This window comes from Aeribacillus sp. FSL K6-8210 (assembly GCF_037963925.1).
GTDB classification, from domain to species: domain Bacteria; phylum Bacillota; class Bacilli; order Bacillales; family Aeribacillaceae; genus Aeribacillus; species Aeribacillus composti.
Genome location: NZ_CP150172.1, coordinates 3,162,621 through 3,277,963 on the forward strand (window position 1 = coordinate 3,162,621; position 115,343 = coordinate 3,277,963).

Consider the following 115,343-nt stretch of genomic DNA (forward strand, 5'->3'; position numbering starts at 1 on the left):
ACTTCCACACCTGGAAAAGGAATGCCGACACTTTTTGGCGCTATTTTAAAAATTTCATCATCGACATAACTGACAAAGCTTAATTCCGATGCGCCATAAAACTCAAACAACTGTCCGTTCGGAAACTTTTCTTTTAACTGCTTTCTAGCTTCATAAGAAAGCTTTGCACCAGACGAAATGATTGTTACATTGTTCATTATGCATTTCTCTTCATTTTTCATCATTTGAAGCAAAGCTTGAATCATCGTTGGAACGCCATAAAATACAGTTGCCTCTCTCTTTAACAAAATATTGAATGTTTCCTTTTGAGAAAAAGCCGGGAGCAAATAAAAAGTCGCCCCGATATGTAAGGCGTGAACAGCCGCAAACAAGGACAACGAATGACATAAAGGGCCGGGAGCAATGATGACATCATTTTTTCCATATCCAAAAATTTGTTCTCCTACATTAAAGCTTTCCAGCCAGGATTTATGATTTCTCATATATCCTTTCGGTTTTCCAGTTGAACCTGAAGTAAAGCCGAGATAAAACAATTCTTCATCAAACTCTTCCCACTTCTCGTGATGATCCGTTTGGACATCTTTTTTTATTTCATCAATTAACATGACGTTCTCATGCTTTATTCCGGTCCTCTCCAAAAAATTGCGGCTTCCAATGCATATATCCAGCTGGCAGCTTTCCAATACATGCCGGATATCGCGCTTTTTCCATTTTGGATCAAAAGGAACAGCAATCCCGCCAAGTGTAATAACGGCAAAAAACACTTCTAAAAATTCTGAAGTGTTTCCCATTAATATGCCAACTTTTATATTTTTTTTGTTTGTCAATCGAATGAAAGCTGTTTGTATTTTTTTTATATTTTCGTACAGTTCATAATATGTAACCGTCCGTCCATTTATTTGTTGAATTGCCGGTTTTTGAGGATGTTCGTATGCAAATTGGCTAATGTTTCTCCCGATCCCCATCAGCTCACCCCTTAAGCAGCCTGTTTATTACGAGCTTTAATCAATGGATACGATTTTTGAATTCTTACTGCCAAAAATGCTGAAATCACCGCTTTTGTTAAATCTCCTGGAATATAAGCCAACGCCGATATGCTCGCACTTATCCAATTCATATTGGCAATCCAAGACAAATAAGAAATGCCGCATAAATAAACAAATAAAATACCACCAATTATATTAAATACTAACACTTTCCAAAATGCTAATTTTTCAAAATTCTTTTCAACTAAAAAACCTATTATAAAGGATGCAAAAGGCCAAGATAAAATATATCCACCGCTCGGACCAAATAATACTGCCAGCCCGCCTCTTCCGCCAGCAAGAATCGGTGCTCCGGCTCCTACAAGTAATACAAACAACAATAAACTGATAAATCCTCGTTTGGATCCTAACATTGCCCCTGCCAGCATCACACCCAATGTTTGAGCGGTGATTGGCACTGGCGTGAACGGAAGCGCAATCGGCGGTATGAGGCCGAGCACAGCAACAACAGCCGCGAACATTGATACTAATACCATATCATATAACTTCATACAAATAACTCCTTTCGAAAAAATTTTATAATCACATAATAGTTGAAATAACGATTTTTGTAAACCTGAAATTTATTTAAGTTTACATTAAAATGTTTTTTCATAAAGAAATGACAATTAGGCTTGTTCACGATACAATATTTTTATAATTGCTATTGAGGTGACTCTTGTGCCCGAACTAGAGCTGACTTTTGATACATTAATCATCGCCCTTTCACTGCAGATCTGCATACAGATCGGGCTAAACTTTTTTCATCGTTATGTCCGTACTGGTTATCAAATTTCTGCCAAAGCGAAATTTGAACAGTTCAAAAACAGCTTTTTTGACAGCATTTCAAGAGAGATCCCGTATTTCACTTTCCTTTTTCTTTCATTTCTTATAAAGAAAAGAAAGCGGAAAGAGGGACCGGACGATAAGGAGGATCATCTTTTTCCTTCCCTGTTGGAGACACATTTTGTTTATTTATAAGGAGGAAAAAGATGCGGAATATTTTGTATATCGTAGTCATGATCACTTTTGTTGCACTAACTGGATGCAGCGCTGGCAGCTCAAATCAATCAGGCTTTTTCCAGCAAACATTCGTTGAACCTTTTTCAATTATTATTAAAACTTTTGCGGACTGGTTTCATGGCAGCTATGGAATCGCGATTATTTTAATTACGGTCTTGATTCGGTTGATTCTTATGCCGTTAATGCTTCGCCAATATAAAGACCAGCAAAATATGAAATTGAAAATGGAGAAAGTTATGCCGGAGATGAAGGAGCTGCAAGAAAGGTTTAAAAAGGCGAAGGATCAAGCAGAACAACAAAAAATTCAAAAGGAAATGATGGATTTCTATCGAAAGCACGACATCAATCCATTGAAAATGGGCTGCCTTCCCATTATTATTCAAATGCCGATCATCATGGGGCTGTATTATGCCATTCGCGGTTCGAAAGAAATTGCAACACATTCATTTTTATGGTTTAATCTCGGAACACCTGACCTTATTTTGACGCTTTGTGCTGCAGCTATTTATTATGTGCAATTTAAAGTTTCCATTAGAACGGTACCTGAAGATCAATTGCAAGGACCGATGAAAATGATGGGAATGCTGTCGCCGCTAATGATAGGAACAGCTTCTTTTGCTTCACCCGCTGCCTTGCCTCTTTACTGGACAGTGAGCGGATCATTCCTTATTCTGCAAACATTACTTGCGCAAAAGCTCTACTATAAACCAATAGAAAAAGAAAAAGGCCAGAACTCTGAACAGTAGAATCAGTAGCCGTACAAAAATACCTTTTGCGAACAATATGAATAAATTAGCGAATTGATCTTTCCTCTTGCGTTAGACAGTAAAATAACCTGTCTAGCGCAGGAGGAAATTTTTTTGGTTGAAAGGGACTGTGAAAATCTTCGTGCTTATCTTCTCTCCAACATTCAAATGAATCTGCTGAAATTTTTCCTTCAAAAAATCTTTTTGAACAGCTGTTACTAGAAACTGCCAAACAAAAGAAGGGACCTATGTCAGGCCCCTTTTCACATTTAGCTGGTTTTACTTTCTTGTTTTTTAAAAAAAGTTTTCATCGCATGAAACACATCTGCTTTTTGCTTTAACACAAAATAGCGGAATTTTGGATTGTTGATGTTTTTATAAGCAGACATTAAGGTGGAGTATCTGTTGTACTGGTTGACCTCGCCGTAACAAAAGATGTTGCAAATTTTCATTAGTTCTTCGACAAGCTTCACGCATCGGCTGTTATCTGAAGTTAAATTATCTCCATCGGAAAAATGGAACGGATAAATATTGTACCGGGAAGGCGAGTATTTTTCTTCAATAAGTGCTAATGCTTTTCGATAGGCAGAAGAACAAATGGTGCCTCCACTTTCACCTTTTGAAAAAAATTCATCCTCAGTGACAACCTTTGCCTCCGTATGATGGGCAATAAATTCAATATCTACCGTTTCGTATTTCGATCTTAAAAATCTAATCATCCAAAAGAAGAAACTTCTCGCCATATATTTTTCCCATATTCCCATAGAACCGCTCGTATCCATCATTGCAAGCACAACAGCTTTTGACTCTGGTTTTTCCACTTCGTTCCAAGTCTTAAATTTCAAATCTTCCGGATATATCGGATAAAAACTTCGTTTTCCTGCCATCGCATTTCGTTTAAATGCCGAAAGCATTGTCCGTTTTTTATCAATGTTTCCCATAAGGCCTGTACGGCGAACATCGTTAAATTCTATTTTTTCAGCAATATTCTCATCCATTTCTTTTTGCTGTAAATCTGGAAGTTCAAGTTCCTGAAAGAACGCTTTTTCCAAGTCCATAATCGACACTTCAGCTTCATAATAGTCCTCTCCAGGCAAATCTCCAGCGCCATCGCCTTTCCCAGCTGCTTGTGCATCATTTGTGCCATCCCTCGCAACAACATCGCCAATTTTACTGTCTCCCTTTCCTTGGCCGACATGTTTGTTTTTGTCATAGTTATATCGAATTTTATATTCATCAAGCGACCGTATCGGAATTTTTACTACATTTTTTCCGTTTGACATGATGATGCTTTCTTCTGAAATAAGATCAGGGAGATTATTGCGAATCGCTTCTTGCACTTTTTCTTGATGGCGAACTTGGTCATCATGGCCTTTACGATGGAGGGACCAATCCTCTCTAGAAACAACAAAGTGATGGTTCCCTTTGGATGTCATTTTTTTCCCTCCCTTAAAAAACTTGGCAATTCTTTTATTATATTCAAACGAATGAGTTCGTTTGGACAAATAAAAGATTATTCTATCATATGCTCGAACCTTCCAAAATTGACATGCTGTTGCACACCTTTTTTGATTAGAAATTTTGAAAAAAATAGCGCCCATTGGGCGAATCATGAACGAAACCAGCTTCAATTGTCAACGATTTAGTAAACTGCCTACATAGCGAAGAAGTTCATTGGCAGATGTTGAATTGTATCCATATTCATCAATGAGTCTCGCTACAACCTCGTTAATTTTCTTTAATTGCTGTTCGTCAGGCGTTTTAGTTGACGTTGTAATTTTCACAACGTCCTTCAAATCAGCAAACAATTTTTTCTGAATAGCTTCGCGCAACCGCTCATGGGAATTGTAGTCAAAACGTTTCCCTTTTCTTGCATATGCTGAAATGCGAATCAAAATTTCTTCTCGGAAAGCTTTTTTTGCATTTTCTGAGATGCCGATTTGCTCCTCAATTGAACGCATCAATTTTTCATCCGGATTCATTTCCTCGCCTGTCAGCGGATCGCGGATTTTGCTTTTATTGCAATACGCTTCAACATTATCTAAATAGTTGTCCATTAAAGTTTTTGCCGATTCTTCATATGAATAGACAAACGCCTTTTGAACCTCTTTTTTCGCAATTTCATCGTATTCTTTCCGCGCGATGGAAATGAAATTCAAATAACGCTCACGGTCTTCTTCTGAAATCGAAGGATGCTGATATAAACCTTCTTTTAACGAACGAAGTACATCTAACGCATTAATAGAAGGCACTTCTTTCCGAATAATGGTAGAAGAAATCCGATTGATGACGTAACGAGGATCGATGCCGCTCATTCCTTCTTCCGGATATTCTTTTTTTAGCTCTTCCACATCTACAGCATTAAACCCTTCAACCAATTCTCCGTCGTAAAGCCGCATCTTTTTCACAAGATCGATATCCGATCTCTTCGGCTCCTTTAAACGGGTTAAAATAGTAAACATTGCCGCTACTCTCAATGTATGCGGAGCGATATGAACATCGGATACATCGCTTTCTTTAATCATTTTTTCGTAAATTCTTTCTTCATCGGAAACCTTTAAATTATACGGGATCGGCATGACGATAATTCGCGAATGGAGAGCCTCATTTTTTTTGTTTGAAATAAATGAACGATATTCTGTTTCATTCGTGTGAGCGACTATGAGCTCATCAGCTGAAATGAGCGCGAATCGGCCCGCTTTAAAATTTCCTTCCTGAGTTAGAGATAGCAGATGCCATAAAAATTTTTCATCACATTTCAACATCTCTTGAAATTCCATCATTCCTCTGTTTGCCTTGTTAAGCTCTCCATCAAATCGATAAGCCCTCGGATCGGATTCTGAGCCGTATTCAGCAATTGTAGAAAAATCTATACTTCCCGTTAAATCGGCAATATCCTGCGATTTTGGATCAGACGGACTGAATGTGCCGATTCCTACCCGTTTGTCTTCTGAGAAAAAAATTCGTTCAACTAAAACATCCTCAATTCTTCCGCCGTATTCTTCTTCAAGGCGCATCATATTAAGCGGAGATAAATTGCCTTCAATTCGAATGCCGTATTCTTTATAAAAGTCGTCGCGAAGATGGTGCGGAATTAAGTGCAAAGGATCTTCATGCATCGGGCAGCCTTTAATTGCATAAACTGCACCTCTATCCGTTTTCGAATATTCTTCTAATCCCTTTTTTAACAAAGTGACAAGTGTAGATTTCCCGCCGCTGACAGGACCCATTAACAACAGAATTCTTTTTCTTACATCCAGCCGCTTAGCAGCGGGATGAAAATATTCTTCCACAAGACGTTCCAATGCTTCGTCCAGTCCAAAAATTTCCTGGTTGAAAAATTTATATCGTTTTCGGCCATTAATCTCCTCAATCCCTGCATCTTTTATCATATTATAAACGCGAGAATGGGCGGATTGGGCTATCCATGGTTTTTCTTTTAATATTTCCAAATATTCAGCGAAGGTGCCTTCCCATTTTAAGCGCTCTTCCATTTCTCTATGCTTTTCGATTTTTTTCAAAATATCCATCAGGGACCTCCTCCATCGTTGGTTTGAGCACCAGATTAATACAATTTATGCGAGGATGTCCTTAAAGATGCTTTTTGATTAGCTTAATATTTGAAAATGAGTTAAAAAATTTTGACAAAATGACAAACCTTAGGGAAATTCTTTCACTCTTTGGGAATGTTAATGTATAATAAAACTAGTAATTTTTGATTACGTTGTACATATGAAGGAGGGATCTTTTTCATGAAAACTGCTTTAGTTTTAGGTGTCTGCATCACATTTTTAATTGCTATTTTCACTGCAGGATACAACGATAAACCTGGTGTCAACAAAAAATAATTTTGTGCATATTGATGATTTGTTCACAAGTAGTCCTCCCGATAATTTTGTGAAGCGATAAAGCAGGTAGGGAATTGCGGCTTGTTTTAGTTCCATGAAAATAACTCCAAAAACATAAAAGGGGTGCTAATTATGGCGGTAGAAAGAGTATTTATCAGCCCTGCAAAATATGTTCAAGGTAAAAATGTCATTACAAAAATCGCGAATTATCTTGAAGGAATTGGAAACAAGACAGTCGTGATAGCTGATGAAATAGTTTGGAAAATTGCTGGGCATACAATTGTAAACGAATTAAAAAAAGGAAATATTGCAGCCGAAGAAGTAGTTTTTAGCGGAGAAGCTTCGAGAAACGAGGTAGAAAGAATCGCGAATATTGCAAGAAAAGCAGAAGCTACTATTGTAATCGGCGTTGGTGGAGGAAAAACGTTAGATACCGCAAAAGCGGTAGCGGATGAATTAGATGCTTATATAGTGATTGTGCCGACAGCTGCTTCAACTGATGCTCCAACTAGTGCTCTTTCTGTTATATATTCTGATGACGGCGTATTTGAAAGCTACCGTTTTTATAAAAAGAATCCAGATCTTGTACTTGTCGATACGAAAATTATCGCTAATGCTCCGCCACGTTTACTTGCCTCTGGAATCGCTGATGCACTTGCAACTTGGGTGGAAGCACGCAGTGTTATAAAATCCGGAGGAAAAACGATGGCGGGCGGTATCCCTACAATTGCAGCTGAAGCAATTGCAGAAAAATGTGAACAAACTTTATTCAAGTACGGGAAGCTTGCCTATGAATCAGTAAAAGCAAAAGTGGTCACCCCTGCGTTAGAAGCGGTCGTCGAAGCAAACACGCTCCTTAGCGGACTAGGTTTTGAAAGCGGCGGTTTGGCAGCGGCTCATGCTATTCATAACGGATTTACCGCGTTAGAAGGCGAAATACATCATTTGACACACGGAGAGAAAGTGGCATTTGGTACTCTTGTCCAGCTCGCTCTCGAAGAACATTCACAACAAGAAATTGAACGCTATATTGAGCTTTATTTGAGCCTTGATTTGCCAGTCACGTTGGAGGACATTAAATTAAAAGATGCTTCACGCGAAGATATACTAAAAGTCGCTAAAGCAGCAACCGCAGAAGGGGAAACAATCCATAATGCATTCAATGTGACAGCTGATGATGTAGCAGATGCGATTTTTGCTGCTGATCAATATGCGAAAGCATATAAAGAAAAACACCGCAAATAACGTTTTGAATTGGCATTTCTTCATGGGATACCTTGTTGACTGCAAAAAAGGCCAGGCGCTTTGACAGCTCTGGCCTTTGTATTTGCTTTTTTAACCTTATGGTAGTCCGCTCCTTCTCATACTTCCTTTATATTTGAACAGAATAACCGCCAAAAATAATGTATATTTACAATCCGAAAGAAGCCCAAAACTAAAAGTGTTTAAGATAATCCATGAAAGCTTTGCTGTCTTAGCGCCTCATACACTAAAATAGCGGCAGTGTTCGACAAATTTAATGCCCGAACGTTTTCCGTCATTGGAATGCGCAAACACCGATCTTCATTTTCTGCAAGCAATTCTTTTGGAAGTCCTGTTGTTTCACGTCCAAAAATGAAGAAAATCTCTTTGGAAGGATCACTAAAATCATAGCTCGTATAATATCGTTTTCCAAATTTAGTTATATAGTAGAAATCCCCGTTCTGGTTTTGCTGAAAAAAATGGTCAAGAGAATCATAATAATGAATGTTTACAAATTCCCAATAATCAAGCCCTGCGCGTCGAAGCATTTTATCATCCGTTGAAAAACCTAAAGGACGAATTAAATGAAGGGCTGTATTAGTCGCCGCACAAGTTCTAGCAATATTTCCAGTATTTGCAGGGATTTCTGGTTGATATAAAACAACGTGTAATGCCACAATGATTCACCTCGAAAACTATTATAACATTTTTAAGAATCCTCATTATCATCAATGATATGAAAAAATTTATATTGAATGTTTTCTGTATAGGCAGTTGAGTCTTCGTACGACCAATATCTCATTCGGCTGTTGGATGTTTGGGCATTGACAAGCGGCATATCGCTTTTATCTTTTGCAACAACAAATGTTGAATGGTCAAATCTGCCGTCGCCTTGAAAATCATAACAAATCACATCCCCGGGCTTAAGCAGCTCAGGAGACGAAACTTCTTTCGCTCTAAGTCCTGTTTTCGATGTGGACAAATACAGCATCAGCGCATGAGCTACAGACCAGCTGTAGCTCCAATTATTATTCGCAAGCCACCATCCTGATGACCGGTTCGGGTAGCCTCTCATCGGCGCATCACCGGCACGTAAACATTGGGAAACATAATTTGTACAATTTACGTCAAAATAAGGATAATTCGGATTTCTGCTGTTCCACCACCGTTCCGCATATTGGACGCTTTTCAACCGATCATATTGAAAAGAAACCCGTTCATCTTTTTCTTGCCATTTTTCGTTTGTCCAATCATCCTCTTCATCTTTATGAAAACAGTCTTTTAGTTTAACTTCATCAGATATTAAATGACCTTTATTGGAAAACTTCGCTACCCGCTCTTCCCCAATTTCTTCTATATATAAAAAATCACCCTGCTTATAAAGAAGCCTGTAATCACATAAATAATCTACAACGGTTGCCTCATCTTCGATCTGTTTCGGCCATTTTATGAGACAAGTCGCTTTCACTATTTCCGCTTTTCGTTTTGCTGCCAGCTCTTTTTTCTTTTCACACCATTCAAGCTCTGAAGATTGCTGCCGATTGTGATTGACAGATTTGTTCACTAAAAATTGCAGCTTTTCATTTATTTTTCGATAAACAGCCTGTACGTCCACATTTGTCACCACCATTTTCGTTTCTTCTATATACGTATGATGGTGACAATTAAAATCATGCTTTCAACATTTCAATTCCTTTGACAATTTCATTCTTTACTTCTTCATCTTGTTCTTTTTCCAGAGCTTTTTCCAATTCAAAAAGCACTGATTGATCTCCTATCCTTCCAATCGCCCATGCGGCGGTTCCCCGAATAATCGGTCTTGAATCTTCGTGCATCAGTTTAATTAAGTCAGGCAAAGCCGTTCTATCTTTATAATGGGCTAAAGCGATGATCGCATTTCGCTGAATCGGTTTTTTTCCTCTCCATGAACCAGCTATATGGCCGAATTTTTCTTTAAACTCGCGGTTTGAAATATGAAGAAGCGGCTTTAATTTTGGCTTTGCAATTTCAGGATCCGGTTCCATTTCAGAATGGATATGGAAATCCTTTCCTTTATTTTCCGGACAAACAAGCTGACAAGTGTCACAGCCGTAAAGCCTGTTTCCGATTTTCCCACGATATTCATCAGGCAGAAACCCTTTTGTTTGCGTTAAAAAAGCAATACATTTCTTTGAATCGAGCTGCCCGCCTTGTACGAGCGCACCAGTCGGACATGAATCGACACATATGTTGCAGGATCCGCATCGGTCTTCAATGGGGCTGTCGGGAGGAAAAGGAATATTTGTAATCATTTCGCCCAAATATACATAAGAGCCGAATTCCGGTGTAATAATCATGCAGTTTTTTCCGCTCCATCCGATACCGGCTCGCTCTGCTACGGCCCGATCCGACAGCTCCCCCGTATCGACCATCGATTTAACCTGTGCTCCGTCCACTTTTTCTAAAATAAAGCTTTCCAGCTTTTTCAACCGATCTTTTAGAATCACGTGATAGTCTGTCCCCCATGAAGCCCTGCAAAATAAACCGCGCCGCTCTTTTTTTGTACTTCTGGGAGCATTTTTCATTTTTGAAGGATATGCCAACGCTATAGAGATAATCGATTTTGCTTTTGGAAGGAGCAGCTCAGGATTTGTCCGCTTTTCGATATCAGGCTCCTCGAATCCTGACTGATATCCTAACTGCTGCTGTACAATTAGCCGCTCCTTCAATGTTTCAAAAACATCAGCACTCGCAAAACCGATTTTATCGATTCCAATTTGCTTGCTGTATTCAATAATTTCTTGTTTGAGAACTGCGAAATCCACACCGCTCCACCCCCTTTATTTTTATTTCAAAAAATATATAAACTATGTTAAGATAAAATGGCTGAAAATAGGAGGGAAATCAATGGAATTTTTTATTGCTGAAGAGGTCAAACAACGAATTCCTCACTTTAAAATAGGCTTAATTGAGTATGATCATATTCAAGTATCCGAATCCCCCCAAATGTTAAAAGGGAGACTTCGTTTCTTTCAAGAATCTATTTTTTTCGATCTAGAAAATAAAAATGCAGCTGAATTAGACGGCATTCGAGAATGGCGGGAAGTCTTTAAGCGTGTTGGCACTGATCCTAATCGATACCGCCCATCCAATGAGGCTCTTTTTCGCCGCGTTCAAAAACAGCAATACTTACAGTCTATCCATTCAGCCGTTGACTTAAATAATTTTTTCTCCTTGAAATATGAAATTCCGTTAGGCATCTACGACCGAAACAAAATAAAAGGACCTATTACGTTAAAAATCGGTAAAAATGGCGATTCATATGATGCCATCAACGGCCGCCAAGTGAATTTGGAAAATAAACTAGTAACCTGTGATGCAAACGGACCTTTCGGAAGCCCCTATGTTGATTCTAAGCGAACAGCAGTACAGCTTTCGACAACAAGCGCTTTACATATCGTTTATTTAAAGCCATCGATGCGGACAGAAGAAGCAAAAAAATTACTTGAAGCGATGGCAAACATGTTTGTTCAAATTCACAGTGGAGATGCTCGCCAACAAATTTTCGCTTAAGCCTCTCCCTTTTCTTTCTTTTAATGGCATGGCAGCCATATACAAAATTTCTATAATGAAAAAACGCAATGCTTCGTTTGCTTATAAAAACGAAACACTGCGTTGATGAATGATATGTATGGAGCGGGTGATGGGAATCGAACCCACGACATCAGCTTGGAAGGCTGAGGTTTTACCACTAAACTACACCCGCATACATTATTTCTTTTCTATCAAGACGAAAAACACGCACTTGCCATGCCTCTTCCTCTTCCAGCTTATTCGAGGAAGTAGATGCGTCGAGGCAACTCGATGCTTATTCATTGAAGCATCGCTCGTGGCTGAGGTTTTACCACTAAACTACACCCGCATACATTATTTCTTTTCTATCAAGACGAAAAACACGCATTTGTCATGCCTCTTCCTCTTCCAGCTTATTCGAAGAAGGAGATGCGTCGAGGCAACTCGATGCTTATTCATCGAAGCATCGCTCGTGGCTGAGGTTTTACCACTAAACTACACCCGCATACATTATTTCTTTTCTATCAAGACGAAAAACACGCACTTGCCATGCCTCTTCCTCTTCCAGCTTATTCGAAGAAGGAGATGCGTCGAGGCAACTCGATGCTTATTCATTGAAGCATCGCTCGTGGCTGAGGTTTTACCACTAAACTACACCCGCATACATTATTTCTTTTCTATCAAGACGAAAAACACGCACTTGCCATGCCTCTTCCTCTTCCAGCTTATTCGAAGAAGGAGATGCGTCGAGGCAACTCGATGCTTATTCATCGAAGCATCGCTCGTGGTAGCCGTAATGCAATGACGGGTTTTATTATAGCAAAGCGAAAATGACGGTGCAACGGAAAAATGTAAAAAAAACGACATTTTTTTATGTTTTTGTCGAAATTGTGAACAAAATAGATACCAAGCTGTCCATTTAACACCCTATACCACTGAAAAAAGCATTAAATCAACAAGTTTTTCTTATTTCGTTCATATATTTACAAAGCTGGTGGTAAATGTCCGGCGTTTAAATGTAAACTCCGAAAACATGGCAAGCTTAGATAACAGTTAGATTGACCCCCTCAGTCATTCCTTCGCAAACTAAATTTATCAACCAACATAAAATACTAAGAGCTGAGAAGATTCCTATAAAATCAGAGTAAAGTTAAGACCAAATGATAACTATACCTCAAAAGCTACACCATTTTGATTCATTGAAAAAATGTGATGAACGCACTTATCCCATATCTTTTAACTTTCTATAGCACTTTCGTGACTACAGCTCCCATACCTTGCCCATTTCAGAGCTGTCAAGAATTTTTTCAAAGATAAATATACATTTATCCGGTGGATCAAAAATCTGCCTTTTTTATATTACTATAAACAACTTGCTCTTCTAAAAATTCAGCTGATGAATCGTTAAAAGAATCGAGTAGGAGGGAGCGATTAACTCCCGTCCTCTCACACCACCGTACGTACGGTTCCGTATACGGCGGTTCAATTAAGATAATTGACGCAAGTCTTTATAACTTCCGTGAATAGCTGTTCTCTTTATGCCAGTGGTCACTCCACCCTCCAAGAGATCTCCCACGGGATTCACCGCTTCCTCCCTCAAGTGAGGTACTACGTTTTCTGTGTTCATCATGACTCACTGAATGCCAAGGGCTATTCTCTCTTAATTGTTCGGTCCTTCTTAGTTGTTCTAGACCAACTAATACTATGACCTCTGCTGACTTCTGACTGTTCAGCTATCTATCACTAGATAGGTTACCAAGGTTACTTGGCGTGCCAGCCAGACCTCCCCGGGTAAGAGTGTAATCTTTCCTTCCATCCATCTGCTTCATTTACTCTGTATCACCTTCGGCAGAAAGGGCTTTGTTTTGTCTTGCAAACTCACCCAGTGATACCTAGCCTCATATGAAGTTCGTGTTCCGAGAGACCCAAAGTTTGCCGCTCGCTTCCTTCAGATTCCGCGTCACCACGGACACCCTTGCGTTAAGCTAACTGCTACTTCTGCCTTCGCAGCTCGGGACTTTCACCCTATAGATTACACCCATGCCGGGCGCACAAGTAAAAAATCGACGTTCAAAAACGCCGATTTTCACCTTATTTTTTCAACATTTCAAACACTTGCTCGACATCCTTATCTCCTCTGCCAGAGAGATTAACGATCACAATATCCTCCTTGCTTAGCTGCGGGGCAAGTTTCATCGCATATGCTACAGCATGTGAACTTTCAAGGGCAGGGATGATTCCTTCCAACTTAGATAATTGCTGAAAAGCTTCCAAAGCCTCTTTTCCAGACACCGTAACATATTCTGCCCTTCCGGTTTCCTTCAAATAGCTGTGCTCTGGACCAATTCCAGGATAATCAAGCCCTGCTGCAATAGAGTAAGTCGGCATTGGATCATTATTTTCGTCAAGCAAAGTTAAGCATTTAAATCCGTGAATAACAGCTGGAACACCTTTCGTAAGCGTTGGTGCCTCTTCCGGCTCCACTCCTATTAATCTTACGTTTGGTTCGTCCAGATAATGCGCAAAAGCTCCGATTGCATTGCTTCCTCCTCCTGCACAAGCAATCACTGCTGTTGGAAGCTTCCCTTCTTTTTCAAGAATCTGCTTTTTCGACTCTTCACTAATAACCGATTGAAAATGCTTGACAATTGTTGGATACGGATGCGGGCCGACAGCAGATCCAAGCAAGTAAAACGTGTTTTGGTAATTTTCCACATAATCAGCTAAAGCTGCATCCACCGCATCCTTCAAACGTCCTTGTCCTTTTTCAACCGGTACTACCTTTGCACCAAGCAGCTCCATCCGAAACACATTTAATGCCTGCCGCTCTGTATCGAGCTTGCCCATATAGATGGTGCATTCCATTCCAAACATCGCACACGCGGTTGCTGTTGCAACACCGTGCTGTCCAGCACCTGTTTCTGCAATGATTCTAGTAGCCCCCATCCGTTTGGCAAGCAAGATCTGTCCAATTGCATTATTGATTTTATGTGCTCCGGTATGATTTAAATCTTCACGTTTTAAATAAACTTTCGCGCCCCCGAGCGCTTCTGTGAAATTTTTCGCATATGTCAGCGGATTTTCTCTACCAACATATTCTCTTAAATAATATGCCAATTCTTCATTAAACGTTGAATCGTTTTTAAATTTTTCGAAATTCTCTTCCAGTATGTCCAATGCTCTTTGCAAATCCTTTGGAACAAAGCTTCCTCCAAATTGGCCAAAATAACCCTTCTCAACTGTTTGCTGACTCATCTTACTCATCTCCTCTAAGCTTTTATTCAATTATAGCAAAACATGTTCAAATCAAACACTTATTTTTAGAATTTCTGCCGCTTATTATTTTGCATAGTTTAGCTCCCAAACTACACCGAATTTATCGATTACCACACCATATTTTGAATTCCAAAAAGTATCTTGCAATTCCATTTTGACCTGTCCGTCTTTCGCTAATGTTGTAAAAATTGAATTTATTTCATCTTCTGACTCCAAATCCAATGTCAGCCATATATTGTTCCCCTTCGTCACCGGTGAGAAAACATCGGCAAAATAAAGTACACATGATTCGTTAATATGCAGCTCGGCATGAATATATTTTCCTTCGTGGCCTTTAAACATTTCTTTTCCATCGGATGTCTCTACATTTTTGAGTTCTCCTCCAAATACTTGCTGATAATATTGCAACGCTTCCTTACAGTTATGCAAATAAATATGAGGGATTATTTTTTTCATCTTTTTTACCCGCCTTTGCCAGATTGTAGGGATAAACATTCTTCTCGTCCATTTTATCATAAGGGAATGACACCTTGTTTTATATAAAAATAAACGGGTTAAATGATTCAAAGCTTTTTCTTTTGTCCAAACTAAAATCTTTATGAAATAGAGCATTACTAGAAACAATTGAAATATTCTAAAATATAAAATGAAGTTAAAAAGCGCAGCGTGATGCAGGTTACCTGCTCCGAAAATAGTTTTCAAATTGGTAAACAAGAAACATCTTGTTATATTGTGTAATCTTTCTTAACGAGATACTTAGCAAAAAATTCAAATTATGTAAAAATCAATTTGGAGGACACATTCATGAAGAAGAATGACTACTTTCATTCGAAAAATTACACCGGGAATCATTTACATGTAGACAACTTTAAAGATGAATTTTCCCCTTTTATCGAAGGAATTGCCTGGGAAAGAACTGATGGCACAATGGATTTATTTTTTGACGATTTAAAAGAGGAAGAATTTCAACAATTATTTGCAAATAAAGAGCATTATTATGATAAATTTAAAGGTGTATTTATAGAAAATGTTCAAACAAATGAGGAAGCGTATGAAAAATTTCGTCAATGGGTGGATGAAGTACTGGAACCGTTTAGAAATGGCCAAAAATAAGCGAATGTTCCATTGAAATGCATTTTGCAAAATTCCCCCATATTTTTACTACAAATGAAAGAAGGGATCCTATCACATGAAAAAAGACAGTTGGAATGCAGCTTTGTATGATGCAAAACATTCATTTGTTTCCAAATTTGGAGAGCATTTGCTTGATCTGTTGGAGCCAAAAAAAGGTGAACGTATTCTTGACCTCGGCTGCGGTACGGGAGATTTAGCCTGGAAGCTTTACGAATTAGGAGTTGACGTCGTCGGAATTGATAAATCAGAAAATATGATTAATCAGGCTAAAGCAAAATACCCCGGTTTAACCTTTGAGGTGAAGGATGTTCTAAATCTTGGATACCGCAACGAGTTTGATGCTGTTTTCTCCAATGCAGTTCTTCACTGGATCAAGCCGCCAAAACAGGCCTTAATCAATATATACCAGGCCTTAAAGGAGAACGGCCGTTTTGTAGCGGAATTCGGCGGCAAAGGCAATGTCAAAACGATTACCGATGCCATCCGAAATGAATTGAATAAATTGGGCATGGAGGAATTAGCAGACCAATTTCCTTGGTATTTCCCAAGCATTGGTGAATATTCATCGTTGATGGAAGAAGTGGGGTTCCGTGTCGTGTTCGCCCAGCATTTTGACCGTCCAACGCCATTACATGGGGAGAATGGGGTAAAAAATTGGATAGAAATGTTCGCTGGCAGTCTGTTTAACAGTTTGACAAACGAAACAAAAAATCTTATCTTCACAAACGTGGAAAACAACTTGAAAAACGTCATATATAAAAATGGCATCTGGTTTGCCGATTATAAGCGAATTCGCGTCATCGGGATTAAAGAATAGCACGTAAAGAGGCGTCTCATATCTTCGCGAATTGTTGAATCTAAAAGAAAGTGAACAATATGTAACTTTCTCAAAAAAATTTTGGAAAAAGCTAAATCTCCAAGAGCTTAAAGTTGCTTCTTATTTTCTCTTGATTTATGCTCAAATTGAAGGCTATTAGAATAACAGCTAAGAGCCTCCATATATTGACAGAATATAAAAATGATGATAGCATAAAGCGAACTATTTCAATAAGATTTATATGTTTTTTTAGAATCGTAGAAAGGAGCATAGTAGTAAATGAGCAAAGTTGTAATTATCAATGGAAGTCCGTTTCCATCATCAAGATTAAATGGATTAATCCAATATGCTGAACAGCAATTGCAGCAAAAAGGAATTGAGATTGATTACATTCAAGTAGTACAGCTGCCTGCGGAAGATTTAATCAAAGCAAAATTCGACAGCGAGGCGATTCTGAACGCCAACCAAAAAGTAGAACAAGCTGACGGAATTATCATCGCAAGCCCAGTGTATAAAGCAGCTTATACAGGCGTATTGAAAACATACCTTGACCTACTTCCGCAAAAAGGGCTTTTGGGTAAAACAATACTTCCGTTGTTTATTGGTGGCACATTGGCTCACCTTCTATCTATAGATTATGCGCTAAAACCAGTGTTATCCACAATGGGAAGCAGATATATTCTAGGAGGCGTTTATGCCGTTGATGCCTGGGTAACCAGAGAAGAAAATGAACAATACAGCTTGTCTGAAGAGCTGGTGCAAAGATTGGACGCAGCAGTAGAGGAATTTGCGAATGCTTTAAATGGACAAAAAGCATGATCAGCTCCTAATCAAAACTCAAAGGTTTTTTTGTTCGTACTTGATTTCGCAAAATTGCCGCTAGTAAATTAAAAGCAGACTGCCCGTACGGTGCAATCTGCTTTTTTCATTATTATTGTTAATAAAAAATGAAAGCATTTTGAGTAAAATATTGAATTTTTCTTTATACAAGATGAAGATTAACGCCACTATTTTCCCATTTTTTGATTTCAATCTCACTTAATTCAGAGCCTATAATAACTGCATCAATTTGATTTGGACTGGCAACAGTATGCAAAGCAATCCTTCCTACTTTCGTATGATCCGTTACAACATAGACGCTCTTCGCAGCTTTTATCATAGAACGCTTCGTTGCAGCAATCTGTTCATCAAAATGAGTAAGGCCAAATTTGTGATGAAGGGCTGGCGTTCCGATGAATGCTTTGTCCACATGGAGATTACCTAACACTTCATCAGCAATGAGTCCATTTAACATATAGCTTTCCGGATATAGCGTGCCACCTGTTACAATAACTTTAATCCCATTTGAAAAACGCAACTTTGCCGCAACATTTATATCGTTTGTAATCACTGTTATGTTTTTTCTATCTAATATCGCTTCAGCAATATGAACGGTCGTTGTTCCTGAGTCTAGTATAATATTTTCGCCATCTTGTATAAACTGTGCAGCACGCATGCCAATTCTTCGTTTTTCCTCGAACTGAACGGTTTCCCGATCCTGAAAAGACGGCTCCGATTTTACTTTATCTTCCTCAATGACAACGCCGCCATGGGTTCTTCTCAATTTCCCCTCTGATTCTAATAGCGACAAATCTCTTCGAATCGTTGCCTCATGAACATTAAAATATACAGCCAATTCAGCCACAGTAGCAATTTTCTTTTCCTTTACGTATTCTACTATTTTTTTTTGCCTTTCAAGAGCTAACATAGTCGAACTTCCTAACAATTTAAATTTTTCTATTCTTATATTATTCTCTTTTCATTAGGAATTCAATCGACTATGTTTTTTCAGCTCTTGTTATTTCGTTTCTTCAGGCAATGTAATAAATTTGGTTAATAGAGCGCTTACAAAATAAAGTATTGCCAGCACCCAAATAACTCCTGCATTTCCTATTGAACCAATTAACAGGCCAACGATAGCAGGACCAACAAAAACAGGCAAGCCAGCGCCTAAATTTAGAACAGACATTGCAGCTCCTTTGTCCTCTTTCACCAACGAAGGTACTAAAGCAGACAACGGAACATATCCCGCTAACAATCCGCCCCATAAAATGGCTACTAAGCCAACAATCCAAATATTACCATTAAACCACTCTGGAAAATAATATATAGCTAAAGTAGTAACTCCGCAGCCAATACCGCCAAAATACATGATGGTATTGCGCCAGCCAATTTTATCCCCTATATATCCAAAAAATAGATTAAATAAAATATTGCTTGTAAAAATTGTCCCCCAAATAGCCAACCATGTAGATGTTGGAATTCCGTGTCCAGCAAGATAAGTAGGCAAAAAAACAGGAAATGCAAACTGCGCAGTAGTATTAATGACACGAACAATGCCGCCTAATAATACTTTCGGCTCTTCCTTGACAATTGTGACACCTTTTATTAGCTCATATAATTTTTCTTTTGCAGAACTTCCTTGTTTTGGTTCTAATTTGTCTTTATTAATTATTAATGCGATTATCGCCCCTAATACGACCCAAAAGATTGATGACCACAACGTAGTATAGTGCCCAAATAATTTGATTGCAACTACGGAATAATAAGCCCCTAAAACATTTAAACCTCCTGTAAATACAAACCAAAACCAGCCGACTGCTGTTCCGAGACGCTCCTGATCGGCACGGTAAGCAATCCATACTAGGAAAGAGTATGCAAACAGCGGGTATCCCAAGCCCCTTAATGCATAAAACGGAACCATCCACCAAATATTAAAATTCGGCAGCCCAAAACTTAAAAATCCAATTGTTCCCAGTATATAAAATAACACCCCTAGCCACATCGTTCTTTTTGTACCAAGCGCTTCAACTAATACTCCGGACAGCCACGAAGAAACAGCGACTGTCACCCCATAAGCCGAAAACAATAGGCTAGTTTGCTGAACTGTAAATCCTTGATCAATTAACCAAGGACTTAGCCAGCCAATTTCCAGTCCATCTCCCATCATGAAAATTAAAATCCCTAAATAACCCCATGCAATCGAAGAAGGTATACCTAATTTTTCAGTCCATTTCACTCCAGTTACTTGTGTCATTATTTTACACCCCTTTTATTTAGTTCCATGAAAAAGATAAATATGTTTTTTTCCACCCTTTATGTTCAGCAGCTTCATCCATTGCCTTTTTTAAATCTTCTGCGTTTCGGATTGCTATGCTTTTTTCCGGTATCAACTTAGAGAGAGTTTTCTGATAATCTTCATTTAGAAATGCTTGCATCAAAGTTTTAAAATCTTCACTTGAACTTCTGGAACTTCCGTAAAGCTGCAACCCTTTTTCTAATACATCTCTTGTATTAATTGGTACACGCTGCTCTGTCACCCCCATTAAAATCAATTTGCCTTCAGGCTCCAATAAATCAATCGCTTGGTTGATAGCGCTTTCGCTAAACTTGCCACCTGTGCATTCAATTGCAACTGTCACCCCTTTAGCTTCTAAAAAAGGAAAATCGTTAACTAAGTGTACAGTGGCAAAATCAAACTGATTCAGTTTTTCTTCCACTGCTCCAAACACTAATAGCTGGCTTTTAGGAATATGAAAATAATGATATAGCATTGCGGCTGTTAAATATCCTACTGGTCCATCGCCGAACACAGCAATTTTCCCTTTATGAAAATCTTCTTCTTTCAAATGATTCAGTGCATGCAGTGAAACTGAGCATAACTCTGCTAATACAGCAATCTCATCTTTCAGCTTTTCTGGAATTGGTACAACATTTTCGCTTGGCAATACTAAAAACTCCTGACCAATGCCGTCATATCCGCTTCCTAAAAACACTCCAGTTTTACAATAGTTATCTGCGACATTTCTCCTGCAGGATTCACAACAATCTTCTTTTTTCTTTTGCTCTAGTCTGTAACCAGGGATGCTTGGCACAATTGCAACCTTTTGTCCAACTTGTATAAACTCATCTTTTGAAATGACTACTTCTCCAATCCCTTCATGAAATAATGCCATCGGAAGCTTTTGGTTAAGAGCTTCTTTTCTTCTTTTGCCGGTATAGTATCTTAAGTCTGCATGACAAATACTGGCTAAAATAGGCTGGACGACAACTTCACCTTCCTTTACTTTATGTTCAATAACTGTTTCTTTAAATTTTCCAGGCTCTATTAACCTATAAGCCTTTGAATAAATCACATCTGTCATCCTTAATCCTCCATGTTCATTTATGTTCTTTCTTGCTTATTTTTGATTGTTTATAATGAATATAATCCGATACTGTTTAAATTGTCAATATAAATGAACAAAAATATGTTTATTTTTGCTCGATTATATTAATTTTATGCTTGTAAATTTTATTTTATTAGTTTAATATAATCAGTACAATGAAAGCATTTTCATGGAGTGGTTGGTATGGAAAAATATACTATTGGAATTGATTTCGGTACTGAATCTGGGAGAGTTTTAATAGTAAACATTGACGATGGATCTATTAAAGGACAATGTGTCATTCCATATGCGCATGGAGTGATTACAGAGATGCTTCCGACGAACGATGGGACGAGATTACCCAGAGATTATGCTCTTCAGCATCCGGGCGACTATTTAGAAGTCATTATGAAAGGAATTCCTCATGCTATAAAAGATGCAAATATCAGCTCTTCACAAATTATTGGTATTGGCATTGATTTCACCTCATCTACTATGGTCGCAGTAGATGAAAAAGGAAAACCATTATGTTTTCACAAGGAATTTCAAAACAATCCCCATGCGTGGGTAAAATTATGGAAGCATCATGGGCCGAAAAAAGAAACAGAAGAAATGTTCAAATTAGCTTCTTCACATAAAGAAAGCTGGCTAAAAAATTACGGCTACAACATTTCAACAGAATGGTTTATCCCAAAATGCTATGAAGTTTTTTGCAAAGATCGTGAAGTGTATGAAAAAGCTAGCTTATTTTTGGAAGCAGGAGATTGGATTGTTTCACAGTTAACAGGGAAAGTTGTCAGAAGCAATTGCTCGTTAGGCTTCAAAGCTTTTTGGAATGAAAACAGCGGTTTTCCCGTGCAATTTTTCGAAAAGCTCCATCCTGAATTTAAAAACATTGTTTCTTCAAAGTTAAAAGGTAAAATTGGATATATTGGTGAAAAAGCTGGGGTCCTCACTGATGAAATGTCAAGTCTTTTAGGATTGCCGAAAAATCTGCCTGTCGCCGTTGCCATTATCGATGCTCATTCCGCAGTATTAGGAGTCGGTTCATCCAAACCGCATCAATTGACAATGGTAATGGGGACGTCCACTTGCCATATTATGCTGAGCAAAAAAGAAATTCATATACCGGGTATTTCGGGAGTAGTAAAAAATTCTATTATCCCAAGATTATATGCATACGAAGCCGGACAATCCGCTGTAGGCGATTTATTTGGCTGGTTTGCAAAACAAGTTCCGGAATCATTGATGAAAGAAGCGAAAGAACAAGGAATTTCAGTATTTGATTTACTGGAAAAAAAGGCATCTCACCTAGAGCCTGGTCAATCTGGTCTCATTGCATTAGATTGGCATAATGGAAACCGATCTATACTTTCAGATGCAGATCTTTCAGGAATGATTGTAGGACTGACCCTAGCTTCCAAACCTGAGGATATCTATAGAGCATATATGGAAGCTACAGCATTTGGCGCAAAAATGATTATTTCAAATTATGAACAAGCAGGATTAAAAATTAATGAAATATTTGCTTGCGGTGGTTTGCCCCAAAAAAATGATTTACTCATGCAAATATATGCAGACGTTTTAAATAAAGAGATTATTGTTTCAGCCAGCGATTATACCCCTGCAGTTGGCGCTGCCATTCTTGGCTCTGTTGCAGCTGGCAAGGAAAATGGAGGATATGATAGCGTAGAAGAGGCTGTTGAAAAGATGAAACAGCCAATTTTGAAAACTTACAAACCAATTCTCAGCCATGTAGAAAAATATAAAAAATTATTTCAAATATATCAGCAATTACACAATTATTTCGGAATTACGAAAAAAAGTTGGATGAAGGATTTAAAATCTCTTTAATCCGAACATGTCGCCCCAAAAAATATCTGCATGGAAGCATATCGTCAGTGCCGAAAGCAATATGATCATTCATGCTTGAGCAAAAACTGAACACTATATTTTTAGCAGGTTTCCCATTGGAACAACCTGCTTTTTCTTTTCACGCAACAATTCTGCCAATATTTTGTTCAAGTCTGCCAAAAATTCGGCAAAAATCTATTTTGTATTTTTCTAATATTCCGCAAATTAAGCGCTTTCAATTTTGGTACGGTTCTTGCATGATATAAAGTCGAAAAAAATGAAAGGGGTTGATTTGAGTGAAAGCAGCAGTAGTTAACGAATTTAAAAAAGCACTTGAAATTAAAGAGGTGGAAAGACCCAAACTAGAGGAAGGTGAAGTTTTAGTTAAGATCGAAGCATGCGGTGTGTGCCATACGGATTTACATGCAGCCCATGGTGACTGGCCGGTTAAACCGAAATTGCCGTTAATTCCGGGGCATGAAGGAGTCGGAATTGTTGTAGAAGTCGCAAAGGGAGTTAAATCAATAAAAGTGGGAGATCGCGTCGGCATCCCATGGTTATATTCTGCATGTGGTGAATGTGAATATTGTTTAACTGGTCAAGAAACACTTTGCCCGCATCAATTGAATGGCGGATATTCCGTTGATGGCGGATATGCGGAATACTGTAAAGCTCCCGCAGATTATGTGGCGAAAATTCCTGATAACTTAGATCCAGTTGAAGTAGCTCCAATTTTATGTGCAGGCGTAACGACATATAAAGCGTTGAAAGTATCAGGTGCTCGGCCAGGTGAATGGGTGGCCATTTACGGTATTGGAGGACTTGGTCATATTGCATTACAATACGCCAAAGCGATGGGACTTAATGTGGTAGCTGTTGATATCAGTGATGAAAAATCAAAATTAGCCAAAGATTTAGGTGCAGATATTGCAATCAACGGTTTAAAAGAAGATCCTGTCAAAGCGATACATGATCAAGTAGGCGGTGTTCATGCTGCTATTAGTGTAGCGGTGAATAAAAAAGCATTTGAACAGGCCTATCAGTCAGTGAAACGGGGAGGCACATTAGTTGTTGTCGGTCTGCCAAATGCTGATCTGCCTATTCCGATCTTCGATACAGTATTAAACGGCGTTTCCGTTAAAGGTTCCATCGTCGGTACAAGAAAGGACATGCAGGAAGCATTAGATTTTGCTGCTCGCGGAAAAGTCCGTCCAATTGTTGAAACCGCTGAATTAGAAGAAATAAATGAAGTATTTGAAAGAATGGAAAAAGGAAAAATCAACGGTCGTATCGTACTAAAATTGAAGGAGGATTGATGATGAGCTCAATTGCAGCCCCTAAATTAAAAGAAAAAGTTGAAAAGTTTTTATCCGGTAAGAAAAAAATGTATATAAACGGCAGCTTTGTTGAAAGCGCTTCAGGAAAAACATTTGACACTCCTAACCCTGCAACGGGAGAAAGATTGGCAACAGTTTATGAAGGAGATGCTGAAGATATCGACCGCGCTGTGAAGGCAGCCAGAGAAGCGTTTGACCGTGGACCGTGGTCAAGAATGAGCGCAGCAGAAAGAAGCAGGCTCATGTATAAACTGGCGGATTTAATGGAGGAAAATAAAGAAGAACTGGCTCAGCTAGAAACATTGGATAATGGGAAACCAATTCGTGAAACAATCAATGCCGACGTACCGTTGGCAATTGAACACATGCGTTATTATGCTGGATGGTCTACGAAAATTGTCGGACAAACAATTCCAGTCAATGGACCGTATTTTAACTATACACGTCATGAACCAGTTGGCGTCGTAGGGCAAATTATTCCTTGGAACTTTCCATTGCTCATGGCAATGTGGAAGCTTGGCGCCGCGCTTGCAACCGGTTGTACAGTTGTATTAAAGCCAGCTGAACAAACACCTCTTTCAGCTTTATATTTAGCTGAACTTATTGAAGAAGCCGGTTTTCCTGCCGGTGTTGTCAATATTGTTCCCGGATTTGGTGAAACAGCAGGTGATGCATTAGTCAAACATCCACAAGTTGATAAAATTGCCTTCACAGGTTCAACTGAAGTCGGAAAATTAATTATGGCAAACGCTTCGAAATCTCTTAAACGCGTTACGTTAGAACTAGGCGGTAAATCACCGAACATCATTTTGCCTGATGCTGATTTTTCAAAAGCAATTCCGGGTGCTTTAAATGGCGTCATGTTCAACCAAGGACAAGTTTGTTGTGCAGGCAGCCGCGTCTTCATTCAGAAGAAACAGTATGACAATGTTGTGGCTGATATGGTATCCCATGCAAAATCTATTAAACAAGGATTTGGACTAAAAGCAGATACAGAAATGGGACCGCTTGTTTCTTCCGAGCAGCAAAACCGAGTCCTTGGATATATTGAAAAAGGGCTGGAAGAAGGTGCTGAACTTTTAACAGGAGGACAAAAACCTTCCGAACAAGGGTATTTTGTAGAGCCGACTATTTTTGCCAACGTTGAAGATTCTATGACCATTTCAAAAGAAGAAATATTCGGACCGGTAATCGCCGCTTTGCCATATGAAGATATAGATGAGTTGATTGAACGTGCAAACGATACAAATTATGGATTAGCAGCAGGCGTTTGGACGCGCGATGTTACAAAAGCTCATTACATTGCTAACAAGCTCCGTGCTGGAACAGTTTGGGTAAACTGTTACAACGTCTTTGACGCTGCAAGTCCGTTCGGCGGATATAAAGAATCCGGCATAGGAAGAGAAATGGGATCCTATGCATTAGACAACTATACAGAAGTGAAAAGCGTCTGGATTGCCCAGAATTAATACAAAATAGGGGAGTGCTCGATAGGCCCCTAAATAATTCAAGTAGAGAAAAACAAATCGTTTTTCTCTACTTGATTTCGTATTTTTGTCTGAAAGTAGCTGGCGGATGCCGGCTACTTTCAATATGTTGTGGTAAGCAATGAATTGTTGCTTGCCACTTACATATTTTGTTTACCTTTTACATATTAAAAGGATTTTTTTATTTTTATATGGAATTATGTATTTATGGAAAAACTGTCAATGTTAAAGGGGGGACATAATGAACATTCATAAATTTGTCATGCCGGAGATAATATTTGGAAACGGTTCTATTTCTGAAGTCGGCAACTGCTGTTTACGTTTGGGCGCATCCAATGTGCTCATCGTCAGTGATCGCGGTATTTCGGAGGCCGGCTGGCTGGATGTAGTCATTGATAGCTGCGTGAAAGCCGGTTTAAAATACGAGACATTCATTGACATTACGGTTAATCCAAAGGATACAGAAGTGGATAAAGGGCGAAATATATATCTTAAATATGGATGCGATTCGGTGATCGGGATTGGCGGAGGCAGCGCTATTGATGCAGCCAAAGCTATTGCACTGCTAGCGACAAATGGCGGAAGCATTCATGATTATGAAGGAGTCGACAAAATTAAGCATCCCCTCCCGCCTCAAATCATGATTCCTACTACAGCCGGCTCGGGATCAGAGGTTTCACAATTTTCTATTATTTTAAATACAGAAAAACAGAAAAAGATGACCATCATTTCAAAATCGTTAATACCTGATATTGCTATAATTGACCCTGAAACACTCGTGACAAAAAGTTCCCATTTAACTGCTTCAACAGGAATCGACGTTTTAACACATGGAATTGAATCGTATATTAGTTTGGCCGCAACACCACTAACTGATGTTCATGCCAAAAATTCCATATCGCTTGTCGCTAAATATTTACGGCCTTCTGTCGCCTCTAAATTAAATAAAGAGGCGAAAACCAATATGGCAATGGCAAGCTTACAAGCTGGAATTGCTTTTTCCAATGCCATTTTAGGAGCCGTTCATGCAATGTCTCATGCAGTTGGTGGCAGATATCCTATTTTGCATGGCGATGTGAATTCTATTTTATTGCCTCATGTCATGGAATTTAATTATTTAGCAAATCCTCAAAAATTTGCAGATATTGCGTATCTCCTTGGATTAAATGATTGCGACATATCGAAAATGGAAGCTGCCAAAAAGGCGATTGACCTTGTGAAGGAATTAATTCAAGATGTCGGAGCTCCGCAAAGGCTTTCTGAAATTCATGTGAAAAAAGAAGAAATTCCTCAAATGAGCTTAACTGCTTTAAATGATGCATGTATGATCACAAATCCAAGGGATGTCACTGTCGAAATTATTGAAGAACTTTTCAGAAAGGCTTGGTAGAAATGTTGCTAAAAGAGCGGGAAGAAATGATCAGCAAGCTGACTGGTGTCCAGTCTTCTAAAAAAAGCTACTATAATGAATTGAAAATCATGGTTGAAGAGCTCAAAAAGAAAAACATGCAGCTAGAGGTGATAAATGAGGTAAATAGAAGCTTCAATATCGATATGTCAATAGATGAAATGCTGAAAAATATATTTGAAAAGCTAAAAGTTTTTTTTCCGCTTGAACGAATCAGTTTATCTTTATATGAACATGATAAGCTGACGCTAACAAATGTATATCCTCCCAATTCTTTATATTTTCCTATTGGATTTATTTTTCCAAAAAAAGATTCTTTATATTGGCAGGCAATTGAGTCGTCAGAAAAAATTTTTTACCAAATGAATAATGATCTTCATTATTTCATCGAAAAAAAGGCGTATCAATCATTAGGTATTCAAAGCGCCTTAGTCATTCCCCTCGTAAGCAAAGATGCTGCTATTGGTCTTTTAAGCATTGGAAGCAAAAAAATCAATCATTTCGATGAATCGGACCTTGCGTTTTTTCAGCAGCTATCCGATCAAATTGCCGTTTGCATCGAAAATGTCCGTCTTTATCATAAAGTCCTAACAGCCAAAAAAGAATGGGAAGAAACGTTTCGTGCGGTATCAGATATGATGTTTATTACAGATTTAGAAGGAAATATATTAAAATCGAATGATTCTGCAAAAGAATATTTTAAAACCGATCTTATCGGACAGAATATACACAAGTTATTAGAAATTGATAAAAAGGAAGCTACTCAGGAAAAATATCTCTCAGTCAAAGAAAATATTATTGATGAGTTTCATTTAAAAAATCACGTCTTTGAATTCCGCTCATTTCCGATCTTTAATAGGAGCCATGAGGTTTATTCATATATCATCTACATTATCGATATTACAGAAAAACGAAAGATGGAAGCTCAACTAATTCAGTCTGGAAAATTAGCGGCTATTGGAGAAATGGCAGCCGGAATCGCGCATGAACTGAACAGTCCTTTAACAGCTATCCTTGGCAATTCTCAGCTTTTATTAAGATCATTCAAACAGGACGACCGCTCCTACAAACTTTTATCAGACATATATTTATGTGGAAAAAGGTGTAAATCCATTATCCAAAATTTACTTACTTTTTCGCGTCAAGATGAATATGTGTTCGAAGAATGCTCTATCAATGAAGCGGTGGAACAAGTATTAGGAATTTTTAGCGACCAGTTTAAGCAACAAAATATCATCATTCAAAAAGAACTGGCTGAGCATATAGATCATGTGAAAGGAAATATTCAACAAATCGGACAGATCATTTTAAACTTATTAATTAATGCAAAGGATGCCTTGGAAGAAAAAAATATACCGAAGAAGATCATCAAGATTGAAACAAAAGAAATAATTGAAAACAACAAAAAATGGATCACACTGTCCATAACAGATAATGGAATCGGAATTCAAAACCAGCATTTGCAGGAAATATTTAATCCTTTTTTTACCACGAAAAGTCCAGGAAAAGGCACTGGACTAGGGTTGTCCGTTAGTTTAGGGATCGCTGAAACACACGGCGGTACAATTGTCGTGAACAGTAAATACGGAGAAGGCAGTGAATTTATTTTAAAGCTCCCAGTTAGACACGAATAGAAAGGGAGATGATTTGCAATGAAAAAGGTACTAGTAATAGACGACGAACGTGAAGTAGGAAACTTTTTTCGACATCTTTTAGAAGAAAAAGGATATGATGTAAAAGTAGGTTTGAATGCTGAAGATTTTTCCAACTTAATTTCGCTCCATTCCTTTGATTTAGCACTAATTGATGTAAAGTTGCCTGGTACAGATGGTCTTCATTTGCTTAAGCAATTAAAAGCAACTCATCCTTCCTGTAAAGCTGTCATCATGACAGGATACAGCACAGTGAAAACGGCTGTAGAGGCCATTAAGAATGGTGCAAATGATTATATTGAAAAACCGTTCGATGATATAAGCCAATTAGAGAAAACATTAGAAGATTTATTAAATAGCGAGAAATTTCCTTCACCAGCAAACACCGACAAACTGGCCGATACGATTGGATTTATTATCGGCAACAATAAAAAGATGAATGAATTAGTCAAGCTGGCGGAAAAAATTGCTAAGAAAAACATAAATGTATTAATTGAAGGAGAAACAGGAACAGGCAAAGAGGTGCTTGCCCATTTTATTCACAACATGAGCTTAAGATACGATCAACCATTTGTCCGAATAAATTGCGGAGCTGTTTCCGAAACGTTATTGGAGAGTGAATTATTCGGGCATGAAAAAGGTGCTTTTACTGGAGCCATTAAACAGAAAAAAGGAATATTTGAAATAGCCAATAACGGTACATTGTTTTTAGATGAAATTGGTGAAGCAAGCCAGGCCATTCAAGTACAGCTGCTAAGAGTACTAGAGACGGGGGAATATTTCAGAGTAGGCGGTGAATCGATCCGTAAAACGAATACACGGATCATTGCGGCCACGAATAAAAATTTGGCCGAGGCTGTCCAAGAAAAAACGTTTCGAGAAGATTTATTGTATCGTTTAGACGTAGTGAAATTAAGAATTCCCCCACTGCGAAACAGAATAGAAGATCTCCCGCTGTTTTTGGATTATTTTCTAAAAAAGATAAACGCTTCACATCTTACATTCTCAGATGAAAGCATTGAACTAATGAAAAACTATAACTGGCCGGGAAATGTCAGAGAGCTATTTAACATTGTCAAAAGAGCCGCAACATTGGCAGATGGAGAGACAAACATAATTACGCCAAAATATTTACCCGACAAATTAAAAACCAGCTTCAGCTTCCAACTAACAAAATTTCCAAAAGCTAGCACAGTTCATGATGATTTAGAAGCTTATTTATCGAATTGGACGAAACATATTTTATCGTTATGGAAGCAGCAAGATGACATCGACCTTGAACAAGTATTGGATTCCATTAAAGAATTAGAAAAACAAATTGGCCGATCATTTGTCCTCAAATCACTAAAAAAACATACAGGAGATCGAAAAAAAACAGCAGAAGCACTAAACATTACAACTCGGCAGCTACGATATTTGCTTAATGAAAAAGGGAAAATTTAAATTAAGCACTTCTTAATAAATAAAAATTATTGTGAATGAGAATTAAATGCTGCCCGTAAGCTAAAACAAGCGGATCATGAAAGATCCGCTTGTTTTATTAACACATTACTTTTATAGTGAAAAAATCAAGCAAACTTGAAAGCCGAAAACTCACAGCCATAAAAGCTGATACGGTTTTTCTAAATATTTTTTCACCAGCCCGAGAAATTGGCTTGCCGGAGCTCCATCAATCACTTGATGGTCAAACGTTAAGCTGAGCGGCAAAATTTTTCTCTTTTGAATGGTATCTCCTGAAAACACTGCCGTATCCGCAGCTGTTCCTACTCCGAGAATGCCCACTTCCGGAGGATTCAAAATCGGGGTGAAAAATTCAACGCCGTAAGCCCCTAAACTGGTGATCGTAAAGGTCGAGCCGCTCATTTCTTCGCTGCTTAAATTTCCTTCTCTTGCCTTCTTACTTAGTTCCTTGATATTTTTCGAAATTTCGTTTAAGGAAAGCTTGTCGGCATGGCGCAAAACCGGCACAACGAGCCCGTTCTCCAATGCAACTGCAATGCCTAAATGCACTGAATCATACGTTTGAATCTGTCCATTTTCATACAAACTGTTCATTTGCTTTTGATTTCGCAGCGACAGAATGACCGCCTTGGCTACAAAGTCAGTAATAGTCAATTTTAAATTCTGCTCATCCTGCAGTTCGCTTTTAATCTTTTCTTGCAGCTCAAATAAAGAGGTCACATCGGCTTTCATATGAATCGTCAGCTGTGCTGTCTGATGCAGACTTGTAAACATCCTTGATGCAATCACTTTACGCATGCCAGTGACAGTTTTTACTGCAATATCTTCTTGCTCTTCCGCCGGCTTATTTGTCGGGATTACTACTTCTTGTTCAGGTTCTAAATGGGGGGATGCTTTTTTCGATTGAATCGCTTTTTCAACGTCCGCTCTTGTAATTCTTCCTTTTGGCCCTGAACCCGAAATACTGCTCAAATCAATCCCGGCTTCACGTGCTAGTTTTCGGGCGGCAGGTGAAACGCGAATTGTTGTTTGAGAAGATAAGCTTTCTTCTTTCAAAATGGTTGTCGCCACTTCTTGGGCAGCATCGTTCGTTATGTTGTTGATTACCTCCCCTTCTTGACCGATATAGCCAATGGCTTTTCCTACTTCCACTGTTTCATCCTGCTCGGCAACAATCTCTAATAACACGCCATCTTGCGGTGCTTCGATATCCTTTTCAATCTTATCAGAGCTGATCACCACAACTGGTTCTCCTTTTTTTACTGGATCGCCCTTTTTCTTTAACCACTCTACTACCGTTCCTTCTTCCATGCTCATTCCCAGCTTTGGCATGATAATTTCAACTGTCATGTTTCATCTCTCCTTTGATGAATACTAGAAATGCTATGCGTGTTGATGTCTCCATTCATCAACACGCACAGCTTTTTTTATGCGGTCACGATCGCTTCGTCTCCAATTATTTCAGCCGCTGCCTTAAGCACTTTTTCCGGTGTCGGCAAGTAAAGATCCTCCAGCGCAGGCGAAAAAGGAACCGGACAATGCGGAGCGGTAATCAGCTTAATTGGTCCATCCAGATAATCAAATCCTTTATCTGCTACAAGAGCGGAAATGTCAGCAGCTGCACTGCAGCGAGGATTTGCCTCATCAATGACAATTAACCGGCCTGTCTTCGATACAGAAGATAAAATCGTTTCTTCATCAAGCGGGGACAGTGTTCTCGGATCAATTACCTCCGTTTCGACTCCTCTCGTTTTTAATATGTCGGCAGCCTTCAAGGCCGTGTGCACTTGCTTCCCTATCGCTACGATGGTCAAATCGCTGCCTTCCCGTTTGATATCTGCTTTTCCAAACGGGATCGTATAAAATCCTTCCTCTACTTCTCCTTTTAGGTTATAAAGTGTTTTATCTTCAAAAAAGATAACGGGATCATCGTCAAAGATGGAGGTAAGCAACAGTCCCTTCGCATCCGCCGGTGTAGAAGGAACAACGACTTTTAAACCGGGTATATGGGTAAAAAGGGCATACAGGCTTTGGGAATGCTGCGCCGCCGCTCGAAAGCCGGCACCGTGCATTGTTCGTATCGTTACAGGCACCTTCGCCTTGCCTCCGAACATATAACGAAGTTTTGCCGCTTGGTTCATAACTTCATCTAAGCAGCTGCCGATAAAATCGTTAAACATTAATTCGGCAATCGGTCTAAGTCCTGTTGCTGCGGCAGTAACTGCTGCACCAATATAGCCGGCCTCCGCAATAGGCGTATCCAACACTCTTTCTCTTCCAAACTCTTGAACAAGACCTTTCGTAACCCCCATTACTCCTCCCCAAGCTTCATCGTCCTGCAAATGATCCACATTCGCTCCTCCTGCGACGTCTTCTCCAAGCAAAATAACATTTTGATCTTTGCGCATTGCCAGCTTCATAGCTTCATTGACCGCACCAGAAAAAGAAATTTTTCTTGCCATTTTTCGTTCCTCCTAACTCCTTTGATTTAATAAGATACATAAACGTCCTTTAAAAGATCCTCAGCAGACGGAAACGGGCTTTTTTCAGCAAAATGTACCGCCTCCTCAACCGCTTTTGTTACCTGTTGTTCGATATTTAATAATTCTTGTTCGGATACTAATTGATTGGAAAGAATGTAATGGCGGAATTTTGCAATTGCATCATTCTCCTGTAAATGCTTTTGTTTTTCTTCCGCAGATTTGTAAGTCTGGGCGTCACCTTCAAAATGTCCGTAATTCCGATATGTCTTACATTCAATTAATGTCGGGCCCTCTCCATTTCGAGCTCGTGCAACTGCTCTTTCTGCCGCCTCATATACAGCTACCACATCTTTGCCGTCGACCACTTCTCCCGGGATATTATAGGCTTGAGCCCGATCCGCAATGTTTTTACAGCTGGATGCATATTCAAATGGGGTCGCTTCTGCATATCCGTTGTTTTCCGCCACAAAAACAACAGGCAATTTCCATATAGCTGCAAGATTAATACCTTCATGAAATGTTCCATGATTGTTCGCGCCGTCTCCGAAAAAACAAACTGCAACCGCTCCCGACTTCTTCAATTTTGCTGTCAGGCCTGCCCCAACAGCTAGCGGGAACCCCCCGCCGACAATTCCGTTGGCCCCAAGCATTCCTTTTTCAACATCGGCAATATGCATCGATCCTCCTTTTCCGTTGCACAATCCTGTTGCCTTTCCGTAAATTTCAGACATCATTCCGTTCAAATCACAGCCTTTGGCAATGCAATGTCCATGTCCGCGATGCGTACTTGTGATATAATCTTTGTCATCTAAATGCGCGCAAATTCCTACAGCGACCGCTTCCTCGCCAGCATATAAATGGACAAAGCCAGGCAGCACTCCTTTGCTGAAAATTTCATGAACCTTGTCCTCAAACTGGCGAATTTCATGCATTTTCTGAAATATCCATTTTGCTTTTTCTTGTGTAATGGGAGTAGATGTTGATTTGGCAATCGTCATAAAGATAACCTCCTATTTGATTGGCTTCACTTTTTTCATTTGCAACTATCATGCCAATAAAAAAATGCTTACAAATCAACATTCTTTGTAAGCGCTTTATAAAAAATATTTTTTTCATCTCATTTTGTCCTAATTTTTATCGTTTTGTCGCAAATTAGCTCAATTTATATTTTTTTAATTTGCGATACAGTGTACTTCGAGAGATATTTAACGCAGCAGCCGCCTCACCAATATTTCCATTTGTTTTCTTCAACATATTTAGAATGCGTTCTCTTTCTAGCTGATCCCGATACGACAAATTACCTTTATGGAATGTTTCGGAATTTTCCTGTTCTTGCTCCCAAGCAATCAGCATGGATTTCAAGTGGGAAATGGATGGAATACGGTCTCCATATTCCACTCGTATACGCTCGAGCACGTTAAACAGCTCCCTTATATTTCCGGGCCAGTGATAAGCTGAAAACAACTGTATGACATCATCTGGAAAAGAAATGAGCCAATCATTTTTTTGACAATAATACTCAATAAAGAATGGGATATCTTCTTTACGCTCTCTTAATGGCGGAACGTTAAGCGTGCATACATAAATGCGGTAAAATAAATCTTCACGCAGCTTTCCTTCCTTTACTAATTTGTATAAATTGCGATGTGTTGCAGTTATGACTCTTATATCAACAGGAACGGGCTTTTCCCCGCCAATCGGTACAACTTCTTTTTCCTGAAGCACTCTTAAAAGCGCTACTTGCATTTCCGACGGTATTTCACCGATTTCATCAAGAAAAATGGTTCCGCCGTCAGCCTGAACAAATTTCCCTTTATGCCCCGTCCGTTTGGCTCCTGTAAATGCCCCGTCAACGTAACCAAATAACTCGCTGCCGATCAATTCCTTTGGAATAGCTCCGCAATTTACTGCAACAAACGGCTTATTTTTTCTCACACTATTTTGATGAATCGAACGAGCAATGAGTTCTTTTCCTGTTCCTGTTTCTCCCATGATACAAACAGTCGACTCCGTTTTTGCAACTTTTTCACAGATCTTTAAAAGATTTTGAAATGATAAGCTTTTTCCAACTACTCCTTCAAAGTGATAAATTGTTGTAGGAAATGGAAAAGCTTCATGATAATTCGTCTTCTGCAGGGTAACTTCATAGCCAATCAAATCATGGTAAATGGAAGAAAAAATAGGAGTCTTCGTTTTGATTCGCCAATTTTTATCACAAATTTCTTCAAGCGGTTGATCCATCATGCTCGCGAAGAAAGAACGTAAACAATGGTTGATCCATACAATCTTCCCTTGATCATCACATATCATTGAAGGGAAATGAGGATTTTTCACTTTCGATGAATATTTAAGCAACTCCAACATATCGTCCTTTTTTCTCATGTGAAATTGTTGTTCAATCGTATACGCTGCAGCGACAACAGTGGCTAAGGCATGGTTGGAAAATTGAGAGCAGTCGATGGGGTAAGATAAGTCGATAATTCCGACAAGTTCTTTTTTTTCGTCATAGATCGGCGTGGCTGAACATACCCACTGCTGAGAAGCAAGAGAGTAATGCTCTAACCCAGTAACCGTAATAGGTTCACGAATCCTCAATGTTGTTCCAATTGCGTTCGTCCCCACCTCATCTTCAGTCCACTTCACCCCCTCAATAAAATTGATTGTTTCTGCCTTGTTCATGGCCTGTTTATGGCCGTTCATATACAAAACGTATCCGTTACTATCAGCGAGAAGAAGAATTGATTTCGTTTCTTGAAACACTTTTTCCAAATGTTCTAATATCGGAGCAGCAATTTGAAGCAATCTTTGATTCTTTTTCCTTCTTTCCGTCAACAGCTGCGAATCGAGCACAATCCTTCCTTTTCCATCGTAAGGATCGACATTTTGTCGGCGGCAAATATACCATGACTCTTCAATTCTTTTATTCATCCTCCCATGATCCAATACTCCCTCCCGAACAAAACGGCGCCAAATTTCGTGTTTCAAAGGATCAACGATACTCATTTTTCTCCTCCTTCCCACATTTTCCACCAATATGAACATTCGACTTTTTATGCAAAATTCCTTTTGAAATACGCTAATCGTTGAATTAAAGCTTTTACTGCTGAACAGTTTTTTATTTTAGATAGCGACTTGTCTGGAAAAGTTTTTTAGATAAACGCTTCATAGGTCATCGTGAAAATGAAAACGATCCAAGCGACAGCCATGGAACTTTTCATTGTCAAAATCAGATTATTATGATGCGGTGAAAACAATGAAACGTTGTGTTGACCAAACATTGATTAAATGGTTTTTCGTCATAATCAAATATATGAAACTGAAAGACTGAAATTCTGGAAGTATCTTAACATTTGCATTTCGAGGATGTTAGTCATTCAATAATGCAGTAAAACGTATAGGCTTATCTAGCGAGCAATATTGACATACAATTTTCACCTTTAAGTTCTAGTAACAGGAAGAAAACTATTGAAGTTGATTTTCATTCCCAATATAATTGAGAATGAAAATCATTAATTTGAGGGGTTGTTGATCGCATGAAACGCTATAAATTGCCTGTCATATTATTTTTATCAAGCAGTTTGTTGTTTAGCTGTTCCCAATCAAATGAAAGTTCAACAACGGAACCGGCAAAAAAAGAGACAGCGAAAGAAAGCTCCCAAGTTGATTTAAATCAAATATCTACAGATTATCGCACGTTTGCGATCGCTGAAATAGATGAATTTGTTAAAAAGACAGAAGAGTTTGCCAATGCAGTGATCGCTGGGGATGTGGAAAAAGCAAAAGAACTTTATGCGCCGGCTCGCATGCACTATGAGCGTTCTGAACCAATTGCTGAAGCGTTTGCAGAACTCGATCCGAAAATTGACGCTCGTGAAGGTGATGTCCCTGATGCAGAGTGGGGAGGTTATCACCGGATTGAAAAGGGACTCTGGGTTGAAAATACGACGAAAGGCTATGAAAAATATGCTGAGCAGCTTATAAAAGATGTGAAGCTTTTGCGCGCAAAAGTTGAAACTGTTGATGTGACACCCGATCTTTTGATCACCGGCGCAGTCGACCTTTTAAATGAAGTTTCAACATCAAAAGTTACAGGTGAAGAGGATCGTTATTCCCATACAGATTTATACGATTTTGTTGCCAATGTTGAGGGTGCTGAAAAGATTTATGAATTAATGAGCCCTGCCCTTAAGGAAAAGGATGAGGCGCTCGCTAAGGAAATCGAACAGCGGTTTCAAGCAGTTTATGCACTTCTTGACAAATATAAAAAAGGCGACGGGTATATTTCATATACTGAACTAACCAAGGATCAAGTAAAAGAATTGAGCCAATCGATCAATGAACTGGCAGAGCCTCTTTCTAAACTAGGGGTTGTACTGGAGGGATAGCCAATGTCTGAACCTGATAAAAAAGAAACGACATCTGTCTTTAACAAGAACGTATCAAGACGAGATGTGTTGAAGGCTGCGGGCATCGGAGGAGTCGGCGTGCTAATCGGTGCATCCGGCATTGGTGGAGCGCTAGCATTGGCTGACGTGTTGCCGACCTCTCAAAAAAAAGAAAATACAAATGCGGTTGTTCCGTTTTACGGAAAACATCAGGCAGGCATTGCAACTGAAGTGCAAAACCACATTTATTTTGCTGCTTTTGACGTGACGGCTGAAGACAGAAACGAGCTTATTCAGCTTTTTAAAGAATGGACGAAGGCTGCCGCAGCTATGACAGAAGGCAAATCGGTTGGAGATCCAGCTAATAATAAATACCTTCCTCCAGATGATACGGGGGAAGCTGCAGAACTTAATGCGTCAAATTTAACCATTACTTTCGGCGTCGGCCCGACGCTTTTTACAAAAAACAACAAGGATAGATTTGGTTTGCAAAAAAAGCAGCCGGATGAACTAAAAGAACTGCCGAAGTTTCCGCTTGATTCATTGGAAGAGCAGTGGACAGGCGGAGATCTTTGTATTCAAGCATGCTCGGATGATTTGCAGGTTGCCTTCCATGCGGTTAGAAATTTAGCGAGAATTGCCCGCGGCAAAGCGGTTCTTCGTTGGGCACAGGCCGGCTTCCAGCGTACAAAGCAAGCGAGTCCGAAAAAGGAAACGCCGCGAAATTTATTTGGCTTTAAGGATGGAACAGTGAATCCAAATGTGAAAAATTCTGCTGAAATGAATCAATACGTTTGGGTGCAGCCCGGTGACGGACCTGATTGGCTCGTGAACGGAACGTATTTAGTAGTAAGGCGGATTCAAATGTTTATCGAAGTTTGGGATCGGACTACTTTAAAGGAACAAGAAAATACGTTTGGCAGATATCGGGTGAACAAGATAATTGCAGCATCCGAATCTTTTTGTATGCTAATCATTATTGCTCCTCCACTAAAGCTGTTGCACCTACTTTAAATTCTTTTTTTTCTTTTTCATCACTATACTACCAGCAGCGCAGCAATCTTTATTTTTCAACTCAAATTTATATATCAATGATTTTCAACAACTTCTTCAATAATTGAATTTCCTTCCGTTTCCTTATCATCGAGCCATTTCCAATTCTCATACAGTCTAATTCGCCCATCTGGTAAGATTTTTGGAGTAGAAGTACATTTTCCGCCCCTAATCTCGTTTTTGATATTCACATGGTTATACCTAAACTCTAAGCATCCATCTTCTTTTACTATCCCAATTAAGAATCCTTTTATAATTTCTCCACCGCTATACGTTGCTGAGATTATATTTCCTTCTTGTTTATATTCAAAAAGCGTTTCTGAAGAAACTTCTCCATTATCTGTATTTTCAATTGAAACAAACTTGCGGCCATTATAATTTATCACAAACAACGCTCCTCTAATTTTTAATTTTCACTATTTTACCACATGTTTTATCCTTTTTTAGCCATCAAATTTATTTTCTCATGTTCAACTATTTCACAAGGGATACTTTGAGAAATACTTAATCAGATTTTCTAGTGCGGAATCGTGTCAAAAAGGGATTCCTACATTCAGCAGGAATCCTTGATACATCCAATGCCGAACTTAAATTTTAGTACAAGAAGGCGGGGTTATCGCTTTGCCTTTAGCTTCTCCGGATTCCTTACTTTCGTTCCCCCGAGTTCAGCAGAAGTTGAAAGTAGATCTCCATTTTTGATACCGCTTTTACTTTTAATGAAAAAATTATTCTTGAGTTAAATAATTGAAATGTTTATCAGTGATATATGTTAGATCAATTCCAAAATTCATCTTATTTAAAATAGGTTTAATATATTCTATTAAATGTGCACCAGCCTCAAAATGATCAGGAAATTTACTAATATAAAATGAATTGTTATTGTCACAATTTGGCTTATGCTCCACTAATCCTTCAATTACTTCAATAATTCGACCGACAATATTTTCTTCTAATTTTTCCTCTGAAATTATTACAGTGTGGATATAATTCTCCGCGCCTTCAAATGAATTTTCATCCTCTATTTCCTTTAAATTTGGAAAATCATCCAAAACACTTGGTCTTCTGTAATCTAAAATCAACAGCATACAGATAGTTTCATTATCTTGATTATCTATACGAAACAATTCTAGATCTCGCAATTTTAGCATTCTTACCAATTTGAACATTAAATATCATCTTTCTAACTTTGGATTCCTTTTTCATTGAAGTATACTAAAGAATTTAGAATAACTATACTATACTTCATATAAAATTATATCCGTAAGTTAGAGTAAGCTGAATACACTTTGAGATGAATAACTTATACCGAGAAAAAATTTTTTATGGTTTTTCCGCAACTTTGATCGTCTCAGAAATAAGGAATAATGCTCACTGATCTACCTTCCATACATATAAAAGAGGTGCACTTCATATCAAGTGCACCCCAACAATTGACATAGAACCTTATTTAAAAGCCATCGCAGCTTTTACAGCTTTTTGCCAGCCTTCATATAATTTGTTACGTTTTTCTTCATTCATAGATGGTTCGAATGTACGGTCAATGTTCCATTGTGTCGCGATCTCTGATTGATCTTTCCAATATCCTACTGCCAAGCCGGCTAAATAAGCCGCTCCAAGAGCAGTAGTTTCATTGACAACAGGACGTTCAACAGGGACACCTAACAAATCGCTCTGGAATTGCATTAGAAAATTATTTTTTACTGCCCCGCCATCTACACGCAAGGTTTTCAAGGAAATACCCGAATCCGCTTCCATAGCAGTCAGCACATCTTTTGTTTGATAGGCAAGGGACTCTAAAGTTGCACGAACAAAGTGTTCTTTTTGCGTTCCCCGTGTCAGACCAAATATAGCTCCTCTAACATCGCTGTCCCAATACGGTGTTCCTAATCCGACAAACGCCGGTACTACATATACACCGTCTGTGGATTCTACACGTTCTGCATATTGTTCGCTATCAGCAGCATTTTTTAACATACGAAGTCCATCTCTTAACCATTGAATGGCAGATCCTGCAACAAAAATACTTCCTTCTAAAGCATATTCCACTTTTCCGTTTAATCCCCAAGCAATCGTTGTTAATAGTCCGTGGTTAGAAGCAACAGCTTTTTCGCCCGTGTTCATAAGCATAAAGCAGCCCGTACCGTACGTATTTTTCGCCATGCCTTCTTCAAAACAAGCCTGACCGAATAGTGCTGCTTGCTGATCCCCAGCCGCTCCAGAAATCGGAACTTCTTGCCCAAAGAAATGATACGGAACTGTATGTGCATAAATTTCTGAAGATGGACGTACTTCCGGAAGCATGGATTTAGGCACGGTTAAATTTTCTAACAGTTCATCATCCCATTTCAGCTCATGAATATTGAACATTAATGTTCTTGAAGCATTTGAATAATCCGTCACATGTGCCTTTCCACCCGAGAGCTTCCAAATTAACCAAGTATCAATTGTTCCGAATAAAAGCTCTCCTCTTTCCGCTTTTTCTCTAGCCCCTTCAACATGATCTAATATCCATTTGACTTTTGTTCCTGAAAAGTATGCATCAATTAACAGACCTGTCTTTTCACGAAATGTATCATTTAATCCCTTCGCCTTTAACTCCTCACAAATATCTACCGTTTGCCGTGATTGCCAAACAATGGCATTATATACCGGCTGACCTGTGTTTTTATCCCAAACAACCGTTGTTTCGCGTTGGTTCGTAATTCCGATGCCTGCAATTTGCTCAGGTTTTATTCCTGACTCAGACAAGGAAGTGGCGATGACGGATAAGATGGAACCCCAAATTTCATTGGCATTATGCTCTACCCAGCCTGGTTTAGGAAAATATTGCGCAAATTCTTTTTGTGAAATATGAACGATTTCCCCTTTTTTATTAAAAATGATCGCACGTGAACTTGTCGTTCCTTGGTCTAGAGCTAAAACATATGTTTCCATTTTCTTCACCTCATTTTTTTATTAAAATTATAAACTTAAAGTGTTGCTTTCGTTTTCTTATAGACATTCAAGCTTTGTTCTTTATTGCTTACTAGCGCTGCCACAACGATAACTGCTACAACAATTGTGAAAATCCAAAAAGTAGAGGTACTGACTCCTTCAAAAGCCCATTTATAAAATAACGCTCCATACGTTCCCCCAATAATCGGCCCTACAACAGGAATCCAAGCATAACCCCAGTTAGAGCTTCCTTTACCTGGAATCGGCAGAATAAAATGAGCAATTCTCGGACCTAAATCACGGGCAGGATTGATGGCGTAACCCGTAGTTCCGCCTAAGGAGAGACCTATTGCAACGATGAGAAATCCAACGATGAACGGGTTCATTCCTTCTGCAAATTTATTCGCTCCAAGTGCCAACAATCCAAGCAACAAAATGAATGTACCAATGACTTCACTTAAAAGATTCGCTGCAGGATTTTTGATTGCAGGATCTGTTGAGAATACGGCTAATTTTGCACCTTGGTCATCGGTTGCTTTCCAGTGGGGCAAATAGTGCAAATAAACGATCACAGCACCGATAAATGCGCCAATCATTTGGGCAATAATATAGGTCGGTACATCACTCCATGGGAAAGAACCGATTGCAGCTAATCCGATGGTTACAGCCGGATTAAGATGGGCTCCGCTAAATTGACCTACAGCATATGCCGCCATCGCTACGGCAAGACCCCATCCCATCGTAATAACAATCCAGCCTGAATTTTCAGCTTTTGATTTTTTAAGTACAACACCGCCGACAACTCCACCCCCAAAAACAATCAAAATCATGGTGCCAATTAACTCACCTAAAAATGCAGACATCAAAGTTTCCTCCCTTTTCATATATTTGTTATCTCTTGCGAAAAGACTACAATTTTGGTCAATAAAAAAGATCCGCAGCAAATTCCCCCCTTAGTATGCAGGCTGCATACAGGGAATTACTGTGGATCTCCATTTCTCCATCACAAATATTAACTTGATTTCAGATTATTACAAAAAGAAAGCGTTGTCAATCACTTTTTTTTTGAATTATGATATTATTTGTTTTGAAGTAAGTTAAAGGAAATGGGACCCATGAGCCTAATATGAATTTTGCAACAATTCAAAAGCAAAGGCTTGATTACGATTCTTTACCTGATTGGAGAAAAGAATCAATAAACGCTAATGCGTCTTTCTCATCTTCTCCATCAGTCATCACTTTGATCGTCTGTCCCTCCATTATGGCAACGCTCATAAGCTGAAGAATACTTTTCGCGTTAATCCTTCTGTCGCCGATCATTAACTCAACCTTGCTTTTATACTGGTTTACTTTTTTCACAAAATCTGCTGCTGGTCTAGCATGCAGACCATTTTCAATGGTCACTGTAATCTCTTTTTCGATCATTAAGTTCACTCCTAATTTTTCTCGCTAGTCATTGATTTTGACAAGCTCCTTTGCACTCTCGCCAGCTCGAACGACCTCTTCAATCGAGCTTCCCAAACCAGCCTCAACGACCGCTGCATAAGCTCCTTCTACGAGAGGAGCATCGGCTATTATAATGTTTTCATTGTTCTCTAGCATCTCAATAGCCATTTCAGCATTAATGAGTGCACTCCCTAAATCAAACAAAACGACAACGCCTTTCTCAGAATAGACTGATTCAATTGCTTCCTTAATGTCTAATGCATTTGTTCCGATATCTCCTTCAACCCCTCCAGCGATGGCTACAGATACTTCAGGTTGAACTTGATTCAGAAGCTTTTTTAGGCCGCTTACAATTTCATAGCTATGTGAAATTAAGACAAGACTTACATATTTCATTGGGCCACCTCTCCTTCTTCGAGCAATTCAGCTAAGGAAGCAAACAATAAATACGATGAAGCTGCCCCAGGATCAATATGACCAATAGAACGCTTTCCTAAATAAGCCGCACGGCCTTTCTTTGCCTCAAGCTCTTTTGTGTCGTCCATTTTCTCTTTAGATAAATCAGTAAGCTCTTTAGAATGAATCGTTTCACGATTTTTCATATACTCAATGACAGGCTCCCAAACATCGATCATCGTTTTATCTCCTACTTGTGCCTTTCCCCTAACTTTTAACCCATCCAATGATGCTGCTAATGCCTCAACTAAAGCCTTTATATCAACTTCTTTTTTACCCTTTAAAGCAAGAGAAGCTTTCATGAAAGCTGTTCCATATAACGGACCTGAAGCTCCGCCTACTTTAGCAATTAAAGTCATGCCAACATCTTTAAACAAAGAACCAAGATCATCATATTTGCCTTCTGTAATTTTCTTGACGGTTTCCTGAAATCCCCGTGCCATATTTAATCCATGGTCTCCATCGCCAATTGCTTGATCCAGCTCCGTTAAATACTCCTTATTTTCCTGAATTTTATCGTTAAAAGTTATGATCCATTTTTTAGCCTGTTCAACGTCAAATGTCATTGATCATCTCTCCTCATATTCCTTCTATAGACAGACTGCAAGAAAGCGAGATTGCTATTTTTTGAATGCGATTGTATCCGCTTGTGCGTCTAACAACTCAATGAGTTGATCGTCTAATTTTAATAACGAAATAGAGCAGCCAGCCATTTCAAGCGATGTCATAAATTCACCAACAAACGTTTCATGTATATAAATGTTCTTTTCCTTTAGGACCTCAGAGACTTTTTTGTTCATAATATATAATTCCATTAATGGTGTTGCACCTAGACCGTTGATCATGACCGCAACCTTGTCGTTTTCCTCAAGTTTTAAGTCATCTAAAATTTTTTCAAGAAGTATTTGTGCGATTTCATCCGCTGGCTGGATTTGTGTTTTTTCAATGCCAGGTTCTCCGTGAATCCCCATTCCAATTTCGATTTCATTTTCTCCGAGCTCGAAGCCAGGTTTTCCTGCTGCTGGAACAGTGCATGGAGTTAAGGCCATTCCCATTGACCGCACATTTTCCACAACTTTCTTAGCTACTGCTTCTACTTCTTTTAGCGTTGCACCCTTTTCCGCTAATGCACCGGCAATTTTATGAACAAAAACCGTACCTGCTATTCCCCGCCGGCCTGTCGTATATGTACTATCCTCCACAGCTACATCATCATTCACAACCACTTTTGCTACGTTGATTCCTTCTGCTTCAGCCATTTCGGCAGCCATTTCAAAATTCATAATGTCGCCAGTGTAATTTTTAATAATCAATAACACCCCATTTCCGCTATCAACCGCTTGAATCGCCTCAAAAATTTGATCTGGGGTTGGGGAAGTGAACACTTCTCCACATACCGCTCCGTCTAGCATTCCTTTACCTACATAACCAGCATGTGAAGGCTCATGACCGCTTCCTCCACCGCTAACCAAGCCAACTTTTCCTTGAATAGGTGCATCTTTTCTTACGATTACGTTTGTATTTGGCAATCTCTTCATTCGATTAGAATGAGCCGCAACCATCCCTGCTAACATGTCTTCAACTACTTGATTAGGATCATTGATTAATTTTTTCATAGACATACCTCCTCTTAACTTTGCACTTTTTATTAATGCAAAAATGATGCCAACAACGAAAGCGCTTTACGGATGCGTTTTCATATTTTTATGGCGAGTTCATTGGGAAAAAATATCAATCCATTTGATACTTTTTCCCAACTAAATGCTCCAATCCATATTCTCTTATTTTTTTAGCTGCCGTTTTATGAGTGATCCCAAGCGCTTTCGCTAATTGGTTATAGCTTGGGTAATATTGACAAGCAAACGAAAAAATTTGTTTTTCATATTCTTTGAAGGTCAGCACTTCGTTGCCAAAATTGATACTCTGTTTCTGCATTATTTTTTTATTTTCTTGACATTGAGGGTTCGAGATGTAGTAAGGTAAATCCTTGCATCGCAAAATTTCTTCATCTGCGAGATTAAATAACCGTTCAATCACATTTTGTAATTCTCTAATATTTCCTGGCCAATAGTAACTGCATAATGCTTCCATAAATCCTTTTTCATACCCTTTGATATTTTTTCCCAATCTAGCATTCAATTGTTTTCGAAACGCCTCCACCAAAAGGGGAATATCTTCTTTTCTTGCCCTTAAAGGCGGCAGATGAATTGGGACAACATTCAACCGATAATAAAGGTCCTCGCGAAAACTGCCCTCATCTACCATTTTTTTGAGATCACGGTGAGTCGCGGTAATTACCCTAACATCAAGCTGAATGGGCGCATATCCGCCAATTCTTTCCACTTCCCTTTCCTGCAGCACACGTAAAATTTTTGCTTGTAAATCCAAACTTAAATCACCGATTTCATCTAAAAAAATCGTACCTTTATTAGCGAGTTCAAATTTTCCTCGATGTGTTTTATACGCTCCTGTAAAGGCTCCCTTTTCATAACCAAATAATTCGCTCTCCATTAATTGAGGAGGGATGGCTGCACAATTCACTCGAATAAATAGGTTATTCTTTCTGTCGCTTGCTTCATGAATAGCCTTAGCAACAAGTTCTTTCCCTGTTCCGCTTTCTCCTGTAATAATCACTGTCGAATTTGTTTTTGCAACCTTTGCGGCGATTGTTAAGGAATCTTTTAATGTCTCGCTGTTTCCTATGATCTTATGAAATGCTTCATCAAATCCTTGATGTTTGGACAGCTCCATTTCCAAATATTTCGTTCTTTGCTCCATTAGATCAATTTTTTCGAGGAGCTTTTTAATATCATCGAATGGAGTCATGGTGGCAACTGTTCCGCGAAATTCATCGTCAACGAAAATAGGATTTATTTTTGTAATATAACTAGATTGTTGGTTTACTTGAATTAGTTTCATAATCTGATTTTGAGTGCTTTTAATATTTTCCCATTCATGTTGCCCGATTATTGATTGAATGTTTGGGACACTGTTTAAATTTTTTAACAAAACATCCATTTCATCATTTTTGTATATAAAATTTCCATTTTTATCTGTTAATCCGATTAAATCTGAGACGGACTTTAAAACAAGATTTAGTCGCTGCTGCAGCTCTTTTACTTCATTCAATTCTTTACTGATTTTCTCAATGGTAGATATATCTTGAAAAATAGCAACAGCCCCAATCGTTTTTCCATTAAAAATAATTGGCGAACGGGTTGTTAACAATGTATGATGGTTGATTTCTTGCTTTTTGGATAATTCCATTTTTCCTGTCTTCAGTACTTCATGCAATCTTGAATGGGGAATCACTTCGTCAGCACGTTGATTGATAAGCTCATGAGGATCTTTTTCCAAAAGTTTTGCTGCAGCTGCATTGACATAAGTGATGATATTGTCGCTATTCACAACGACGATTCCATTCGGTAAAGCAGATATGGCCTCATGAAGGGTAATGGAATTTTCCATGAGAAGTCGATCTGTTTCTGCTTGCTGGGAATCTTCAAGATCCGTTTGTTCAAAAAAATCTTTTATCTGCTGGACGATTTGATCGTCTATTTTTTCTTCAAAATGCAGGATAAATTCCTCTCCTTGTCCAATCTTTAAGGACACTAAAGATAATAGATTATTCACTTGAACTTTTTTATCCTGATAGAGAACGTACGTCTTTTTTAATATCTCTTTATTTTGTATGAGATTTTGAAGCAGCGAAATAAAAGCTGCTGCCATCCGGACATGAAGACCGTTCTTTTTGTAAACTGTTAATTTAATGAACATGAAATCCCCTCCTTTTTCCATTTTAATATACTTGTTAACAGGATTACTGGAAAATTTTTTGAAAAAGATAGTAGTTATGAATCTCACGATTAAAAAAATTTTTTCACCCTGTAAACGATCATGCGTGGATGTTCTCATTGCTTTGACAGCGCTTTTGTTTATGGTACAATATTAATAAGTTAATAAATTGTAGCGGAGAAAAGGAGATCCACATCAATTCCCTTTAGTCGTTTGGATGAAGGGGTGTTTTGTTGTGGATTTCTTTTTTTCTAGAGACTTGAAGCAAAGACCTCTTCTCTGTTTCAATTAAGTTTGAAAGCTGAATTCACACTGATTTTTTGCCAATAATAAAAAAGGTGGAACGAACAATGGAATATAAAGATCAAAAAATTATTCCAGCGATTCGCAATATGAAGGATTTTGAAATTTTTCTTCAGAGTTCCTATGCATATGGTGTGTTATTAGATGTCCATATTGCCCAGTTGAAAAATATCGTCAATATTTCTAAGCAGCATTGTAAAAACTTGTTATTGCATGTTGATTTAATACATGGTCTTAAAAATGATGAATACGCAACCGAATATTTATGCCAGTCCTTCAAGCCCTATGGACTGCTTTCGACAAAAGCAAGTGTCGTTTTGAAAGCGAAACAAAAAGGCGTATTGGCCATTCAACGAGTTTTTCTCATTGACTCAAACGCTTTAGAAAAAAGCTATTCCTTATTAGAAAAAACAAAACCCGATGTGATTGAGGTTTTACCTGGCGCCATGCCGAACATTATTGCTGAAATTCATCAACGAATTCAAATCCCGATCTTTGCTGGTGGATTTATCCGCAGTATTGACGATGTCAACAATGCTTTACAAGCTGGTGCTGCAGCCGTGACAACATCCAATAAGCAATTATGGAAAGAATTTGAACAGTCATAATTTATTTTGAATGGCTACCCAATTTTTCGATGCTTTAGGTTTTGGCGGCAGTTTTAGACATTCAGTTTCAGAAACGCTGTAGAAGACATGAAAGACGCAAGCCATCTTCATCAATTGAATGAAGAAAAAATGGCTTGTGCGATGGTGTCAATAGCGTTTTCAAACACTGATTCTTCATCAACTGAATAAAGAAAAGTTCATTATGGGGAAAAGCTTTGAATTTTAAATTCGCATACAAAAGAATTTTCAGAAGATGAAGAATATGCTATAATACATTCAAAGTTAATATTCGGTTGGAGACAAGGAGAGACCACATAGCATTACGTCTGTAGAAGAAGCGTAGTGTGTATGTGGTCTCTTTTTTTAGGACTTTTGACGGATCACAGGAGGAATAACAAATGAACAAAAATGTATTTGCTTATCAAAGACAAGAAATATTAAAAGACGTCGATGGAAAACAGTTTGATGTAATCATTATTGGCGGTGGTATTACAGGTGCAGGAATTGCACTTGATGCAACAACACGTGGAATGAAAACAGTTTTATTTGAGATGCAGGATTTTGCCGCAGGAACCTCAAGCCGTTCCACGAAGCTTGTGCACGGAGGCCTCCGTTATTTAAAACAGCTGGAAGTGAAGTTAGTCGCTGAAGTTGGGAAAGAACGCGCGATCGTCTATGAAAATGGCCCGCATGTAACTACACCTGAATGGATGCTTCTTCCGATTTATAAAGGAGGAACATTCGGTAAATGGAGCACATCCATTGGACTGAAAATTTACGATTACCTTGCTGACGTGAAGAAAAGCGAACGAAGAACGATGTTGAATGCAAAGCAAACTATTGATAAAGAACCTTTATTAAAGCAAGATGGATTATTAGGCGGAGGATATTATGTCGAATATCGAACTGACGATGCCCGCTTGACAATTGAAGTTATGAAAAAGGCAGTCGAATGCGGTGCAAAAGCGATTAACTATGCAAAGGTAGACGAATTTATTTATGAACAAGGCAAAGCCGTAGGTGTAAAAGTTGTTGACCAATTAACAGGAGAATCATATCAAGTGTTCGCAAAGAAAATTATAAATGCAACAGGCCCTTGGGTCGATACGTTACGGGAAAAAGATCACTCTTTAAAAGGAAAACATTTGATTTTGTCAAAAGGAATTCACCTTGTTTTTGACCAAAGCCGATTCCCATTAAAACAAGCGATCTATTTTGATACACCTGATGGACGAATGGTGTTTGCCATTCCGCGTGATGGAAAAACTTACGTTGGCACAACAGATACTTTCTATGATGGGGATATTGCACATCCTAAAATGACTGTTGAAGATCGAGATTATCTTATTAAGGCCATTAATTATATGTTCCCAACGGTCCATATCACCGTGGAAGATATTGAATCAAGCTGGGCCGGGCTCAGACCATTAATCCATGAAGAAGGAAAAAGTCCTTCTGAAATATCACGCAAAGATGAAATTTGGACGTCTGATTCAGGTATTATTACCATTGCCGGCGGAAAATTAACAGGATACCGTAAAATGGCAGAAACGATCGTTGATCTTGTTGCCAAATTATTAAAAGAGGAAGAAAACGAAGCATTTTCCCCTTGCAGAACGAAAAACCTGCCGATTTCGGGAGGAGATTTCGGAGGTTCAACAAATTTTGAATCGTTCGTAACTAAAAAAGTTGAACAGGGAGAAAAATTGGGATTTAGCAGAAAACAATCGGAAAGATTGGTCCGATTATATGGAACGAATGTAGACCGGGTGTTTGAACTGGCAGTTGAATTAAAGAAAGTAAGAGGTGAGTTTCAATTACCGATTGATGTTTTAGCCCAGCTTCAATATGGTTTGGAAGAAGAGATGGTCGTAAAACCGGAGGACTTCTTTATCCGGAGAACGGGATCGTTATTTTTTGAAATTCATTCAGTTCACCAATGGAAGGAATCCGTTATTCAATATATGGCGAAAAACTTGGAGTGGACAGAAGAGGAGCAAAACCTTTATCGCAAAGAATTAGAAACATATCTGCACGACGCCGTCACGCCTGTTGATGAAAAACAATAATAGACAAAATATATTTGACAGCAAAGGCTTTTATTATCCGGTTATTTGAACGAAAAGGAAAAAGTAGCCGAATTTTGACAGCATCCCCCTATAAGGAGACAGTAAATATGCATCAATTTACTGTTTACTTATGAGGGGATTTTTTTCGATAATGGTGGAGTTTAACTTTGCACCGGTTATTTCTTAAATTCGTAAATACAAAAAATCATATTAAAGAAAGCTTATTATGTAAAAAGTTTTTAAGAAGTGGATATCGCAAAGTAATGCAAGGTCTAACTTAGAACAGCTGTATCAAGCATTTCTCATCCAGTGCACCCCAACAATTGACATAGCCTGACCAATCTGAAAAATTCAATCCCTGACCGGCAAATGGGATTTGCCATGGAAGGGATTGAGAACGTTAAAGTTCCGCCCGAAAACACCAATGGATTGGAGAATAAAGTTCGAGCTTATCTGAGTGAGAAGACGGGGGTAAATTTAGGCGGAAGTAAAGCAGGCAACGATGGCGTTGAACTTGGCACTAAGGGTACTGGCAAAACAGTTGATGATTTAATTAAAGTTGCTAAGCCTGGAAGAGCAACAAAAGGAAGAACTATTCAGTATGAGTTATCTGGTGGATTTAGTGAAGCAATGAATGACTTTCACTCGTTGGGACCTAAAATTACTAAGGATACGCCTGACCTCAAAGTCGGTATTTTAAAGGATGGAAGAACAGTTATTGTTAGAAAGAGAAGTAGTGATGGCCGTCCTACACTTGAAATTCAAGATGGCAAGAAGAGAATAAAGTTTCGTTACTAGAAAACAAATATGGAGGAAGTTTTATGGAACAATGGGAAAGATGGATACCGCTAGATGATATACCTTCAACAATTTATAATGATATGCTTTTGGATGGTAAAGATGGTGTTATTTTAGAATTTAGTGATGAAAATGGTGAAAAAAAAGTTGTAGTGAATTTTAAAGAAGGAGTATTATCGTATAGAAATACTGATGAAGGTTCGTTATTAGAAACGCTAAATTATTTAGATCAATATTACGGTACAGATTTTTATAGTGATTGGTCTTTATTTAAAGTTAAAAACTCAGAATATTTGAAATGGTTTCATAAAGAAAGTTGCGGTATATACGAGTCAAGAGAGGTAGAACATTATGTATTTTTAACTTCTAATGATGTAATTGAAATATTATCAATATATCCTCCTAGTATTACGGTAAAGTAATTTTGTTATAGTGTGTGAAGCAAGATTCCCTAATATATCGATAAATAAACAATCCGCTTGAACAAAAAGTTCAAGCGGATTGTTTATTCCTCAAGGAGCACTTCGAATAAACTATATAGAGCAATGCTCTATACAACGCGCGCGGACCTTGCTTTCCCAGGAGATTCCCTCTTTTTGCCATGGAGATTCCCGGCATCGGTTCCGCCGCCATCCGCGAGCTTACAGACGAACTGATTCATTGGCTCGACCGCTATGGAGAAAAGCTGAATGAAGCGGAGGAACTGCTGTATCAGACGGCCGCGTCCATCAGACACAGACAGGCAGACCAAACGCTCGCCGACAACATAAAAGAATTCAGTCTGGAGCTTCTTGGCTGGTATGACTTGTAGCGGTTGTTTGGAGAATACGACCCGATTACTGGAGAACGGATATCCGGATGGGACCGCCTGGTTACGGGAGGAATGTTATTGTTGTCCGTCATTCCTCCAGCCAAAGGGGCAGGAATCGCTGGAAAAGCGGGGATCAAAGGAGCGAAAGCGGCCGGGATAGCAGCGGATGTTTCGAAATTGGTCCCGCAAATGAAATATGTTCTCCGCTATGATAAAATGATGTCTGTCTTTCAAGCGGCGTACCTCCAAGTCGTGAAAGCGCCGATTACCAAAACGCTGCGATATTTTAAGAAGCAATGGGATGACCGTCTTACCAGCGTTTCGTCTGTCCAATGGCAGCCAGCCTTGGCGGGAATTGGTCCAGCGTCCCGCGTATGGATGAGCAAGGCTAAGGAAGAAGTAAAAGAAACTGCGATTAACATGATTGGCAAAACTGGGGATGAGGTGGACGGTAAGGGTACGGGTAAATTTAGTAAGTATGATGTAGGATTATATAAAGAAATAAAAGGTGTACCGAGGTTAGATGCACATCATGTTGGACAAAAAGCAATTATGAAAAAATTCATTCGAAATTATGATCCAAATAATGCACCAGCAATATTAATACCAAAAGCTGGACATACAAGAAAAGGTCCTAGGGGAATAGTTTTGAGAAGTTCAAAAGGAATTGAGAGTGTAAGACAATTATTAGCAAGAGATATAATGGAGTTAAGAAGAGTATATCCAGACATTCCTAATTCTCAACTTCGAAAATTAATTGAATTAAATAAACAATTGTATCCAGAGATGAGAAGGAGATGAGATATATGAATAAAGAAGAGTTTGTTAAACTTTTACATCAGTCAATTATAAAAGAAAATCGTAATTTTTATCGAGATATATTCAATAATACTGATATTAATGAAGTTACAGACCCTTATTGGAAAGAAGCGTTGATGTTTTATTCAGAACTATCAGATAAAAATAAAGAAATATTATTTAAAATAATCGAACAAGTAGAAGTGGATGCTGTATCTAATATTTTAGGGGTGTTAGATGGGGTAGTATCAATAGGAGAAGAGGATATTGAGTTTAAAGTGACAATTAACAATAATAATGAACCAATTAATGGAGATTTACAAGACCTATTTTTGGAGTATGATGAAGAGAATAGGTAACAAGTAATGTTAGACTAAAAGCAGACACAGATTATTATAGTAATAATAGACTAAAAAATGAGGTGTCTACATGACAAAAAACAAAGGCGGTACGATCGGGATTAAGCCAATTACTTGTTATGGCCTTCGCCACACTCACGCATCAATGCTCCTATATAAAGGGATGAATATTAAATACGTTTCTCGACATCTTGGTCATAAGGACATTGTGACAACATTTCAGACGTATTCACACATTTTGGACGAGATGGAGCAAAAAGAATCCCGTGCAATGGAGGAGCTCTACCATACAAAATAGCCGTGCAAAATTCGTGCAAAATTTTTTCGAATTCTATCGGATTCTTCCGGTTTTCCAAAAAATGAAAAACGACTGCGTTTGCAGTCGTATTAAAGCTTCCACGATTTTTGATCGTGAGATATCGGATACTAATGATGCCGATGGTGGGAGTCGAACCCACACTCCCGCAAGGGAACACGATTTTGAGTCGTGCGCGTCTGCCAGTTCCGCCACATCGGCGTAATGATATTGATGCAATTCCTCACTGGTGCCGAGGACCGGACTTGAACCGGTACGGTAGTCACCTACCGCAGGATTTTAAGTCCTGTGCGTCTGCCAATTCCGCCACCCCGGCTTGTAATAATGGAGGCGGCACCCGGATTCGAACCGGGGATAAAGGTTTTGCAGACCTCTGCCTTACCACTTGGCTATGCCGCCATTATTGGAGCGGAAGACGGGATTCGAACCCGCGACCCCCACCTTGGCAAGGTGGTGTTCTACCACTGAACTACTTCCGCACTTAAATTTAAAAGGTGGCTGGGCTAGCTGGATTCGAACCAGCGCATCACGGAGTCAAAGTCCGTTGCCTTACCGCTTGGCTATAGCCCAATGATATTAATATGGGGCGACTGATGGGAATCGAACCCACGAATGCCAGAGCCACAATCTGGTGCGTTAACCACTTCGCCACAGTCGCCATCTTATAAATGGCAGGGGCAGTAGGAATCGAACCCACACCGGAGGTTTTGGAGACCTCTGTTCTACCGTTAAACTATGCCCCTATCATGGTGGAGGGGGACGGATTCGAACCGCCGAACCCTAAGGGAGCGGATTTACAGTCCGCCGCGTTTAGCCACTTCGCTACCCCTCCGATTGTAAAAAATGCCGGCGAGAGGAATCGAACCCCCAACCTACTGATTACAAGTCAGTTGCTCTACCAATTGAGCTACACCGGCATATGTATACATATAATGGTGGCTCGGGACGGAATCGAACCGCCGACACAAGGATTTTCAGTCCTTTGCTCTACCGACTGAGCTACCGAGCCTTTTATGGCGGTCCCGACGGGAATCGAACCCGCGATCTCCTGCGTGACAGGCAGGCATGTTAACCGCTACACTACGGGACCATTGGTTGCGGGGGCAGGATTTGAACCTGCGACCTTCGGGTTATGAGCCCGACGAGCTACCGGACTGCTCCACCCCGCGCCGATAAAACAATAAACACTCTTCACACAAAAATTATGTATACATATCATAACATGCTGTGGCCCTAGCGCCGAAATTCATTAATATTCATTTTATTTACTATGTACATGGTGGAGGATGACGGGATCGAACCGCCGACCCCTTGCTTGTAAGGCAAGTGCTCTCCCAGCTGAGCTAATCCTCCATGGTGACCCGTACGGGATTCGAACCCGTGTTACCGCCGTGAAAGGGCGGTGTCTTAACCACTTGACCAACGGGCCAAAAATTTCATTCTGGCGGAGAGCAAGGGATTCGAACCCTTGAGACGGCGTTGACCGTCTACACGATTTCCAATCGTGCTCCTTCGACCACTCGGACAGCTCTCCAAATGGCTCCGCAGGCAGGATTCGAACCTGCGACCGTTCGGTTAACAGCCGAATGCTCTACCACTGAGCTACTGCGGAATGTAAAAGAAGACTAGCTGATGTTACTATTATGTAGAATGCCTCATTTTCTATAGGCTGAATCAAATTTGAAAGAAACAAACTTACAACTTCTTTTCTATTGTAAAGTGATTGCCTGGCAGCGTCCTACTCTCACAAGGGATAGACCCTCACTACCATCGGCGCTGAAGAGCTTAACTTCCGTGTTCGGGATGGGAACGGGTGTGACCTCTTCGCCATTGCCACCAAGCAAATTATTGTATTCATTTGTTCCATTCAGTGGATAGACAACTACTATTATAACTTTTTGACCGTAGTTGTCAATTCCTTTTTGAACATGATTCTTTCAAAACTAGATAACGGTTCCTTCACGAATAGATGCTCCTACTTGGTTAAGTCCTCGATCGATTAGTATCCGTCAGCTCCACGTGTCACCACGCTTCCACCTCGGACCTATCTACCTCGTCATCTTCAAGGGATCTTACTCGCTTTTAGCGATGGGAAATCTCATCTTGAGGGGGGCTTCACGCTTAGATGCTTTCAGCGCTTATCCCTTCCGCACATAGCTACCCAGCGATGCCCCTGGCGGGACAACTGGTACACCAGCGGTGCGTCCATCCCGGTCCTCTCGTACTAAGGACAGCTCCTCTCAAATTTCCTGCGCCCGCGACGGATAGGGACCGAACTGTCTCACGACGTTCTGAACCCAGCTCGCGTACCGCTTTAATGGGCGAACAGCCCAACCCTTGGGACCGACTACAGCCCCAGGATGCGATGAGCCGACATCGAGGTGCCAAACCTCCCCGTCGATGTGGACTCTTGGGGGAGATCAGCCTGTTATCCCCGGGGTAGCTTTTATCCGTTGAGCGATGGCCCTTCCATGCGGAACCACCGGATCACTAAGCCCGACTTTCGTCCCTGCTCGACTTGTAGGTCTCGCAGTCAAGCTCCCTTCTGCCTTTGCACTCTCCGAATGATTTCCAACCATTCTGAGGGAACCTTTGGGCGCCTCCGTTACCTTTTAGGAGGCGACCGCCCCAGTCAAACTGCCCACCTGACACTGTCTCCCGCCCCGATCAGGGGCGCGGGTTAGAATGTCAGTACAGCCAGGGTAGTATCCCACCGTCGCCTCAGCGCAAGCTGGCGCTCACGCGTCTCTGGCTCCTACCTATCCTGTACAAGCTGTACCCACATTCAATATCAGGCTGCAGTAAAGCTCCACGGGGTCTTTCCGTCCTGTCGCGGGTAACCTGCATCTTCACAGGTACTATAATTTCACCGAGTCTCTCGTTGAGACAGTGCCCAGATCGTTACGCCTTTCGTGCGGGTCGGAACTTACCCGACAAGGAATTTCGCTACCTTAGGACCGTTATAGTTACGGCCGCCGTTTACTGGGGCTTCGGTTCGCACCTTCAGCTACAGCTTAAGCGCTCCCCTTAACCTTCCAGCACCGGGCAGGCGTCAGCCCCTATACTTCACCTTACGGTTTCGCAGAGACCTGTGTTTTTGCTAAACAGTCGCCTGGGCCTTTTCACTGCGGCTCATCATGGCTTATCACCTTGATGAGCACCCCTTCTCCCGAAGTTACGGGGTCATTTTGCCGAGTTCCTTAACGAGAGTTCTCTCGCTCACCTTAGGATTCTCTCCTCGCCTACCTGTGTCGGTTTGCGGTACGGGCACCTCTCACCTCGCTAGAGGCTTTTCTTGGCAGTGTGGAATCGGGAACTTCGGTACTTCCTTTCCCTCGCCATCACAGCTCAAGCACACGGCAAGCGGATTTGCCTGCTTGCCAGCCTAACTGCTTGGACGCGCACATCCAGCCGCGCGCTTGCCCTATCCTCCTGCGTCCCCCCATTGCTCAAACGGTGAGGAGGTGGTACAGGAATATCAACCTGTTGTCCATCACCTACGCCTTTCGGCCTCGGCTTAGGTCCCGACTAACCCTGAGCGGACGAGCCTTCCTCAGGAAACCTTAGGCTTTCGGCGGAGGGGATTCTCACCCCTCTTTCGCTACTCATACCGGCATTCTCACTTCTAAGCGCTCCACCGGTCCTTCCGGTCCGGCTTCGATGCCCTTAGAACGCTCTCCTACCGCTGACACCAACGGTGTCAACCCGCAGCTTCGGTGATACGTTTAGCCCCGGTACATTTTCGGCGCAGAGCCACTCGACCAGTGAGCTATTACGCACTCTTTAAATGGTGGCTGCTTCTAAGCCAACATCCTGGTTGTCTAAGCAGCTCCACATCCTTTTCCACTTAACGTATACTTTGGGACCTTAGCTGGCGGTCTGGGCTGTTTCCCTTTTGACCACGGATCTTATCACTCGCAGTCTGACTCCCAAGGATAAGTCATTGGCATTCGGAGTTTGACTGAATTCGGTAACCCGATGGGGGCCCCTCGTCCAATCAGTGCTCTACCTCCAAGACTCTTCCCTTGAGGCTAGCCCTAAAGCTATTTCGGAGAGAACCAGCTATCTCCAAGTTCGATTGGCATTTCACCCCTACCCACACCTCATCCCCGCACTTTTCAACGTGCGTGGGTTCGGGCCTCCAGCAAGTGTTACCTTGCCTTCACCCTGGACATGGGTAGATCACCTGGTTTCGGGTCTGCGACCTCGTACTATTTCGCCCTCTTCAGACTCGCTTTCGCTGCGGCTCCGCCTTTCGGCTTAACCTTGCACGAAATCGCAACTCGCCGGTTCATTCTACAAAAGGCACGCCATCACCCGTTAACGGGCTCTGACTACTTGTAGGCACACGGTTTCAGGTTCTCTTTCACTCCCCTCCCGGGGTGCTTTTCACCTTTCCCTCACGGTACTGGTTCACTATCGGTCACTAGGGAGTATTTAGCCTTGGGAGATGGTCCTCCCTGCTTCCGACGGGATTTCACGTGTCCCGCCGTACTCAGGATCCACTCGGGAGGGAACGGAGTTTCGACTACAGGGTTGTTACCTTCTCTGACGGGCCTTTCCAGACCTCTTCGTCTACCCCGTTCCTTTGTCACTCCTTAATCGAGTGTCCTACAACCCCAAGAGGCACGCCTCTTGGTTTGGGCTGTTCCCGTTTCGCTCGCCGCTACTCAGGGAATCGCTGTTGCTTTCTCTTCCTCCGGGTACTTAGATGTTTCAGTTCCCCGGGTTGCCCTCCATACCCTATGGATTCAGGTATGGATACTGCCCCATTACGGGCAGTGGGTTCCCCCATTCGGACATCTCCGGATCGACGCTTACTTACAGCTCCCCGAAGCATTTCGGTGTTTGTCCCGTCCTTCATCGGCTCCTAGTGCCAAGGCATCCACCGTGCGCCCTTTCTAACTTAACCGTTTCTTCCTAACATGAGCGATCTATTCGTGAATGTCTTTCCGTTATCCAGTTTTCAAAGAACAATCAAGAAGGATATGATCCTTCAAAACTAAACAAAACGGAAAAGCGCACCCTATTTCAATGTATATATCCTTAGAAAGGAGGTGATCCAGCCGCACCTTCCGATACGGCTACCTTGTTACGACTTCACCCCAATCATTTGTCCCACCTTCGGCGGCTGGCTCCCGTAAGGGTTACCCCACCGACTTCGGGTGTTACAAACTCTCGTGGTGTGACGGGCGGTGTGTACAAGACCCGGGAACGTATTCACCGCGGCATGCTGATCCGCGATTACTAGCGATTCCGGCTTCATGCAGGCGAGTTGCAGCCTGCAATCCGAACTGAGAGTGGTTTTTTGGGATTCGCTCCACCTCGCGGTTTCGCTGCCCTTTGTACCACCCATTGTAGCACGTGTGTAGCCCAGGTCATAAGGGGCATGATGATTTGACGTCATCCCCACCTTCCTCCGACTTTTAGCCGGCAGTCACCTTAGAGTGCCCAACTGAATGCTGGCAACTAAGGTCAAGGGTTGCGCTCGTTGCGGGACTTAACCCAACATCTCACGACACGAGCTGACGACAACCATGCACCACCTGTCACCCTGTCCCCGAAAGGGGAACGCCCTATCTCTAGGGTTGTCAGGGGATGTCAAGACCTGGTAAGGTTCTTCGCGTTGCTTCGAATTAAACCACATGCTCCACCGCTTGTGCGGGTCCCCGTCAATTCCTTTGAGTTTCAGCCTTGCGGCCGTACTCCCCAGGCGGAGTGCTTAATGCGTTTGCTGCAGCACTAAAGGGTGGATACCCTCTAACACTTAGCACTCATCGTTTACGGCGTGGACTACCAGGGTATCTAATCCTGTTCGCTCCCCACGCTTTCGCGCCTCAGCGTCAGTTACAGGCCAGAGAGCCGCCTTCGCCACTGGTGTTCCTCCACATCTCTACGCATTTCACCGCTACACGTGGAATTCCGCTCCCCTCTCCTGCACTCAAGTTCCCCAGTTTCCAATGGCCGCTCGCGGTTGAGCCGCGAGATTTCACATCAGACTTAAGGAACCGCCTGCGCGCGCTTTACGCCCAATAATTCCGGACAACGCTTGCCACCTACGTATTACCGCGGCTGCTGGCACGTAGTTAGCCGTGGCTTCCTCGTCAGGTACCGTCAAGGTACCGCCCTGTTCGAACGGCACTTGTTCTTCCCTGACAACAGAGCTTTACGATCCGAAGACCTTCTTCGCTCACGCGGCGTTGCTCCGTCAGACTTTCGTCCATTGCGGAAGATTCCCTACTGCTGCCTCCCGTAGGAGTCTGGGCCGTGTCTCAGTCCCAGTGTGGCCGGTCACCCTCTCAGGTCGGCTACGCATCGTCGCCTTGGTGAGCCGTTACCTCACCAACTAGCTAATGCGCCGCGGGCCCATCCTGCAGTGACAGCTAAAAGCCGCCTTTCAACCGAAAACCATGCGGTTTTCGGTGTTATCCGGTATTAGCTCCGGTTTCCCGAAGTTATCCCAGTCTGCAGGGCAGGTTGCCCACGTGTTACTCACCCGTCCGCCGCTAACCTAAAGGAGCAAGCTCCCTTCGGTCCGCTCGACTTGCATGTATTAGGCACGCCGCCAGCGTTCGTCCTGAGCCAGGATCAAACTCTCCAAAAAAAGTTTGTCACCAAATGCTCTTTTAGAATCAACAGGCACGCTTTTCGTTTTGTTCAGTTTTCAAAGATCATTTCCGATCAGGTTTTTTATTCTAGCAGATAAATGAAGTTATGTCAACAATCGGAATAAAATTTTTAAACTTACATTTATAGATTATTTTGCTGTTTCGAAGATTATTCATCTTTTCAACAGCGACGCTTTATAATATATCATCATAAAATTTTAGTGTCAACACTTTTTTTAAAAATATCAATAAAAACTGCCAACGCCTGTTCCCTTTGATTCTAAACAACTGCATCCGCTCGATTAAATATTCCAGCAGCACACTTAATCCGCAAAATACAGTCTGACTTTAAGATGTTCAAATAACTCGGAAAAAACATTTTTTGAGCCGCACAGAAATCAGCTTTTGAACGGATTAAACAGCCAAACGCAATATAAAAATAATTTGAAACGTTTTTATACTGCCCTTTATCATATTCAATTAATTTAATTATTTATACAGCTTGGTTTACTTGAGCACATATAGCAGCCAGAAACCGATCACTTCCGGTCTTTACAAGTGATACAGTGCAGCAACAATATGATTATATGCTTCAAAGATATCGTTTTGCATCAACAATGCTTTTCCTTTAGCCAACACTGTCTAATTAATTTTGCAAATTCAACTGAATTTTTCCACTTTCTCTCTTCTGGTTGAGTTCCTGATTATCTTCGACGATGGTAACTTTTCCGCCCCGAAATGGTAATGTATTTTAACGCTCGATTCAGATCGGAAAGATACTCGTTCCAGTCAAACAATATTTTTCCATTATTTAAACATCAGTCGATAATTCTCCGGCTACTGCCTAAAAAATTTGTTGCTATATTGAGTGCTGCCTTTTCATTAAGTAATCCATAATATTTTATAATCAAAGGTTTATCGGAGGTTTGTATAAACAACAGCAGCAAAGCAAAGGCCAAATAATCGGATTGCAGAGAAGCAGCATTCTTTTTCTATTAAATAATACAGCTAATGTATCTGGATGGCGAGTCCTTTCTTTAAGTGTATATAGATTCTCTGCAAATCATTTATTCATCCGCTGTCTGAATAAAACACATTAAACAAAAGCTTCTATAAATAAAAAACGAAATACAGTTAGCAATTGGCCGTTCTGTGACGAAAAAAAAGTGAAAATATGCTATAGTAGTGTTCAGGAGGTTTGTACAATGGCTAAAAAATATACAAGCAAAATAAATAAAATCCGCACTTTTGCCTTAAGTTTAGTATTTGTTGGTTTTATCATTATGTACATAGGCATCTTTTTCAGAGAACATGTATGGGTCATGACCATTTTCATGCTGCTTGGTTTATTATCCATCATCGGAAGTACTGTCGTCTATTTCTGGATCGGGATGCTATCGACGAGAGCTGTTCAAGTTGTATGTCCTTCATGCGGGAAAGTGACAAAAATGCTCGGTCGTGTGGATATGTGCATGTATTGCAGAGAGCCTTTGACTCTTGATAAAGAGCTTGAAGGCAAAGAATTCGACGAAAAGTACAATCGTAAATCAAGGAAAAGAGAAAGCTGATAGTTTGTTTTCCTACCAGCTTTCTCAGTGCATATTTTTTTCTTTTTGCTGACATGCAGGGCATTTCCCGTATATTTCCATTCGGTGGTGGCTAACTTTAAAGTTCGTTACATGCTCTGCAAGATCCTCCACCTCGTCTAAACCTGGATAATGGAAATCAACGATTTTTCCGCATTCCTCGCAAATGACATGATAATGCTCCGTTGTCACAAAATCGAATCGACTAGATGCATCGCCATACGTTAATTCTTTTACCAGTCCAACTTCACGAAATACCCGAAGGTTGTTATAAACAGTTGCAACACTCATGTTTGGAAACTTACCTTCTAACGCTTTATATATATCATCAGCAGTTGGATGATTCATTGAATTAACTAAATACTCCAAAATCGCATGACGCTGCGGAGTGATGCGGACTCCCGTTTGTTTTAAAATTTCAAGAGCTTCCTTTAACGTATTGTCTGACATCGCCATGCACCTCATTTCTTGAAAACATTCTTATTTTGTATCATTATTACTTTATAATATTTATAATTAGTGTACATTGATTATAAGACTTTTGTCAATGGGAGCGTTTAATTTAGTAGAACATTTTATCTATCCATTGAAAAAATGCACCAATTTAAGAAAAAGATTTTCGCTTTTGCACGGGAAAAAGCGGGCACAAATGCCCGCCTTGACAACATAGGGTGAACAGAGCAAATCATTTGCTGTCATTCTTCTCTATTTTGAATAAATGTGAGGGCTTCTTCAACATGTCCTTTCACTTTTACTTTTCGCCATTCTTTCACTAATATTCCTTGTTTGTCTATAATAAAAGTAGATCGTTCGATTCCCATGTATTCTTTTCCAAAGTTTTTCTTTAATTTCCATACTCCGTATTGTTCCGCAACTTTATGATCTTCATCAACGAGAAGCAAAAAAGGGAGCCCGTGCTTCTCTTTAAATTTTTGATGTCGTTCCTGCGGATCAGGGCTTACTCCTAAAATGACGGCATCAAGCTCTTGAAAGCTTTCATATTTATCGCGAAAATCGCACGCTTCCGTTGTGCATCCCGGAGTCATATCTTTCGGGTAAAAATACAGCACTACATATTTTCCTTTAAAATCAGAAAGTTTTACTTTTTCTCCAGTGTCAGCAGTCAGCTCAAAATCTGGTGCAGGCTTTCCCACTTCAGCTGCCATATCTAATCCCTCCAGTTGTTCATTTTATCTTCAGCGTACCGAATTTCGCTTCATGTTACAACTATTGTTTCTTCTCAATATCAATCATTGTTTTGGCAACAACAACCGTAGGCAATATGTAGCCAATCATCGCCTGTACAATTGCAATCCACCTTCCAATGCCGAAAGGAGTGATATCCCCATAGCCTACAGAAAACAGCGTAACTGCACTAAAGTATAAGCAGGTGGTTAAATTTTCTAAATACGTCCCATAAAGAGGCCGCCCAGATTCAGCTAAAATCGGAAAGCCGTATTGAGTTAAAATTAAATAAATCACACCAAATCCTAACAAAAAAGAGGCATATACTAAAGCAATTAAATATACAGTTTCAAACGTAAGGAACGTACCTCTTTTCACAGCAGAAAACATCGTTCGAATGCTCATAACCAAACAGAACATTATCCCTGTTCCTACGACAATCGCCATAATTTCCCCCGAAAATTATTGTTTGTACATGTTATTCAGCCTTATTGAATTTTATCACTAGCTAAAGGAAACTTGTTCGTCAACCAAACTGATGTCAACAGCCTCTTTGAATTTTATCGCTTAACGAAAGGAAACTATGATCAGCTTCCTGCCCCTCGATATCGCTTCACTCCAATATTCCAAATAATAACCGACAAAATAAAAAACAGAAGGCCTATCACAGGAGTTAAAAAAGCGTAAATATACCAATCCGTTTTTCGTAAAAAATAGGAAGCCGGATAAACTCCCACAAAGGCAAACGGCAAAATCCACGTTAAAATAAAACGTATCACATCGTTGTAAATATTTACTGGATAGCGGCCGTAGTTTCCAATGTTATACATCATTGGCATAATCGATGTTTTTGCATCCGACCAAAACCCAATCGATGCAAGCGCAACAAAAATACTGCCGCAGACAAGGGTGCCGCCAAATACAAATAGAATAAAAATAAAAATGTCATACCAATGAAAAGTAAGATTCAGCCGGGCTGCTGCATACCCCATGACAACAAGCCCTGTAATAACGCCAAAAAGCGATTCAAGCTCCATTCTCTCCAATATCACCTGAAACAAACTGTGGATCGGTCTCGTTAAAATGCGATCCATTTCACCGTTTACAATATATCGTTCATTAAAATCCCAAATGTTAAAAAAGGTGCTGAATAAAGCATAAGGAACTAAGAAAAAGCCATAAATGAAAATAATTTCATCTCTTTGCCAGCCGCCAAGCGATTCTGTATGTCCAAATACGACGAGAATGAAAACTAAATTTACTGCCTGAAACAATAGATCAGACAATATCTCTACAATCATATCCGCTCTGTATTCCATCCTTGTTTTTAAATATTGAGCGATATATTGAAAAAACATTGACACATAAATCATCTTTTCACCCCCCTTGAATAATCATTTTTCTTTTCGCAACCGCCCACATAGCACAAATTGGAATGATCAATAAAATGGACCAAAACAATTGAAAAAGAATAGCGTCTGTAATTTCAGCTTCTTGGAATCCTTTTGTAAAGATCATGCTTGGAATATAACTGATTGCTTGAAAAGGCAAATATTCCATTATTTCTTGAGCCCAAACTGGGTAGAAGCTAATGGGGAGCAGTAGTCCGGAAAACAAGTCAATGATGACGCGTTTCGCTCTCATTAGTCCGTCGTTGTTAAATAAGAAAAAAGCTGAGATTCCTGTCAATAAATTAATTTCTGTATTAATAACAAAACTAAAAAATATGGAAATGGCAAAAAAAGACCACGCCTGCCAATCAAGCGGTAATTCGAGCGGAAAAATAAAGCTTACAATCACCATTCCAGGCATGGAAAAAAAGAAAAGGCGAAAAACGCCTTCTCCAAACGCCTGCATCGTTTTCATGCCAAGATAATTGTAGGGACGAATCAGCTCCACTGCCACTTTTCCTTCTCTAATTTCCATTGCGATTTCCCTGTCGATGTTGTTAAAATAAAATGCTCTTGCCATCCATGAAATTGCCACGTATGTCACCATTTGCGCTGCATCTAAACCTTGAATGCTTTCTTTTCCCCCATAAATGGCTGTCCATAAAAAGTAGTAAGCACCGATATTAATGCTGTATATGAGAATTCCAGAATAATAGTTTGTCCTGTAAGCGAGCATCATTAAAAAACGGATGCGGATCATTTCCAAATATTTAGACATTCATGATCACCTTTTCTAAGTTACTGTTCGCATCACCTTTTTCATAAATGTTGCGTATAATCTCCTCCGTTGATATTTCTTTAATGCTTAGATCCACGATAGTTTGAGCCTTCATGACGCGGCTAATGATTTCCGGCATTTCCTCATGATTCGCAATTTGCGCGATCCAAACATTGCTTTTATCTCCCTTCATCCATTGCACGTGAAAACCATTCGTTAATTGCAATAAAAGGGATTCATCAACAGAAGAGGCAAATTGAAATTCAATTTGCTTCCCTTTTCCCCAATTCCCGCGCAAATGGTCCAAAGAGCCGTCATATATAATTTTTCCTTCATCAAGCATTATGACGCGTTCACACAATGCTTCTATATCCGCAATATCATGTGTCGTCAGCAAAATCGTTGTTTTGTATTTTGCATTTATCTCTTTCAAAAATTCACGAATTTTCAGCTTGACTAAAACGTCCAAGCCGATCGTCGGCTCATCCAAAAATAAAAGAGGAGGATTATGAATTAATGCTGCGGCAAGCTCGCATCTCATCCGCTGCCCTAATGACAGCTTTCGCACCGGCTTATCTAACAAAGGGCCGATATCCAGCGTTTTAATGACATGATCCATATGTTCGTTATAATCTTGATCGGACACTTTATATACCTTTTTTAAAAGCCTGAATGACTCTTGAACAGCAATATCCCACCAAAGCTGTGAACGCTGTCCGAATACAACACCGATTGTCCGGACAAACTTTTCCCGTTCCTTATGAGGATTCATATTGTTCACCAGGACCTTCCCTGATGTCGGTGTTAAAATCCCTGTTAGCATTTTGATCGTTGTCGATTTCCCTGCGCCGTTTTCGCCTATATAACCCACCATTTCTCCCTGTTTCACTGTAAAGGAAATATCATTAACAGCTCTGTTGATTTTATAGTTTCTAGTGAATAAATCGCGAAAAGCCCCCTTTAATCCAGAGCGGCTTGAATAGCTCTTAAATTCTTTGCGCAAATTCTCTACTTCAATGACATTCATAGCTGTAACCTCCATCGATCAATCACAAACATTAGTTTACTCGAATTATTTGAAATTAACAATTTGTATGCACCTTTTTTCTTTTTTATGAAAAGTGCTAGAATAAACGAGGATGCTTGAATATTTTTGGCTGTACAGTTAAGTAAAAAAGAAGGTGAAACAATGAATTTTACAAAATCAGAACAGCTGCATAAAGAAGCGCTCGAACATATTGTAGGAGGGGTAAATAGCCCGTCCCGTTCTTATAAAGCTGTCGGCGGAGGAGCACCTGTTGTAATGGAGCGGGCGCAGGGCGCCTATTTTTGGGATGTTGATGGCAACAAATATATCGATTACTTAGCAGCATATGGCCCGATCATCACCGGCCATGCACACCCTCATATTACAAAAGCAATCAAGCACGCTGCCGAGACAGGCGTCCTATATGGAACACCGACGCCTCATGAAATCAAATTTGCAAAAATGTTAAAAGAAGCTATCCCTTCTCTAGAAAAGGTCCGCTTCGTCAATTCTGGAACAGAAGCAGTAATGACAACAATTCGAGTTGCCCGTGCATACACAGGAAGGGATAAAATCATTAAATTTGCCGGGTGCTACCATGGACATTCCGATTTGGTGCTTGTCGCAGCAGGATCAGGTCCATCTACCCTTGGAACGCCTGATTCCGCAGGGGTACCAAAAAGCATTGCTCAAGAAGTTATCACTGTACCTTTTAATGATGTGGAGGCGTTTGAACAAGCTATTCATAGATGGGGAAATGAAGTTGCAGCCGTTTTAGTTGAACCAATTGTCGGAAACTTTGGTATTGTGGAACCTAAGGAAGGATTTTTAGAAACAGTCAAACAGCTTACTCACAAAGCAGGCGCGCTGCTTATTTTTGACGAAGTTATTACAGCGTTTCGATTTATGTACGGCGGTGCCCAAAATCTGCTTCATGTAGAGCCTGATTTAACCGCACTTGGAAAAATTATCGGCGGAGGCCTTCCGATCGGAGCTTACGGCGGCCGTAAAGAAATTATGGAGCAGGTGGCACCATTAGGACCGGCTTATCAGGCAGGGACGATGGCAGGAAACCCTGCATCGATCTTAGCAGGAATTGCTTGTTTGGAAGTGCTGAGCGAAGAAGGAGTTTATGACTATCTTGATAAGCTCGGCAGGATGCTTGAAGAAGGCATTTTAAACGCTGGAAGATCATATAATATACCGATCACCATCAACCGTTTAAAAGGTGCATTAACAGTATATTTTACACGCGAAAAGGTGACGAATTATGAGCAAGCCGAAAAAACAGACGGAGAAATGTTTGCTAAATTTTTTAAACTGATGCTTCATCAAGGCATTAATTTGGCGCCGTCTAAATATGAGGCCTGGTTTATTACAATCGCTCATACAGAAGAGGACATTAAAAAAACCATTTCGGCAGTCGAACAATCGTTTAAACAGCTTTCACATGACAAAAAATGAGTCTTACTAAAGCGCCTACTGCACAAGCAGGCAGAATGAAAAAGTAAATCTTTAAGCAGCCTGAGCCCGATATTTATGGACTCAGGTTGTTTATTTCTTTTGGAAACGATGGAGGTGATGTAAAACTGCCGCCTCTTCAGTTGTACGAAAAAAGTGCAAAAGTTCGCTCGATCACAACGTAACTATTTGGTCTGTCTATATTAAAGGATCATATCATATTACAAGAGTGTTAATTTTTTCCTTTCTCTTAAAATAACCTTGAATATTCGTGTTAAACAATGTATAGTCTGAATAGCTTACAACCTTTTTGATGAAAGGAAGGAAAAATTTTTATTCAACATGAAACTTGGAGCCCGTATCTTAAAAACAGGTATTGCAATTACACTGGCATTAATGCTGGCAGAGATGCTTCATTTTCCATCTCCAGCATTTGCAGGGATTGCAGCTATCTTTGCGATACAGCCGTCAATATATAGATCATATTTAACCGTCATTGAACAAGTTCAGGCAAATATAATCGGCGCTGTTGTCGCAGTTTTATTCGGGATTTCTTTCGGAACAAACCCGTTTATTATTGGTCTTACAGCAGTGATTACCATTGCTATTTGTTTAAAATTAAAGATTGAAAACACAATTGCAATTGCTTTAGTAACGGTTATTGCGATACTTGAAACAACAGGTGACGATTTTGTACAGTTTGCTACCATACGGTTTTTAACGATTTTACTTGGGGTTTTATCAGCTTTTTTTGTTAATTTGATATTTATGCCACCAAAATACGAAACAAAGCTTTACCATAAAATCACCGAAATTTCCCATGAGATTATGAAATGGATTCGGATCAATATTCGAAATAAATCTGAGTTTGCCCCTCTTAAAGAGGAAATAGACAAAATCAAAGATCAGCTGATAAAACTTGATCATTTATTTTTGCTTTACAAAGAAGAGCGAACTTATTCTAAAGCGAAGGTATTGCCAAAATCAAGAAAACTTGTCCTGTATCGACAGATGATTATCACAACGAACAGGGCATTTTACACATTGCGCCAAATTCATTGCTTGGAAAACGAACTTCGGCAAATACCTAGAAAGCTCCATGAAATGCTTATATCAGAGCTTGACTTTTTATTAATTTTGCATGAGCAGGCGCTGTTAAAAATAACAAAAAAAATTAAAAATAATCACGATGAAGACCTGCTTCCATATGACAAATTTAATCGAAAAGAATTCATTCAAGCGTTTTTGAAATTTGAAAAAGAAGCGGAAGATTCCGATTCGTTTTACCAAATACTATCTTTAGTCTCCGCCATCGTTGATTATCACGATCAATTGGAGCATTTAGATACATTGATTAACAGCTTTCAACATTTCCATAAAAAAGAAAATAAAATTCATGTGGAGGATGAAGAGTAAACAAGTTCATCTCCGTGTCTTACAGCCTTCAGAAGGCGATGAAAAAAGCAAAAAATTGTAAAAGACTACAGAATTTCATTCATGAATTCTGTAGTCTTTCATCTCTATCTATAGGACATCGTTTGCTTCCATTAGTTCAAACGCACGCCAGCGAACGCCCGCATCGTCAACCCATCCAATATCAACAAAAAAGAACGGCGCTTGACTAAGGTTTAGCGAAAGCTTTTCGGCAATTCGCTTGCCGATGCCGGAAACCTGACCGCGACGATCTAGTTTCGCAATAGATGCGTTTGGAACGCGCGAAAGTTCCTGTTTCGCTATGCCAATTCGTTTCAAGTCGACGTCGACTGATGCCACAATGTATTGATGTGGTTCTAACTTCAACGCTTTCATCGCTAACTTATTTATACGAAGTCGCCCGAATTTGTCGAGCGAAATATAACTCATAGAACGACTGTTTATAACGATTGGTTCAAACGGCACTAAAAACACTCCCATACGTTTGTTAACGCCATTATAACGCAAACAAACACGAAAGTCAAAGGAGGCGCAGAACAATCGAAAACTACGTTAGAGAACTATTACGAAATTATCACAAAATAACTGAACGCCAATTTAAAGGCGATTATGACGCAATTATTTTGCTCGCTGACTTGGCGACAGCAATCGAATTAGCCGACTTAACCGATCGACAGCGCGAGTGTTTGCGGTTGGTTTACGTTGACGGCTTGGGCGAAAACGAAGTCGCGCGTGTGTTAGGAATCGCGAGGAATACGGTTAATGTTCACCTTAACACGGCTTGTAATAAAATTGCCGAAGTTTATGAATCGTAGGCATGGCGTGGCGAAGGCTACGACTATTTAATTTATTTGAGAAGCTGAATGACCTCTCTTCTCTCAGAAAAGTATCGGTAGCTTTTCTGCCTTGGAAATAAATCTTATTTCATTTTTATCCGCTGCAAATGATAACTGGAATTTCATGGACGCAGCTTTGCGGATAAAGGCTGCGTTTTAATTTGTCTTCAAGATCCAACTGATCCCCGCCGAAATGCTGTTTCCAAACCGCTTCATCTTGTTAAATTGAAATCGTCTTATATCATCCAAGCGCAGGCAAGTTTTATATCATTTGGAACAGCTGTATTTTCTCAGCTTTCCAACTCAAAGCTTTGTTGGATGTTATCACAAGGAGGCTCCTTTAGAATCACGGTCAGCTTTTTGAGCTCAAAGCTCTCAGACAGTCTTGACCTGCGTTTCACTTCTACTAATAAAATAAATAGGAGCTGTCTAATAAGTCGTTTTTTCGGCTTATTGACGCCCCCTTTAATGTTTTAGAAACGTTGATATATCGATGTTTATGATTTTTTTGTTTTTCAATGGGGATTTGACTTTATGAACAGCCCCTAATCTAAAAATGTGCTAAGCATTGCTTTAATCTCCGCTTGAAAACTTATTTATATTCGTTTCGACCGCTTTATTGTTTAAGGAATGGTATTCATTCAATATTTCACATTGTCTTAAGTTTAATTCAAAAACTGTCAGCGGATCATAATAAATCTCTGGGTTTGTTTTCAAGCTGTCCAATTGTTGTTGATCTGTCCGAATTTGCTGCTCTCCTTCTTGCACAATTTGTTCAAGGTTGTGAACAGGTTCACGGAAAAACATTTTCACATCTCGTTCAATTCCTTTTTCAAATAAGTCGAATTGAGCAAAAAATTTTCGGATCATCGATTGAATCGCATCATCGAATGTTTCAGTTTCAATGTATTTTTTGTATTGCTGTGCGATAAACAGCTTGTTTTTCCCAATGGACGAAAACAGCTTTCCTGCTCCTTTTAATATAACTTGTGCAGGCTTAAAGCGGTTCATAATATTTTCTTCTTCGATGTTCACCACTGTTGTCAGACGATCAATATCCCGCCGCCAATCATCCACTACTTTGAAATCAGACATAAGCTTCACACGGTCATGACCGTACAATGAATTAAACGATTCACACATTTCATCTAAATAGACTTGGCATTGTTTTAGCTCGCTTTCAGCAAATGAAACCCATTCTCCCATTTTTTGCGACATTTTTGGAAGCAGCGTTTCAGCAAAATGCGCCTTCACCTGATCGTTCATTTTTTTGTTCAATTCTATGTGTAAATGGCTGAAATCGCTGTTTTCCGTTATGAATTTCGATGCAGATCGCAAAATAGTCCTTAACTCATCATGAAGATCCTTTTTAATTTCTTCCAATGTGGAGCGGAGTGACTGCCTCAATTCCTTCGCTTTTTCATTTTCCATATCGCCAAGGCTGTGTATTAATCCTTTTAATCGAGACATGATTTCTTTATTTTTTTCGATGCTTTCTTCTAAATGCTGCTCTAATTCCATCCGTTTGCTATAAGCATATTTAATAGCTTTTTTCAAGAAAAACAACAGCTTCTCCGTTTTGTTATCTTGATGAAACGGAAAACGTGAATGAATAAATTCAGCGAAGGACTGTTTCCGCTTCTCTCCTTCATTTCTTGAAGGGAATGGGAAAAATTCAGCTTCCGGGAAAAAGTCAAGTATTTGTTCTTTAAAATGATTATGAAGCATGCCGCTATCTTCAAGCAAAAAGTAAATTGGAAGCTCCTTTTTTAAAGCAATCGATGCCAGGCTTTCTACCATTTTCTCAACTGAAGCAGGTTGATGCTCTGGATGGACATATACCAACCCATCAGCCAGTTGTATATATTCCTTTAGCTCCTCTTGATCAACATGCTCTATGTCAGGTACTTCTATTAAACTTAGCTTATGATCGTTTAACAAATCATTAGGCGCACATACCGCAACAATTGTTCCATCTTCACGAACTGCCGCATCTTCTACATCTGTTATGCTTTCATTATTTATTTGCTTTATGTCTGTCCGGTCTTCATGGCAGTAAATAGTAATTTTTGATGAAGGAATGCTTGGAAGAGAATGGCCAAGCAGCGATCGGGCAAAACCGCTTTCTCCAACAATGAGCAAATAATGTTCGTTCTGTTCAAAAATCTTTTTTAATATCCAATGATATTTCTGCCCAAGATTTACTTGATTTATTTCCGCCCAATCGGCCAGCTTCGCAAATAGCCGTTTTTTGGCTTCATGACCATCAGCACGATCATGACTACCTGATGCCAAAACGTGCTCCGCTTCTTCAATCACTTTCTCATCTAAGCTTGAACGGTAAATTTCACTCCATGCAACGACAGCTGCTGCAGCGGTCGATAGTTGTTTTCCTGTCGATAGTTTCAGCCAATTGGCTAAAATGTCCGGCATAATATCTTGAAGCTCTTTTAGTAAATATGATCCACCAAGAAGCTTATTATAGGATTCTTCATAAAAGCGCGATATTTCATCCCAATGCTGAAATTCGTCCACTTTCACATTGAAAATTAGATTGTTTATCGTCTTTAACCATGGAATAAAATATTTTTGATCGTGTTTATAGCATCGCCACAGCGAAACAGCAAGCTTCTCGAATTGCTCTACGTCGGTTCTGTATAAAACCGTTAATGCTTTAAAGAAATAATCCGGCTCTTTTTCTTTGACAAAACCTTGTTCAACATAATTGATCAAACGCTGTAACCATTCCGCTTTTTCAGTCCGAATTAATTCTTCAACCGTAAGATGGACAGCTTTGTCCCAATCTTCCTGTTCTTCATAAAATTGAATAGCGATGGTGGATGCTTGACCATGGTCAGGGTTGATCGATACCGCATCACGAATCGCCTCATACGCCTTTTCTTTTTCTCCTTGAAGGCGGTAAAGCGAAAACAGCTTTAACGATGCTTCTGCTTTAAGAACTTTTGAATCCGTTTCAATGGAACGGTACATTTCTTCCGCAGATGAAAATAATCCTAATTCAAAATATGCATCTCCGATATTTTTTCTCGCCCATGGCGCCAGCTCATTCTCTATATTTTCCCATTTAAAAATCGCCGCTTCATAATCTTTGTGGTGGAAATATACTTCTCCTTGAGCATAGCGTACATAAGACAGATCATATGCGACCTTTTTTTGTTCTTCTTGAAAAAGCTCCCCAAGCAGTTGGATCGGATGTTTCGTTTCATTTTCTTTTAATAATGTTTGATAAAAGTTTTTTTCAATTAACTGCTTTTCCGCCGCCATGACAACCTCCGTTCTTATACGAATTTAGTCTTTTCTTTTATTCTACCAAAATCGTTTTTTCAAAAGGGATTGAATCAAAAATTTATGAAAAACTTGACTGGCAAAAGTCTTGCTAAAATTAAAGTATATTATGGATTTCAAAGCAAATGGCTAATTACCCATTTTGCTGCGGTATTTTTTACCATTCACCCAATTGCTGAATTTGAAATAGTTTATAGTAATGTCCACGTTTTTTCATTAGTTCTTCATGAGTTCCGGTCTCAACAATTTTCCCGTTTTCAATTAGTACAATTTTATCTGCATGAGTAATTGTAGACAGACGATGGGCAACAATTAAGGTCGTACGGTTTTTTGCCAGTTTATCAAGGGCTTCTTGGATAAATTGTTCACTTTCTAAATCCAAAGCAGACGTAGCTTCATCCAAAATGAAAATCGGCGGATTTTTTAAAAATACTCGGGCAATTGCAATTCGCTGTTTTTGACCGCCGGATAACTTCACGCCTCTTTCGCCCACTTTCGTATCATAGCCATCAGGCAAACTCATAATAAACTCGTGAGCGTTAGCTGCTTTGGCCGCTTTTATGACCTCTTCATCCGTTGCATTTGGTTTGCCAATTAAAATATTCGTTTTTATCGATTCACTGAATAAAAAAGGATCCTGCAAAACTATGCCGATCTGGTCCCTGACGCTTTGCACTTTATAATCTCTAACGTCAATGCCGTCCAACAAAATTTTTCCTTCCGTTACATCCCAAAACCTCGGAACAAGACTCACAAGGGTGGATTTTCCCCCTCCGCTCATCCCGACAAAAGCGACCGTCTCCCCTTTTTGAATCGTTAAATGAATATCCTTTAGTACAAATTCTTCGTTGTCATGATAGCGAAAGGATACTTTGTCAAAAATAATTTCCCCCGAAAGTTTGTCTGCTGTTATTGCATCCTGTTTATCAACAATATCGTAAGGTTCGTCAAGAAACTCAAATACTCTGTCCATTGAAGCGAAAGCCTGTGTTAAAGTAGTTGATGAATTGATCAAACGGCGAAGAGGATTGTACAACCGATCAATATAGGCTGTAAAGGCAACCATCGTCCCGATCGTTAAATTCCCTTGTATCACTTCATAAGCCCCGTAAAAAATGACGAAAAGAGGCGCTAGGTCAGTAACGGTGTTAACAACAGCAAACGTTTTTGCGTTCCATTTTGTATGATCAATCGCCCTTTCAAGAAAATTGCGATTTTCACGATCAAATTCTTTTTGTTCATACTCTTCATTCGCAAAGCTTTGAATGACAGCCATTCCGCTGACCCTCTCATGCAAATGCCCCTGCACCTCTGCCAGCGCCTGCGACCTAACTCTTGTCAAATGACGAAGCCTGCCGTAAAAATATTTAACTGACAATCCGTATATAGGAAGCAACATAATCGATACAATGGTCAACGTGACATCCATCGTAAACATAATCCCAATGGCAAATATAATAGTAAAAAGGTCAAGCCATAGATTCATAAGGCCCGTAATAACAAACGTCTTTGTTTGTTCAACATCATTAATCACCCGCGAAATAATTTCTCCCGCACGATTGTTTGAATAATATCTTAAGCTCAGCCGCTGAAGATGAGTAAACAATTGATCGCGAATATCATATAAAATTTTGCTTCCCGTCCATTGTGCAAAATATTGCCGATAATACTCGATCGGCGGCCGTATGACGAGGAATATAAACAACATGATGCCCATTAAAAAAAGAAGCATCTCTATCTTTACGTCATTTGATAATGATCCGTTTAAAATATTGTCGACGATATATTTCAATACGAGAGGAATTAACAAAGGAATGCCAAACTTTATAATCCCGATGAAAATCGTTAAAAAAATTTGTTTTTTATATGGTTTTACAAATTGAAAATAGCGTTTAATTGAACCCAACCATTTCTCTCCTTTCAGATCAATGCAATCGAGTAGGAGGGAGCGATTAACTCCCGTCCTCTCACACCACCGTACGTACGGTTCCGTATACGGCGGTTCAATTAAGATAATTGACGCAAGTCTTTATAACTTCCGTGAATAGCTGTTCTCTTTATGCCAGTGGTCACTCCACCCTCCAAGAGATCTCCCACGGGATTCACCGCTTCCTCCCTCAAGTGAGGTACTACGTTTTCTGTGTTCATCATGACTCACTGAATGCCAAGGGCTATTCTCTCTTAATTGTTCGGTCCTTCTTAGTTGTTCTAGACCAACTAATACTATGACCTCTGCTGACTTCTGACTGTTCAGCTATCTATCACTAGATAGGTTACCAAGGTTACTTGGCGTGCCAGCCAGACCTCCCCGGGTAAGAGTGTAATCTTTCCTTCCATCCATCTGCTTCATTTACTCTGTATCACCTTCGGCAGAAAGGGCTTTGTTTTGTCTTGCAAACTCACCCAGTGATACCTAGCCTCATATGAAGTTCGTGTTCCGAGAGACCCAAAGTTTGCCGCTCGCTTCCTTCAGATTCCGCGTCACCACGGACACCCTTGCGTTAAGCTAACTGCTACTTCTGCCTTCGCAGCTCGGGACTTTCACCCTATAGATTACACCCATGCCGGGCGCACAAGCGAAAAGTCTGTTGATATTCCAACAGACTTTTCCATCATAAATATGTTAAATATCTTTCATACCACTGATCGATAAATTCAGGGGAAAACGGACCTTTTCTACCGCGTATCCAATAAATTAATTTGTTCACATTATTCTTTAAGATACGGTCAATGACTTGCGGATATTTCATTGATTTCTTATGCCGTTCATATTCATCTTCATCTAACAGTGTATAGGTCATATCCGGGAACACTTTAATATCCAAATCATAATCAATATACTTTAATGCCTCATTATCCCAAACAAAAGGAGAACTGATGTTGCAATAATAATAAATGCCGTCACCACGAATCATTCCAATTACATTAAACCAATGACGTGCATGAAAATAACAAATCGCCGGCTCCCTTGTAATCCAAGTTCTGCCGTCAGCTTCGGTAACCGTTGTTCGATCGTTGCCGCCAATAATACAGTTTTGCGATCCTTTTAAAACGGTCGTTTCCTCCCAAACACGATGAATGCATCCATTATGTTTATAACTGTGTATTTGAATGATATCTCCTTCCTTTGGCAGCGCCATTTTGTTCCCTACTTTCTAATGAACAGTTCACATCAAATCCGAAAAAATCATTTTTCTTTATTATAACGTTTGATATTCAAAAAGAAAATAAAAGAGCCATGCCGCTAAAATGGCTGACTCGAGTCATACATTTCGATTTGGTACATTTTAATAACTTCTTCCGTTTGCTTTTCAAACGTTTTTTGAATGTCTATCAACTCATTTTTCATTTTTTCAATTTCTTTTTGCACAGAACGCAATTTCTTATCATCATTTTGTCTCAAAAATTCCAATTCCATTTGTTGATAATGCTCTATTTTAGATTGAAGCGATACAAGCTTATCCATCGTTTCAAGCTGTTCGCCAACTAGCAGATCAAAGCGGTTATATGTATTCAAATGAATCCCTCCCTCATAAAATGTTTATGGATACATATTCTAACTATTTCACTTGATTCCTTTGACAAGTTATGTAGACAATTAAGAAGTTTTGTCGTATGAACGCTTAGGTCAAAATTATTATTGACTCTCCATTCATTCATTATGTACAATCTGACAAGATTGAATCATTACAAACTTTGATTTTTTTAGAGAGAAAGGAAGTAACTATATCGTGTGGGAAATCATCACAGCAGTCATTTTAGGCATTGTTGAAGGGTTAACGGAATTTGCCCCTGTTTCTTCTACTGGACATATGATTCTTGTTGATGACATTCTTCTAAAATCTAAAGAATTATATTCAGAGCCTGTCGCCAACTCTTTTAAAGTCGTCATTCAGCTTGGATCAATATTAGCAGCGGTGATCGTATTTAAAGATCGCTTTTTCGATTTATTACAGATTAAGAAAATGCAGCATCAAAACGGTCAAAGATTAACGCTTGGCCTTGTCATCACAGGACTTCTTCCTGCTGCCGTCTTAGGTTTTTTATTTGAAGACTATATTGATACGTACTTGTTTTCCGCTCATAGAGTATTAGTCGGCCTTGTGTTAGGGGCATTATTAATGATTGCAGCAGACCTATTTGGTCCAAGAAAACCGAAAGCAGAAACGGTTGATCAAATTACATACAAACAAGCGCTAACCATCGGCCTCATCCAATGCATTTCCCTTTGGCCTGGTTTTTCGCGTTCCGGTTCAACGATTTCCGGCGGGGTTTTAGCCGGTTTAAGCCATCGTGCAGCTTCCGATTTTACGTTTATTATGGCTGTGCCGATAATGGCGGGGGCGAGCGGTCTTTCTCTTATTAAAAACTGGGAGCATTTCACAATCGACGTCCTGCCGTTTTTTATCGCCGGATTCATCAGTGCGTTTATTTTCGCGCTTTTGGCCATAAGATTCTTTTTGCAGCTGATCAACCGCATTAAACTTACACCATTTGCTATTTATCGGATCATTTTGGCGATCATCATCTATGTTTTTTTCCTTTAATAAAAGAAAGCGGAGAGCTGAAACGTTCTCCGCTTTTTGCCTGGCTCTTTTAAAAGAAACATTCAAAATTAATAGTTAAGAATTTTGTTGTTTATTTTGTTCAGATTGTTGATTTTGTTGTCTTACTTGTTGTGCATCTGTTTCAGCAGCAAATTCTGTTCCAAATCCTTGAGCTGATTGTTGGTTTTGCTTTCTCACTTGTTGAGCATTTGTTTTGTTTTGCTGTTGTTTTGCCATCATTTTTCACCTCCACGTCATATATCATGTCCAGGAGGGAAAAAACTTATCCAAAAAAATTTGCAGTTACAGCAATAAGGAAATGCCTCCATCTACGATCAAAGTTTGTCCTCTTATCATGAAAGCTTTTTCAGAGAGCAAAAATTCAACTGCATTTACGATATCCTCTTTTTCAATCATTCTTCCAGCCGGAGTCTTTTCTTTTGCTTCGTTTAAAATTTCCTCCCTGTTCGGAAAATGTGTCAATGCATCCGTATCGACAGCTGCGCCGGAAACCGCATTTACTACAATATTTTTCGGTGCTAATTCAACTGCTAAATATCTAGTTAAAGCTTCAAGAGCTGCTTTAGAAACCCCTACTGTCGTGTAATTTTTTAAATAGCGAATAGACCCTAAAGAGCTGATGCTCACGATGTGTCCGCCGCCGTGTTTTTCCATCAATTTTGCTGCTTCCTGCGCACAAAAAAGAAGTGCTTTTGCATTAATATCCATCGTCCAATCCCAATGGGATTCTTCAATTTCCATTAGAGGGCGTAAAACTCCAGATGCTGCATTGTTTACTAAAATATCAAGCCGTCCAAACGTTTTGTCAATTTCTGCAAACATTTCCTTTATTTTTTCAGGTTTTCCGACGTTTGCCTTCACCACAAGCGTTTTCACACCAAGACGTTCAATTTCTTCCGCGGTTTCGATCGCCTTCGATTTGCTGCGAGCATAATTAATGACGATGTGATACCCTTTTTCAGCAAGCCTCAAGGCAATAGCTTTGCCGATTCCTCTTGAAGATCCTGTGACAAGCGCTACTTTTTCATTCATATTTTACATCTCCTTATGTATTGAATAGTTATTTCTATCGTAACAAAGAATAGATATAGAAAAACATATAAAAAGGAGTTTTTGTAAATTGCCTATACGTGATATGACAGAGCTCTCCATGATCTCGAAGCAAGCTTGGAGCAGTGAAGAGCTTCAGTATTATCACCGCGCCTTTCAACAAATTATGCCTTACCTGAATATAGAAGGTCATACCATTCACCGTGAAATTATAGAAGAAATTGAAGCGCGCGGCGGTATTAACAAAGACTGATTAAACCAATTTTTAGAGGCATAATGGATGCAATCGGTACATGCCGATTGCATTTTCATTCACTTCCCAATGGAATTACGGTTCCACTTGTATGCCAGCTTTTTCCTTATAAAGAGCAAATATTTTTTGATGAGGTACAGGAAAAGCATATCGATCAATATCCTTAATGAAAACTTTTTCAAGCTCTTTCATTGATTCATCGCTACAAACTTTGCCGAAATAAACATTAATATTCCATGTCAAATGGGAAAAAACATGCTGAATCGTTCCTTTTAGCTCGCTTAATTCCGCTTCAACACCGTATTCTTCCCGCAAAAAATTTTCTAGATATATCCTTTTAGGAATTCTGTTTGTGCGAACTTCGCAATTTGGAAATTCCCACAAATTCGCAAGCAGTCCTGTGTCAGGTCTTTTATGAATATATAAATCGTTGTTTTGCACTAAAACCGCGCAAGCAATCGAAACTTGCTTTGTTGATTTGCTTCGTGTTTTTACTGGCAGCTTTTCCTGTAATCCTTCTGAAAAGGCAAGACAATGCTCCTGTACAGGACAAAGCAAACAGGACGGAGAAGTCGGCGTACAAACCATTGCTCCCAATTCCATTAATGCTTGATTAAAATCGGAAGGACGTTCTTTTGAAATAAGATTTGCAGCCGCTTCTTCAAATATTCTTCTTGTTTTTGGCTTTGCTATATCTTCTTCAATCAGTAAAATTCTTGACAGCACTCTCATCACATTGCCGTCAACAGCAGGCTCAGGCTTGTTATAAGCAATGCTTAATATTGCTCCTTTTGTATAAGGCCCAATTCCTTTTAATTTTCCAAGCTGCTTCGGGTCATCCGGAAGTTTTCCTCCGTATTTTGCTGCCACCTCTTTCACTGCACTGTGCAAATTTCGGGCGCGCGAATAATAGCCTAGGCCTTCCCATGCCTTTAAAACCTCTTCTTCATCCGCATTTGCCAGCGCCTCAACATTCGGGAATTTTTTAATAAAATTGTTAAAGTACGGTATAACCGTTTCCACCCGTGTTTGCTGAAGCATTATTTCAGATACCCATACTTTGTATGGATCTTGGTCCTTTCTCCAGGGCAAATCTCTTTTTTCCCGTATATACCAGCCGATCAGGTCCTCCTGAAATGTTTTAATATCGAAATTCTCAATTTTTTGCAGTGATTGACCCATTTTTCAATATTTCCTCCATTATGCACTTCAAAATATGTTACACTAAAAAGAACTTATGAATTTATCGTACATTATTTTTTTTTGGCATGAAAGAAAAAATGAATTTATGTTTTTTGCGTTCAATGGAAAAAATTCAAATATCATCATAACGATTGTTTTTTCAGCTAAGGAGGATGGCTTTGGATACAGGTACACATTTCGTCATGGGAATCGCATTGGGAGGCTTAGCAACTTTGGATCCGGCTGTCGGCGGTTCCTTTCTGACAAGCGAGGCAGTTCTTGTTGGCACGATTATCGGTTCACAAGCACCAGATCTTGATACGGTTCTTAAATTTAAAAATAATGCAGCTTATTTAAAAAATCATCGCGGAATAACTCATTCAATTCCCGCAGTTTTATTATGGTCGCTGTTGATCACTGGAGCAATTCATTTTCTTATGCCAAGCAGCAGCCTCATCCATGTATGGATTTGGACGTTATTAGCTGTTGTTCTTCATGTTGTTGTCGACATTTTCAACGGCTACGGCACTCAAGCTCTCAGACCTTTTTCTGAAAAGTGGATTGCGCTGGGCACAATTAATACGTTTGATTCGTTTATCTTCATCGCTCATATTGTCGGCATTGGCATTTGGCTTTCCGGCGCCCATGGGGGCTATACCTTTTTAATTATTTATTGCATAATCGCTTTATATTATGTCGTTAGACTTCTAATGCAAAGATCGATTAAGAAAAAAATCTTAAACAGATGGAAAAATGTTGAAAACGTCATATTTAACCCAACAATGAAATTCCGCAAGTGGCAGCTCGTCATTGTGACAAAAGAACATTATTACGTTGCATATTCAAATTTTACCGAAATTCAAATCGTCGACCAATTTGAGCGCAAAGAGCTGCCGAATCACCCTGCAATGGAAGCCGCAAAAAAAGACCGGAATATTTCAGCATTTTTGCATTTTTCCCCTGTTTTCCATTGGCAAATAAAAGAGCAGCTTGATTATACCGAAATCCGTTTGGTTGACTTGCGTTATTTCAGCAAAGGTCATTATCCCTTTGTAGCAGTTGCACAGCTCGATAAAGACCTCAACATTGTTCGTTCGTACACAGGTTGGATTTTCAGTAAAAAAAGAATGAAGAAAAAACTTAAACCGCTAATTGATTGATTATGACATTTCCTTAATTTTCTTTTATATTGGCTTCTAATAAGCAAATACTATTTATGCGCGTCCAATAGCGCAAATTTTTTTCTCCTTGGAGGATCTGCGATGCGCAATAAAGCAAAAGGATTTCCGAAGCATGAAAAATTTGACGGTGAGCCACGTGCTAAAGCGGAATTCGCGTCACGTCGTGCGAACGGAACCATTAACACACACCCTCAAGAGAGGATGAAAGCTTCAGGAGAACGCGATAAAAATTTTTCATAACCATTGACCTTTCAAGAGGTGTTTACTAATGGACACAAACCGATCATCCTTATCAAAAAAGCAGAAAAACGAATTTTTAGGAGCTTGGGGAAAACCGAAACATTCATTCCGTCAAGTAAACGGGGAAACCCAGCAAACCCAAAGCTTAATCATTTTGGAAAACGAAATGCGAAAACGTTCATAAATAAATAATACGAGATCATGCCATTATTTGGCATGATCTTGTTTATACAGACCTTTTTTAATTTTAAAAAATAATCGCATAAATTCAAAACTCAACTATGATTTCCTCGATTAAATTTAATAAAGAAAATATTTAGTTTCAACATTGCTTGAGTAAACTATTTTCCATTATTTTACTTATTTTTTCGATACTATTTGTTAACAAAAGATTCCAAGCTAAAAACGAAATCCGTATCCTTTCAAGGTCAATTGAGAGAGTATTCAGTTTGATAACTATAATGCAAAGTTAGGCGCGATGAAGCATAGCCACAAACTGGAAGATAAAAAACGATTGAAAGAAATCAGCGGCCACTCTTTTCCCCAACTTCCTTCATTTTTCGTTCTCAACTTATTTCTCATTTATATTACTTTTTTTAATCAACATCGATATCGGCAGCGCTTCCTCCTTTAAAGGAGATGATAATCGATACCCCCAAGCGAAAACTCCTTTTAAATATTCAACTTTGAAATATTCACTAGGAGCTCCATCAATTTCATACGTCTCACCTGGCGGAAAATCGTCAGGATTCAACATATATGCTTTTGCCATAGCAATTTTCCTTTCCAGAACAGCATATTCGTTGATCATTCCGTGCTGTTCCGCTTTGCGCGCTTTTTCTTTTAATCGGGCAATTTCATTTTTTAGCTCGTATTCCGTCATTTCACTGTACCGTTTTTCCATTCCTATTCCTCGCTTTTCTCTAAGTGTTTTTGCAAATATTGCTGAATAAGTTCTTGCGAAAAACCTTTTCGATATAAAAATTGCGCAAGCTTTTGACGATATGTGTACATATCTAGATGGGAATACTTTTTTTTCCCTTTTTCGCCTTGTATTAATAATGCTTCCCATTCTTGGTCATGACGTTCATGTAAAGGCAGCATCTCTAAAACAGCTTGAATCACTTCGGATGAAAAACCTTTCCTAAACATTGCCTGCTCTATTTTTTGCTTTAGCTGCGACATAGATATGTTCGCTTTTTTTCCCAATTGCTTTTCAGCTAATTTATACGCTGCTTCTATTTGTCTTTCTTTCGTGAAAAGATCAAGAGCTGCTTCTATCAAATCGCTCTCAATCCCTTTTTGTCCCAGTTCTGCTTTTATTATGCCGGGCCCTTTCAAAGTGGTTTTCATTTGCGTTCTTACAAAGGCTTCCGCAAACTCCTTGTCATTTACATAATTTTTTAATTGAAGCTCAACCATTACACGTTCAATAACACTCTCATCTATACCTTGACTTACAAGATAGTCACGGACCTCTTTTTCCGATCTCATTCGATAGCCAAGAAAAGTTAAAGCTTTGTTGAATGCTGCTTTTATTTGATCCTCGTGCAAAATCGCATCTATATCCAGCTCATCAAGCTCCATCCCTTTTCTTAGCCCGTGCTTAATTAAAACATCTTCCCCGACGCTAAAAGCAAATATTTCACCGTTTCCTCTATCGACGTAAATATTAAAACGATTTTTCTTTTTAGGTTGAACTTCTATTTTTACAATAAACATGTACAGACACCTCATTTTTATAGTACCATAGAAAAAATAAATAAATGGAAGTTTTAAGCATGAAAGTGTATGAATACTGTAACAATAGATTTTTCAGCTTGTAAGGAACATTTTGCTGACTTTTCTAGCCGTTGATGCTATAAAACTATGAAGCAAAATTCAACCGTTCTTATTATGATTTCTAAATATTTTGCTGGCATCAGGCAAATCTGCTTCAGTCAGGAAATGCGGTCCTCTCTGTTATTGCATCAAAGCAATAGGAAAAAAATATCGTCAAAGAAAACATTGTAATTTTGCCCTATTCACTGCTTATAGAAACTCTTAAAGTAGTAAGAAAAAAGTAAAATTTTCTTAATAATCTTTTTACAAAATTTTTGTTTTCTTTTCCATAGAAATCAAGTATGATACTAGAAGAAATGCTGACAATTAAATTTACTTGTTTTTAAGGGAAGGCAAATGGTGCGCCACCGGTCTTTGACCGGTTCTAGTGGGTTCGATTCCCACCCCGAAATTTTTACTTGATAAATAAAAATTTCGAGGGTGGGATCCGTTAGATTTCGTGGTAACCGCCCTCGTTGATAGAGGAGGATGAGCATGTTAAAAAAACGTGATCTAGCGGATTGTCAAGAGTTGTTCGAACTTATGGTTCATCCAGAGGTCTTCCCTTATGTTCGTCATAAAGCAACGTCGATTGAAGAATACATGTTTATAACAAAACAGTTGATTGAAGCAGAGGAACGAGGGGAATTAATTTCCCGCACCATTTTGGATGAATGGGGCTCTCCTATTGGAACAATCAGCTTGTATGATATTTTTGATCAAACGGGATTTCTCGGAACTTGGCTCGGCAAGCCGTACCATGGTAAAGGATATAATCAGCTTGCTAAGGACGCTTTTTTTCAAGAGATTTTTTATGAATTTGGAATTCAAACGATCTTTATGAAAATACGGAAAGACAATGAACGTTCCATGAAAGCCGCGCAGAAGCTTCCATATGTCTCCCTTGCCGATGAATCTCGTCAGCTTCCCCATATTGAAAACAAAAACTTATACAACATCTTTGAAATTTCAAAGGATATGTACACACTGTATACAAAACGAAACGGTTTCATGACAGACGAAGAAAGCAGATTGAAGGAAGCATAAAAAAATTGGAAGAAGACATCCGAACGAATCAAGATGTCTGCTTCCATTTTTTTATCATTTCTTATTCTCTAATCTGTCCGCTTCCTTTAATAATGTATTTTGTAGAAGTCAGTGCAGGGAGTCCCATCGGTCCTCTGGCATGGAGCTTTTGCGTGCTGATCCCGATTTCTGCGCCAAACCCAAATTCAAATCCGTCTGTAAAGCGCGTCGATGCGTTGTGGTAAAGAGCTGCGGAATCAACTAATTTGAAAAACTTTTCTACATTTGCGGCATTTTCTGTGATAATTGCCTCAGAATGGTTTGTTCCGTAACGATTAATATGCTCGATTGCTTCATCTACATTCGAAACAAGTTTCACCGCCATTGTATAATCTAAATATTCCGTTTCCCAATCTTCTTCTGTCGCTAATTTCAAATGCGGGAATTCATTGTACAATGCTTGATCGACTCGCAACTCCACATTTTTCTCCTCGAGCTTTTCAATGAGCTCGCGAATATACTCCTTATTCCAATTTTCATGGATGAGAAGAGTTTCGGCTGCATTGCAGACGGAAGGTCTTTGTGTTTTTGCGTTTACAGTTATATCAATCGCCATCTTTTTGTCTGCTGATTCATCAATAAACACATGACAATTGCCTGCGCCCGTTTCTAACACAGGGACAGATGAATTTTCAACAACTGTTTTAATCAGATTTTTCCCTCCGCGAGGAATTAGCACATCTAAATAATCATTTAATTTGAACATTTCCGCTGCCGTTTCCCTGCTGGTATCTTCCAGAAGCTGTACACTGTCGGCAGGAAAATTCGCTTTTTCTAACGCCTCTCGTATCACCTTTACGATCGCCATATTTGAATGCAATGCGGATGAGCTGCCGCGAAGAAGAACAGCGTTCCCTGTTTTTAAGCAAAGGCTTGAGGCATCAATTGTCACATTTGGTCTGGCTTCGTAAATCATCCCAACAACTCCGAGCGGCACCCGAACTTTTTCGATTTGTAAACCGTTCGGACGAGTCCAGCTTTCCAGCACTTCCCCAACTGGATCTTGCAAATAAATCAATTGTCTTAACGATTCAATCATTCCGTTAATTCGTTCTTCGTTTAAAAGAAGACGGTCAATAAGAGCGTCGGATAAACCATTCGCTTTCCCGTTTTCAATGTCTTTTTCATTTTCTTTTAAAATATAAGGCGTTTCTTTTTGCAATTGTTCAGCGATGATTGATAATGCGTTGTTTTTTTCTTCAGTAGTCTTTGCAACCAGCTTGGCAGCAGCTTCTTTTGCCAGCTTCCCTTTTGTCAACACTTCACTCATATCATCATCTCCTTACTCGTTATCGCTACAAATTGATCACGGTGAACCACTTCAGGATGTATGCGCTTTGTCATTTCCATCGCTTTTTGACTCGGCATGCCCATAATTTCTTTTAATTCTTCAGATGAATAATTGACTATGCCTTTTCCGATCAGCTTTTGTTCCTTGTTTAAAATTTGCACCACGTCTCCGGATTGAAAGTTGCCGCTGACACGCTTAACGCCAGCAGGAAGAAGCGATTTCCCTTCCTTCAAAATAGCCGCTACTGCTCCATCATCGACTTCCACATCACCAGATATGATCGAATGAAGAGCAATCCATGCTTTTGAATTACGAACAGCACTTAAATCGTTTTTGCCAATATATGTTCCGTCACCGTTCCCATTTAAAATTTCGATTAATTTCTCTTTTCCTTGGCCTTTCCCGATAAATACGGATACACCGAGGGCAAGTGCCGTTTTTGCCGCCATGAGCTTTGATTTCATGCCACCTGTTCCAACTTTCGAACCGGATGTTGCCTCTGTTTGTTCAATTAATTCATCTGTTACTTCCGGCAAAAAATCAAATCGTTTCGCATTCGGATTTTTGGTAGGATCTTCTTCATATAAACCGTTAATATCCGTCAAAATAATAAGAAAATCGGCATGCAATAATCCGCTCACAAGAGCTGACAGCATATCGTTGTCTCCAAACGTCAATTCCTCAATCGAAACCGAATCATTTTCATTGATGATCGGGAGCACTTGCCGCTTTAGAAGCTCCGATAAGGTGGCGTATGCGTTTTGATATTGCTCTTTATGCTGAAAATTGCTCCTTGTCATCAAAAGCTGGGCACATACAATGCCGTATTTTTTAAATGCTTCTGTATAAGCCTGGATAAGCAGCCCTTGGCCCACTGCCGCAGCCGCCTGTTTTCCTCTAATTGTCACAGGCCTGGAAGGATATCCAAGATCTCCATACCCTGCAGATACCGCTCCTGACGAAATTAAAATTACTTCATACCCTGCTTCCTTCAATTTAGCAATCGCTTCAACATGCTCGTGCAGCTTTTCTTTGCTGAGTCCCCCGTTGTCATCTGTTAAAGAACTGCTTCCTATTTTTACGACCACTCGCTTTTTCCTCACTAAAAAACACCTCTTCATTGCTTGACAGTCATAAAAAAGACTCATATCATCCTTTCGAAAAAGGACGAATATGAGTCTATATCCGCGGTACCACCTTTTTTAGCACTAGTTTAGTGCTCCCTTTAGCCTGTAACGAAGGATACGGTCAGGTTATGAGCCTGACAGCTCCAGGGGTAGGTTCAATAGCTTATCAGCGATGAAACCTTTCAGCCATAGGGTTTCACTCTCTTTTTCGCCTAAAGTCTATTTACTGGCCCCTTTCAACGCCGAAAATATACTTTTTTTAAAATTATGTTTCAAAAATTTTTAAAAGTCAAGATGATTGCTGCATTTAAACATTTGCTTGTTGATTGAATTTTTTGTTTGTAAATTTATCTCTCAAATACGGCAGGATAAACCGATCAGCTCCCCAATAATACGCAGCTGCGCCTACTGCCATTAAAATGATTGCTTCAGTGTACATAATCGGATTCGTGCTTGTTGTTCCAGCTAACATAAAATTCAAGTTCATAAACGCACCAGCAATTAATGCAGGAGTTGTAAACAATCCCAAAATCAGTCCGATGCCAACTAACACTTCTCCAATTGGAATAATAAAATTAAAAAGTTCTACATTCGGAAGAGCAAAGTTTTCAAGGAACGCTGCATACCATCCTTGAACGGCCGGATGTTCTCCGGTTGCTTTAGCAATCGCCCCTTTTAAAAATCCTGTCGCATCAAATCCACCCAGCTTTTCGACTCCCGCGACAAACCATTGATAACCGAGCCAAATTCTAAGAGCCGCCCAGACAACCGCCATTTTTGGACCTTTCAGCCATTCCATCTTCAACCATCTCCTTTGTTTGTTTTTTCACTTTTATTTTTCGAAGAAGTTTGTGAAATATTTCACTAATCTCTTCAATTTCAATATATAATTTTCTGAATTTAACTTCAATATATTTGTGAAATATTTCACAAATTGTTAACAATTACTATAGTTATCCACATTCATAGTAGGGGCTGTCCGAAAAGTCGATTGAATCGACCTTGGGCTCAGCCCTTTTTTCTGTTTTTAGGGTACAAAAAAATCGTCCTTTTTTATAGAATGAAATTGACCAAAAAACATTCTACAGAAAGGACGATTTCTTATGAATAATCAAATGACTATTCAAGAAAATTATAACACGCAATTAGAAATGACTCTAGAGGGTATTCAAAAAATAGAGGTTCAAAAGAATAAGAAACGCAAAAAACTAGTTTTCCAACCTTATTGCAATCGTCAAGTCATGAGCATTTTAGATATCGAAATGTATATTCCTGAAAATCATGTCGCCCGTTTAGTGGATGAAATGGTGGAATCGATTCCGGATGAAGTGTTGTATACTCATTATGTTGGTGGGGGTCGTGCACCCTATCACCCTAAAATGTTATTGAAAGTGATTTTATATGCGTACACTCAAAATGTTTATTCAAGTCGGAAAATAGCGCAAATGGTGAAAGAAAATCTTCCGATGATGTGGTTGGCGGGATTGCAAACCCCTGACCATCGCACAATAAATGATTTTCGTAGTGTTCGTATGTCAAACATGATGGATTCTGTATTTGAACAATTTGTCCTTCAACTAGTAGAACAAGGACTTATCGACCTCGACCATATTTTTGTGGATGGTACGAAAATAGAAGCGAATGCCAACAAATATACGTTTGTATGGCGAAAATCCGTAGAAAAATATGATCAGAAACTACGAGCCAAAATTCAATCGTTTCTACAAGAAGCGCACCAAATCGCCTTGGAGGAATTAAAAGAAGAACAATTAGAAGAAGAATTAGAAAAATCATCGGCACAACTTTCTGAGAGAATAGAAGCTTTGGAAAAAGATTATAAACAGGAAGAAGACAAAGAAAGAAAAAAAGAACTTCGCTCTAAAAAATCCCAACTCACCAAACAACTGAAAACGATTCAAACGGATTATCTTCCACGATTACGAAAATACAAAGTACAAAAACAGATTCTAGGTGAACGAAATAGCTACTCGAAAACCGACCATGAGGCCACTTTTATGCGAATGAAAGAGGACCATATGAAAAACGGCCAACTCAAGGCGGGTTATAATGTTCAACTCGCCACACAACATCAATTTATCGTGGGATTTGAAATTTATCAAAATCCAGGAGATACTCGCTGTTTCCAACCATTTATGGAAAAGTTATTGGAATCGATGCCGAAGGAAAAGAAACTCAAGTATGTCATTGCCGATGCAGGATATGCGAGTGAAGAAAACTATTTATATGCGATTGGCGAAGAAAAAGAACCTCGTTTTGAATTATTAGCCCCATACCAAACCTATTTGAAGGAACAAAGTAAAAAGTTTAAAAAGGATTTATCAAAAGTACAAAACTGGAAATACATCGAAGAAGACGATTGCTTTATCTGTCCGAACAATCGGAAAGTCGTATTCAAGTATTATCAAAAAAGAAAAAATGCATCTGGATACATACAAGATTTGAAAGTGTACGAGTGTGAAGATTGTACGGATTGCCCGTTGAAGAATGGGTGTACGAAAGCCAAAGGAAATCGTCGAGTATATTGGAACACGATTTATGAAGAAATGAAAGCGAAAGCCAAAGCAGCTCTTGGTGACGAACAAAAGGCAGCTCTTTATGCGAAGCGTAAAGTGGATGTCGAAAGTGTGTTCGGTAACATCAAGGGCAATTTGCGTTTCACTCGATTTCTGTTACGGGGGCTTCATAAAGTCCGAACAGAATTCGGGATTGTGGCAATGGCCCACAACATACTGAAATGGGCCGCAAATTCCCAAACCAATTTCAAAAATAAGGAAACAGAGCGAATGGAAAAACTCATTGTTTTCTCCATTCGCTCTGTTTTTATGGACTTTTTAGACAAGCCCAGCTTCTTAAGCTCCAACAGTTACATAATATCCACAAAAACAGTATGGATAATGTGTATAAGTTGTGAATTATCTGAAATATCTGTGGATAAAATAAAAAAGCACTCACCTTCTCTGGACGATGAATGCTTATACACAAAGAACGATCTCTCGAATTTACAAGCAAATTAGAGCTGTTGCAAAAGAAACCGTCATTTTACAGAAGTGTGCATATTTTCCGATAACAAAAATTTTAGACATAACTAAATCTATTAAAACGTGGAATTTCTTTTCATAAAAAACAGGCGCCGTTTCAACAGCCGCCTGCTAAGCACTATGCTGCAATTTATTTTCTTTCTCTGCACGCTTATTTTTCTCATAACCGATCGCTAACACAATCAATGTCATAATTCCGATAAGTAAATATTCGATCCACAAGTTTTGGATGTGAAACCATTGTTCAATATGTTTATCCTTAAAGATCATCTCACCGGCGGTCCAAGCTAAAATTCCAGATCCAACATATACAATCCATTGAAATTTGTTCATTAATTTTACGATCGCTTTTGATCCAAAAATCATAATTGGAATACTGATCAAAACTCCAACCGCAATCATGCCGATATGGCCGTGTGCCGCACCTGCTACTGCAACCACATTATCCAAACTCATGACGGCATCTGCAAGAATGATCGTTTGAATAGCTTTAAGCAGACTGCTTTGAGATTGGACATGCGCAGCTTCTCCGTCATCTACCAAAACTTTATAAGCAATCCAAAGCAGCAAAAATCCGCCGACAATGTTGACAAATGGGATTTTCAACAGGACAACAATGACGGATGCAAACAAAATCCGTAATGCGACCGCACCTCCAGTCCCCCAGAATATAGCTCTGTTTTGCTGTTCTTTCGGCAGATTTCTCGTTGCCATTGCAATTACAACTGCGTTATCGCCGGATAAAATAATATCGATTGCAATAATTTTTAATAAGGCAATGATGGCGTCAGATGAAATAGATATGCCAACTGAAAATAAATCCAATTGTTATTCGCTCCTCTATTAAAAAATGTATACGTATAGATTCTATCCCTACCTTCCTTTGAAAGCAAATCCAATATTTTACCTATTTAAAAATTAAAATGAGTCATCTCCTTGTCAGCTGCTGGATAAATGTTCGAATGGCAGTGGAAGAAAGAAGACCTTTTCGATAAATAATTGCAACCTCTTTACGCGGAAGTTCGTCTGCAATTTTCAAAAGCTTGACAGAAAACTCCGGGCTGTTTTCAACATAAAGCTTTGGCAGGATCGTAATTCCGTTATGTAAAAGCGTCATCTTTAACAACGAATACGTATCCGACAATTCCACAATTGGGTTTAACTTAATGCCTTCTTTATTACAAAATGAATCGATCGTCTGTCTAAGAACATATTGCTCGGGCAATAAAAAGATCGGGTACGATTGAAGCTCTTCCAAATATATTAAATTTTTTTCAGCTAAAGGATGATCAAGGGATACAATGGCAAAAAACTCTAATGAAAACCATTTAATAACCTCTACTTGCGGATGATGAACTGGTAAATAGACAATCCCTATATCGAGCTCAGACTTGACTATTTTTTCTAACGTTTCTTCCGTTTTTAGATCGTAAACAGAGAGTTTTATATTTGGAAACTGTGAGTGAAACGTAAGCAAGGAAGAATAAAGAAGATGATTGCCAACACATCCGATTTTTAAATGGCCGCGATTCAATCCTTTTAATTCATGTATTTTAATTTTTGCTTGATCAATTTCAGAAAAAATTTTTTTCACATGTTCAAGTAAAATCTCTCCGCTTTCCGTTAATTCAATTTTTTTCCCCATTCTTCGAAAAAGAACTGTATCAAGACTGTTTTCAAGAAGGCGAATTTGCTGGCTTAATGTTGGTTGCGTAATCCCCAGCTTTTCTGCAGCTTTCGTAAAATGCAGCTCTTGACTCAATATTGCAAAATATTGCAAAAGACGGAACTCCATTTTATAGCTCCTTTCTATAGATATTTTCTATTATTATGATAGTTATTATAGTATTGTACTATCTTTTCTTTTCAAGTACAATTCTGATTACGGAATTATCTGACTAGTATTAATTATCTAAATTATATTGAAAGGGTGTGTGTTGTTTGACCAGCCGATATACGACAAGCAAGGCACTTTTAGAAGCGTTACAAGAAGCTGATGTTTCCTTTATTTTTTCAAATCTAGGAAGCGATCACCCTGCCATTATTGAAGCCCTTGCCGAAGCTGAAAAAGAGGGAATTGATTTTCCGAAAATCATTACTTGTCCACATGAAATGGTTGCCTTAAGCGCTGCACATGGATATGCTCAAGTAAGCGGGAAACCTCAAGCTGTTTTAGTGCATGTTGAATGCGGCACGCAAAACCTTGGCGCTGCCATTCACAATGCTTGGAAAGGTCGGGTGCCTGTCCTCATTTTTGCCGGAACTTCTCCATATACTCAAGAAGGGGAGCTTCGGGGAAGCAGGAACGAATTTATTCACTGGATTCAGGATGTTCCCGATCAGCCCGGAATTGTAAGGGGTTACATGAAGTATACTCATGAGATTCGCACCGGGAAAAATGTAAAACAAATTGTCCATCGTGCACTGCAAATTGCTCAAAGCAGCCCGAAAGGACCCGTATATTTGACGAGCGCTAGAGAAGTTTTGGAGGAGGAAGTAGAAAAAGTAGAAATTCATCCTGAGCAATGGAGACCAATTGCAGCGCGTGCACTGGCACCGCAAGAAATAGATCCTTTAGTGAAAGATTTACTGGCAGCAAATAATCCGCTCATTGTCACGTCATATATTGGCAAAAACAAACAAGCGGTGAAAGAACTCGTTCAATTTTGTGAAAAACTTGCGATACCTGTTTTAGAGTCAGTGCCAAACTATATGAACTTTCCATCTGATCACCCGCTTCATTGCGGATATCAGTGGAATACTTCAACACAAAACGATTTAATCGAAAAAGCAGATTTTATAATGGTCATTGACAGTGATGTTCCTTGGATTCCAGTGAATAATAAACCATCGCCAAATTGTACGATTTACTATATTGATGAAGATCCGCTGAAGGAAGGGATGACATTATGGTATATCCCATCAAAACGTTTTTTCGCAGCTGATGCCGAAACGGCCTTGCGGCAGTTGAACGAAGTGATTAAAAACGCTGACATTGACAGCTTGCAAGTAAATGAAAGGAGAAAACAAATAGAAAAATATCATAAAGCTCAGCGTGAAGAATGGAAAAAAGCTGAACAATTTTTTGACGACATTATCACGCCTGAGTATTTAACTGCCTGCATACGGGAAGTGTGCGATGAAAACACGATTATTGTCAATGAAGGCATTTCAAATTTCCAAACATTATATACCCATTTGCAAATGACCAAACCAGGTTCTATTTTTGGCAGCGGCGGAGGCGGACTTGGATGGAACGGCGGAGCAGCGATAGGAGCAAAACTGGCAGACCCGTCTAAAACAGTGATCAGCCTTACTGGAGATGGATCTTATCTGTTTAGCGTCCCTTCGAGCGTTCATTGGATATCGCAAAAATATGACGCGCCATTTTTAACCGTAATTTATAATAATCGCGGTTGGAAATCTCCGAAACTGTCAACCTTAGCTGTTCATCCGAATGGTATCGCAAATGAAACGAATCAATTTTTCGTAGATTTCACTCCTCATGCTGATCTTTCGAAAATTGCAGAAGCTGCAGGTGGCGCCTATGCAAGAAAAGTAGAAAACCCTCATGAGCTGAAAGAGGCTCTGAATGAAGCAATAAAAACTGTCAAGTCTGGCCGTTCCGCTGTTTTAGATGTATATTTGCCCGCTATTAGTCAAGAAAACCAAATGAGAGAGGAAAAAAACCATTCCACAGTTTAAAAAGCGGGAGCAAAAAGCATTTAAAATTTGAATTCATTTGGAATAGTTGAAAGTACAAAAATTTTAAAGCTGCGGAGAAAGTTCAAAAACAAGATGGAATCATCAAGAATGTAGGCTAAAAAAGTTTTATATTCCTTTCATCGCACATCGTCCGAAATATAGAAAACCAGCAGCCAATGATCTTATATTCAACCAGCAGCATTTTCTATTTCTTTTTGCCCTTTTATGTAAGCGCTATCTAAAGGTTATGTTAAATTTTAAATCTAGATAGGAGTGAAAATGATAATGAAAAAATGGGAAAGGTACCATACAATATGGGGAATGCTGTTCCTAGGATGGGTTGTTTCTTATATCGACAGAACTGCGACAGGCCCAATTGTTACTTGGATGATAGAACATAAAATATCATTTTTTTCAGATGTCCCGAATCCTCATGAATTTGGGGGCTTAATAGGCAGTTTGTTTTTTGCCGGATTTATGTTAAACCAATTTCCTGGAGGAAACTTGGGAGATAAATTTGGATACCGCCCTATTATTATATTAAGTATTTTGTGGGCAGCCGTCGCCACTTTTTTCACAGGCTTATCAGGCGGACTCGTCATGTTTGTTTTATTCCGTGTATTACTTGGATTAGGTGAAGGAATCCTTTATTCAAATGACAGATCCTATATTGCTTTCAACACTCCTCCGGAAAAAATGGGCTTAGGAATGGGAGTTGTTATTACTGGCCTGTCTATCGGCTTAACGTTGGCAACAATCGGTACACCTCTTCTTCTGGAAGCTTTTGTTCCTCTAATGGGAAATGAAGCTTGGAGAGTTCCTTTTCTATTCATGGGATTCATTACTTTAATCGTTGCTGTTCTTATGTTTAAATTTATGAAGCCTGATAAAAAATTGATACAATCAGCAGATCCAAATTCACCTGGTGTGAAGGAATTTTACGGAAAATCGTTATATCACTTAAGTATTTATTCACTTGTGTTTTTGGTTATCATCATGGCGATATACTTCACATCAACAAAATTAGGGCTCTCATCGATTGTCATAGCTTTTATTTTGGCTAGTTTAGCCCCCATATTGATCATATATCTTTATGTAACAAAAAAATCAGAAGTGCACCCTTTGATTATGAATAAAAACCTGTTTTTCCTTTATCTATCTTTCCTGCCGATTTTATGGCATTTATGGTTGTATGGATTCTGGTCTACGGCAATTGTCCAAGAATTTGGCGGCGGAGCACTAGTTGCCGCAGCAGCAGTAGCTTCATTTAACGCAGTAGCAGGGGTTATCGGGTTCCCGCTTGGCGGAAAAATTTCTGACCTGTTAGCTGATAGACCGAACGGCCGCAGAAATGTATTAGCGCTTTTAACTTTTCTTTTAGCTGTTTCAATATTTGTTTTTGCTTGGTATATTCAAACGGAAAATAGCAGCCCGATTATTACATCAATCATTTTATTTATATCAGGATTATTCTTTTTTGCATTGCAGCCGGTTTCACATGCATTAAATGCAGAATTGGCGCCGGAAGGCAAACAAGGCGGGGCATTTGGCATGCTGAATCTGATAGCAGAAATTGGCGCCGTATTGTCGCCAGTCGTATCAGGATATTTAAGAGACAGCACAGGCAGCTGGGGAGCTCCGCTAATATTGGACGGAGTTTTAATTAGTATTAGTTGTTTATTTGTTTTAGCAATCTCAAGCAAAGCTGTACAATCTGCTCAACCAAAAATTATCTCGTCTAGCGAAGCAAATATGTAAACAAGTTATGTATAGCGATGAAATTTTTCTAAGCAAATGATGCTGTTGTTAATTGGCGAGTATCATTCATTTATCAGAGATAGATCATTTTCACATTGATGAAAAACCATTGAAAAAAGGGCTTTGCAAAAAGTTAATTGAACTGACTTTTTGCGGGCCCTTTCTTTTTAATACTATTCCCGATCAGGTTTGCGATAAGTCTTGACTTGAAAGGGTAACTGTGACGGTCTTTTCTTTTCCGTCCCGATATAATTTGACTTTGACTGAGTCTCCTGATTTCTTTTCACTGTACAAATATTTTCTTAACTCACTCGTGTTGTGAATACTTTGCCCATCCAATGCGACGATCACATCCTTTTCCTGCAATCCGGCCTGATCGGCGGGAGAATTTGCCTGAACTCTTCCAACTACCGCACCTTCTTTAACGTCAGATGGCAAATTGAGTGTGTCTCTAAGGAAATACTCAGGAAGCTCGCTTACATTTAATAATGCAACTCCAAGAAACGGACGGTCAATTTTTCCTTTTTCCATTAATTGATTGATCGCCTTCACAACATCATTGCTTGGAATAGCAAATCCGAGCCCTTCCACACCTTCCTGGCTGATTTTCATACTGCTGACGCCGATGACTTTCCCATCCATGTTAATTAAAGGGCCTCCGCTGTTTCCTGGATTGATCGCTGCATCAGTTTGAATGACATCAAGCGCCCAGTCTCCTTCAGAAGTTGTAATCGTCACTGTGCGATTGACTCCGCTGATAATCCCTTCTGTTACAGTTCTAGAAAGATCGCTGCCAAGCGGATTCCCGATTGCAATGACCTGATCGCCGACTCGTATATTATCGGAATCACCAAACTCAGCTACTGTGTTAACACTATTGTTATTAATTTTTATGACGGCCAAGTCTGTCAATGAGTCAGCACCGACTACCTCTGCTTTTTCCTTATCGCCATTGGAAAGCGTTACCTCCAATGAAGAAGCCCCTTCAATAACATGGTTATTTGTAACAATAAAAACATCATTGCCGGACTTTTTAAAGATAATTCCTGTTCCGCTTCCGCTTTCCACTTCTTCGCTGGAAGAACCTTGGCGCGATCCAAACCAATCTGTCCTTTGCTGCTGCAAATTAGAAATGCCGACAATCGCTGGTGAAAGTTTTTCAGCAATTTCTGCAATATCGCCTTGATTGGAAATCTTCGCAACATTAACAGATGCTTCCTGATCGTTTGTATTTTGACTGACCGCTGCATGCTCTGTTTCATTTGAAGCTTTGTTATGATCTTGGAATGGCAAGTAGGTCAACGCACCGTATACAACAGCTCCGCCCAAAACACCGCTGATTAAAGAAGAAAGAACCGGCTTCAACAAACTGTTCTTTTTTCTTTCCACACGATCGTTTTGATCTATTTCATCATAATATCCCATAGCAAAAGCCCTCCTCTTCTTCATCGTTTGTCTTATTCACATACTAGGCAAAAAATATGACGAAACGATGAACAAAAGGTAAAAAAACATTGAAATATAAAAAAGATCGGACGCCGCTCGATATTATGCGCCTCTTACCTTTTCGCCAAATCCCTCGATATTATGCGCCTCTTACCTTTTCGCCAAATCCATAGTTCAAAAGCACTTTTCAAAAATCGTTTCTCCTGCCAAGCCCTAACGAAACGGTGAACATCAATCCGGATCGCCCGCGGTACTTTCATTTATTACAAAAAATGCAATTCTGAAACACATAGATGTTGTTGATTGAAAATAAGCCTTTCTGAAAAATTGGCATTTGAATTCGTATGCATGCCCCGGATTTCATTCAACGTATTCAAACTTCAACTGTTTTCCCTTCTTCAGCAACATGGAAAAGAAGATGAGCAAGATGCTGAATGGGGCCGTATATTTCCTCTTCCTCCTGCTCCGCCATCACTTCATCACCGAATTCTAAGTCATTTAGATAAAGAGCTATAAATTCATAAAAGTCTTTTAGTTCAAACCGGTAGCATTCGCTCGGATCTTCCTCGTCCTCCTCGTAGCGAAGGGAAAGATAAGACATATTGCCATCGCTGTCCTCAGCGTCAAAAAAGACGAAAAAACCAATGTTTGTATCGAGATCAAACAAATGTCTTGTCCCTCCTTCTGTCACCCTTTCAAAATCATCCGGGCTCAGCTTTTGCACTTTCATTTCTTCCATATCATCTTCAAGGTGAAATTTAACAGTGAATTCACGCATCGTATGTCTCCTCCTCAAATATTAGAAAATACTTAATGAATATGTTTTAGATAAAAATTCAAGCAGTTTGATGCCGGTCAGACTATTGCCTTTGTCATCCAATGCAGGACCGAATATGCCGATGCCGCATCTTTTTGGAACAGATGCGAGTATGCCTCCTGAGACGCCGCTTTTTGCCGGAATCCCGATTTTAATCGCAAATTCTCCCGAAGCATTATACATGCCGCAGGTGACCATAAACGTTTTGCAAATACGCGCTACATCAAGGGGCATGATTTCCTCTTCTGTAAACGGATCGCGCCCATCCATCGCAAAAACGAGGCCGATGCGCGCCAAATCGATGCATGTCATTTCAATGGCACATTGCTTCGTGTAAAGCTCCATCAGATCTTCGACATCTTCGTTTATAATATTATGCTGTCGAAGAAAATAACATAAGGAGCGGTTTAAAAACGCGGTTTCAAATTCGGATTGAGCGACTTCTTGCGAATAAGAAATGGTTGGATTTCCTGTTAGCTTGCGGACAAAACGAATGAGTCTCTGCAGCCGTTCTTTCACCGTTCTTCCCGAAATCATATGCGTTACGGCAAGTGCACCGGCATTGATCATCGGATTCAGCGGCTTTGTAGGCTGTGTTTCCTCAAGCTTGGCAATGGAATGAAACGGATCGCCCGTCGGCTCCATCCCGACTTTTTGGAATACCTCCTTTTCACCGTGATCCATAATGACAAGAGCTAAAGCGATAATTTTTGAAATGCTTTGAAGCGTCACTTTTACCGTTACATCCCCCGCGTCAATGATTCTCCCATCAGGCATATATATAGCAATAGATAAATCATTTGGATTTGCTTTGCCAAGAGCCGGTATGTAACTGGCAACTTTCCCCTGATGCCCATACTTTTTCGCTTCTTGGACAAAGCGGATCAATTCTTCTTTTTCGTACATTCAGCCATCACCATTATTTAGTATGGCTCGCTGTATAAAATTTTATAAACAACCCCTTTGATATTTGACAAATGAGTATGATATGTTTATTCAATCTGGAGATAGTCATTGTTGCATAGATTGTTTTCTCTCACTTCCATGCTTTCTTTTGCTTGATAAAATCCCCCATTGTCCCAGTAATGTCACTAATGCAAGGCCGCCGGCGGCAAACGGAAGTTGGGAAGGAGCCAATCCAGCCAGCATCACTATCCCTCCAAGAAGAGAACCTATTGCACTGCCCAAATAATTTGCGGAACTGTTCAAAGCAACGGCCGCTGCACCTTGATTAGGCTGTATGTGAAGCAATTCATGCTGCTGCGGGGCTTGCGATGCCCAGCCCATCGCCCCCCATAGAATAAAAGGCAGAAATGACAGGATCGGAAATGAAAGGGCGAATGGCACACTGAACATGGACAAAGCCATTATGGCCAAAATTCCTGCCATGAGCAAACCCGGTTTGCCTGTCCGGTCAATCAAAGCGCCGATGGAAAAACTGCCAACTACGCCGCCAATTCCCCATGCCCAAAGATATGGCGTGTTGTTGGAAATGTCCGCCAAGTTATTCAAAATAACAGCAATATATGTGTAAAGACCCAAGCTGGCAACACTGGTCATAAAAGTGATGCCAACAATTGCTGCAACCCGTCTATTTGTCATCATTGCGACGCGCTGGCGGAGTGAAGGTGGAGCTGAAGCTGCAAAATGTGGAAACCAGATGGCAATTCCCATCATGGCAATTAAGCCTAGTGCAGTGATCACCCAAAGAGTTCCATTCCACTTCAGATGTTCCGCAATCACCAGTCCAAGAGGGACTCCTATGACTGTTCCAGTGCTCATGCCGCCAAGAGTCATGCCAAGTGCTCTGCCGCGTTTCTGTTCGGGCACTAGTGATGCTGCAGCTGCTGATGCTAGCGGAGAGTAAAGTCCGGCGCCGATGCCTGCAATTGCTCGTGCAATCAGCAACATGGAAAAATTTGAAGCTAGTGCACTTATCCCGTTGCCTATCGAGAATACTGCGAGCGCCAACAATAAAATATTGCGCATCGGTTTTCCAGCAAGCAGTGTTGCAAATACCGGAGCGGCCAGTGCATAACAAAGCGTAAAGACGCTCACGGCTTGCCCTGTTTGTGAAGGGGTTATATGAAAAGTTGCACCGATATCCGGAAGCAAACCAGCTATCACATAAGCATCAAACCCAAGAGCGAACATACCGATCGTCAAGAGAAAAACTTTTTGCATAATAACTTAGCCTCCATTTTTACGGAATTATCTTTACGGAAGATTTATCTATTTTTCACTTTACAAGACGGAATGTAATATGTCTAATATATATTTATAAAACTACTAATATCTTATAAATATTAATAAAGGAGGAGATTAATTGGAACTGCGCCACTTGAAATATTTCTTAACAGTTGCTGAAGATTTGCATTTTGGGAAAGCTGCAGCCCGTTTAAATATGGCACAGCCGCCTTTAAGCCTTCAAATCCGACAATTAGAAGAAGAAATAGGCGTGCCTCTTTTCCATCGAACGAAAAGAAAAGTAGAACTGACGAAAGAAGGCCAATTGTTTTTGGAAAAAGTTAATCAAATTTTCAAAGATCTGGAGGAAGCTGTCGAATCAGTAAAAAGGGTGAACCGTGGAGAGGTCGGAGAAATAGCGATAGGATTCATTTCCTCATCAGCCTATGATATTCTTCCAACAATTATAGAGCACTATCGTAAAGCATATCCTAATATTCATATAGATTTGCAACAATTGACAACTAGAGAGCAATTAAAAGCTTTGCATGAGGGCGCAATTGATATAGGAATCCTTTGCCAACCCGCCAACATAAAAAATGACGGAATTCATTTCGAGGTTATTCGGCAAGAACGAATGATGATTGCTCTGCCAGAGGATCATCGGCTAGCTTCCGGCACTTCCCCGATTCATCTTGAAGAATTGGCGGGCGATTCATTTATTTTGACGGGAAGGAAGGCAAATCAAAGCCACTATGATACTGTGATAAACAGTTGCTATCAAGCGGGATTCCATCCTAAAGTAGTTCAAGAAACACAAGAATTGCCTACAGTCCTATCCCTTGTTTCATCAGGAATGGGCGTAGCGATTGTACCATCCTCTATCCAGCATGTATTAAAAAATAAAGTTGTCTATCGCGACATTTACAACAACCCAATTACTACTTCAACTGCCTTTGCGTGGAAAAGTGGAAATTTGTCTCCAACTGTTCATGCATTTCTTAACTTAATGAGAAAATCTGTCATTCCGTTTTTTCACCAAGTTTAATAGAAATAATCTCATGAAATGATACTGGCAATTAAAATTCTCTATCAAATCCTTAATTAAACAAGGAGAATAATTGAAATAACCGCAATAAAAAAAGAAGCAGGAGTACAATGAAAATAATCATTTCCCTCTCTGCCAAAGTAAATTTCAATGCATTTTAGCAGCCGATTTGATGATTGGGGAAAGAACTCTTGTATCTGTCTCCTCTTTTTTTGTCTTTAACATCATTTTGCCGTTAAAAAATTGGTTCAAAAAACCGATAAATTTACAATTATTATCAATTGAAATTTTGCATTCATTTAGCCTAGACGCTCCCAATCATTTTCATCGTTGTAAATTTCCCGTTGTGAACCAACAACATAATTTATCGGTCCAATTGTCTGAGCATCACGTTCTATTGTATTTAATAATTTTTGGAGCTTCAAAGCTGTTTGAAGGCTAGCAAACGGTTGTGAAGGAGCTGCTCCGTTTACTACATACCCGCCAACATCATTAACCAATCTTACCAATTTGCGTATTGTTTTTAGTTCAGGCTTCGAGTCATCAATATTCGTTTTCATGTCCATTATGACCTGTTCTCCGAAAGGAGTTCTTTCCCATATACGAAGATGGTCAACATCCCATACAGGTGTATCAAACACCATATTGGCAAAGATTAGACGGTTTTGTGGAGAAGCGAATACAAGATCGACTTCTCTCTTTCGGACAATATTTACGAAGCTGCTATACCCGGTTATTGCCGCTTTTCCTAAACATGCAGTTACGGCTGCACTGTCAAGTACGTCAGAACCTGATACGGAGAAGTCTGATCGAGTGCCTTGAATAGACTTTAACTCCAGATCAGTATTGGATGCACAAATCCATTGGATAAGATCTAGCGGATGGATTATTTCGCTGATCACACCTACAGTTGGCCTATAATCATTCATTCTGTTCTTTCCCCAGTAAAAATTGGCCCGAATAAGCTGCAAATTATGCTCTTCAACAAACTTTTTCAAGACGATGGTTGCATCAGAGTAACGTTCTATAAGGTTAAGACAGAATCCAGATACACTTTTAAGTTTCGCTTCCAGCAGCTCTAAATCATCGTTCGTATTCGCCAAGGGCTTCTCGCAAATAACAAAGCCTTTGTATCCTTCCAACTTTTTAATTATATCCATGTGGAACTCATCATTTACACTAATTACAATAATGTGAGGCTCAAATTGTTCAATAGCAGCATCCACCTCTTTAAAGTATTGAATATCCCTGCGTTTAGGATTTCTATTAACATATGCAAAATTGATTTTTCTAGCTCCAACAATATCTTTATTCATATTGGAAAAAGCTTTAAGAAATCTTGTCCCTGCATATCCCAAACCACAAATTAAGACGTTCATCAGTTGCCTCCCTTTAACATTTAAATTTCTTTTATTAAAAGCTTTTCGCCTGAATCAATAAATCCGAGCTTTTTATATAAATTTTTTGCAATCGGTGTTGTTTGTAAGATAACTTTTTCAACATTATTGGCCTGAAACCAGTCCAAAATATAGTTCATTAAACATTCTGCAAACCCTCTACGGCGCCGTTCAGGGTGAACAACAACCGATTGCACCCACCCAACAAGTCCGTTTAAACATCCTTTCATCGGCGCACGTTCATCAATGATTCCTATAGCACAGGCCGATATTTCGGTTTCGCCATCATAGTGGGCTACAGCAATTACCATTTTTTCATTTGCAGGTATATTGTGAATAAGCCATTTCCGATAGCTTTTCTGCCATGCCATTTGTTCTTCGGGTGATTTCGAAACATAGTGGCCTGCCCCTTCATTGAGCAACAGCTTCCTTAAATCAATCAGCATGTCAACATCATTGATGGTTGCCTTTCTAGCAACAATTTTTAAATTATGATCCATGAATAAATATCCTCTCCTATTCTGTTGTATACGTTAAGGGTGGCAAAAAACTATGGACTACTCTTATCTCAGAATTGTAATAGGTTATCTCTAACCAATTATGCGAACACATCGGCCGATTGTGCAAATGGAATATTAAAGTGGCAAAAAACTTCATTTAATGCATCGGTTAGCTGCAACATCTGCTCTTCAGTGTGGTTCGGTGTAACATTGACTCGAAACCGTTCTGTACCAACAGGAACTGTCGGCGGGTTAATAGGCTGCAGATAGATTTTATGTTTTTCAAGCATTCTTTGAGCAGCTGCCTTACATTTTTTTGCATCCCTAATCATTACAGGAAGAATGTGTGTTACACTCGATGGCATTACCGGTATACCTGCCTGAACGAGCATCTTTCTTAGCTGATTAGTCTTTCTATGCAGTTCATTTCTCTCTTTATCAGAAGATTTCAAATACCCGATGCTTGTATAGCATGCAGCAACAATTGCCGGCGGCAGGGAGGTAGTAAAAATAAAGCCGGATGCAAAGGAGCGGACAGCATCAATCAGCAATTCCGATGCAGTAATATACCCGCCTATCACTCCTATCGCCTTCGCCATTGTTCCTTGTATAATGTCAATGAGATTGGCAACTCCAAGCTCTGCAGCTATTCCTGCTCCTCGAGGACCGTACATACCGATAGCATGAACTTCATCGAGAAATGTTAGTGCATTATATTTTTTAGCAAGATTCACAATTTCCTTAATCGGTGCGATATCGCCGTCCATCGAATATATTGACTCGAATACGATGATTTTGGCTCGATTATGCGGCTGGGAAGCTAGTAATTCCTCCAAATGTTCGACATCATTATGCCTAAATATGGCGCGGTCAGCTTTTGCACTTCGTATCCCATTGATAATGGAGGCATGATTAAGCTCGTCGGAAAACACTATGCAATTAGGGAACAGACGCAATAAGCATTGTAATGTTGCATCATTTGAACTGTATCCGGTCGGAAAAACGAGTGCTGCCTCTTTACCGTGCCAGTCAGCCAATGATGATTCAAGCAAAGTGTATTGGTAGTGTGTGCCGCCTATGTTCCGCGATCCGCCTGAACCGGCTCCATTTAACCGGATTGCTTCTTGCATCGCTTCAATTACTAAAGGATGCTGGGACATTCCCAGATAATCATTGCTGCACCAAACAACAACAGGCTGCTCATCTTCCTTGCCATTCAACTTCGCCAAAGGATACTGGCCGCATATGCGGTTAATCGTAATAAATTCACGGTATTGCCCTCTTTCCTTCAACGAATTTAGCTTGTCGCTGAGAATTTCTGTATACATAACTCTATCATCCTCCAATAAATATAAATTCCATTCAAGAAGGAATTGTAATTTTTGTTTTTCAGCCGCACTCTTAATGTAAAATCAATTGTTTGTTAATATTCTCCTCCTGTGCAACGGGCGGAAAATTGACAGAAAACCTAACAGGCATGCCTTTTATAAATCGCAAAACTTCCTCGGCAATTTGTGCAGCGACCTTAAACTGCGCTTCTTTTGTCGAGGCTCCTATATGCGGCGTCGCAATTACTGACGGATGATCAGCCAATTTTGAATGAATAGGCGGTTCGACTTCAAAAACATCAAGCGCTGCACCTGCGACATGGCCATTTTCTAGAGCTTCTAAAAGAGCTTCTTCTTCAATAATTCCGCCTCTTGCACAATTGATAATCCTTACCCCTTTTCTTGTTTTTGCCAATGTATCTTTATTTAACAATCCTCTCGTTTTTTCGTTCAGGGGTGCATGAACTGTAATTATGTCCGCACTTGAAAGAACTTCATCAAAAGAAAGCATTTCGACACCGAAATTATTTGCTCTCTCTGGAGTTAGGATTGGATCAAATACATGCACTTTCATTCCAAAGGCTTTAGCCCGCTTGGCAACTTCAATACCAATGCGCCCAAAACCGATAATGCCTAAGATCTTCCCGTAAAGTTCAGATCCAACAAATGCTGACCGATTCCACTCTTTTGCTTTAACTGAAATATTCGCTTGCGGAATGTGCCTCATCAAAGAAGAAATCATCGCAAGTGTATGCTCGGCTACCGAAATGGTATTTCCATTGGGAGCATTAATGACAATTACTCCTTGCTTTGTTGCCTCATCAATATCAATGTTATCTACACCGACTCCGACTCTTCCGATAATTTTTAAAGAGGTCCTCTTTCCTAAAAGCTCTTTCGTTACTTTTGTGCTGCTCCTCACCAAAAGAGCATCAAAAAGATTTAGTTCATCTTCTGCTTCCGATACACTTTTTTGGACAACTTCAACCGCTTCTGATTCTATCAACGGTTTCAGTCCTTCATTGTTCACTTTGTCAGAGACTAGTAGCCGAAACATTGTTTAAATACCTTCTGTAATTTATTTTTAGGATCTATTAGCGCACGCTTACCAAAGCAATTCTATATTTGCTTTTATTTTCCTTGTAAAAAAAAGTTAATTTTTTTGTTAATTTATAGTTAAAATTGTGAATATTACTAAAATACTATTAAAAAATGCTGATTCATGTAACGTCATTATTGATGCTCCTTACCAGTTCTGCGTCCAATTGGCGAATAAAATAATTAACACATCAATGCCTGAAATTGCCCTTAAAAAACCCCTTCAATATAGGCAGAAATGCCTTAATTGAAGGGGATGCTCACATAACGTTTTATTAATGCTTTTTTGCATAAAAGCGTTCATTTTGCATTTGCCGCATACTTTTTTTCAGTAAGCGCATGGTGATAAACTTTTTCAAGCATGCGTCCATAAAAAGAAGCTAAAACCTGCTGAAAAAGCATGCCTAAGACAACCGGTACCGCCACTTGCGGCGGAAAATAAGTGATCGCAAGCACTGCACCGGCGCTAATATTCCTCATTCCGCCCGTAAACGTTAAAGTGATGATATCATCCTGTTGAAATTTTAATAGACGCCCGGCCATCCATGAAAAAAAGTAGCCGCTTGTAGCAATCAAAAAAACGAAAAAACCAATCAAAATTAATTTTTTATTCGGGTTCGCCAAATAAGGAGCTACTATCGCGCTGTTGATGATCACTACAAGCGATAAGGCTATTTTCGAAAACGGACTTAAAACGGCTGCAATACGCTGTTTCAATTCTTTTTTCGTCCACTCATTTACAAGCATTCCTAAAATGGAAGGCAGGATAATCATGAAAAATAAGCCAGACATCATATTCCATACGTCGATTTCTACCGTTCTCTCCACCAATACTAATAAACTGGCAGGAACGACAAAAGGAGAAATAAACGTATCTATTAATATAACAGCAAGAGCTAAAGCCAAATTTCCTTTATGGATTGATACCCAAATAAAGCTTGTAACACCAGTTGGAATGATCACGGCCAAAACTAAACCAATGATTGTGAAGCTGTCTTCTTGAAAAGCAAGATGGCCGACAGCAAACGCCCAAAGCGGGATGAAAAGATGAAGCAGCAAAAGAACGACGAAAATCGGCAGCGGATGCAAAAGAGCCTGCTTAAACGCATGAAAACTAAGATTTAAACTGCCCGCAAACGTAATAAAAGCAAAAATCCACGGAACAAGCTGAGAAAAATCGTCAAATATAGTTGAAAATACAATCCCGATCACAACACTTGACGGGGTTAAAAAAGGAAGCATCTTTTCCATTATGCTGTTTATGTTTTTTAACATTTTTCTCTCTCTCCAGTGTTAAGCTAAAATGAAAAGTTGCGCAATCCTAATGTTCACAAATAGTGAACAATCTTTACTTCATTATATAATATGCAATTTTTTCTCACCAATCCAGCGCTATGTCAAAACATTTTGCGAAGTTACTATGAACCTAGTCTCATGCTTTTCCCTTGGTTTTTTAGGGAAGCGGCCATTCTTCTGGGCTATAGTATCTATCAAATATGGAAAACCCTTTCCTCTTCTACTTTGCAAATTCTGATTGTATAACGTTTATACCATTCCTTCCTGCCTTTATCCTGCGCCGCTTTATGCAAAGCATTTTCTTTCCAGCGTTTGATATCATCCAATGATTCCCAATATGAAACTGTAATTCCGTACCCATTCTCATTTCTTGCACTCTCTGCTCCTAAAAAACCGGGCTGTTTGGACACCAATTGATCCATTTCCTTTGCCATTTCCTCATAACCATTGTCCCCTTCTGTTCTTTCCGATGTGAAAATCACGGCGTAATACTCGTTTAAACGTTTTGTATAATTCATTTTTCAAGCACCCTTTCTTATCAAAACGAAAAGTTTCATACTGTTTTATCATATAATGAACAAAAATGAATTCTCAAACTAGTTTTATTTTTTTTAATAATAGATATATAATATCTATAAAATTACTTTGATTTAAGGGAGAAATAAATAATGAAAAGAAATGAACAAGAACAACGGAATCCTCAAGCACTCAGAGATGAAACAATTGTCATCCATGGCGACGATTCTATAACGGACGAAAAAGGAGTCAATCCTGCTATTTACTATTCCGCAACATTCCAGGCACATAGTGCAAGCGAATTTTCTGAAATTGCTGGAACACCTCGTCATCCGCGATATTACACACGTTACGGAAACCCAGTGCATGAACGGGTTCAAAAAATTGTAGCAGATCTTGAAGGAACTGAAACAGCCTTAGTAACCGGCTCTGGTATGGGAGCGATAGCGACAACTATTTTATCGCTTGTAGCAGCAGGCGATCATGTGATTGCCCAAAAAAATCATTATATGAGCACAACGAAAATTATGGATGAGCTGCTGCCGAAATTTGGTGTTGACGTGACGTTCGTTGACCAATCCGACACTTCTGCGTTTGAAAAGGCAATTCGTCCGAATACAAAACTTATTATGGTTGAGACGCCTGCCAATCCTACATTGGTATTGACAGATTTAGCTGCAGTGTGTGATCTTGCCCGCCAACATGGAATTATCGTTGTCGCAGATAATACGTTTGCTTCCCCTATCAATCAGCGTCCACATGACTTTGGGGTTGATGTTGTTGTCCATAGTGCAACAAAATACATGGGCGGCCATCATGATTTGACAGCTGGCGTAATTTGCACAAACGAGGAATTAGCTGAACGTATTTGGAATACGCATATTTCCATCGGTTCAGTGCTTTCGCCAATGGATGGTTGGCTATTGCTGAGAGGCTTGCGCACGCTTCCTATGCGGATCGAACGGATTAACGCGAACGCTTTGGCGTTAGCCGAATTTCTTGAGAATCAGCCTCAAGTTGAACGGGTATATTATCCGGGGCTGCCAAGCCATCCGCAGCACGAGCTTGCTAAGCGGCAAATGAAAGGCTTTGGTGCCGTTATTGCCTTTTCCATTAAGGGCGGTTATGCTGAAACACAGCGCTTTGTTTCCGCATTAAAGCTTCCTCCTAACGCTGTAAGCCTTGGCGGAGTCGAGTCTCTCGTTGTACATACAGCAGCGATGTGGGAAGGAACAATGAACGAAGAACAAATGCAGCTCGCAGGAATCCCGGCAAACTTCGTGCGCTTCTCTGTCGGCATAGAACATATCGAAGATTTAAAAGAAGATGTCAGACAAGCTCTGCAAAAAATTTAATGAAGGAATGTGCGGACAATGGCGGGGGGCTGTCTAATAAGCCGTTTTATCGGCTTATTGACGCCCCCTTTCATCTTTTTGAAAGTTTATGATTTTTTGTTTTCAATGGAGATTTGACTCTCTGTACAGCCTCAATTAAAAATGCATTTCATTTTAGAAGCTAGTGCTTGCAGAAAAATCTTGATTTTATTAAACATACATCTTGCAATTTGAAACACTCGATATCTATCATTTCTAAATATCACTATTGAACACACTACCTGAACAAGCTTTGGCAGCTTATGATACTTCATCAGTTCTATTTAAATGGGATGTAAATTTTGCCGTATTATATAGTAAATAAGATTAGTTTCTCCCCATCCTTGGAGCAGATGAGTTATGTCAACACAGCACTCCGCCTCGCTTCTTAAATTTAAGCTGATTTGTTTTACATACGCACTCCAAGACAGCATGTGTTGTCAATAAATCATCGATATAGAGGCCCGCTTGACAGCTATTTTTTATTTAAAATGATTTTAACTTCCCCACTTGCACGCTTCTCGAAAAAAACAGCATTCCCTTCTCCATGTGATTTCAATCTTTGCCATTCCATTCTAAAGAAAGATGCCCAAAAAAATGAATCGTTCCAAAATTTTCTTCTTCATATCAGAACATATATTCGCATATAATAAAAATAGAACAAATGTTCTTTTTTGTGAGGTGAAAATCATGAACGGTTTGCTGCTGAATGCCAAAAAGTACGGTTTTGCTTTAAAGATGATCTACATGACCGATCAAGGGGTAATAACTGAAAGATTGATTACGGTAAAAGACTTTAACGATAAATACATTCGCGCTTACTGCCACTTTCGAAAAACTTTCCGAACGTTTAAACGATCCAACATTCTTTCAATTGGTCCCATAAAAAAACGAAAAATAGGGTGAAACGAAATGGGTAGATATCACATTATGCTAACATATTTTAAAGGTCGGCAAAGAGTTGTACAGGTCATGGATTTCAGCGGTGCGCAAATGATTACTTTTACAATGGATGAGCTGGAAAATGACGAGATGCCCGTTGAACTAAAGAAATATATTAAAACAATCGAAAAAGAAATAAATGAAGGACGATGGGATTATTGGAAAAGAATTTAAGAAACGGGCATTTACTCCGCCTTTCCATAAAGAAAATACTGCCTTATCATTTGAGGAGAAAATGGCAATAGCTAAGCTTCACATTACAGGGAATAATAAATTATATTCCAAACAAATGGATGAAAAACGGTTTTCACGACGAAAGCGTTCAAAATCAAAAATAACTGATCAAGTCTCATTCGTAGATCAGCCATGTTTATTGACCGATAAGACGTGAAAAACAAATTAGACAGCTGAAAACAAATTATTTTACTAAAATTGGATAAATTTTTTTACAAACAAATCATTTGAAATCTAAAACAAATTCCTATAAAATTATCTCGAAATAAATATTTTCAAAATAAAAATTTATAAATTTTATTTTTTCACTAAAAAACTAAAATTGCACCAAGAGAGGAAGGTTTACGTTGACAAAAGTATTGTACATTACAGCACATCCACTTGATGACACCCAATCTTACAGTTTGGCAGCAGGAAAGGCTTTTATCGAAACCTATAAAGAAGCGAATCCTGACCATGAAGTAATTCACCTTGATTTATATAAAGAACATATTCCCCAAATCGATGCTGATGTATTAAATGGCTGGGGGAAACTGAGATCCGGAAAAAGCTTAGATGAGCTTACTTCCGAGGAAAAAGCGAAAGTTGGACGTCTTTCAGAGCTTTGTGAACAATTTATTGAAGCGGATAAATACGTTTTTGTTACACCTTTATGGAATTTTTCATTTCCGCCTGTCTTGAAAGCATATATTGATGCAGTTGCAGTTGCAGGCAAAACGTTTAAATACACTGAACAAGGATCTGTTGGGTTATTGACTGATAAAAAAGCCCTGCATATTCAAGCGCGTGGAGGCATTTATTCAGAAGGTCCAGCAGCTCAAATGGAAATGGGTCACCGCTATTTGGCTGTTGTGATGCAATTTTTCGGTGTTCCTTCATTTGAAGGCTTGTTTGTAGAAGGACACGCTGCTCAACCTGAAAAAGCAGAGGAAATTAAACAAAACGCAATTGCGAGAGCAAAAGATTTAGCGCATACGTTTTAAGTAAAAAATAAAGAGGCTGATCTTTCATGATATGCTCCCCTTAAGGTAGACAGATTAAAATATAAAACATCTGTTTTACCTTAGGGGGAGTTTTTCTATGTATAAGCAATATACTACAGAGTTCAAACTTGAAGTTTTACTTGCATATGAAAACCGAGAATGTACTATTCAAGAGCTTTGTAAAAGGTATCAAATTACTAAATATTCTTTAAGGCAATGGATAAATGAATTTGAGGAATTTGGAATAGAGGGTTTAGAACGTTTAAATTCTTGGAAAGGTTTTAAGGAAGCAACTGTAAAAGATTATTTATCTGGTGAGTTCTCACAATACGAGATTGTCAGGACATATGGTATTTCAAGTAGATCGGTACTTCAACGATGGATGAAGAAGTATAATAGCCATAGAGATTTAAAGGATACGTCGAAAGGTAAGCGTAAAATAGTCCACACCTACCTTTAGATGTGGACTATTGTTATGATTTATTTAGCTTTATTAGGAACACGACATTCTTCTGGAATTGTTGTGGACCAAGGAAGGAGTTGATCTAATTTTTCTTTGTCAGTCAGATTAATATTTGGAAGCTGTTCAAATAAATATTTAAGGTAATTGAATGGGTTTAATCCGTTTTCCTTCGCAGTCTCCACAATGCTATAAATGATTGCGCTGGATTTAGCCCCCTTTATGGTATTGCTAAACAGCCAGTTTTTCCTCCCGATTACAAACGGTTTAATGGATCGTTCTGCGCGGTTGTTATCAATTTCTAAACGACCATCCTCTAAAAAAGCTACTAAACGGTCCCATTGATTACGACAATATTTAATGGCTTGCCCAAGTGCACTTTTTGGCAACACTCTTGGGGCTTGTTCATGAAGCCATGCCAAAAAAGCCTCCAATACCGGTTGGCTGCGTTCTAAACGTTTCTTATAACGTTCTTCAGGACTAACGTCCTTTAAATCCCGTTCTATCGAGAAAAGTTGGTTACAGAATGCAAGACCTTCTTTGGCTTTAACGTGAGTAGTTTTAGCCGATTCAGGAAGAGCCTGCAAAGCTTCTGTGAATTTACGTCTGGCATGAGCCCAACAACCGACCAGACTGACATCAGGGATTCCGTTATAACCGGCATACCCGTCCACATGTAAATATCCACGGAAACCTTCCAAAAATCGTAAAGGATGTTTGGATGCACGGGTTCGCTGGTAGTCATACAAAACAATTGGAGGCCCCATTCGTCCTGTCCGATAAAGCCACATAAATGATTTGGAAGTCGCTCGTCGGTCAGGTTCTGAAAGAACCTGTAAGGTGGTCTCATCCGCATGGAGGATATCCTGATTCAATAGATGGTTACGCATTCGGTCGTAAACAGGACTCAACCAGGTGTCGGCTCCATACAAAATCCAATTGGATAAAGTTTGCCTGGAAATGAATATGCCAAATCGCTCCAGATGTTTTTCCTGGCGATACAAAGGCATACTTTCAACGTATTTCTGCGTCATCGTATAAGCCATTGACGATGGAGATGCCAGACTTCCCGGAAAAACAGGAGCCGGCATTTTCGCCGTGACAATAGGCGTTTCTATTTCATGGCGTTCACAATGACGGCAACTATAAACATATTGGACATGCTTTTTCACTTTTACTTGTGCTGGAATAACTTCTATTTCTCTGCGTACTTGCGTACTCATTTCGTGTAGAGGTCCAGCGCAACACGAACAAACCTGTTCCTCAGCTGGCAAACGGTATTCCACCGTTTCAGTAGGCAGGTTTTCTAGTTTTTCATCTCGACGATTTCGCTCCTTCTTGCGTGTATATGTAATGGTTTCAATCGTCGGTTCTTCATCATCAGGATTTGCGGTAGCTTCAGCTTCATTGAAAAGGGACAGTTGGTCTGAATTGGTCTTCTCACTGGAAGAACCAAAACGACGTTGTTGACTTAACCGAAATTGCTCCTCATACCATTTTAGCTTCGCTTCCAAAGCTTCCTTTTCTATTTCAAGCTTTTCGTTACGCGCTTTATAGTATTCAATTGTTTCCTGAATTTTTGTGTCCGTGTTTTTCATAGTTCCAGTATACGCAAAAGAATCCGGCTTGACCAGTCGGATTCTCAAGTTTTTTAATTTCATAGAATCGTGCGTGCTTTCACTGTGGGATGGGCTTGTTTTTGTTCGATGGATAAGCCATCTAATAACCAGCGTAGCTGACGAGGACTGATATCCATCGGCACTCCTTCTTGTTCAGATGGCCAGTTGAAAGTTCCTCTTTCTAATCTTCGATAATGGAGCCAAAACCCATTATTATCCCACTGTAGAATTTTAAGTTTATCCCTTTTCCGATTACAGAAAACAAATAAACAAGGGGAAAATGGATCCAAATCGAAGCATTCTTTGACGATGACTGCGAGACCATCAATCGATTTCCGGAGATCGGTGCTTCCACGTGCAAGGTACACTCGTTCAAAATTTGCGTTAGATATCATCGATTTTGAATCACACGCACTACATCGGAAAGTAGATTCAAATCGGTGCCTGGACGTACTTCGATGGACAGTGCACCGTAATGAATAAGGACAGATTCCTGACCCGTATGATGGGAGGAGATTTCTTGGACATCCACCGTCAACCATTTTGATTGATGCTCGTTCGTAGAAATTTCTTCCTCTCGAAACTTTCGAATCCAGTAGTACATCTGATGTATATTTACATCATTGATGCGAGACCACTCAGAAGCACTCAATCCACTTGTTTTCCAAGCATCATACCTGGATTTCCATTCTATTCTTTTGTCAGCATCATTCATAGCATAACCTCCAGCATTTTTTCTATGGAGATTATCTCATGTAACATTCACAACTAGAAGGTGCTGAGTATTTGACGCTTACGTCGAAAGGAAAGACAAGCTCTATGACTAAAGGAAGAAAAACGACTTGGAATGAACGGATACAAATTGTGCTTAATTGTTTAGGGAACGGAAAAGATTATAAAAAAAAACAGCAGAGACTTATGAAGTTTCTTATCAACAAGTATATCAATGGGTGAAGAAGTATGAAAATGGTGGAGAAGAAGCGCTTAAAGACAAACGAGGAAGAAAAAAAGAAGAAGCAAAGTTATCTCCAGAAGGAAAAATGAAACTGGAGATGAAAAAGTTAGAAAGAGAAAATGAACGCTTACGTGCGGAGAATCTATTTTTAAAAAGTTAGAGGAAATCGAAAGGAGGCGAAAGTAAACCAAATCCGTTTTGAAGACAAGTATATCGCAATCCGGGAACTTCATGAGAAAGAAAACCTAAGCATAATCTTATTATGTGAAATCGCCGGTATTTCACGAGCTGCTTACTATAAGCGGTTAAAACGTTCGCCTTCCTCCCGAGAACTTCAGAATGAAGAAATCGTAAAAGAGATGAAAGTTCTCCATGAGAAAGTTGACTGTTTTCTGCAAGAAAAAAATACAGAGTGTTGCAGTATATCTTTTTCAAAATTTTGAATAAATATACAGATATGTGATCTATCCATCAAGGGCTTGACATGGATCCTCTGTAGCCATGATTCTTTAGCCAAGCGCCAGATTCAACAGTTTTGGCAAAACCAAAAAGGTTATCATGGCTCCTCCTCCATGTAAAGCCCCATTGCAAATCACTGCATAAGGATTTTGCAATTCTCTGCACTTTTATTTTGCAAAAAACAAGTTGACGGCATCTATGGTTACCGTCGGATGACGTTGAATATAAATCGAAAGCTTGGTCAGAACTTCAATCATAAAGACTGATGAAAGTTGCCGGTATACAATCTGTTATTCGAAAAAAGAAGAAATCTTATAAGCGATCTACTCCTCAACATGTTGCAGAAAATATATTGAATCGTGAATTCACAGCGGAAAAGCCAAATGAAAAATGGGTAGTTGATGTCACAGAATTAAAATATGGTTCATCAAAGAAAGCATTCCAAAGACCGAATTGTAAAAAATTCTTTTCAATTCATGGTATAAATTCGAACTGCATCTCTTAAAAATTCCGCTGCTCCAAGATGTTTTTTATCATAATACGCTTTAAATCTTTCATCTGCTACATACATCTCTGTTACTCCTCTATGAGCTTCCTTCGTATAATGATCCCAAAAATAGCAGAGCCATTGACGATGCAAATCAGCTGCCTTCTGTGCCAGCTCGCTCGCTGGATCTCCAGTTACAAATGCTTTATTCAGTGTATTCAAGACCTCTTCCTCAAGCTGTTTCAGCTGTTCGAACTGCTCTTTTGTCATGTTTTTCAGTTTTTGATTAGATCGATCGACGACTTCGCCTCCATATTTTTCTCTAACTTCATGCCCATATTTTCTTTCATTTTCTTCAATTAATTTTTGTTTAAAAGCTTCAAATTTCTCTTTATCGCTCATCGTGATCCTTCCTTCCTTTGCCGCTATTGTTTTCTCCACATTTGCGATTAATGAATCTAGCTGCCTGCGTTTTGCAAGAAGCTTTTCGCGGTGTTCCTTTAAAGCTTTCATGCTGTCGAAGGATGGTGAATTGATGATTTTTTTAATTGTATCTAAATCAACTCCAAGCTCTCGATAAAAAAGAATTTGCTGCAGTTTATCAACCTCTTTTTCCCCATATATGCGATATCCGGATGAATTGATTTTCGCTGGCATAAGAAGCCCAATTTCATTGTAATATCGCAATGTCCTTGTTGTAACTCCGGTCAATTCTGCTAATTGTTTTACCGTATATTCCATCCTTTCACCTCCTGACAAGATCATCATAAACCTTTACGCAACGTCAATGTACAGAGAAAAATTAATGTTATAATAAACATAATATTGAGAAAATAAAATAAGGCTGTGATCACTTAGTGTTTTTACAAAAAAATATCCTCAATGCTATTTCTTATGTTAAACCCAAATTCACCGGCGCCGGATTCTCGCTGTTTATTTTTTTTACTGTTTTTTTCATTGCAGCTGATTTTGAATTGTATGGAGTTTCAAAAGATTTGAATAACCCTTTTCTTTGGAGCATTTTTTACGGATACGGAATAATTTGTTCTATTTTTATTGACCTGCTGGCTGTGAAAATTCCTAAAATCACTGGAACCATTAAAATTGCCTTTTACGTTTTGGCAGGATATCTCTTTTTTTTGCCTTTCGGATGGATGATGGTGATTGTTGGCGGAACAGTTGGAGCTCTTTGTTCATTAGTTTTTTATTTTGGAACATACATGGCGCGAAAAAACGCATTTTTTAAATATATTTTTGCAATCTGTGCTCCGTTTATTTTGTGTATTATTTTAAACACGGATTTTACTGTAAAAAAAGATTGGCGCGAATGGAAAAGGAATTCAAGCTATATCGCACTTTTCGACTATTTCCACGGAGAACACGCCATTCCGATTTATGCGGAAAAAGGTCAAACGATTACGTTTTCCGTTAAAATTCAAAACAATAACGGAGGCGGACATGGTTTTCATGTATTGAACAAAGACGGTGACGTTGTCGCCATGAAAGAAGTCGACGAAAGCACATATCAAATCAAAGCGGCAGAAAAAAGCATCTACCATATCATCGTCACAGGCGACAAACTGAAAGGAAGCTTTACAGTTA

Annotated in this window: 96 protein-coding genes, 17 tRNA genes, 3 rRNA genes, 6 pseudogenes and 1 other annotated feature (2 of these 123 cut by a window edge); of the genes and pseudogenes, 42 read left to right on the forward strand and 80 right to left on the reverse strand. The window is 39.5% G+C overall.

From position 1 onward, the window contains the following. Positions 1-965, reverse strand: the 5' portion of a protein-coding gene (locus NSQ41_RS15340; protein WP_339210285.1) for an AMP-binding protein. 517 nt of this gene lie to the left of the window's left edge; the window shows 965 of its 1,482 coding nt (coding positions 1-965); its start codon is at positions 963-965; its stop codon lies beyond the left edge, outside the window. Positions 966-976: 11 nt separating this feature from the next. Further along, positions 977-1,537, reverse strand: a complete 561-nt coding sequence (locus NSQ41_RS15345; protein WP_063387249.1) for a biotin transporter BioY — start codon at positions 1,535-1,537, stop codon at positions 977-979. Positions 1,538-2,017: 480 nt separating this feature from the next. On the opposite strand from NSQ41_RS15345, the gene yidC reads away from it, so the two are divergent. After that, a complete protein-coding gene (gene yidC / locus NSQ41_RS15350; RefSeq protein ID WP_066250911.1) occupies positions 2,018-2,794 on the forward strand; it encodes a membrane protein insertase YidC in 777 nt (258 codons plus the stop codon). A 269-nt stretch (positions 2,795-3,063) separates the two neighbouring features. On the opposite strand, the gene yhbH is transcribed toward yidC, so the two are convergent. Together yhbH and NSQ41_RS15360 are read right to left on the reverse strand one after the other, a co-directional pair. Next, positions 3,064-4,230 carry a sporulation protein YhbH gene (gene yhbH / locus NSQ41_RS15355; RefSeq protein ID WP_339210287.1) on the reverse strand — a complete coding sequence of 389 codons (1,167 nt, stop codon included), beginning with the start codon at positions 4,228-4,230 and terminating at the stop codon, positions 3,064-3,066. Positions 4,231-4,428: 198 nt separating this feature from the next. Then, complete coding sequence (locus tag NSQ41_RS15360) at positions 4,429-6,324, reverse strand: PrkA family serine protein kinase (protein ID WP_339193261.1); 1,896 nt, start codon at positions 6,322-6,324, stop codon at positions 4,429-4,431. A 450-nt stretch (positions 6,325-6,774) separates the two neighbouring features. On the opposite strand from NSQ41_RS15360, the gene NSQ41_RS15365 reads away from it, so the two are divergent. Then, the gene (locus NSQ41_RS15365; protein WP_327863191.1) at positions 6,775-7,887 is read left to right on the forward strand and encodes a glycerol dehydrogenase; all 1,113 of its coding nucleotides are present in this window, start codon (positions 6,775-6,777) and stop codon (positions 7,885-7,887) included. Positions 7,888-8,087: 200 nt separating this feature from the next. Here NSQ41_RS15365 and trmL read toward each other — a convergent pair whose 3' ends face one another. From trmL to queG, 3 genes are read right to left on the reverse strand one after another with little or no spacing between them, the layout of a single operon-like run. Beyond that, complete coding sequence (gene trmL / locus NSQ41_RS15370) at positions 8,088-8,561, reverse strand: tRNA (uridine(34)/cytosine(34)/5-carboxymethylaminomethyluridine(34)-2'-O)-methyltransferase TrmL (protein WP_094244585.1); 474 nt, start codon at positions 8,559-8,561, stop codon at positions 8,088-8,090. 32 nt (positions 8,562-8,593) lie between these two features. Then, a complete protein-coding gene (locus NSQ41_RS15375) occupies positions 8,594-9,514 on the reverse strand; it encodes an amidase domain-containing protein (RefSeq protein ID WP_339197202.1) in 921 nt (306 codons plus the stop codon). 40 nt (positions 9,515-9,554) lie between these two features. Then, positions 9,555-10,688 carry a tRNA epoxyqueuosine(34) reductase QueG gene (gene queG / locus NSQ41_RS15380; RefSeq protein WP_339197204.1) on the reverse strand — a complete coding sequence of 378 codons (1,134 nt, stop codon included), beginning with the start codon at positions 10,686-10,688 and terminating at the stop codon, positions 9,555-9,557. An 82-nt stretch (positions 10,689-10,770) separates the two neighbouring features. Here queG and NSQ41_RS15385 point away from each other — a divergent pair, with 82 nt between their 5' ends. Beyond that, on the forward strand, positions 10,771-11,436 hold the full coding sequence (locus NSQ41_RS15385; RefSeq protein ID WP_339197207.1) for a phenylalanine--tRNA ligase beta subunit-related protein: 666 nt from the start codon (positions 10,771-10,773) through the stop codon (positions 11,434-11,436). A 119-nt stretch (positions 11,437-11,555) separates the two neighbouring features. Here the strand turns inward: NSQ41_RS15385 and NSQ41_RS15390 are convergent. From NSQ41_RS15390 to NSQ41_RS15400, 3 genes are all read right to left on the reverse strand, one after another. Continuing rightward, positions 11,556-11,629: transfer RNA gene (locus NSQ41_RS15390), tRNA-Gly, on the reverse strand. A gap of 1,898 nt (positions 11,630-13,527) precedes the next feature. Further along, complete coding sequence (gene trpB, locus NSQ41_RS15395) at positions 13,528-14,691, reverse strand: tryptophan synthase subunit beta (RefSeq protein WP_063387240.1); 1,164 nt, start codon at positions 14,689-14,691, stop codon at positions 13,528-13,530. Positions 14,692-14,775: 84 nt separating this feature from the next. Further along, positions 14,776-15,168 (reverse strand): VOC family protein, encoded by a 393-nt coding sequence (locus NSQ41_RS15400; RefSeq protein WP_063387239.1) that lies wholly within the window; start codon positions 15,166-15,168, stop codon positions 14,776-14,778. A gap of 348 nt (positions 15,169-15,516) precedes the next feature. Here NSQ41_RS15400 and NSQ41_RS15405 point away from each other — a divergent pair, with 348 nt between their 5' ends. The 3 genes from NSQ41_RS15405 (at position 15,517) to ssuE (ending at position 17,482) form a co-directional block, all read left to right on the forward strand. After that, positions 15,517-15,825 (forward strand): hypothetical protein, encoded by a 309-nt coding sequence (locus tag NSQ41_RS15405; protein ID WP_066250938.1) that lies wholly within the window; start codon positions 15,517-15,519, stop codon positions 15,823-15,825. A gap of 76 nt (positions 15,826-15,901) precedes the next feature. After that, a complete protein-coding gene (locus NSQ41_RS15410; RefSeq protein ID WP_339210289.1) occupies positions 15,902-16,663 on the forward strand; it encodes a methyltransferase domain-containing protein in 762 nt (253 codons plus the stop codon). A gap of 279 nt (positions 16,664-16,942) precedes the next feature. Next, the gene (gene ssuE, locus NSQ41_RS15415; RefSeq protein ID WP_339197214.1) at positions 16,943-17,482 is read left to right on the forward strand and encodes an NADPH-dependent FMN reductase; all 540 of its coding nucleotides are present in this window, start codon (positions 16,943-16,945) and stop codon (positions 17,480-17,482) included. A gap of 163 nt (positions 17,483-17,645) precedes the next feature. Here the strand turns inward: ssuE and NSQ41_RS15420 are convergent, their stop codons facing one another. The 3 genes from NSQ41_RS15420 to NSQ41_RS15430 form a co-directional block, all read right to left on the reverse strand. Then, positions 17,646-18,410, reverse strand: coding sequence for a DeoR/GlpR family DNA-binding transcription regulator (locus NSQ41_RS15420; RefSeq protein ID WP_063387235.1), 765 nt, complete (start codon positions 18,408-18,410; stop codon positions 17,646-17,648). A 90-nt stretch (positions 18,411-18,500) separates the two neighbouring features. Beyond that, positions 18,501-19,739 carry an MFS transporter gene (locus NSQ41_RS15425; protein WP_339197217.1) on the reverse strand — a complete coding sequence of 413 codons (1,239 nt, stop codon included), beginning with the start codon at positions 19,737-19,739 and terminating at the stop codon, positions 18,501-18,503. Positions 19,740-19,758: 19 nt separating this feature from the next. After that, entirely contained in the window at positions 19,759-20,847 is a 1,089-nt protein-coding gene (locus tag NSQ41_RS15430; protein ID WP_339197220.1) for an alcohol dehydrogenase catalytic domain-containing protein, read from the reverse strand. Between the two features lie 207 nt (positions 20,848-21,054). On the opposite strand from NSQ41_RS15430, the gene NSQ41_RS15435 reads away from it, so the two are divergent. The 6 genes from NSQ41_RS15435 (at position 21,055) to NSQ41_RS15460 (ending at position 30,031) form a co-directional block, all read left to right on the forward strand. Beyond that, positions 21,055-22,704, forward strand: a complete 1,650-nt coding sequence (locus NSQ41_RS15435; protein WP_339197223.1) for a ribulokinase — start codon at positions 21,055-21,057, stop codon at positions 22,702-22,704. A 296-nt stretch (positions 22,705-23,000) separates the two neighbouring features. Further along, positions 23,001-24,020: an alcohol dehydrogenase AdhP gene (gene adhP / locus NSQ41_RS15440; protein ID WP_063387231.1), complete on the forward strand. Its 1,020-nt coding sequence runs from the start codon at positions 23,001-23,003 to the stop codon at positions 24,018-24,020. A gap of 2 nt (positions 24,021-24,022) precedes the next feature. Continuing rightward, positions 24,023-25,510, forward strand: coding sequence for an aldehyde dehydrogenase family protein (locus NSQ41_RS15445; protein ID WP_063387230.1), 1,488 nt, complete (start codon positions 24,023-24,025; stop codon positions 25,508-25,510). A gap of 259 nt (positions 25,511-25,769) precedes the next feature. Continuing rightward, positions 25,770-26,918 (forward strand): iron-containing alcohol dehydrogenase, encoded by a 1,149-nt coding sequence (locus NSQ41_RS15450; RefSeq protein WP_339210290.1) that lies wholly within the window; start codon positions 25,770-25,772, stop codon positions 26,916-26,918. Positions 26,919-26,920: 2 nt separating this feature from the next. Then, positions 26,921-28,570 carry an ATP-binding protein gene (locus NSQ41_RS15455; protein WP_339210291.1) on the forward strand — a complete coding sequence of 550 codons (1,650 nt, stop codon included), beginning with the start codon at positions 26,921-26,923 and terminating at the stop codon, positions 28,568-28,570. An 18-nt stretch (positions 28,571-28,588) separates the two neighbouring features. Beyond that, positions 28,589-30,031 (forward strand): sigma-54 dependent transcriptional regulator, encoded by a 1,443-nt coding sequence (locus tag NSQ41_RS15460; protein ID WP_339210293.1) that lies wholly within the window; start codon positions 28,589-28,591, stop codon positions 30,029-30,031. A 150-nt stretch (positions 30,032-30,181) separates the two neighbouring features. Here NSQ41_RS15460 and NSQ41_RS15465 read toward each other — a convergent pair whose 3' ends face one another. The 4 genes from NSQ41_RS15465 to NSQ41_RS15480 form a co-directional block, all read right to left on the reverse strand. Further along, positions 30,182-31,399 carry a dihydrolipoamide acetyltransferase family protein gene (locus NSQ41_RS15465; protein ID WP_339210295.1) on the reverse strand — a complete coding sequence of 406 codons (1,218 nt, stop codon included), beginning with the start codon at positions 31,397-31,399 and terminating at the stop codon, positions 30,182-30,184. Between the two features lie 77 nt (positions 31,400-31,476). Then, positions 31,477-32,511 (reverse strand): alpha-ketoacid dehydrogenase subunit beta, encoded by a 1,035-nt coding sequence (locus tag NSQ41_RS15470; RefSeq protein WP_063387225.1) that lies wholly within the window; start codon positions 32,509-32,511, stop codon positions 31,477-31,479. A 26-nt stretch (positions 32,512-32,537) separates the two neighbouring features. Next, on the reverse strand, positions 32,538-33,530 hold the full coding sequence (locus NSQ41_RS15475) for a thiamine pyrophosphate-dependent dehydrogenase E1 component subunit alpha (protein WP_130157096.1): 993 nt from the start codon (positions 33,528-33,530) through the stop codon (positions 32,538-32,540). A gap of 154 nt (positions 33,531-33,684) precedes the next feature. Further along, positions 33,685-35,535 (reverse strand): sigma-54-dependent Fis family transcriptional regulator, encoded by a 1,851-nt coding sequence (locus tag NSQ41_RS15480; protein WP_066250963.1) that lies wholly within the window; start codon positions 35,533-35,535, stop codon positions 33,685-33,687. Between the two features lie 530 nt (positions 35,536-36,065). Between NSQ41_RS15480 and efeO the strand changes: the two genes are divergently transcribed. Continuing rightward, positions 36,066-36,917, forward strand: a complete 852-nt coding sequence (gene efeO, locus NSQ41_RS15485) for an iron uptake system protein EfeO (protein ID WP_063387222.1) — start codon at positions 36,066-36,068, stop codon at positions 36,915-36,917. Positions 36,918-36,920: 3 nt separating this feature from the next. After that, positions 36,921-37,847, forward strand: a pseudogene (locus NSQ41_RS15490) (Dyp-type peroxidase); the annotation flags it as partial. Between the two features lie 158 nt (positions 37,848-38,005). Here the strand turns inward: NSQ41_RS15490 and NSQ41_RS15495 are convergent. The 9 genes from NSQ41_RS15495 to NSQ41_RS15535 all read right to left on the reverse strand — a co-directional run bounded on the left by NSQ41_RS15495 (position 38,006) and on the right by NSQ41_RS15535 (position 46,583). Beyond that, positions 38,006-38,356 (reverse strand): n-acetylglutamate synthase, encoded by a 351-nt coding sequence (locus NSQ41_RS15495; protein ID WP_198318546.1) that lies wholly within the window; start codon positions 38,354-38,356, stop codon positions 38,006-38,008. Positions 38,357-38,695: 339 nt separating this feature from the next. Next, a complete protein-coding gene (locus tag NSQ41_RS15500; protein WP_242513783.1) occupies positions 38,696-39,094 on the reverse strand; it encodes a hypothetical protein in 399 nt (132 codons plus the stop codon). 319 nt (positions 39,095-39,413) lie between these two features. Beyond that, positions 39,414-40,904, reverse strand: coding sequence for a glycerol kinase GlpK (glpK, locus tag NSQ41_RS15505; RefSeq protein ID WP_339210297.1), 1,491 nt, complete (start codon positions 40,902-40,904; stop codon positions 39,414-39,416). 35 nt (positions 40,905-40,939) lie between these two features. Continuing rightward, entirely contained in the window at positions 40,940-41,767 is an 828-nt protein-coding gene (locus NSQ41_RS15510) for an MIP/aquaporin family protein (RefSeq protein WP_339197254.1), read from the reverse strand. Between the two features lie 298 nt (positions 41,768-42,065). Then, a complete protein-coding gene (locus NSQ41_RS15515) occupies positions 42,066-42,329 on the reverse strand; it encodes an HPr family phosphocarrier protein (protein WP_063387209.1) in 264 nt (87 codons plus the stop codon). A gap of 24 nt (positions 42,330-42,353) precedes the next feature. Then, positions 42,354-42,746, reverse strand: a complete 393-nt coding sequence (dhaM, locus tag NSQ41_RS15520; RefSeq protein WP_063387208.1) for a dihydroxyacetone kinase phosphoryl donor subunit DhaM — start codon at positions 42,744-42,746, stop codon at positions 42,354-42,356. Then, positions 42,743-43,372, reverse strand: coding sequence for a dihydroxyacetone kinase subunit DhaL (gene dhaL / locus NSQ41_RS15525; protein WP_117017386.1), 630 nt, complete (start codon positions 43,370-43,372; stop codon positions 42,743-42,745). Before dhaL ends, dhaM begins: the two co-directional genes overlap by 4 nt. A 54-nt stretch (positions 43,373-43,426) precedes the next feature. Further along, positions 43,427-44,422, reverse strand: a complete 996-nt coding sequence (gene dhaK / locus NSQ41_RS15530) for a dihydroxyacetone kinase subunit DhaK (RefSeq protein WP_311066451.1) — start codon at positions 44,420-44,422, stop codon at positions 43,427-43,429. Positions 44,423-44,537: 115 nt separating this feature from the next. Beyond that, entirely contained in the window at positions 44,538-46,583 is a 2,046-nt protein-coding gene (locus NSQ41_RS15535; RefSeq protein ID WP_339210299.1) for a sigma 54-interacting transcriptional regulator, read from the reverse strand. A gap of 368 nt (positions 46,584-46,951) precedes the next feature. Between NSQ41_RS15535 and NSQ41_RS15540 the strand changes: the two genes are divergently transcribed. From NSQ41_RS15540 to NSQ41_RS15570, 7 genes and pseudogenes are all read left to right on the forward strand, one after another. Further along, a complete protein-coding gene (locus NSQ41_RS15540; RefSeq protein WP_063387204.1) occupies positions 46,952-47,512 on the forward strand; it encodes a glycerol-3-phosphate responsive antiterminator in 561 nt (186 codons plus the stop codon). 398 nt (positions 47,513-47,910) lie between these two features. Next, on the forward strand, positions 47,911-49,581 hold the full coding sequence (locus tag NSQ41_RS15545) for a glycerol-3-phosphate dehydrogenase/oxidase (protein ID WP_311066452.1): 1,671 nt from the start codon (positions 47,911-47,913) through the stop codon (positions 49,579-49,581). Positions 49,582-49,962: 381 nt separating this feature from the next. Next, a complete protein-coding gene (locus tag NSQ41_RS15550; protein WP_327848253.1) occupies positions 49,963-50,379 on the forward strand; it encodes a hypothetical protein in 417 nt (138 codons plus the stop codon). Positions 50,380-50,402: 23 nt separating this feature from the next. Further along, positions 50,403-50,801 carry a hypothetical protein gene (locus NSQ41_RS15555; RefSeq protein ID WP_117017390.1) on the forward strand — a complete coding sequence of 133 codons (399 nt, stop codon included), beginning with the start codon at positions 50,403-50,405 and terminating at the stop codon, positions 50,799-50,801. Between the two features lie 79 nt (positions 50,802-50,880). Continuing rightward, a pseudogene (locus tag NSQ41_RS15560) lies at positions 50,881-51,991 on the forward strand (pre-toxin TG domain-containing protein). A 5-nt stretch (positions 51,992-51,996) separates the two neighbouring features. Next, positions 51,997-52,347 carry a hypothetical protein gene (locus NSQ41_RS15565; RefSeq protein WP_029761977.1) on the forward strand — a complete coding sequence of 117 codons (351 nt, stop codon included), beginning with the start codon at positions 51,997-51,999 and terminating at the stop codon, positions 52,345-52,347. Between the two features lie 100 nt (positions 52,348-52,447). After that, a pseudogene (locus NSQ41_RS15570) lies at positions 52,448-52,645 on the forward strand (tyrosine-type recombinase/integrase); the annotation flags it as partial. 135 nt (positions 52,646-52,780) lie between these two features. On the opposite strand, the gene NSQ41_RS15575 reads toward NSQ41_RS15570, so the two are convergent. The 19 genes from NSQ41_RS15575 to NSQ41_RS15665 all read right to left on the reverse strand — a co-directional run bounded on the left by NSQ41_RS15575 (position 52,781) and on the right by NSQ41_RS15665 (position 59,267). Continuing rightward, positions 52,781-52,864 (reverse strand) — tRNA-Leu (locus NSQ41_RS15575). A 26-nt stretch (positions 52,865-52,890) separates the two neighbouring features. Continuing rightward, a tRNA-Leu gene (locus NSQ41_RS15580) sits at positions 52,891-52,979 on the reverse strand. 9 nt (positions 52,980-52,988) lie between these two features. Beyond that, a tRNA-Cys gene (locus NSQ41_RS15585) sits at positions 52,989-53,062 on the reverse strand. A 5-nt stretch (positions 53,063-53,067) separates the two neighbouring features. Further along, a tRNA-Gly gene (locus NSQ41_RS15590) sits at positions 53,068-53,142 on the reverse strand. Between the two features lie 16 nt (positions 53,143-53,158). Then, positions 53,159-53,233 (reverse strand) — tRNA-Gln (locus tag NSQ41_RS15595). Positions 53,234-53,245: 12 nt separating this feature from the next. Further along, positions 53,246-53,321, reverse strand: a tRNA-His gene (locus NSQ41_RS15600). A gap of 11 nt (positions 53,322-53,332) precedes the next feature. Next, positions 53,333-53,406: transfer RNA gene (locus NSQ41_RS15605), tRNA-Trp, on the reverse strand. A gap of 4 nt (positions 53,407-53,410) precedes the next feature. After that, positions 53,411-53,495: transfer RNA gene (locus NSQ41_RS15610), tRNA-Tyr, on the reverse strand. A 12-nt stretch (positions 53,496-53,507) separates the two neighbouring features. After that, a tRNA-Thr gene (locus NSQ41_RS15615) sits at positions 53,508-53,580 on the reverse strand. Positions 53,581-53,596: 16 nt separating this feature from the next. After that, a tRNA-Phe gene (locus NSQ41_RS15620) sits at positions 53,597-53,672 on the reverse strand. Positions 53,673-53,677: 5 nt separating this feature from the next. Continuing rightward, positions 53,678-53,753 (reverse strand) — tRNA-Asp (locus NSQ41_RS15625). A gap of 2 nt (positions 53,754-53,755) precedes the next feature. Next, positions 53,756-53,832 (reverse strand) — tRNA-Met (locus NSQ41_RS15630). A 108-nt stretch (positions 53,833-53,940) separates the two neighbouring features. Continuing rightward, a tRNA-Val gene (locus tag NSQ41_RS15635) sits at positions 53,941-54,016 on the reverse strand. 1 nt (position 54,017) lies between these two features. Next, positions 54,018-54,092, reverse strand: a tRNA-Glu gene (locus NSQ41_RS15640). A gap of 13 nt (positions 54,093-54,105) precedes the next feature. Beyond that, positions 54,106-54,197 (reverse strand) — tRNA-Ser (locus NSQ41_RS15645). A 3-nt stretch (positions 54,198-54,200) separates the two neighbouring features. After that, positions 54,201-54,275 (reverse strand) — tRNA-Asn (locus tag NSQ41_RS15650). Positions 54,276-54,388: 113 nt separating this feature from the next. Further along, positions 54,389-54,504 (reverse strand): 5S ribosomal RNA (gene rrf, locus NSQ41_RS15655). Positions 54,505-54,642: 138 nt separating this feature from the next. Further along, positions 54,643-57,575 (reverse strand): 23S ribosomal RNA (locus tag NSQ41_RS15660). A gap of 138 nt (positions 57,576-57,713) precedes the next feature. Further along, a 16S ribosomal RNA gene (locus tag NSQ41_RS15665) occupies positions 57,714-59,267 on the reverse strand. Together the 16S, 23S and 5S rRNA genes with 16 tRNA genes alongside form the textbook arrangement of a ribosomal RNA operon. Positions 59,268-60,476: 1,209 nt before the next feature. Here NSQ41_RS15665 and NSQ41_RS15670 point away from each other — a divergent pair. Beyond that, positions 60,477-60,839 (forward strand): YgzB family protein, encoded by a 363-nt coding sequence (locus NSQ41_RS15670; protein WP_063386249.1) that lies wholly within the window; start codon positions 60,477-60,479, stop codon positions 60,837-60,839. A gap of 24 nt (positions 60,840-60,863) precedes the next feature. Here the strand turns inward: NSQ41_RS15670 and perR are convergent, their stop codons facing one another. The 6 genes from perR to NSQ41_RS15700 all read right to left on the reverse strand — a co-directional run bounded on the left by perR (position 60,864) and on the right by NSQ41_RS15700 (position 65,238). Beyond that, positions 60,864-61,307, reverse strand: coding sequence for a peroxide-responsive transcriptional repressor PerR (perR, locus tag NSQ41_RS15675; protein ID WP_186439264.1), 444 nt, complete (start codon positions 61,305-61,307; stop codon positions 60,864-60,866). A 245-nt stretch (positions 61,308-61,552) separates the two neighbouring features. Beyond that, positions 61,553-62,023, reverse strand: a complete 471-nt coding sequence (gene bcp / locus NSQ41_RS15680) for a thioredoxin-dependent thiol peroxidase (RefSeq protein WP_063386251.1) — start codon at positions 62,021-62,023, stop codon at positions 61,553-61,555. A gap of 61 nt (positions 62,024-62,084) precedes the next feature. Continuing rightward, the gene (locus NSQ41_RS15685) at positions 62,085-62,489 is read right to left on the reverse strand and encodes an ion channel (RefSeq protein WP_063386252.1); all 405 of its coding nucleotides are present in this window, start codon (positions 62,487-62,489) and stop codon (positions 62,085-62,087) included. Between the two features lie 140 nt (positions 62,490-62,629). Then, on the reverse strand, positions 62,630-63,415 hold the full coding sequence (locus tag NSQ41_RS15690) for an ABC-2 family transporter protein (protein ID WP_339210301.1): 786 nt from the start codon (positions 63,413-63,415) through the stop codon (positions 62,630-62,632). Positions 63,416-63,419: 4 nt separating this feature from the next. Next, the gene (locus NSQ41_RS15695; RefSeq protein WP_063386254.1) at positions 63,420-64,211 is read right to left on the reverse strand and encodes a hypothetical protein; all 792 of its coding nucleotides are present in this window, start codon (positions 64,209-64,211) and stop codon (positions 63,420-63,422) included. Next, positions 64,204-65,238 carry an ATP-binding cassette domain-containing protein gene (locus tag NSQ41_RS15700; RefSeq protein ID WP_094244558.1) on the reverse strand — a complete coding sequence of 345 codons (1,035 nt, stop codon included), beginning with the start codon at positions 65,236-65,238 and terminating at the stop codon, positions 64,204-64,206. The genes NSQ41_RS15695 and NSQ41_RS15700 overlap by 8 nt, the downstream gene beginning before the upstream one ends. A 162-nt stretch (positions 65,239-65,400) precedes the next feature. Between NSQ41_RS15700 and NSQ41_RS15705 the strand changes: the two genes are divergently transcribed. Next, the gene (locus tag NSQ41_RS15705) at positions 65,401-66,702 is read left to right on the forward strand and encodes a glutamate-1-semialdehyde 2,1-aminomutase (RefSeq protein WP_130158649.1); all 1,302 of its coding nucleotides are present in this window, start codon (positions 65,401-65,403) and stop codon (positions 66,700-66,702) included. Between the two features lie 339 nt (positions 66,703-67,041). After that, on the forward strand, positions 67,042-68,115 hold the full coding sequence (locus tag NSQ41_RS15710) for an aromatic acid exporter family protein (protein ID WP_066247279.1): 1,074 nt from the start codon (positions 67,042-67,044) through the stop codon (positions 68,113-68,115). Between the two features lie 108 nt (positions 68,116-68,223). Here the strand turns inward: NSQ41_RS15710 and NSQ41_RS15715 are convergent, their stop codons facing one another. The 5 genes from NSQ41_RS15715 to NSQ41_RS15735 all read right to left on the reverse strand — a co-directional run bounded on the left by NSQ41_RS15715 (position 68,224) and on the right by NSQ41_RS15735 (position 75,792). After that, the gene (locus NSQ41_RS15715) at positions 68,224-68,598 is read right to left on the reverse strand and encodes a hypothetical protein (protein WP_339210303.1); all 375 of its coding nucleotides are present in this window, start codon (positions 68,596-68,598) and stop codon (positions 68,224-68,226) included. Between the two features lie 944 nt (positions 68,599-69,542). After that, positions 69,543-72,254, reverse strand: coding sequence for a GTP-binding protein (locus NSQ41_RS15720; RefSeq protein ID WP_339210305.1), 2,712 nt, complete (start codon positions 72,252-72,254; stop codon positions 69,543-69,545). Positions 72,255-72,432: 178 nt separating this feature from the next. Beyond that, the gene (locus NSQ41_RS15725; protein WP_339210308.1) at positions 72,433-74,181 is read right to left on the reverse strand and encodes an ABC transporter ATP-binding protein; all 1,749 of its coding nucleotides are present in this window, start codon (positions 74,179-74,181) and stop codon (positions 72,433-72,435) included. Between the two features lie 706 nt (positions 74,182-74,887). Continuing rightward, entirely contained in the window at positions 74,888-75,415 is a 528-nt protein-coding gene (locus NSQ41_RS15730; RefSeq protein WP_063386259.1) for a DUF402 domain-containing protein, read from the reverse strand. Positions 75,416-75,519: 104 nt separating this feature from the next. Next, positions 75,520-75,792, reverse strand: coding sequence for a YgaB family protein (locus NSQ41_RS15735; protein ID WP_232515610.1), 273 nt, complete (start codon positions 75,790-75,792; stop codon positions 75,520-75,522). Positions 75,793-76,006: 214 nt separating this feature from the next. Between NSQ41_RS15735 and NSQ41_RS15740 the strand changes: the two genes are divergently transcribed. Further along, positions 76,007-76,822, forward strand: coding sequence for an undecaprenyl-diphosphate phosphatase (locus tag NSQ41_RS15740; RefSeq protein WP_130157647.1), 816 nt, complete (start codon positions 76,007-76,009; stop codon positions 76,820-76,822). A gap of 75 nt (positions 76,823-76,897) precedes the next feature. Here NSQ41_RS15740 and NSQ41_RS15745 read toward each other — a convergent pair. Together NSQ41_RS15745 and fabL are read right to left on the reverse strand one after the other, a co-directional pair. Continuing rightward, positions 76,898-77,041, reverse strand: a pseudogene (locus tag NSQ41_RS15745) (gamma-type small acid-soluble spore protein); the annotation flags it as partial. Between the two features lie 84 nt (positions 77,042-77,125). Next, complete coding sequence (gene fabL / locus NSQ41_RS15750) at positions 77,126-77,875, reverse strand: enoyl-[acyl-carrier-protein] reductase FabL (RefSeq protein WP_063386261.1); 750 nt, start codon at positions 77,873-77,875, stop codon at positions 77,126-77,128. 103 nt (positions 77,876-77,978) lie between these two features. Between fabL and NSQ41_RS15755 the strand changes: the two genes are divergently transcribed. Beyond that, a complete protein-coding gene (locus tag NSQ41_RS15755; protein WP_339195822.1) occupies positions 77,979-78,146 on the forward strand; it encodes a cytosolic protein in 168 nt (55 codons plus the stop codon). A 75-nt stretch (positions 78,147-78,221) separates the two neighbouring features. On the opposite strand, the gene mutY is transcribed toward NSQ41_RS15755, so the two are convergent. Beyond that, complete coding sequence (gene mutY / locus NSQ41_RS15760) at positions 78,222-79,328, reverse strand: A/G-specific adenine glycosylase (protein ID WP_063386263.1); 1,107 nt, start codon at positions 79,326-79,328, stop codon at positions 78,222-78,224. A 179-nt stretch (positions 79,329-79,507) separates the two neighbouring features. Between mutY and NSQ41_RS15765 the strand changes: the two genes are divergently transcribed. The 3 genes from NSQ41_RS15765 to NSQ41_RS15775 all read left to right on the forward strand — a co-directional run bounded on the left by NSQ41_RS15765 (position 79,508) and on the right by NSQ41_RS15775 (position 80,933). Continuing rightward, complete coding sequence (locus tag NSQ41_RS15765) at positions 79,508-80,488, forward strand: metal-dependent hydrolase (protein WP_117017368.1); 981 nt, start codon at positions 79,508-79,510, stop codon at positions 80,486-80,488. 102 nt (positions 80,489-80,590) lie between these two features. Then, positions 80,591-80,749: a small, acid-soluble spore protein K gene (locus NSQ41_RS15770; protein ID WP_063386264.1), complete on the forward strand. Its 159-nt coding sequence runs from the start codon at positions 80,591-80,593 to the stop codon at positions 80,747-80,749. A gap of 28 nt (positions 80,750-80,777) precedes the next feature. After that, entirely contained in the window at positions 80,778-80,933 is a 156-nt protein-coding gene (locus tag NSQ41_RS15775) for a YpzG family protein (RefSeq protein WP_082829369.1), read from the forward strand. A gap of 387 nt (positions 80,934-81,320) precedes the next feature. On the opposite strand, the gene NSQ41_RS15780 is transcribed toward NSQ41_RS15775, so the two are convergent. Both NSQ41_RS15780 and recX read right to left on the reverse strand, forming a co-directional pair. After that, entirely contained in the window at positions 81,321-81,653 is a 333-nt protein-coding gene (locus tag NSQ41_RS15780) for a YfhH family protein (protein ID WP_094244553.1), read from the reverse strand. 2 nt (positions 81,654-81,655) lie between these two features. Next, positions 81,656-82,471, reverse strand: coding sequence for a recombination regulator RecX (gene recX / locus NSQ41_RS15785; protein ID WP_063386266.1), 816 nt, complete (start codon positions 82,469-82,471; stop codon positions 81,656-81,658). 594 nt (positions 82,472-83,065) lie between these two features. Between recX and NSQ41_RS15790 the strand changes: the two genes are divergently transcribed. Beyond that, positions 83,066-83,617 (forward strand): GNAT family N-acetyltransferase, encoded by a 552-nt coding sequence (locus NSQ41_RS15790; RefSeq protein WP_063386267.1) that lies wholly within the window; start codon positions 83,066-83,068, stop codon positions 83,615-83,617. A 61-nt stretch (positions 83,618-83,678) separates the two neighbouring features. Here NSQ41_RS15790 and NSQ41_RS15795 read toward each other — a convergent pair whose 3' ends face one another. From NSQ41_RS15795 to NSQ41_RS15805, 3 genes are all read right to left on the reverse strand, one after another. After that, positions 83,679-84,926 (reverse strand): glutamate-5-semialdehyde dehydrogenase, encoded by a 1,248-nt coding sequence (locus NSQ41_RS15795; RefSeq protein ID WP_063386268.1) that lies wholly within the window; start codon positions 84,924-84,926, stop codon positions 83,679-83,681. Beyond that, positions 84,923-86,050: a glutamate 5-kinase gene (proB, locus tag NSQ41_RS15800; protein WP_063386269.1), complete on the reverse strand. Its 1,128-nt coding sequence runs from the start codon at positions 86,048-86,050 to the stop codon at positions 84,923-84,925. The genes NSQ41_RS15795 and proB overlap by 4 nt, the downstream gene beginning before the upstream one ends. Positions 86,051-86,107: 57 nt before the next feature. Beyond that, positions 86,108-86,323, reverse strand: a binding site (T-box leader). Positions 86,324-86,381: 58 nt separating this feature from the next. Further along, the gene (locus NSQ41_RS15805) at positions 86,382-86,873 is read right to left on the reverse strand and encodes a DoxX family membrane protein (protein WP_066247308.1); all 492 of its coding nucleotides are present in this window, start codon (positions 86,871-86,873) and stop codon (positions 86,382-86,384) included. Positions 86,874-87,177: 304 nt separating this feature from the next. Here NSQ41_RS15805 and NSQ41_RS15810 point away from each other — a divergent pair, with 304 nt between their 5' ends. After that, a complete protein-coding gene (locus NSQ41_RS15810) occupies positions 87,178-89,109 on the forward strand; it encodes an IS1182 family transposase (RefSeq protein WP_339210311.1) in 1,932 nt (643 codons plus the stop codon). A gap of 135 nt (positions 89,110-89,244) precedes the next feature. Here NSQ41_RS15810 and NSQ41_RS15815 read toward each other — a convergent pair whose 3' ends face one another. Continuing rightward, on the reverse strand, positions 89,245-89,958 hold the full coding sequence (locus NSQ41_RS15815; RefSeq protein ID WP_235600384.1) for a TerC family protein: 714 nt from the start codon (positions 89,956-89,958) through the stop codon (positions 89,245-89,247). A 103-nt stretch (positions 89,959-90,061) separates the two neighbouring features. Further along, positions 90,062-90,928: a LysR family transcriptional regulator gene (locus NSQ41_RS15820; RefSeq protein ID WP_063386271.1), complete on the reverse strand. Its 867-nt coding sequence runs from the start codon at positions 90,926-90,928 to the stop codon at positions 90,062-90,064. 146 nt (positions 90,929-91,074) lie between these two features. Here NSQ41_RS15820 and NSQ41_RS15825 point away from each other — a divergent pair, with 146 nt between their 5' ends. After that, positions 91,075-92,838 (forward strand): thiamine pyrophosphate-requiring protein, encoded by a 1,764-nt coding sequence (locus NSQ41_RS15825; protein WP_063386272.1) that lies wholly within the window; start codon positions 91,075-91,077, stop codon positions 92,836-92,838. Between the two features lie 285 nt (positions 92,839-93,123). Beyond that, positions 93,124-94,596 (forward strand): MFS transporter, encoded by a 1,473-nt coding sequence (locus NSQ41_RS15830; RefSeq protein ID WP_339210313.1) that lies wholly within the window; start codon positions 93,124-93,126, stop codon positions 94,594-94,596. A 183-nt stretch (positions 94,597-94,779) separates the two neighbouring features. On the opposite strand, the gene NSQ41_RS15835 is transcribed toward NSQ41_RS15830, so the two are convergent. The 4 genes from NSQ41_RS15835 to NSQ41_RS15850 all read right to left on the reverse strand — a co-directional run bounded on the left by NSQ41_RS15835 (position 94,780) and on the right by NSQ41_RS15850 (position 99,043). After that, on the reverse strand, positions 94,780-96,021 hold the full coding sequence (locus tag NSQ41_RS15835) for a trypsin-like peptidase domain-containing protein (RefSeq protein WP_339210315.1): 1,242 nt from the start codon (positions 96,019-96,021) through the stop codon (positions 94,780-94,782). Positions 96,022-96,415: 394 nt separating this feature from the next. Next, positions 96,416-96,820 carry a cytosolic protein gene (locus tag NSQ41_RS15840; protein ID WP_066247319.1) on the reverse strand — a complete coding sequence of 135 codons (405 nt, stop codon included), beginning with the start codon at positions 96,818-96,820 and terminating at the stop codon, positions 96,416-96,418. A 21-nt stretch (positions 96,821-96,841) separates the two neighbouring features. Further along, positions 96,842-97,765, reverse strand: coding sequence for a glutaminase A (gene glsA / locus NSQ41_RS15845; RefSeq protein ID WP_311066460.1), 924 nt, complete (start codon positions 97,763-97,765; stop codon positions 96,842-96,844). 105 nt (positions 97,766-97,870) lie between these two features. Further along, complete coding sequence (locus tag NSQ41_RS15850) at positions 97,871-99,043, reverse strand: MFS transporter (protein ID WP_066247323.1); 1,173 nt, start codon at positions 99,041-99,043, stop codon at positions 97,871-97,873. 142 nt (positions 99,044-99,185) lie between these two features. Here NSQ41_RS15850 and NSQ41_RS15855 point away from each other — a divergent pair, with 142 nt between their 5' ends. Next, positions 99,186-100,094: a LysR family transcriptional regulator gene (locus NSQ41_RS15855; protein ID WP_144598212.1), complete on the forward strand. Its 909-nt coding sequence runs from the start codon at positions 99,186-99,188 to the stop codon at positions 100,092-100,094. A 299-nt stretch (positions 100,095-100,393) separates the two neighbouring features. Here NSQ41_RS15855 and NSQ41_RS15860 read toward each other — a convergent pair whose 3' ends face one another. From NSQ41_RS15860 to NSQ41_RS15885, 6 genes and pseudogenes are all read right to left on the reverse strand, one after another. Beyond that, positions 100,394-101,473, reverse strand: coding sequence for a Gfo/Idh/MocA family oxidoreductase (locus NSQ41_RS15860; RefSeq protein ID WP_094244544.1), 1,080 nt, complete (start codon positions 101,471-101,473; stop codon positions 100,394-100,396). 20 nt (positions 101,474-101,493) lie between these two features. Beyond that, positions 101,494-101,991, reverse strand: coding sequence for a GNAT family N-acetyltransferase (locus NSQ41_RS15865; RefSeq protein ID WP_339210319.1), 498 nt, complete (start codon positions 101,989-101,991; stop codon positions 101,494-101,496). A 98-nt stretch (positions 101,992-102,089) separates the two neighbouring features. Beyond that, complete coding sequence (gene hemA, locus NSQ41_RS15870) at positions 102,090-103,319, reverse strand: 5-aminolevulinate synthase (protein WP_144598213.1); 1,230 nt, start codon at positions 103,317-103,319, stop codon at positions 102,090-102,092. Positions 103,320-103,422: 103 nt separating this feature from the next. Beyond that, a pseudogene (gene serA, locus NSQ41_RS15875) lies at positions 103,423-104,376 on the reverse strand (phosphoglycerate dehydrogenase); the annotation flags it as partial. A gap of 341 nt (positions 104,377-104,717) precedes the next feature. Continuing rightward, positions 104,718-105,692: a bile acid:sodium symporter family protein gene (locus NSQ41_RS15880; RefSeq protein ID WP_311066461.1), complete on the reverse strand. Its 975-nt coding sequence runs from the start codon at positions 105,690-105,692 to the stop codon at positions 104,718-104,720. A gap of 215 nt (positions 105,693-105,907) precedes the next feature. Beyond that, positions 105,908-106,231, reverse strand: a complete 324-nt coding sequence (locus NSQ41_RS15885) for an antibiotic biosynthesis monooxygenase (RefSeq protein WP_063386279.1) — start codon at positions 106,229-106,231, stop codon at positions 105,908-105,910. Positions 106,232-106,378: 147 nt separating this feature from the next. On the opposite strand from NSQ41_RS15885, the gene NSQ41_RS15890 reads away from it, so the two are divergent. The 5 genes from NSQ41_RS15890 to NSQ41_RS15910 all read left to right on the forward strand — a co-directional run bounded on the left by NSQ41_RS15890 (position 106,379) and on the right by NSQ41_RS15910 (position 110,221). Next, positions 106,379-107,584 carry an aminotransferase class I/II-fold pyridoxal phosphate-dependent enzyme gene (locus NSQ41_RS15890; protein ID WP_063386280.1) on the forward strand — a complete coding sequence of 402 codons (1,206 nt, stop codon included), beginning with the start codon at positions 106,379-106,381 and terminating at the stop codon, positions 107,582-107,584. A gap of 708 nt (positions 107,585-108,292) precedes the next feature. After that, the gene (locus tag NSQ41_RS15895) at positions 108,293-108,508 is read left to right on the forward strand and encodes a hypothetical protein (protein ID WP_063386281.1); all 216 of its coding nucleotides are present in this window, start codon (positions 108,293-108,295) and stop codon (positions 108,506-108,508) included. Between the two features lie 6 nt (positions 108,509-108,514). Further along, positions 108,515-108,718 (forward strand): hypothetical protein, encoded by a 204-nt coding sequence (locus NSQ41_RS15900; protein ID WP_063386282.1) that lies wholly within the window; start codon positions 108,515-108,517, stop codon positions 108,716-108,718. Positions 108,719-109,125: 407 nt separating this feature from the next. Beyond that, the gene (locus NSQ41_RS15905; RefSeq protein WP_311066462.1) at positions 109,126-109,761 is read left to right on the forward strand and encodes an FMN-dependent NADH-azoreductase; all 636 of its coding nucleotides are present in this window, start codon (positions 109,126-109,128) and stop codon (positions 109,759-109,761) included. Between the two features lie 97 nt (positions 109,762-109,858). Next, positions 109,859-110,221, forward strand: a complete 363-nt coding sequence (locus tag NSQ41_RS15910) for a helix-turn-helix domain-containing protein (protein ID WP_339210321.1) — start codon at positions 109,859-109,861, stop codon at positions 110,219-110,221. 20 nt (positions 110,222-110,241) lie between these two features. On the opposite strand, the gene NSQ41_RS15915 is transcribed toward NSQ41_RS15910, so the two are convergent. The 3 genes from NSQ41_RS15915 to NSQ41_RS15925 are packed head-to-tail and all read right to left on the reverse strand — an operon-like array spanning position 110,242 to position 112,555. Continuing rightward, on the reverse strand, positions 110,242-111,819 hold the full coding sequence (locus NSQ41_RS15915) for an IS66 family transposase (protein WP_339211644.1): 1,578 nt from the start codon (positions 111,817-111,819) through the stop codon (positions 110,242-110,244). Between the two features lie 59 nt (positions 111,820-111,878). After that, positions 111,879-112,235 carry an IS66 family insertion sequence element accessory protein TnpB gene (gene tnpB / locus NSQ41_RS15920; protein WP_063389611.1) on the reverse strand — a complete coding sequence of 119 codons (357 nt, stop codon included), beginning with the start codon at positions 112,233-112,235 and terminating at the stop codon, positions 111,879-111,881. After that, positions 112,232-112,555, reverse strand: a complete 324-nt coding sequence (locus NSQ41_RS15925; RefSeq protein WP_063389610.1) for a hypothetical protein — start codon at positions 112,553-112,555, stop codon at positions 112,232-112,234. The genes tnpB and NSQ41_RS15925 overlap by 4 nt, the downstream gene beginning before the upstream one ends. Before the next feature lie 235 nt (positions 112,556-112,790). Between NSQ41_RS15925 and NSQ41_RS15930 the strand changes: the two genes are divergently transcribed. Both NSQ41_RS15930 and NSQ41_RS15935 read left to right on the forward strand, forming a co-directional pair. Further along, on the forward strand, positions 112,791-112,955 hold the full coding sequence (locus NSQ41_RS15930; RefSeq protein ID WP_339210323.1) for a hypothetical protein: 165 nt from the start codon (positions 112,791-112,793) through the stop codon (positions 112,953-112,955). A 558-nt stretch (positions 112,956-113,513) separates the two neighbouring features. Next, positions 113,514-113,672, forward strand: a pseudogene (locus NSQ41_RS15935) (IS3 family transposase); the annotation flags it as partial. A gap of 51 nt (positions 113,673-113,723) precedes the next feature. Here NSQ41_RS15935 and NSQ41_RS15940 read toward each other — a convergent pair. Next, a complete protein-coding gene (locus NSQ41_RS15940) occupies positions 113,724-114,482 on the reverse strand; it encodes a MerR family transcriptional regulator (RefSeq protein WP_339193293.1) in 759 nt (252 codons plus the stop codon). A 254-nt stretch (positions 114,483-114,736) separates the two neighbouring features. Between NSQ41_RS15940 and NSQ41_RS15945 the strand changes: the two genes are divergently transcribed. After that, a protein-coding gene (locus tag NSQ41_RS15945; protein ID WP_311066466.1) for a hypothetical protein crosses the window boundary here: on the forward strand, positions 114,737-115,343 show its 5' portion. It continues 20 nt past the right edge of the window; the window shows 607 of its 627 coding nt (coding positions 1-607); the start codon lies at positions 114,737-114,739; its stop codon lies off the right edge, out of view.

Bases quoted from the DNA above. Each gene is read 5' to 3' on its own strand.
- NSQ41_RS15345 (WP_063387249.1), bottom strand. From the start codon at position 1,537: ATGAAGTTATATGATATGGTATTAGTATCAATGTTCGCGGCTGTTGTT.
- yidC (WP_066250911.1), top strand. From the start codon at position 2,018: ATGCGGAATATTTTGTATATCGTAGTCATGATCACTTTTGTTGCACTA.
- yhbH (WP_339210287.1), bottom strand. From the start codon at position 4,230: ATGACATCCAAAGGGAACCATCACTTTGTTGTTTCTAGAGAGGATTGG.
- NSQ41_RS15360 (WP_339193261.1), bottom strand. From the start codon at position 6,324: ATGGATATTTTGAAAAAAATCGAAAAGCATAGAGAAATGGAAGAGCGC.
- NSQ41_RS15365 (WP_327863191.1), top strand. From the start codon at position 6,775: ATGGCGGTAGAAAGAGTATTTATCAGCCCTGCAAAATATGTTCAAGGT.
- NSQ41_RS15375 (WP_339197202.1), bottom strand. From the start codon at position 9,514: ATGGTGGTGACAAATGTGGACGTACAGGCTGTTTATCGAAAAATAAAT.
- NSQ41_RS15385 (WP_339197207.1), top strand. From the start codon at position 10,771: ATGGAATTTTTTATTGCTGAAGAGGTCAAACAACGAATTCCTCACTTT.
- trpB (WP_063387240.1), bottom strand. From the start codon at position 14,691: ATGAGTCAGCAAACAGTTGAGAAGGGTTATTTTGGCCAATTTGGAGGA.
- NSQ41_RS15400 (WP_063387239.1), bottom strand. From the start codon at position 15,168: ATGAAAAAAATAATCCCTCATATTTATTTGCATAACTGTAAGGAAGCG.
- NSQ41_RS15405 (WP_066250938.1), top strand. From the start codon at position 15,517: ATGAAGAAGAATGACTACTTTCATTCGAAAAATTACACCGGGAATCAT.
- NSQ41_RS15410 (WP_339210289.1), top strand. From the start codon at position 15,902: ATGAAAAAAGACAGTTGGAATGCAGCTTTGTATGATGCAAAACATTCA.
- ssuE (WP_339197214.1), top strand. From the start codon at position 16,943: ATGAGCAAAGTTGTAATTATCAATGGAAGTCCGTTTCCATCATCAAGA.
- NSQ41_RS15420 (WP_063387235.1), bottom strand. From the start codon at position 18,410: ATGTTAGCTCTTGAAAGGCAAAAAAAAATAGTAGAATACGTAAAGGAA.
- NSQ41_RS15425 (WP_339197217.1), bottom strand. From the start codon at position 19,739: ATGACACAAGTAACTGGAGTGAAATGGACTGAAAAATTAGGTATACCT.
- NSQ41_RS15430 (WP_339197220.1), bottom strand. From the start codon at position 20,847: ATGACAGATGTGATTTATTCAAAGGCTTATAGGTTAATAGAGCCTGGA.
- NSQ41_RS15435 (WP_339197223.1), top strand. From the start codon at position 21,055: ATGGAAAAATATACTATTGGAATTGATTTCGGTACTGAATCTGGGAGA.
- NSQ41_RS15445 (WP_063387230.1), top strand. From the start codon at position 24,023: ATGAGCTCAATTGCAGCCCCTAAATTAAAAGAAAAAGTTGAAAAGTTT.
- NSQ41_RS15450 (WP_339210290.1), top strand. From the start codon at position 25,770: ATGAACATTCATAAATTTGTCATGCCGGAGATAATATTTGGAAACGGT.
- NSQ41_RS15455 (WP_339210291.1), top strand. From the start codon at position 26,921: ATGTTGCTAAAAGAGCGGGAAGAAATGATCAGCAAGCTGACTGGTGTC.
- NSQ41_RS15460 (WP_339210293.1), top strand. From the start codon at position 28,589: ATGAAAAAGGTACTAGTAATAGACGACGAACGTGAAGTAGGAAACTTT.
- NSQ41_RS15465 (WP_339210295.1), bottom strand. From the start codon at position 31,399: ATGACAGTTGAAATTATCATGCCAAAGCTGGGAATGAGCATGGAAGAA.
- NSQ41_RS15470 (WP_063387225.1), bottom strand. From the start codon at position 32,511: ATGGCAAGAAAAATTTCTTTTTCTGGTGCGGTCAATGAAGCTATGAAG.
- NSQ41_RS15475 (WP_130157096.1), bottom strand. From the start codon at position 33,530: ATGACGATTGCCAAATCAACATCTACTCCCATTACACAAGAAAAAGCA.
- NSQ41_RS15480 (WP_066250963.1), bottom strand. From the start codon at position 35,535: ATGAGTATCGTTGATCCTTTGAAACACGAAATTTGGCGCCGTTTTGTT.
- efeO (WP_063387222.1), top strand. From the start codon at position 36,066: ATGAAACGCTATAAATTGCCTGTCATATTATTTTTATCAAGCAGTTTG.
- glpK (WP_339210297.1), bottom strand. From the start codon at position 40,904: ATGGAAACATATGTTTTAGCTCTAGACCAAGGAACGACAAGTTCACGT.
- NSQ41_RS15510 (WP_339197254.1), bottom strand. From the start codon at position 41,767: ATGTCTGCATTTTTAGGTGAGTTAATTGGCACCATGATTTTGATTGTT.
- NSQ41_RS15515 (WP_063387209.1), bottom strand. From the start codon at position 42,329: ATGATCGAAAAAGAGATTACAGTGACCATTGAAAATGGTCTGCATGCT.
- dhaM (WP_063387208.1), bottom strand. From the start codon at position 42,746: ATGAAATATGTAAGTCTTGTCTTAATTTCACATAGCTATGAAATTGTA.
- dhaL (WP_117017386.1), bottom strand. From the start codon at position 43,372: ATGACATTTGACGTTGAACAGGCTAAAAAATGGATCATAACTTTTAAC.
- dhaK (WP_311066451.1), bottom strand. From the start codon at position 44,422: ATGAAAAAATTAATCAATGATCCTAATCAAGTAGTTGAAGACATGTTA.
- NSQ41_RS15535 (WP_339210299.1), bottom strand. From the start codon at position 46,583: ATGTTCATTAAATTAACAGTTTACAAAAAGAACGGTCTTCATGTCCGG.
- NSQ41_RS15540 (WP_063387204.1), top strand. From the start codon at position 46,952: ATGGAATATAAAGATCAAAAAATTATTCCAGCGATTCGCAATATGAAG.
- NSQ41_RS15545 (WP_311066452.1), top strand. From the start codon at position 47,911: ATGAACAAAAATGTATTTGCTTATCAAAGACAAGAAATATTAAAAGAC.
- NSQ41_RS15550 (WP_327848253.1), top strand. From the start codon at position 49,963: ATGGAAGGGATTGAGAACGTTAAAGTTCCGCCCGAAAACACCAATGGA.
- NSQ41_RS15555 (WP_117017390.1), top strand. From the start codon at position 50,403: ATGGAACAATGGGAAAGATGGATACCGCTAGATGATATACCTTCAACA.
- NSQ41_RS15565 (WP_029761977.1), top strand. From the start codon at position 51,997: ATGAATAAAGAAGAGTTTGTTAAACTTTTACATCAGTCAATTATAAAA.
- NSQ41_RS15670 (WP_063386249.1), top strand. From the start codon at position 60,477: ATGGCTAAAAAATATACAAGCAAAATAAATAAAATCCGCACTTTTGCC.
- perR (WP_186439264.1), bottom strand. From the start codon at position 61,307: ATGTCAGACAATACGTTAAAGGAAGCTCTTGAAATTTTAAAACAAACG.
- bcp (WP_063386251.1), bottom strand. From the start codon at position 62,023: ATGGCAGCTGAAGTGGGAAAGCCTGCACCAGATTTTGAGCTGACTGCT.
- NSQ41_RS15685 (WP_063386252.1), bottom strand. From the start codon at position 62,489: ATGGCGATTGTCGTAGGAACAGGGATAATGTTCTGTTTGGTTATGAGC.
- NSQ41_RS15690 (WP_339210301.1), bottom strand. From the start codon at position 63,415: ATGATTTATGTGTCAATGTTTTTTCAATATATCGCTCAATATTTAAAA.
- NSQ41_RS15695 (WP_063386254.1), bottom strand. From the start codon at position 64,211: ATGTCTAAATATTTGGAAATGATCCGCATCCGTTTTTTAATGATGCTC.
- NSQ41_RS15700 (WP_094244558.1), bottom strand. From the start codon at position 65,238: ATGAATGTCATTGAAGTAGAGAATTTGCGCAAAGAATTTAAGAGCTAT.
- NSQ41_RS15705 (WP_130158649.1), top strand. From the start codon at position 65,401: ATGAATTTTACAAAATCAGAACAGCTGCATAAAGAAGCGCTCGAACAT.
- NSQ41_RS15710 (WP_066247279.1), top strand. From the start codon at position 67,042: ATGAAACTTGGAGCCCGTATCTTAAAAACAGGTATTGCAATTACACTG.
- NSQ41_RS15720 (WP_339210305.1), bottom strand. From the start codon at position 72,254: ATGGCGGCGGAAAAGCAGTTAATTGAAAAAAACTTTTATCAAACATTA.
- NSQ41_RS15730 (WP_063386259.1), bottom strand. From the start codon at position 75,415: ATGGCGCTGCCAAAGGAAGGAGATATCATTCAAATACACAGTTATAAA.
- fabL (WP_063386261.1), bottom strand. From the start codon at position 77,875: ATGAATGAAAAAGTAGCGCTTGTCACAGGATCTTCAAGAGGAATCGGC.
- NSQ41_RS15755 (WP_339195822.1), top strand. From the start codon at position 77,979: ATGACAGAGCTCTCCATGATCTCGAAGCAAGCTTGGAGCAGTGAAGAG.
- mutY (WP_063386263.1), bottom strand. From the start codon at position 79,328: ATGGGTCAATCACTGCAAAAAATTGAGAATTTCGATATTAAAACATTT.
- NSQ41_RS15770 (WP_063386264.1), top strand. From the start codon at position 80,591: ATGCGCAATAAAGCAAAAGGATTTCCGAAGCATGAAAAATTTGACGGT.
- NSQ41_RS15775 (WP_082829369.1), top strand. From the start codon at position 80,778: ATGGACACAAACCGATCATCCTTATCAAAAAAGCAGAAAAACGAATTT.
- NSQ41_RS15780 (WP_094244553.1), bottom strand. From the start codon at position 81,653: ATGGAAAAACGGTACAGTGAAATGACGGAATACGAGCTAAAAAATGAA.
- recX (WP_063386266.1), bottom strand. From the start codon at position 82,471: ATGTTTATTGTAAAAATAGAAGTTCAACCTAAAAAGAAAAATCGTTTT.
- NSQ41_RS15790 (WP_063386267.1), top strand. From the start codon at position 83,066: ATGTTAAAAAAACGTGATCTAGCGGATTGTCAAGAGTTGTTCGAACTT.
- NSQ41_RS15795 (WP_063386268.1), bottom strand. From the start codon at position 84,926: ATGAGTGAAGTGTTGACAAAAGGGAAGCTGGCAAAAGAAGCTGCTGCC.
- NSQ41_RS15805 (WP_066247308.1), bottom strand. From the start codon at position 86,873: ATGGAATGGCTGAAAGGTCCAAAAATGGCGGTTGTCTGGGCGGCTCTT.
- NSQ41_RS15810 (WP_339210311.1), top strand. From the start codon at position 87,178: ATGAATAATCAAATGACTATTCAAGAAAATTATAACACGCAATTAGAA.
- NSQ41_RS15820 (WP_063386271.1), bottom strand. From the start codon at position 90,928: ATGGAGTTCCGTCTTTTGCAATATTTTGCAATATTGAGTCAAGAGCTG.
- NSQ41_RS15830 (WP_339210313.1), top strand. From the start codon at position 93,124: ATGAAAAAATGGGAAAGGTACCATACAATATGGGGAATGCTGTTCCTA.
- NSQ41_RS15835 (WP_339210315.1), bottom strand. From the start codon at position 96,021: ATGGGATATTATGATGAAATAGATCAAAACGATCGTGTGGAAAGAAAA.
- NSQ41_RS15840 (WP_066247319.1), bottom strand. From the start codon at position 96,820: ATGCGTGAATTCACTGTTAAATTTCACCTTGAAGATGATATGGAAGAA.
- glsA (WP_311066460.1), bottom strand. From the start codon at position 97,765: ATGTACGAAAAAGAAGAATTGATCCGCTTTGTCCAAGAAGCGAAAAAG.
- NSQ41_RS15850 (WP_066247323.1), bottom strand. From the start codon at position 99,043: ATGCAAAAAGTTTTTCTCTTGACGATCGGTATGTTCGCTCTTGGGTTT.
- NSQ41_RS15860 (WP_094244544.1), bottom strand. From the start codon at position 101,473: ATGAACGTCTTAATTTGTGGTTTGGGATATGCAGGGACAAGATTTCTT.
- NSQ41_RS15865 (WP_339210319.1), bottom strand. From the start codon at position 101,991: ATGGATCATAATTTAAAAATTGTTGCTAGAAAGGCAACCATCAATGAT.
- hemA (WP_144598213.1), bottom strand. From the start codon at position 103,319: ATGTATACAGAAATTCTCAGCGACAAGCTAAATTCGTTGAAGGAAAGA.
- NSQ41_RS15880 (WP_311066461.1), bottom strand. From the start codon at position 105,692: ATGTTAAAAAACATAAACAGCATAATGGAAAAGATGCTTCCTTTTTTA.
- NSQ41_RS15885 (WP_063386279.1), bottom strand. From the start codon at position 106,231: ATGAATTATACAAAACGTTTAAACGAGTATTACGCCGTGATTTTCACA.
- NSQ41_RS15895 (WP_063386281.1), top strand. From the start codon at position 108,293: ATGAACGGTTTGCTGCTGAATGCCAAAAAGTACGGTTTTGCTTTAAAG.
- NSQ41_RS15900 (WP_063386282.1), top strand. From the start codon at position 108,515: ATGGGTAGATATCACATTATGCTAACATATTTTAAAGGTCGGCAAAGA.
- NSQ41_RS15910 (WP_339210321.1), top strand. From the start codon at position 109,859: ATGTATAAGCAATATACTACAGAGTTCAAACTTGAAGTTTTACTTGCA.
- NSQ41_RS15915 (WP_339211644.1), bottom strand. From the start codon at position 111,819: ATGAAAAACACGGACACAAAAATTCAGGAAACAATTGAATACTATAAA.
- tnpB (WP_063389611.1), bottom strand. From the start codon at position 112,235: ATGATATCTAACGCAAATTTTGAACGAGTGTACCTTGCACGTGGAAGC.
- NSQ41_RS15925 (WP_063389610.1), bottom strand. From the start codon at position 112,555: ATGAATGATGCTGACAAAAGAATAGAATGGAAATCCAGGTATGATGCT.
- NSQ41_RS15940 (WP_339193293.1), bottom strand. From the start codon at position 114,482: ATGGAATATACGGTAAAACAATTAGCAGAATTGACCGGAGTTACAACA.